Origin of the sequence: Pseudomonas sp. PGPPP1, from assembly GCF_002255865.1 — a bacterium.
GTDB lineage: Bacteria > Pseudomonadota > Gammaproteobacteria > Pseudomonadales > Pseudomonadaceae > Aquipseudomonas > Aquipseudomonas cremoris.
Genome location: NZ_NKIG01000022.1, coordinates 1 through 112,608, shown reverse-complemented (window position 1 = coordinate 112,608; position 112,608 = coordinate 1). Strand labels below are relative to the sequence as shown.

The 112,608-nt window shown below is 60.3% G+C and carries 101 protein-coding genes, 8 tRNA genes and 2 pseudogenes (1 of these 111 only partly in view); 52 read left to right on the top strand and 59 right to left on the bottom strand.

Annotation, left to right across the window (positions count from 1 at the left end; translation table 11 throughout):
- The 3 genes in view from CFE47_RS22320 to CFE47_RS22310 are tightly spaced (at most 1 nt apart) and all read right to left on the bottom strand, a layout consistent with a single transcriptional unit that may run on beyond the window.
- Positions 1 to 319, bottom strand: the beginning of a protein-coding gene (locus CFE47_RS22320; RefSeq protein WP_286840524.1) for an ATP-binding protein. Its footprint begins 1,583 nt before the window's first position; 319 of the gene's 1,902 nt are visible here — the first part of the coding sequence; the start codon lies at positions 317 to 319; its stop codon lies off the left edge, out of view.
- A complete protein-coding gene (locus CFE47_RS22315) occupies positions 316 to 1,245 on the bottom strand; it encodes an ABC transporter substrate-binding protein (RefSeq protein ID WP_286840522.1) in 930 nt (309 codons plus the stop codon). The genes CFE47_RS22320 and CFE47_RS22315 overlap by 4 nt, the downstream gene beginning before the upstream one ends.
- A gap of 1 nt (position 1,246) precedes the next feature.
- On the bottom strand, positions 1,247 to 3,367 hold the full coding sequence (locus CFE47_RS22310) for a TonB-dependent receptor plug domain-containing protein (protein WP_353744902.1): 2,121 nt from the start codon (positions 3,365 to 3,367) through the stop codon (positions 1,247 to 1,249).
- A gap of 195 nt (positions 3,368 to 3,562) precedes the next feature.
- Here CFE47_RS22310 and CFE47_RS22305 point away from each other — a divergent pair, with 195 nt between their 5' ends.
- The 9 genes from CFE47_RS22305 (at position 3,563) to CFE47_RS22265 (ending at position 11,408) form a co-directional block, all read left to right on the top strand.
- Complete coding sequence (locus CFE47_RS22305) at positions 3,563 to 4,588, top strand: NAD(P)H-dependent glycerol-3-phosphate dehydrogenase (protein ID WP_185708890.1); 1,026 nt, start codon at positions 3,563 to 3,565, stop codon at positions 4,586 to 4,588.
- A 10-nt stretch (positions 4,589 to 4,598) separates the two neighbouring features.
- Positions 4,599 to 4,946, top strand: a complete 348-nt coding sequence (locus CFE47_RS22300; RefSeq protein WP_135287909.1) for a DUF4389 domain-containing protein — start codon at positions 4,599 to 4,601, stop codon at positions 4,944 to 4,946.
- A complete protein-coding gene (gene sixA, locus CFE47_RS22295) occupies positions 4,943 to 5,392 on the top strand; it encodes a phosphohistidine phosphatase SixA (RefSeq protein ID WP_286840516.1) in 450 nt (149 codons plus the stop codon). The genes CFE47_RS22300 and sixA overlap by 4 nt, the downstream gene beginning before the upstream one ends.
- An 85-nt stretch (positions 5,393 to 5,477) precedes the next feature.
- Positions 5,478 to 7,127, top strand: a complete 1,650-nt coding sequence (locus CFE47_RS22290) for an AMP-binding protein (protein ID WP_286840514.1) — start codon at positions 5,478 to 5,480, stop codon at positions 7,125 to 7,127.
- Positions 7,128 to 7,157: 30 nt separating this feature from the next.
- On the top strand, positions 7,158 to 7,601 hold the full coding sequence (locus tag CFE47_RS22285) for a hotdog fold thioesterase (RefSeq protein ID WP_286840512.1): 444 nt from the start codon (positions 7,158 to 7,160) through the stop codon (positions 7,599 to 7,601).
- Between the two features lie 97 nt (positions 7,602 to 7,698).
- Entirely contained in the window at positions 7,699 to 8,502 is an 804-nt protein-coding gene (locus CFE47_RS22280) for an alpha/beta fold hydrolase (RefSeq protein ID WP_185708910.1), read from the top strand.
- Positions 8,499 to 9,353: an alpha/beta hydrolase gene (locus tag CFE47_RS22275; RefSeq protein WP_286840510.1), complete on the top strand. Its 855-nt coding sequence runs from the start codon at positions 8,499 to 8,501 to the stop codon at positions 9,351 to 9,353. Before CFE47_RS22280 ends, CFE47_RS22275 begins: the two co-directional genes overlap by 4 nt.
- 102 nt (positions 9,354 to 9,455) lie before the next feature.
- Positions 9,456 to 10,274 (top strand): DUF4892 domain-containing protein, encoded by an 819-nt coding sequence (locus CFE47_RS22270; protein WP_185708896.1) that lies wholly within the window; start codon positions 9,456 to 9,458, stop codon positions 10,272 to 10,274.
- Positions 10,275 to 10,346: 72 nt separating this feature from the next.
- Entirely contained in the window at positions 10,347 to 11,408 is a 1,062-nt protein-coding gene (locus tag CFE47_RS22265; protein ID WP_185708897.1) for an AI-2E family transporter, read from the top strand.
- A gap of 17 nt (positions 11,409 to 11,425) precedes the next feature.
- Here the strand turns inward: CFE47_RS22265 and CFE47_RS22260 are convergent, their stop codons facing one another.
- A complete protein-coding gene (locus CFE47_RS22260) occupies positions 11,426 to 12,463 on the bottom strand; it encodes a sensor histidine kinase (RefSeq protein ID WP_286840507.1) in 1,038 nt (345 codons plus the stop codon).
- The gene (locus CFE47_RS22255) at positions 12,463 to 13,227 is read right to left on the bottom strand and encodes a response regulator (protein ID WP_286840505.1); all 765 of its coding nucleotides are present in this window, start codon (positions 13,225 to 13,227) and stop codon (positions 12,463 to 12,465) included. The genes CFE47_RS22260 and CFE47_RS22255 overlap by 1 nt, the downstream gene beginning before the upstream one ends.
- A gap of 259 nt (positions 13,228 to 13,486) precedes the next feature.
- Here CFE47_RS22255 and pyrF point away from each other — a divergent pair, with 259 nt between their 5' ends.
- Complete coding sequence (gene pyrF, locus CFE47_RS22250; protein ID WP_095015338.1) at positions 13,487 to 14,185, top strand: orotidine-5'-phosphate decarboxylase; 699 nt, start codon at positions 13,487 to 13,489, stop codon at positions 14,183 to 14,185.
- A 58-nt stretch (positions 14,186 to 14,243) separates the two neighbouring features.
- Here the strand turns inward: pyrF and CFE47_RS22245 are convergent, their stop codons facing one another.
- Positions 14,244 to 15,251 (bottom strand): NADP-dependent oxidoreductase, encoded by a 1,008-nt coding sequence (locus tag CFE47_RS22245; protein WP_286840504.1) that lies wholly within the window; start codon positions 15,249 to 15,251, stop codon positions 14,244 to 14,246.
- Positions 15,252 to 15,481: 230 nt separating this feature from the next.
- On the opposite strand from CFE47_RS22245, the gene CFE47_RS22240 reads away from it, so the two are divergent.
- The 4 genes and pseudogenes from CFE47_RS22240 to CFE47_RS31830 all read left to right on the top strand — a co-directional run bounded on the left by CFE47_RS22240 (position 15,482) and on the right by CFE47_RS31830 (position 19,941).
- Positions 15,482 to 16,243, top strand: a complete 762-nt coding sequence (locus CFE47_RS22240) for an SDR family oxidoreductase (RefSeq protein ID WP_185708901.1) — start codon at positions 15,482 to 15,484, stop codon at positions 16,241 to 16,243.
- Positions 16,244 to 16,446: 203 nt separating this feature from the next.
- Positions 16,447 to 17,858 (top strand): annotated as a pseudogene (locus CFE47_RS22235) (aminotransferase-like domain-containing protein).
- Positions 17,859 to 17,973: 115 nt separating this feature from the next.
- Positions 17,974 to 19,080, top strand: a pseudogene (locus CFE47_RS31835) (HAMP domain-containing protein); the annotation flags it as partial.
- A complete protein-coding gene (locus CFE47_RS31830; RefSeq protein WP_502695497.1) occupies positions 19,060 to 19,941 on the top strand; it encodes a methyl-accepting chemotaxis protein in 882 nt (293 codons plus the stop codon). The pseudogene CFE47_RS31835 and the gene CFE47_RS31830, both read left to right, overlap by 21 nt.
- Positions 19,942 to 19,977: 36 nt before the next feature.
- Here the strand turns inward: CFE47_RS31830 and CFE47_RS22225 are convergent, their stop codons facing one another.
- The gene (locus CFE47_RS22225; RefSeq protein ID WP_286840499.1) at positions 19,978 to 20,790 is read right to left on the bottom strand and encodes an alpha/beta fold hydrolase; all 813 of its coding nucleotides are present in this window, start codon (positions 20,788 to 20,790) and stop codon (positions 19,978 to 19,980) included.
- A gap of 116 nt (positions 20,791 to 20,906) precedes the next feature.
- A complete protein-coding gene (locus CFE47_RS22220; RefSeq protein ID WP_185708904.1) occupies positions 20,907 to 21,677 on the bottom strand; it encodes a hypothetical protein in 771 nt (256 codons plus the stop codon).
- Positions 21,678 to 22,047: 370 nt separating this feature from the next.
- Between CFE47_RS22220 and CFE47_RS22215 the strand changes: the two genes are divergently transcribed.
- From CFE47_RS22215 to CFE47_RS22200, 4 genes are all read left to right on the top strand, one after another.
- Positions 22,048 to 22,123, top strand: a tRNA-Glu gene (locus CFE47_RS22215).
- A 3-nt stretch (positions 22,124 to 22,126) separates the two neighbouring features.
- Positions 22,127 to 22,202: transfer RNA gene (locus CFE47_RS22210), tRNA-Gly, on the top strand.
- A 103-nt stretch (positions 22,203 to 22,305) separates the two neighbouring features.
- Positions 22,306 to 22,381: transfer RNA gene (locus CFE47_RS22205), tRNA-Glu, on the top strand.
- 3 nt (positions 22,382 to 22,384) lie between these two features.
- Positions 22,385 to 22,460: transfer RNA gene (locus CFE47_RS22200), tRNA-Gly, on the top strand.
- 75 nt (positions 22,461 to 22,535) lie between these two features.
- Here CFE47_RS22200 and CFE47_RS22195 read toward each other — a convergent pair.
- The 6 genes from CFE47_RS22195 to pdxR form a co-directional block, all read right to left on the bottom strand.
- Positions 22,536 to 24,101: a type VI immunity family protein gene (locus tag CFE47_RS22195; RefSeq protein WP_286840496.1), complete on the bottom strand. Its 1,566-nt coding sequence runs from the start codon at positions 24,099 to 24,101 to the stop codon at positions 22,536 to 22,538.
- A gap of 2 nt (positions 24,102 to 24,103) precedes the next feature.
- Entirely contained in the window at positions 24,104 to 24,982 is an 879-nt protein-coding gene (locus CFE47_RS22190; protein ID WP_286840494.1) for a VRR-NUC domain-containing protein, read from the bottom strand.
- A complete protein-coding gene (locus CFE47_RS22185) occupies positions 24,982 to 27,348 on the bottom strand; it encodes a type VI secretion system Vgr family protein (protein WP_286840492.1) in 2,367 nt (788 codons plus the stop codon). Before CFE47_RS22185 ends, CFE47_RS22190 begins: the two co-directional genes overlap by 1 nt.
- Before the next feature lie 25 nt (positions 27,349 to 27,373).
- The gene (locus CFE47_RS22180; RefSeq protein WP_286840490.1) at positions 27,374 to 27,631 is read right to left on the bottom strand and encodes a PAAR domain-containing protein; all 258 of its coding nucleotides are present in this window, start codon (positions 27,629 to 27,631) and stop codon (positions 27,374 to 27,376) included.
- A gap of 30 nt (positions 27,632 to 27,661) precedes the next feature.
- Positions 27,662 to 28,480 (bottom strand): type IVB secretion system protein IcmH/DotU, encoded by an 819-nt coding sequence (gene icmH, locus CFE47_RS22175; protein WP_286840488.1) that lies wholly within the window; start codon positions 28,478 to 28,480, stop codon positions 27,662 to 27,664.
- Positions 28,481 to 28,615: 135 nt separating this feature from the next.
- Positions 28,616 to 30,127 (bottom strand): MocR-like pyridoxine biosynthesis transcription factor PdxR, encoded by a 1,512-nt coding sequence (gene pdxR / locus CFE47_RS22170; protein ID WP_286840486.1) that lies wholly within the window; start codon positions 30,125 to 30,127, stop codon positions 28,616 to 28,618.
- Between the two features lie 77 nt (positions 30,128 to 30,204).
- On the opposite strand from pdxR, the gene CFE47_RS22165 reads away from it, so the two are divergent.
- Positions 30,205 to 31,866 carry a M24 family metallopeptidase gene (locus tag CFE47_RS22165; RefSeq protein WP_286840484.1) on the top strand — a complete coding sequence of 554 codons (1,662 nt, stop codon included), beginning with the start codon at positions 30,205 to 30,207 and terminating at the stop codon, positions 31,864 to 31,866.
- A gap of 43 nt (positions 31,867 to 31,909) precedes the next feature.
- Here the strand turns inward: CFE47_RS22165 and CFE47_RS22160 are convergent, their stop codons facing one another.
- The 6 genes from CFE47_RS22160 to CFE47_RS22135 all read right to left on the bottom strand — a co-directional run bounded on the left by CFE47_RS22160 (position 31,910) and on the right by CFE47_RS22135 (position 39,122).
- Positions 31,910 to 33,649 (bottom strand): dipeptidase, encoded by a 1,740-nt coding sequence (locus tag CFE47_RS22160; protein ID WP_286840483.1) that lies wholly within the window; start codon positions 33,647 to 33,649, stop codon positions 31,910 to 31,912.
- Positions 33,650 to 33,744: 95 nt separating this feature from the next.
- The gene (locus CFE47_RS22155) at positions 33,745 to 34,962 is read right to left on the bottom strand and encodes a phospholipase D-like domain-containing protein (RefSeq protein ID WP_286840482.1); all 1,218 of its coding nucleotides are present in this window, start codon (positions 34,960 to 34,962) and stop codon (positions 33,745 to 33,747) included.
- Between the two features lie 52 nt (positions 34,963 to 35,014).
- Positions 35,015 to 35,662, bottom strand: a complete 648-nt coding sequence (locus CFE47_RS22150) for a MotA/TolQ/ExbB proton channel family protein (protein ID WP_185710581.1) — start codon at positions 35,660 to 35,662, stop codon at positions 35,015 to 35,017.
- 17 nt (positions 35,663 to 35,679) lie between these two features.
- Positions 35,680 to 37,959, bottom strand: a complete 2,280-nt coding sequence (locus CFE47_RS22145; RefSeq protein WP_286840481.1) for a TonB-dependent receptor — start codon at positions 37,957 to 37,959, stop codon at positions 35,680 to 35,682.
- Between the two features lie 24 nt (positions 37,960 to 37,983).
- Entirely contained in the window at positions 37,984 to 38,712 is a 729-nt protein-coding gene (locus CFE47_RS22140; protein ID WP_286840480.1) for an energy transducer TonB family protein, read from the bottom strand.
- A 2-nt stretch (positions 38,713 to 38,714) separates the two neighbouring features.
- Positions 38,715 to 39,122, bottom strand: coding sequence for an ExbD/TolR family protein (locus CFE47_RS22135; RefSeq protein ID WP_005786670.1), 408 nt, complete (start codon positions 39,120 to 39,122; stop codon positions 38,715 to 38,717).
- 190 nt (positions 39,123 to 39,312) lie between these two features.
- On the opposite strand from CFE47_RS22135, the gene CFE47_RS22130 reads away from it, so the two are divergent.
- Positions 39,313 to 39,867: a GNAT family N-acetyltransferase gene (locus tag CFE47_RS22130; RefSeq protein ID WP_286840479.1), complete on the top strand. Its 555-nt coding sequence runs from the start codon at positions 39,313 to 39,315 to the stop codon at positions 39,865 to 39,867.
- Positions 39,864 to 41,438 (top strand): alkaline phosphatase D family protein, encoded by a 1,575-nt coding sequence (locus CFE47_RS22125; protein WP_286840478.1) that lies wholly within the window; start codon positions 39,864 to 39,866, stop codon positions 41,436 to 41,438. Before CFE47_RS22130 ends, CFE47_RS22125 begins: the two co-directional genes overlap by 4 nt.
- 9 nt (positions 41,439 to 41,447) lie before the next feature.
- On the opposite strand, the gene CFE47_RS22120 is transcribed toward CFE47_RS22125, so the two are convergent.
- Positions 41,448 to 42,074: an alanyl-tRNA editing protein gene (locus CFE47_RS22120; RefSeq protein WP_185710586.1), complete on the bottom strand. Its 627-nt coding sequence runs from the start codon at positions 42,072 to 42,074 to the stop codon at positions 41,448 to 41,450.
- Between the two features lie 89 nt (positions 42,075 to 42,163).
- Between CFE47_RS22120 and CFE47_RS22115 the strand changes: the two genes are divergently transcribed.
- Positions 42,164 to 43,096 (top strand): LysR family transcriptional regulator, encoded by a 933-nt coding sequence (locus tag CFE47_RS22115; protein ID WP_286840476.1) that lies wholly within the window; start codon positions 42,164 to 42,166, stop codon positions 43,094 to 43,096.
- A gap of 123 nt (positions 43,097 to 43,219) precedes the next feature.
- On the opposite strand, the gene CFE47_RS22110 is transcribed toward CFE47_RS22115, so the two are convergent.
- Both CFE47_RS22110 and CFE47_RS22105 read right to left on the bottom strand, forming a co-directional pair.
- Entirely contained in the window at positions 43,220 to 43,627 is a 408-nt protein-coding gene (locus CFE47_RS22110; protein ID WP_010211653.1) for a PA2817 family protein, read from the bottom strand.
- Between the two features lie 75 nt (positions 43,628 to 43,702).
- Positions 43,703 to 46,150, bottom strand: coding sequence for an acyl-CoA dehydrogenase (locus tag CFE47_RS22105; protein WP_286840473.1), 2,448 nt, complete (start codon positions 46,148 to 46,150; stop codon positions 43,703 to 43,705).
- Between the two features lie 157 nt (positions 46,151 to 46,307).
- Here CFE47_RS22105 and CFE47_RS22100 point away from each other — a divergent pair, with 157 nt between their 5' ends.
- The 4 genes from CFE47_RS22100 to CFE47_RS22085 all read left to right on the top strand — a co-directional run bounded on the left by CFE47_RS22100 (position 46,308) and on the right by CFE47_RS22085 (position 49,471).
- On the top strand, positions 46,308 to 46,967 hold the full coding sequence (locus tag CFE47_RS22100; protein ID WP_286840471.1) for a transglutaminase-like domain-containing protein: 660 nt from the start codon (positions 46,308 to 46,310) through the stop codon (positions 46,965 to 46,967).
- Positions 46,968 to 47,010: 43 nt separating this feature from the next.
- Positions 47,011 to 47,628: a glutathione S-transferase family protein gene (locus tag CFE47_RS22095; protein WP_286840470.1), complete on the top strand. Its 618-nt coding sequence runs from the start codon at positions 47,011 to 47,013 to the stop codon at positions 47,626 to 47,628.
- A gap of 134 nt (positions 47,629 to 47,762) precedes the next feature.
- Positions 47,763 to 48,695: an ABC transporter ATP-binding protein gene (locus CFE47_RS22090; protein WP_185710591.1), complete on the top strand. Its 933-nt coding sequence runs from the start codon at positions 47,763 to 47,765 to the stop codon at positions 48,693 to 48,695.
- On the top strand, positions 48,692 to 49,471 hold the full coding sequence (locus CFE47_RS22085) for an ABC transporter permease (protein WP_185710592.1): 780 nt from the start codon (positions 48,692 to 48,694) through the stop codon (positions 49,469 to 49,471). The genes CFE47_RS22090 and CFE47_RS22085 overlap by 4 nt, the downstream gene beginning before the upstream one ends.
- A 112-nt stretch (positions 49,472 to 49,583) precedes the next feature.
- Here CFE47_RS22085 and CFE47_RS22080 read toward each other — a convergent pair whose 3' ends face one another.
- On the bottom strand, positions 49,584 to 50,123 hold the full coding sequence (locus CFE47_RS22080) for a TetR/AcrR family transcriptional regulator (protein ID WP_286840468.1): 540 nt from the start codon (positions 50,121 to 50,123) through the stop codon (positions 49,584 to 49,586).
- Between the two features lie 91 nt (positions 50,124 to 50,214).
- Between CFE47_RS22080 and CFE47_RS22075 the strand changes: the two genes are divergently transcribed.
- The 3 genes from CFE47_RS22075 (at position 50,215) to CFE47_RS22065 (ending at position 54,585) form a co-directional block, all read left to right on the top strand.
- A complete protein-coding gene (locus tag CFE47_RS22075; RefSeq protein WP_286840467.1) occupies positions 50,215 to 51,402 on the top strand; it encodes an MFS transporter in 1,188 nt (395 codons plus the stop codon).
- A 97-nt stretch (positions 51,403 to 51,499) separates the two neighbouring features.
- Positions 51,500 to 52,648, top strand: coding sequence for a TDT family transporter (locus CFE47_RS22070; RefSeq protein WP_286840465.1), 1,149 nt, complete (start codon positions 51,500 to 51,502; stop codon positions 52,646 to 52,648).
- 68 nt (positions 52,649 to 52,716) lie between these two features.
- Positions 52,717 to 54,585 carry an MFS transporter gene (locus CFE47_RS22065; protein WP_286840463.1) on the top strand — a complete coding sequence of 623 codons (1,869 nt, stop codon included), beginning with the start codon at positions 52,717 to 52,719 and terminating at the stop codon, positions 54,583 to 54,585.
- Between the two features lie 119 nt (positions 54,586 to 54,704).
- Here CFE47_RS22065 and sugE read toward each other — a convergent pair whose 3' ends face one another.
- The 3 genes from sugE to rdgC form a co-directional block, all read right to left on the bottom strand.
- The gene (gene sugE / locus CFE47_RS22060) at positions 54,705 to 55,019 is read right to left on the bottom strand and encodes a quaternary ammonium compound efflux SMR transporter SugE (protein ID WP_010166396.1); all 315 of its coding nucleotides are present in this window, start codon (positions 55,017 to 55,019) and stop codon (positions 54,705 to 54,707) included.
- Positions 55,020 to 55,125: 106 nt separating this feature from the next.
- The gene (locus CFE47_RS22055) at positions 55,126 to 56,091 is read right to left on the bottom strand and encodes a bile acid:sodium symporter family protein (RefSeq protein WP_286840459.1); all 966 of its coding nucleotides are present in this window, start codon (positions 56,089 to 56,091) and stop codon (positions 55,126 to 55,128) included.
- A 157-nt stretch (positions 56,092 to 56,248) separates the two neighbouring features.
- Positions 56,249 to 57,169, bottom strand: a complete 921-nt coding sequence (gene rdgC / locus CFE47_RS22050; RefSeq protein ID WP_010211632.1) for a recombination-associated protein RdgC — start codon at positions 57,167 to 57,169, stop codon at positions 56,249 to 56,251.
- A gap of 159 nt (positions 57,170 to 57,328) precedes the next feature.
- Here rdgC and CFE47_RS22045 point away from each other — a divergent pair.
- Both CFE47_RS22045 and CFE47_RS22040 read left to right on the top strand, forming a co-directional pair.
- A tRNA-Val gene (locus CFE47_RS22045) sits at positions 57,329 to 57,404 on the top strand.
- Between the two features lie 19 nt (positions 57,405 to 57,423).
- Positions 57,424 to 57,500: transfer RNA gene (locus CFE47_RS22040), tRNA-Asp, on the top strand.
- 140 nt (positions 57,501 to 57,640) lie between these two features.
- Here CFE47_RS22040 and CFE47_RS22035 read toward each other — a convergent pair.
- The 3 genes from CFE47_RS22035 to CFE47_RS22025 form a co-directional block, all read right to left on the bottom strand.
- Positions 57,641 to 60,073, bottom strand: a complete 2,433-nt coding sequence (locus CFE47_RS22035; RefSeq protein WP_286840456.1) for a TonB-dependent siderophore receptor — start codon at positions 60,071 to 60,073, stop codon at positions 57,641 to 57,643.
- Positions 60,074 to 60,151: 78 nt separating this feature from the next.
- Positions 60,152 to 61,135, bottom strand: coding sequence for a FecR family protein (locus CFE47_RS22030; protein WP_286840454.1), 984 nt, complete (start codon positions 61,133 to 61,135; stop codon positions 60,152 to 60,154).
- Positions 61,136 to 61,141: 6 nt separating this feature from the next.
- Positions 61,142 to 61,660, bottom strand: coding sequence for a sigma-70 family RNA polymerase sigma factor (locus tag CFE47_RS22025; protein WP_185710600.1), 519 nt, complete (start codon positions 61,658 to 61,660; stop codon positions 61,142 to 61,144).
- A 201-nt stretch (positions 61,661 to 61,861) separates the two neighbouring features.
- Between CFE47_RS22025 and CFE47_RS22020 the strand changes: the two genes are divergently transcribed.
- The 6 genes from CFE47_RS22020 to CFE47_RS21995 all read left to right on the top strand — a co-directional run bounded on the left by CFE47_RS22020 (position 61,862) and on the right by CFE47_RS21995 (position 68,339).
- Positions 61,862 to 61,937: transfer RNA gene (locus CFE47_RS22020), tRNA-Val, on the top strand.
- A gap of 19 nt (positions 61,938 to 61,956) precedes the next feature.
- Positions 61,957 to 62,033 (top strand) — tRNA-Asp (locus CFE47_RS22015).
- Between the two features lie 323 nt (positions 62,034 to 62,356).
- On the top strand, positions 62,357 to 63,940 hold the full coding sequence (locus tag CFE47_RS22010) for a BCCT family transporter (RefSeq protein ID WP_286840451.1): 1,584 nt from the start codon (positions 62,357 to 62,359) through the stop codon (positions 63,938 to 63,940).
- Positions 63,941 to 64,024: 84 nt separating this feature from the next.
- Positions 64,025 to 66,034 carry a CocE/NonD family hydrolase gene (locus CFE47_RS22005; RefSeq protein WP_286840449.1) on the top strand — a complete coding sequence of 670 codons (2,010 nt, stop codon included), beginning with the start codon at positions 64,025 to 64,027 and terminating at the stop codon, positions 66,032 to 66,034.
- Positions 66,035 to 66,116: 82 nt separating this feature from the next.
- Complete coding sequence (locus CFE47_RS22000; protein ID WP_286840447.1) at positions 66,117 to 67,052, top strand: LysR substrate-binding domain-containing protein; 936 nt, start codon at positions 66,117 to 66,119, stop codon at positions 67,050 to 67,052.
- 6 nt (positions 67,053 to 67,058) lie between these two features.
- Positions 67,059 to 68,339, top strand: a complete 1,281-nt coding sequence (locus CFE47_RS21995; protein ID WP_286840445.1) for an MFS transporter — start codon at positions 67,059 to 67,061, stop codon at positions 68,337 to 68,339.
- 230 nt (positions 68,340 to 68,569) lie between these two features.
- Here CFE47_RS21995 and CFE47_RS21990 read toward each other — a convergent pair whose 3' ends face one another.
- A complete protein-coding gene (locus CFE47_RS21990) occupies positions 68,570 to 69,736 on the bottom strand; it encodes a catalase family protein (RefSeq protein WP_286840443.1) in 1,167 nt (388 codons plus the stop codon).
- Positions 69,733 to 71,544, bottom strand: a complete 1,812-nt coding sequence (locus tag CFE47_RS21985; protein ID WP_286840441.1) for a di-heme-cytochrome C peroxidase — start codon at positions 71,542 to 71,544, stop codon at positions 69,733 to 69,735. The genes CFE47_RS21990 and CFE47_RS21985 overlap by 4 nt, the downstream gene beginning before the upstream one ends.
- 247 nt (positions 71,545 to 71,791) lie before the next feature.
- On the opposite strand from CFE47_RS21985, the gene bamJ reads away from it, so the two are divergent.
- The 4 genes from bamJ to CFE47_RS21965 all read left to right on the top strand — a co-directional run bounded on the left by bamJ (position 71,792) and on the right by CFE47_RS21965 (position 74,227).
- Complete coding sequence (gene bamJ / locus CFE47_RS21980; protein ID WP_017136377.1) at positions 71,792 to 72,532, top strand: BamJ family beta-barrel-assembly machinery protein; 741 nt, start codon at positions 71,792 to 71,794, stop codon at positions 72,530 to 72,532.
- A gap of 436 nt (positions 72,533 to 72,968) precedes the next feature.
- Positions 72,969 to 73,427 carry a YkvA family protein gene (locus CFE47_RS21975; RefSeq protein WP_286840438.1) on the top strand — a complete coding sequence of 153 codons (459 nt, stop codon included), beginning with the start codon at positions 72,969 to 72,971 and terminating at the stop codon, positions 73,425 to 73,427.
- Between the two features lie 93 nt (positions 73,428 to 73,520).
- Entirely contained in the window at positions 73,521 to 73,859 is a 339-nt protein-coding gene (locus CFE47_RS21970; protein ID WP_286840436.1) for a helix-turn-helix domain-containing protein, read from the top strand.
- On the top strand, positions 73,856 to 74,227 hold the full coding sequence (locus CFE47_RS21965) for a hypothetical protein (protein WP_005786715.1): 372 nt from the start codon (positions 73,856 to 73,858) through the stop codon (positions 74,225 to 74,227). The genes CFE47_RS21970 and CFE47_RS21965 overlap by 4 nt, the downstream gene beginning before the upstream one ends.
- On the opposite strand, the gene CFE47_RS21960 is transcribed toward CFE47_RS21965, so the two are convergent.
- Positions 74,224 to 75,993, bottom strand: a complete 1,770-nt coding sequence (locus CFE47_RS21960; RefSeq protein ID WP_286840434.1) for a bifunctional diguanylate cyclase/phosphodiesterase — start codon at positions 75,991 to 75,993, stop codon at positions 74,224 to 74,226. The two genes, CFE47_RS21965 and CFE47_RS21960, sit on opposite strands and share 4 nt — an antisense overlap.
- 118 nt (positions 75,994 to 76,111) lie before the next feature.
- Positions 76,112 to 78,193 carry a carboxy terminal-processing peptidase gene (locus CFE47_RS21955; protein WP_286840433.1) on the bottom strand — a complete coding sequence of 694 codons (2,082 nt, stop codon included), beginning with the start codon at positions 78,191 to 78,193 and terminating at the stop codon, positions 76,112 to 76,114.
- Positions 78,194 to 78,331: 138 nt separating this feature from the next.
- Between CFE47_RS21955 and CFE47_RS21950 the strand changes: the two genes are divergently transcribed.
- Positions 78,332 to 79,294, top strand: a complete 963-nt coding sequence (locus CFE47_RS21950; RefSeq protein ID WP_286840431.1) for a zinc-binding dehydrogenase — start codon at positions 78,332 to 78,334, stop codon at positions 79,292 to 79,294.
- 145 nt (positions 79,295 to 79,439) lie between these two features.
- Here the strand turns inward: CFE47_RS21950 and CFE47_RS21945 are convergent, their stop codons facing one another.
- From CFE47_RS21945 to CFE47_RS21920, 6 genes are all read right to left on the bottom strand, one after another.
- The gene (locus CFE47_RS21945; protein ID WP_286840430.1) at positions 79,440 to 80,093 is read right to left on the bottom strand and encodes an HAD family hydrolase; all 654 of its coding nucleotides are present in this window, start codon (positions 80,091 to 80,093) and stop codon (positions 79,440 to 79,442) included.
- Between the two features lie 29 nt (positions 80,094 to 80,122).
- A complete protein-coding gene (locus tag CFE47_RS21940; RefSeq protein ID WP_286840428.1) occupies positions 80,123 to 81,112 on the bottom strand; it encodes an ABC transporter ATP-binding protein in 990 nt (329 codons plus the stop codon).
- Positions 81,109 to 81,909 carry an ABC transporter permease gene (locus CFE47_RS21935; protein WP_286840426.1) on the bottom strand — a complete coding sequence of 267 codons (801 nt, stop codon included), beginning with the start codon at positions 81,907 to 81,909 and terminating at the stop codon, positions 81,109 to 81,111. Before CFE47_RS21935 ends, CFE47_RS21940 begins: the two co-directional genes overlap by 4 nt.
- Entirely contained in the window at positions 81,896 to 82,732 is an 837-nt protein-coding gene (locus CFE47_RS21930) for an ABC transporter permease (protein WP_502695496.1), read from the bottom strand. Before CFE47_RS21930 ends, CFE47_RS21935 begins: the two co-directional genes overlap by 14 nt.
- Complete coding sequence (locus tag CFE47_RS21925) at positions 82,729 to 83,535, bottom strand: alkaline phosphatase family protein (protein WP_286840423.1); 807 nt, start codon at positions 83,533 to 83,535, stop codon at positions 82,729 to 82,731. The genes CFE47_RS21930 and CFE47_RS21925 overlap by 4 nt, the downstream gene beginning before the upstream one ends.
- 179 nt (positions 83,536 to 83,714) lie before the next feature.
- Positions 83,715 to 84,791 (bottom strand): ABC transporter substrate-binding protein, encoded by a 1,077-nt coding sequence (locus tag CFE47_RS21920; RefSeq protein WP_185710616.1) that lies wholly within the window; start codon positions 84,789 to 84,791, stop codon positions 83,715 to 83,717.
- A 351-nt stretch (positions 84,792 to 85,142) separates the two neighbouring features.
- Between CFE47_RS21920 and CFE47_RS21915 the strand changes: the two genes are divergently transcribed.
- Entirely contained in the window at positions 85,143 to 85,856 is a 714-nt protein-coding gene (locus CFE47_RS21915; RefSeq protein ID WP_185710617.1) for a UTRA domain-containing protein, read from the top strand.
- A gap of 4 nt (positions 85,857 to 85,860) precedes the next feature.
- On the opposite strand, the gene CFE47_RS21910 is transcribed toward CFE47_RS21915, so the two are convergent.
- The 8 genes from CFE47_RS21910 to CFE47_RS21875 are packed head-to-tail and all read right to left on the bottom strand — an operon-like array spanning position 85,861 to position 92,014.
- Positions 85,861 to 86,814, bottom strand: a complete 954-nt coding sequence (locus CFE47_RS21910) for a metal ABC transporter substrate-binding protein (protein WP_286840420.1) — start codon at positions 86,812 to 86,814, stop codon at positions 85,861 to 85,863.
- The gene (locus CFE47_RS21905; RefSeq protein WP_286840419.1) at positions 86,814 to 87,713 is read right to left on the bottom strand and encodes a metal ABC transporter permease; all 900 of its coding nucleotides are present in this window, start codon (positions 87,711 to 87,713) and stop codon (positions 86,814 to 86,816) included. The genes CFE47_RS21910 and CFE47_RS21905 overlap by 1 nt, the downstream gene beginning before the upstream one ends.
- The gene (locus CFE47_RS21900) at positions 87,710 to 88,456 is read right to left on the bottom strand and encodes a metal ABC transporter ATP-binding protein (RefSeq protein WP_286840417.1); all 747 of its coding nucleotides are present in this window, start codon (positions 88,454 to 88,456) and stop codon (positions 87,710 to 87,712) included. The genes CFE47_RS21905 and CFE47_RS21900 overlap by 4 nt, the downstream gene beginning before the upstream one ends.
- Positions 88,453 to 89,373 (bottom strand): metal ABC transporter substrate-binding protein, encoded by a 921-nt coding sequence (locus tag CFE47_RS21895; RefSeq protein WP_286840415.1) that lies wholly within the window; start codon positions 89,371 to 89,373, stop codon positions 88,453 to 88,455. Before CFE47_RS21895 ends, CFE47_RS21900 begins: the two co-directional genes overlap by 4 nt.
- Positions 89,374 to 89,392: 19 nt before the next feature.
- Complete coding sequence (locus tag CFE47_RS21890; RefSeq protein WP_286840413.1) at positions 89,393 to 89,953, bottom strand: DUF6162 family protein; 561 nt, start codon at positions 89,951 to 89,953, stop codon at positions 89,393 to 89,395.
- The gene (locus CFE47_RS21885) at positions 89,950 to 90,279 is read right to left on the bottom strand and encodes a hypothetical protein (RefSeq protein WP_286840411.1); all 330 of its coding nucleotides are present in this window, start codon (positions 90,277 to 90,279) and stop codon (positions 89,950 to 89,952) included. Before CFE47_RS21885 ends, CFE47_RS21890 begins: the two co-directional genes overlap by 4 nt.
- Positions 90,276 to 90,815 carry a PA2404 family protein gene (locus CFE47_RS21880; protein WP_286840409.1) on the bottom strand — a complete coding sequence of 180 codons (540 nt, stop codon included), beginning with the start codon at positions 90,813 to 90,815 and terminating at the stop codon, positions 90,276 to 90,278. The genes CFE47_RS21885 and CFE47_RS21880 overlap by 4 nt, the downstream gene beginning before the upstream one ends.
- Positions 90,812 to 92,014: a PepSY-associated TM helix domain-containing protein gene (locus CFE47_RS21875; RefSeq protein ID WP_286840408.1), complete on the bottom strand. Its 1,203-nt coding sequence runs from the start codon at positions 92,012 to 92,014 to the stop codon at positions 90,812 to 90,814. Before CFE47_RS21875 ends, CFE47_RS21880 begins: the two co-directional genes overlap by 4 nt.
- 274 nt (positions 92,015 to 92,288) lie before the next feature.
- Here CFE47_RS21875 and leuC point away from each other — a divergent pair, with 274 nt between their 5' ends.
- Both leuC and leuD read left to right on the top strand, forming a co-directional pair.
- Positions 92,289 to 93,722 (top strand): 3-isopropylmalate dehydratase large subunit, encoded by a 1,434-nt coding sequence (gene leuC / locus CFE47_RS21870; protein WP_286840406.1) that lies wholly within the window; start codon positions 92,289 to 92,291, stop codon positions 93,720 to 93,722.
- Positions 93,719 to 94,333 carry a 3-isopropylmalate dehydratase small subunit gene (gene leuD / locus CFE47_RS21865; RefSeq protein WP_286840405.1) on the top strand — a complete coding sequence of 205 codons (615 nt, stop codon included), beginning with the start codon at positions 93,719 to 93,721 and terminating at the stop codon, positions 94,331 to 94,333. The genes leuC and leuD overlap by 4 nt, the downstream gene beginning before the upstream one ends.
- A gap of 137 nt (positions 94,334 to 94,470) precedes the next feature.
- Here the strand turns inward: leuD and CFE47_RS21860 are convergent, their stop codons facing one another.
- The 4 genes from CFE47_RS21860 to CFE47_RS21845 form a co-directional block, all read right to left on the bottom strand.
- Positions 94,471 to 95,385 carry a LysR substrate-binding domain-containing protein gene (locus CFE47_RS21860; RefSeq protein WP_286840404.1) on the bottom strand — a complete coding sequence of 305 codons (915 nt, stop codon included), beginning with the start codon at positions 95,383 to 95,385 and terminating at the stop codon, positions 94,471 to 94,473.
- 78 nt (positions 95,386 to 95,463) lie between these two features.
- Positions 95,464 to 96,768, bottom strand: a complete 1,305-nt coding sequence (gene dctA, locus CFE47_RS21855; RefSeq protein WP_286840403.1) for a C4-dicarboxylate transporter DctA — start codon at positions 96,766 to 96,768, stop codon at positions 95,464 to 95,466.
- 110 nt (positions 96,769 to 96,878) lie between these two features.
- Positions 96,879 to 97,754, bottom strand: a complete 876-nt coding sequence (locus CFE47_RS21850; protein WP_286840402.1) for an alpha/beta fold hydrolase — start codon at positions 97,752 to 97,754, stop codon at positions 96,879 to 96,881.
- Positions 97,755 to 97,928: 174 nt separating this feature from the next.
- Complete coding sequence (locus CFE47_RS21845; protein WP_286840401.1) at positions 97,929 to 98,390, bottom strand: VOC family protein; 462 nt, start codon at positions 98,388 to 98,390, stop codon at positions 97,929 to 97,931.
- Between the two features lie 225 nt (positions 98,391 to 98,615).
- Here CFE47_RS21845 and CFE47_RS21840 point away from each other — a divergent pair, with 225 nt between their 5' ends.
- From CFE47_RS21840 to CFE47_RS21830, 3 genes are read left to right on the top strand one after another with little or no spacing between them, the layout of a single operon-like run.
- Positions 98,616 to 99,839: an SfnB family sulfur acquisition oxidoreductase gene (locus CFE47_RS21840; RefSeq protein WP_286840400.1), complete on the top strand. Its 1,224-nt coding sequence runs from the start codon at positions 98,616 to 98,618 to the stop codon at positions 99,837 to 99,839.
- Positions 99,840 to 99,842: 3 nt separating this feature from the next.
- Positions 99,843 to 100,508, top strand: a complete 666-nt coding sequence (locus tag CFE47_RS21835; RefSeq protein ID WP_065901293.1) for a methionine ABC transporter permease — start codon at positions 99,843 to 99,845, stop codon at positions 100,506 to 100,508.
- Between the two features lie 29 nt (positions 100,509 to 100,537).
- Complete coding sequence (locus CFE47_RS21830) at positions 100,538 to 101,308, top strand: MetQ/NlpA family ABC transporter substrate-binding protein (RefSeq protein ID WP_185710632.1); 771 nt, start codon at positions 100,538 to 100,540, stop codon at positions 101,306 to 101,308.
- Positions 101,309 to 101,454: 146 nt separating this feature from the next.
- Here the strand turns inward: CFE47_RS21830 and soxR are convergent, their stop codons facing one another.
- The gene (soxR, locus tag CFE47_RS21825) at positions 101,455 to 101,898 is read right to left on the bottom strand and encodes a redox-sensitive transcriptional activator SoxR (RefSeq protein WP_185710633.1); all 444 of its coding nucleotides are present in this window, start codon (positions 101,896 to 101,898) and stop codon (positions 101,455 to 101,457) included.
- Positions 101,899 to 101,998: 100 nt separating this feature from the next.
- Between soxR and CFE47_RS21820 the strand changes: the two genes are divergently transcribed.
- A complete protein-coding gene (locus CFE47_RS21820; protein ID WP_286840398.1) occupies positions 101,999 to 102,364 on the top strand; it encodes an antibiotic biosynthesis monooxygenase in 366 nt (121 codons plus the stop codon).
- Here CFE47_RS21820 and CFE47_RS21815 read toward each other — a convergent pair.
- The 4 genes from CFE47_RS21815 to msuE form a co-directional block, all read right to left on the bottom strand.
- Entirely contained in the window at positions 102,353 to 103,456 is a 1,104-nt protein-coding gene (locus CFE47_RS21815; protein ID WP_286840397.1) for a sigma-54 interaction domain-containing protein, read from the bottom strand. The genes CFE47_RS21820 and CFE47_RS21815 overlap by 12 nt on opposite strands.
- Before the next feature lie 12 nt (positions 103,457 to 103,468).
- Positions 103,469 to 104,656: an acyl-CoA dehydrogenase family protein gene (locus CFE47_RS21810; protein ID WP_185710636.1), complete on the bottom strand. Its 1,188-nt coding sequence runs from the start codon at positions 104,654 to 104,656 to the stop codon at positions 103,469 to 103,471.
- A gap of 147 nt (positions 104,657 to 104,803) precedes the next feature.
- Complete coding sequence (ssuD, locus tag CFE47_RS21805) at positions 104,804 to 105,943, bottom strand: FMNH2-dependent alkanesulfonate monooxygenase (protein ID WP_286840396.1); 1,140 nt, start codon at positions 105,941 to 105,943, stop codon at positions 104,804 to 104,806.
- 9 nt (positions 105,944 to 105,952) lie between these two features.
- On the bottom strand, positions 105,953 to 106,516 hold the full coding sequence (gene msuE, locus CFE47_RS21800) for an FMN reductase (protein WP_286840395.1): 564 nt from the start codon (positions 106,514 to 106,516) through the stop codon (positions 105,953 to 105,955).
- A gap of 399 nt (positions 106,517 to 106,915) precedes the next feature.
- Here msuE and CFE47_RS21795 point away from each other — a divergent pair, with 399 nt between their 5' ends.
- The 3 genes from CFE47_RS21795 (at position 106,916) to CFE47_RS21785 (ending at position 110,437) form a co-directional block, all read left to right on the top strand.
- Positions 106,916 to 107,185, top strand: coding sequence for a hypothetical protein (locus CFE47_RS21795; RefSeq protein WP_286840394.1), 270 nt, complete (start codon positions 106,916 to 106,918; stop codon positions 107,183 to 107,185).
- Between the two features lie 233 nt (positions 107,186 to 107,418).
- Positions 107,419 to 108,579 carry a cysteine desulfurase family protein gene (locus tag CFE47_RS21790; RefSeq protein ID WP_286840393.1) on the top strand — a complete coding sequence of 387 codons (1,161 nt, stop codon included), beginning with the start codon at positions 107,419 to 107,421 and terminating at the stop codon, positions 108,577 to 108,579.
- 49 nt (positions 108,580 to 108,628) lie between these two features.
- Entirely contained in the window at positions 108,629 to 110,437 is a 1,809-nt protein-coding gene (locus CFE47_RS21785) for an aminopeptidase P family protein (RefSeq protein WP_286840391.1), read from the top strand.
- 305 nt (positions 110,438 to 110,742) lie between these two features.
- Here the strand turns inward: CFE47_RS21785 and CFE47_RS21775 are convergent, their stop codons facing one another.
- Both CFE47_RS21775 and rhtA read right to left on the bottom strand, forming a co-directional pair.
- Entirely contained in the window at positions 110,743 to 111,024 is a 282-nt protein-coding gene (locus CFE47_RS21775; RefSeq protein WP_185710643.1) for a hypothetical protein, read from the bottom strand.
- A gap of 168 nt (positions 111,025 to 111,192) precedes the next feature.
- The gene (gene rhtA, locus CFE47_RS21770) at positions 111,193 to 112,080 is read right to left on the bottom strand and encodes a threonine/homoserine exporter RhtA (RefSeq protein WP_286840390.1); all 888 of its coding nucleotides are present in this window, start codon (positions 112,078 to 112,080) and stop codon (positions 111,193 to 111,195) included.
- Positions 112,081 to 112,608 lie beyond the last annotated feature (528 nt).

Below are 112,608 nucleotides of genomic sequence, written 5' to 3'. Positions count from 1 at the left end.
GTTTTTCCGACGGCTGCTCGACGTACACCAGGATGTTTTCGCTGCTGTCCTGGATCTCCAGGAAACGCACGTGAGGTGTGGCCAAGGTGGCACGCAGCAGGCTGTCGAGCACATCGTTGTTGCCGGAGATCACCCCGTATTCAGTGGCGGGGGCCAGTTGGTTGGCGATCAGTTGGCCGGTGTGGTCCAGCTCCTGACGCAAATCCTGGATGCGCACGAAGGTGAAGAAGCTGATCAACAGCAACGTCAGCAACAGCGCCGGGCCCAAGGTGATGAGCTGGGTGCGGGTGTTGATATCCCAACGTCGACGCAAGGTCATGGGCGTTTCTCTCCTTCGTCCAATCGGGCGGCGACGCTGGACTCGTCTACCTGTTCGATCCCCAGTGAGCGTGCGACTTGCGGGTTGCCCACGACTTTGAAGTGATCCGGGTACAGCGAGCGTGGCCAAGTTGCTGGTGGGTGGTCCAGCAAACGATTGAGCACGGCCAGCCAGTCGCTCTGGTCGCTGTAGGTGCTGGCCAGGCTACCGGCACGCACAAAGCCCGCATTCGGCCCCACCAGCGGCAGTTGCTGGGCGTAGCTGCTCAATAGCAGGTTCTTTGCGGTCTTCGGGTTGTACAGTTGGGGGTCGTCGAGGCCGAGCAGCACGTCACTGTTCCTGAACAGGGTTTGCAGCGGGCGACTGTCACTGATGTTGTCCCAACGCTGGGGCACGATCTCCAAGGCCATGGGCGTGGCGTACTGGCGCAGTTCGGGCAACAGGAACTCACTCTCGGCCCCGTAAAGCACGCCGATGCGCCGCGCCTGGGGCAGCACGTTGGCGATCAGCCGCAGTTGGCGGTCCAGCGGTGGGTCGCTCCATAGCAAGCTGATGCGCGGGGGCTGTGTGGTGCCCAAGCGTTGGTGGGCTTGTAGCCGGCTGATGCGCAGCACCAGCGTCGGCGGCCCCTGGGTTTCTTGCAAGCGCCAGTCAAGGCCGGGCAGGTCCAGCAGGATCAGCCGCGTGTTGGCCGGTAGCCGACTGGGGGCCGGCAAGTCTTTGAGGGGCTTGAAGGTAACGCGGTCTTCGGGACGTTGCTGGGCAAGGGCTTGTGCAAAGGCTTGCACCCCGTCACCGTCTTCGGCGGCGGTCAGCAGGATCTCGGCGCTCCACGCCGGCGTCGCCAGCAGCAGGCAGGCAAGCAACAGCCCGCGCCGCAACAGCGTGTAGATAAAGAAGAAGGTCATCCGTGACGAGTTGCCCATGTCAGAACTCTAACTCCGCGCTGAAGTAGAGTACGTGGCGGTGGTCATAAACGTTGTCGGCCCAGGTGGTGGGCTGGTTATCGAGGCGTTGTTGCAACATGCCGGCCAGCTCCACGTTGGCGTTGCCCAAGGCAATGCGCTTGGCCACCCGCAGGTCGACCCGTTCGAAGCGATATCTGTTGAGTGCGTCGTCGCCATAGTAGAACAGCGCGCTGGACCAGCCTTGCCCCCATTCACGCAGCCAGCCGGCCGAGCCACTGTTGCGCGCGGTCTGCATTTTGTCCAGCGGATTGCTGGTGGTGGCATCGACGTAAGCATAGGTCAGTCGGAGGCGGTCGGCGTTGCTCAGGCGCCAGTCGAACTGCGACTCGGCCCCGGTAAACCGCGAGCTATTTGCATTGCTGGCGATGTATTGGTTGTTGCGCAAAGGTGAGCTGATCATTTCGGTGATTTCGTCATAGAACAGTTTCACGTCCATGCTCAGCCCAATGTCGGCAAAGAAACCGTTGTAACCCAATTCTCGCGAGCGCATCAGTTCTTTATCGAGGTTGCCAGGGCCCCGCGTCTTTACGAAGTATTGCCCGCTGCTCTGGCCAAAGGCCGGAGAGCTGAGATTGGTGACGCGATAGCTCCAGTTGACGTTGTTCTCGAACATGTCCGGCGAACGGATCGCTTCGGAGTACACCGCACGCAGGCCGTGGCGCGGGTTGATCAAGTAATTGACCGCTACCCGTGGTGTCAGCGAGCTGCCACTCAGGTGCGTGTCTTCAAACATGGCGCCGCCTTGCAGCAGCCAGTGTTCGCTGGCACGCCATTCCAGCTGCCCGAACAGGCGCCAGGTGGTGTCGTCCAGGGTGCCATTGAAATAGGTGTCGGAGTCGGCGCGGTCGTAGCGGTAATTCACACCACTGACCAGCCGCAAGCTGTCGGACAGGCTGAGGGTGTCCTGAACCTCCAGGTCGTAGCGGCTTTCACGGGTGCTTTGGTCGATGTCACCGCAGACGCTCTGGCTGGCGCCATCACGCCATTGATCCAGCACGGTATTGGCCAGCGCTTGCTCAGCCGCGCCGCCGGGTGGTGCGCTGCCTTGGCTGTAGATGTCCATATGCCGGGCCAATCGTTCGGCGTAGTTGGGGTTCAGTTGCCACAATTGGGTCAACTGCGGGCTGAACGAGATCTTGGCGTCGCAGGCTTTCCAGATTTGTCGACGGTCCCACTGTTGGGCGGAACCCTGGATATAGAGGCTGTGATCGGGGTTGAAATCGAAGTTCCAGCGCAGGGAGCCCGCATAGTCCTTGGCAGTGACGTCGGAATTATTACCACCTTCGGTAATCCCGGCGAATACCGGCATGTAGGTATAAGGCCGTTGGTTGGTGCCTTCCTTGGCATCCAGCTGCCAATCGATGCTTTGCTGCGCATTCAGGGTTTGGCTCACTGCCAGGCTGAAGCGGTTGAGGCGGCGGCTGTCACGACGGTCGGCACCGGCGGCGTCGCTGTCGAAGCCATCGTCTTGCTGGCCTGAGAGAGACAAACGCAGATCGCCGGTTTCCCAGCCTACGCCCTGGCTGGCATAGAAGTCGTTGATGCCACGTTCGCCACGCACCACCTTCACCCGCGTACCGTGGCTGTTGGCTGGCGAGCGTGTAAGGATGTTGACCACCGCCATCAAGGCATTCGCGCCGTAGCTAACGGTGTTGGGGCCGCGGAACACCTCGATGCGCTCGATATCTTCCATGGCGACCGGGATGTCGCTCCAGTCCACGGTGGCCAGGCCAGCGCGGTACACCGAGCGGCCGTCGATCAACACCTGCATGCGTCGTGCATCGCTGGCGCTGGTGCCGTGGTAGTTCACCGCCGCCTGGTTGCCGGTGGTGTAGCCGACCATCATGCCGGGCACCAGGCGCAGCAGTTCACTGATGTCTCGCGCGCCGCTGGCCTTGATCAGTTCGCTGTCGATCACGGTCATGCTGCCAGGGACAGCGGCGGCCGATTGCTTGAGGCGCGTGGCGGTCAAAACCTGGGGCAGCGGCTGGTTGTCGAGAAACAGATCGTCGGCCAGCGCGGGTGCGCTGCACATCAACATCAACCACAGGGATGAACGGGGAGGAGGGCCCAAATACACGGCACGGCCTTGATAATTGCGGATAGCCGCCCATGTTAACTGAGGTGGTGTCTTTTGCCAGTCGCAGGACTTGCATTTACATCACACAAATGTGGCATTTTCCGACAAGCGTGTGAATTGACACGGGGGCTGGCCGCAAGCGGGTCGCCCCGTATAATGCCGCCATCGCCACTGGTATGGATTAACGGATTGCATATGACTGAACAGCGCCCTATTGCGGTCCTGGGAGGCGGAAGTTTTGGTACCGCCGTGGCTAACCTGCTGGCCGAAAACGGCCATTCAGTGCGCCAGTGGATGCGTGATCCCGAGCAGGCCGAGGCCATTCGCGTGCACCGCGAGAATCCGCGTTACCTCAAAGGCATCAAGATTCACCCGGCGGTCGAACCCGTGACGGACCTGCTGGCCACCCTGAACGACTGCGACCTGAGTTTTGTCGCGTTGCCCTCCAGTGCCTTGCGCTCGGTGCTGGCACCCCATGCCGACCTTTTGGCCGGCAAGCTGCTGGTCAGCCTGACCAAGGGCATCGAGGCGCAGACCTTCAAGTTGATGAGTGAAATCCTTGAAGAGATCGCTCCACAAGCGCGGATTGGCGTGTTGTCCGGGCCGAACCTGGCGCGGGAAGTCGCCGAGCACGCATTGACCGCCACCGTGGTCGCCAGTGAAGACGAAGCGCTGTGTGAGCGTGTGCAAGCGGTGCTGCATGGCCGCACGTTCCGCGTGTATGCCAGCAACGATCGCTTCGGCGTCGAACTGGGCGGCGCATTGAAAAACGTCTACGCCATCATCGCTGGCATGGCAGTCGCGCTGGGCATGGGCGAAAACACCAAAAGCATGTTGATCACCCGCGCCTTGGCCGAGATGACGCGTTTTGCGGTGAACCAGGGTGCCAACCCGATGACCTTCCTCGGCCTCGCGGGCGTGGGCGATTTGATCGTGACGTGCTCGTCGCCGAAAAGCCGCAATTACCAGGTCGGTTTTGCACTGGGCCAGGGCTTGAGCCTGGAAGACGCCGTCACGCGGCTGGGCGAAGTGGCCGAAGGGGTCAACACCCTAAAGGTGCTGAAAGCCAAGGCCCAAGAGGTCGGTGTGTATATGCCGCTGGTCGCTGGGCTGCACGCGATCCTGTTTGAAGGGCGCACCTTGAACCAGGTCATCGAGTTGTTGATGCGGGCCGAGCCGAAAACCGATGTCGACTTTATTTCCACCAGTGGTTTCAACTGAGGAACGCGCCATGAATGATCCAAAAGCAGCCCCCAAGTACGAATCCATTGTCTTGCGCATCCTCTGGATGCTGGTCTTTGCCCTGGTGTGGCAGGTGGCGCAGTTCCTGCTCGGCGCCTTGGTGATCGTGCAATTGATCTACCGCCTGGTGTACAGCGCGCCGAACCTGGGCCTGATGAACTTTGGCGACAGCCTCAGCCAGTTCCTTGCGCAGATCGGTCGCTTTGGCAGCTTCCACACCGAACAAAAGCCGTGGCCATTCGCTGATTGGCCAACCCCCCGTGCGCCGGAGGGCGAGGCCGCCCACAGCGTGCCGCCAGCGCCGCACCCAGCGCGTGATGAAGAGCCGAAACTGTGAAGCTTTGGATTTTGCGCCACGGTGAGGCCGAAGGGCATGCGCGCACTGATGCCGAGCGCAACCTTACCGAACATGGCCGTGGCGAAGTGTTGCGCAGTGCTGCGCACCTGATCGGCCAGCCCCTCAGTGCAATCATCGCCAGCCCGTATGTGCGTGCGCAGCAAACCGCACACTTGGTGCGCGATGCACTGGGTTTCGAGCCGCAGATTCGCACCGTGCCGTGGCTGACGCCTGAGGGCAACCCGTCGCAGGTGCTTGATAAGCTCGACACGGATGACAATGTGCTGCTGGTCAGCCATCAACCGTTGGTCGGCAGCCTGATCAGCTTTTTGCAACACGGTCACCCGCGTCAGCCGCAGCCGATGCACACCGCCAGCCTGGCGGAACTGGAAGGGGATTTCCCGCTGGCGGGGCTGATGAGCCTGGTCAGTGTGAAGCATCCGTAGGCTTTATCGCTGCTTTGTGTGTGCTATATAGTCAGCCAAGCAAGTGCTTGGTTGGCTATTGTCGGACCACAAAGGAGCGTGTCCCATGCCCGTTGCTTTTCGTTTGCCGTTGCAGGTCTTCTTCGAACGTGAAGCGCGACATCCGCGCCAAACCTTTCTGGTCCAGCCCGTGGGCGATGGCGAGGTGCAAACCCTAACTTGGGGCGAAGTGGGCCATCAGGCCCGATGCGCAGCGCATTGGCTACGCGCCCGGGAGCTGCCCCAGGGTTCGCATATTGCGTTGATTTCAAAGAATTGCGCGCACTGGATCATTGCCGACCTGGCGATCTGGATGGCCGGGCATGTGTCCGTACCGCTGTACCCCAACCTCACCGCCGACTCCGTCGCCCATGTGCTCAGCCATTCCGAGGCTGCGCTGGCGTTTATCGGCAAGCTCGACGACTGGCCCGCCATGGCACCTGGCGTGCCGGTGGGGGTGCCGACCATCAGCCTGCCGCTGTGCCCGCTCGGCGACTTCGACTTCCGCTGGGCCGACCTGCAGGCGTGCTCGCCGATCCAGGACGAACCCACGCCTGCACCGTCGGACCTTGCCACCATTATCTACACCTCCGGTACTACCGGCCTGCCCAAGGGCGTGATGCATAGCTTCGGCGCGCTGGGCTTTGCCGCCACCCGTGGCACCGAGTTGTTTGGGCTGGGGGAGGGGGACCGGCTGCTGTCGTACCTGCCGTTGTGTCATGTGGCGGAGCGGATGTTTGTGGAAATGGCCTCGATCTACACCGGGCAAACGGTGTTTTTCGCGCAAAGCCTCGATACCTTTCTGGCAGACCTGCGTAGGGCGCGTCCCACCGCATTGTTTGGCGTGCCGCGAATCTGGACCAAGTTCCAGATGGGCGTCTACGCCAAGATCCCGGAAAAACGCTTGGACACCCTGTTGCGCCTACCCTTCATCGGCAAGCGTGTGGGCCACAAGGTGCTTGCCGGGCTGGGCCTGGACGCGCTACGTATCGCGTTGTCTGGTGCTGCGCCCGTGCCTGAGGCTTTACTGCGCTGGTATCAACGCCTGGGCCTGGATGTGCTGGAGGTGTATGGCATGACCGAGAGCTGTGGCTACTCCCATGTGTGTCGCCCCGGCCAGCAGACCCTAGGCTGGATAGGCTTGCCATGCCCCGGCGTTGAAGTGCGTATCGACCCCTTGGGCGAGGTGCAGGTACGCAGCGGTGCGACCATGCTCGGCTACTTCAAGGACCCGCAAAAAACCGCCGAAACCATCACCGCCGATGGCTTCCTGCGTACCGGTGACAAGGGCGAACAGGACGCAGACGGTCGCTTGCGCCTGACCGGTCGACTCAAGGAAATCTTCAAGACCAGCAAGGGCAAGTACGTGGCCCCCGCGCCGATTGAAAATCGCCTGGCCGAACATGCGCGCATCGAGCAGGTGTGCGTAGTGGGTGATGGCCTCAGCGCGCCGATCGGTTTGTGTGTGTTGTCGGCGGCAGACGAAGCCCCGCAAGCGCTGCGCGCCAGCCTTGAACGCTGGCTGGAGCAGGTCAACCAAGCGCTGGATAAACATGAGCGCTTGCGCCAACTGGTGGTGGTCAAGGATAGCTGGGCGGTGGAAAACGGTTTCCTGACGCCGACCTTGAAGATCAAGCGCAACGTGATCGAGTCGACTTACGGCGCACACTTTCAAGCCTGGAGTGAACGCTCTGAATCTGTTCTGTGGCAGGATTAATCTCATCATAAAACCAACAAGGACACCTTCATGGGCCTGTGGCGCACGCAACCTAATATCGAACAGCTCAATGCGATCCAGAAAAACACCATCGGTGAGCTGCTGGACATTCGCTTTGAAAGCTTTGACGAAGAGTCCCTGACCGCCAGCATCGTGGTCGACCATCGCACCCATCAACCCTACGGCCTGTTGCACGGCGGCGCGTCGGTGGTGCTGGCCGAGAGTGTGGGCTCGATGGCGGCGTATCTGTGCATCGACCCCAGCAAGTTCTATTGCGTGGGCCTGGAGGTCAACGCCAACCACCTGCGCGGTGTGCGCAGCGGGCGGGTGACAGCGGTGGCGCGGGCGATCCATATCGGCCGCACCACCCAAGTCTGGGATATCCGCCTGACCACGGAAGATGGCAAGGCCAGCTGCGTTTCGCGCCTGACCATGGCCGTGGTGCCGCTGGGCGAGAACCCGCCGGCGCGATAGGCGTGGCGTGAGTGTCATCATTCCTGGCAGTTACAGTCATTGCTGTGCTGCCCAGGCATAGGGACAATCGATGTCTGTTCTTGTAGATAGGTCCGGTATGTCGCAGCACGTGTTTTTCGCCCATGCCAATGGGTTTCCCTCGGCCACCTACGGCAAGCTGTTTGCCGCACTGTCCCCTGAGTACGCGGTGGCGCATTTGCCACAGCACGGTCACGACCCCAGGTTTCCGGTGGACGATAACTGGCAGAACCTGGTGGATGAACTGATCCACCATTTGGAACTGCAACCGGAACCGGTGTGGGGCGTGGGCCATTCCCTGGGCGGGGTGTTGCATCTGCACGCGGCCATGCGCTGCCCGCAGTTGTATCGCGGGGTGGTGATGCTCGACTCGCCGGTGCTGACCCGCGCCGATCGCTGGGTGATCCGTGCAGCCAAGCGTTTTGGTTTTATCGACCGGCTGACACCTGCTGGGCGTACTTTGGGCCGTCGTGAAGAGTTCAGCGACCTGGAAGCAGCGCGCAGCTACTTCGCTGGCAAGACGCTGTTTCGTGGTTTTGACCCCGAATGCTTCGACGCTTACCTGCAACATGGCCTGCTGCAAGTCGGCGACCGCCTGCGCCTGCGCTTCGACCCGGCCACCGAAATCAGCATCTACCGTGGCGTGCCCCACACCAGCCCTGGCCAGGTGCGCCAATTGAAGGTGCCGCTGGCGGTGGTGCGCGGTCGCCAGAGCCGCGTAGTGATGCGTCACCATGCCAGCGGTGTGGACCGCCTGCCCATGGGCGAGATGCTGACCATGCCCGGCGGGCATATGTTTCCGCTTGAACGCCCCCAGGACACCGCGACCTTGATCAAGCACCTGTTCGCCCGCTGGGAAGCCCGCGAGCGCAACTGCGCATGAGCACGCCGGTCGAGGAAGTGCGCCTGAGCCTGCCGCACATTGAGTTGGCAGCTCACTTGTTTGGCCCCGAGGACGGTTTGCCCGTGATCGCCCTGCATGGCTGGCTCGACAACGCCAACAGCTTTGCGCGGCTGGCGCCTAGGCTGGCGGGTTTGCGTATTGTAGCCTTGGACATGGCGGGGCATGGGCATTCGGCGCATCGTCCTACAGGCGCCGGTTATGCCTTGTGGGATTACGTCTATGACGTGTTGCAGGTCGCCGAACAACTGGGCTGGAAACGTTTTGCATTACTTGGCCATTCCCTCGGCGCCATCGTGTCCCTGGTGTTGGCCGGCGCGTTACCGGAGCGAGTCACGCACCTGGGTTTGATCGACGGCGTTATCCCACCGACCGCCAGTGGCGAGAACGCTGCCGAGCGGTTGGGCATGGCGCTGCAGGCGCAATTGAACCTGCAGGACAAGCGCAAACCCGTCTACAGCACCCTGGATCGTGCCGTCGAGGCACGGATGAAAGGCGTGGTGGCGGTCAGTCGTGAAGCTGCCGAACTGCTGGCCCAGCGCGGTTTGATGCCTGTACCGGGCGGTTACACCTGGCGTACCGACAGCCGGCTGACCCTGGCTTCGCCGATGCGTCTGACAGACGAACAGGCCATGGCTTTCGTGCGGCGAGTGGCTTGCCCTACGCAGTTGGTGGTTGCTGCTGACGGCATGTTGGCGAAACATCCCGAATTGCTTTCCCAGCTACCCTTTACCGTGACCACGTTACCTGGCGGCCATCATTTACACCTGAATGACGAGCCCGGTGCGCTCCTTGTTGCAGACTGTTTCAATCGGTTCTTCTCCGTGCCTTGACTTGGGGCGGTCAACTGCCGAGGCTGGGCGGATTGAAAGGGAGTCAACCATGAATAAAGTCAGTACCGCTGCGACCTCCGATGGCCAGGGCGCGTTGATCCGATGAGCGTGCCTAACGGATGTTTCCGTATCCTGGGCTTGAGCCTTCTCAGCCCATTGGTGTTCGCCGCCGACGTGCCGGGCAGCCAGGACCTGCCCACCGTGACCCGCCAGGTCGACGCACAAATTGTCGATTACCGCCCCGCCGAAGAAAAAGAACGCATCTACCCCATGGGCGCGATTCGCAAGATCAGCGGCCAGTTGCGCTACGAAGGTCAAGCCACTGCACGTGGCCAAGCCACGGCGATCACCTATGAACTCCCTCCCGAACACAGCTCCAGCGCAGCCTTCACTGCGACGCGTGAAGCGTTGCAGGCCAAGGGCGCACAATTGCTGTTCTGGTGCCAGGCACGTGACTGCGGGGAAAGCAGCCTGTGGGCCAATGAGGTGTTCGGCAACGCCAAGCTGGTGGGTGCCGATGGCCAGCAGGAATACCTGCTGTTACGCCTGGCCGCTCCGCAGGACAACTCCTTGGTGGCGCTGTACGGCATCACCCGTGGCAACCGTCGCGCCTATTTGCATGTAGAACAACTGGATGCCAGCGCTCCGCTGGGCGATCTGCTGCCCACCTCCGCGACCTTGCTGCGCGAACTGAAAAGCACGGGCGAGCTGGATTTCCCGACGTTAGGCACCGAGCCTGATGCCACCTGGCTGACCCTGATATCACGCGGGCTGAACCTCGACGCCACCTTGCGCGTCAGTTTGACCGGGCCGACCGCCGAAGCGTGGCGCCAGGGCCTGATCGACAGCGGTGTGCGCGCTGCACGGATGGAAACCGGCACAGGTGATGCAAAGGGCCTGCACCTGCATCTGATACGCTAAGCATCACAAGGCGAACGGACCCGCGCCGTTCGCCTAAGCTGTCTTCCTACCGTCTTCTTCTAGAGAAACCCCATGCTCAATAACGATCGCCTGCTGGTGCAAATCCTGCTGCTGGTGCTGTTTGGTGCCAGCTTCTGGGTGATGGCGCCGTTCTGGTCGGCGCTGTTCTGGGGCGCGGTGCTGGCGTTTGCCAGTTGGCCGCTGATGCGCCTGCTCACTCGCTGGCTGGGTGGCCGTGAATCCCTGGCGGCCGGCATCCTCACGTTAGGTTGGATGTTGTTGGTGGCGGTGCCTTTGGTGTGGCTGGGGTTCAACCTGGCGGACCATGTGCGTGACGCCGTCGGCCTGATCAAGGATATCCAGGTTGATGGCTTGCCCGAGGCGCCCACGTGGTTGGGCTCCATTCCATTTGTCGGCGAGCGCCTGGTCGGGATGTGGAACAGCATCGACCAACAGGGCGCGGCCCTGATGGTCACGCTCAAACCCTACCTGGGCCAGGTGGGCAACTGGCTGCTGGCCCGGAGCGCGCAGATCGGCGGCGGCATCCTTGAATTGACCTTGAGCCTGGTGTTCGTGTTCTTTTTCTACCGCGATGGGCCACGCCTGGCGATGTTTGTACACCGATTGCTGGAGCGTCTGATCGGTGAGCGTGCCGGCTATTACATCGAGCTGGTGGCGGGCACCGTGCAACGCGTGGTCAACGGCGTGATCGGTACCGCCGCCGCCCAGGCGCTGTTGGCGTTGATCGGCTTCCTGATCGCCGGCGTGCCGGGCGCGCTGGTGTTGGGCATCGTGACCTTCCTGCTCAGCCTGATTCCCATGGGCCCGCCGCTGGTGTGGATCCCGGCCACGGCCTGGCTGGCGTGGAAGGGCGACTACACCTATGCAGTGTTCCTTGGCATATGGGGCACGTTCATCATCAGTGGCGTGGACAACGTGCTCAAGCCGTACTTGATCAGCCGTGGCGGTAACTTGCCGCTGGTGATTGTGTTGCTCGGGGTGTTTGGTGGGTTGATCGCCTTCGGCTTTATCGGCCTGTTTATCGGCCCGACGTTGTTGGCGGTGGCGTACAGCCTGCTGATGGACTGGAGCGCGACCCAAGCCCAAGGCCGCCGGGAAGATAAATCGATCTAACTGATTGATGGAGACCATTAGGCCCTGGGCAGCCACATCACTGCAGTCAAACCGCCGCCTGGGGTTTCCTCCAGGCTCAGGCGACCGCCAAGGCGCTCCACCGCCTCCTTGGAAATCGTCATGCCCAGCCCCACGCCGCCGGAATTACGGTTGCGTGAGCCTTCCAACCGATAGAACGGCTCGAACACCGCCTCGCGTTTGTCGGCAGCAATGCCTGGCCCGTGGTCGATCACACGAATCACCAGCGCTTCGCGGCTGTCTTCCAATTCCACCTGCGCCGTACCGGCATAGCGCAACGCGTTGTCGATCAGGTTGTTGAGGCACGAACGCAAGGCCATCGGTTGCACCTGCAGCGGTGCGCAGGTGCCGGAAAATTGCACGTCGGAGCCTTGGTCCTGGGCGTTTTCACTCATGGACTCCACCAAGGCCTGCACGTCCAACAAATGCCGGGTTTCGCTGGTGCGCTGTTCATGCAGGTAGCTCAGGGTGGCGTCGAGCATGCCGATCATGTCGTTCAGGTCCTGACGCATCTGCCCCTGCAACTTGGTGTCTTCGATCTGTTCCAGGCGCAGCTTGAGGCGTGACAGCGGGGTGCGCAGGTCGTGGGAGACGGCGCCCAACATGCGCGCACGTTGGCTGACTTGCTCACGGATTCGGCGCTGCATCAGGTTGAAGGTATACGCCGCCTGGCGTGCCTCGCGGGGGCCGGTTTCTTCCAGCGGCGAGCTGTCGAGGTCCAGGCTGAGGCGTTCTGCAGCATCGCTCAGGCGCTGGATCGGCCGGCTCAACAGCTTGGCGCCATACCAGGCAGCGATGATCAGCGAGATGAACTGGAATGTCAGCGGCACCACCGGGCCACCAAACCAGGGCCGATGGTGCTCCTTGTTCAGCGGCTTCATGGTGCCGTCAGGTTGCTCGACAAACGTTTCCTGAGGCGGCGGTGGCGGGGGGCCGTAATGGCGGAACCACGCGATGGCCAGCACATGGGCCAGGATGATCGCCACCAGCAACACACCGAACAGCCGACCGAACAGCGTGTTGAAGGGGGCTCGCATCAACCGATATCTCGGGCGTCGAACAAGTAGCCTTCACCGCGCACGGTCTTGATCAACTGCGGTGCCTTGGGGTCATCCCCCAGTTTTTGCCGCAGGCGCGAGACCAGCAAGTCGATGCTGCGGTCGAACGCTTCGATGGAGCGCCCGCGGGCCGCATCCAGCAGTTGTTCACGGCTCAATACCCGGCGAGGGCGTTCGATAAACACCCACAACAGGCGGAATTCGGCGTTGGACAGCGGCACTACCAGGCCATCATCGGCCACCAGTTGGCGCAGGACGCTGTTCAGACGCCAGTTATCGAAGCGAATATTGGCGCGTTGTTCGGTGCGATCATCACGCACACGACGCAGGATGGTCTGGATCCGCGCGACCAGCTCTCGCGGTTCGAAGGGCTTGGACATGTAGTCGTCGGCACCCAATTCCAGCCCGATGATGCGGTCGGTGGGTTCGCAGCGGGCGGTGAGCATCAGGATCGGGATGTCCGACTCCGCGCGCAGCCAGCGGCACAGTGACAAGCCGTCTTCGCCCGGCAGCATCAGGTCGAGCACCACCACGTCGAAGGTCTCGGCTTGCATGGCCTGGCGCATTGCGGCACCGTCGGTCACGCCGGTGGCGAGAATATTGAACCGTGCCAGGTAGTCGATCAGCAGTTCGCGGATCGGCACATCGTCATCGACGATCAACGCACGGGTATTCCAGCGCTTTTCGTCGGCGATCACTGCGCCTTTTTGCTCTTCGTGTACAGAGACGGTAGGGGTATGCATAGTGCGATCTTCTGCCCTGTTGTTGCGGTCAGCATAGACGGCCAGCCCCATGGCTGGTAGTGCTGGACGGTGGGTCGTGCGAGCGAGGCTAGCCGTGGGGCGTGTTGGGGGCATGTCGTGAATGTATCAGCTTTGAAATAATTGGCTGAAATGCCCGCCCAAAGGCGCTTGGTCAGTATTTACCGATCATCGGATCCCGCAACGGCGCCGCTTGCGCTACAATCCGCGCCGATTTCGACTTGCCTGAGAGCCCATTCCAATGTCCGTCTGCCAGACTCCTATCATCGTCGCCCTGGATTACCCCACTCGTGACGCCGCACTGAAGCTGGCTGACCAGTTGGACCCGAAGCTGTGTCGGGTCAAGGTCGGCAAAGAACTCTTCACCAGTTGCGCTGCAGAAATTGTCGGCACTTTGCGTGACAAAGGTTTCGAAGTGTTCCTCGACCTTAAATTCCACGATATTCCCAACACCACCGCCATGGCGGTGAAGGCCGCCGCCGAAATGGGCGTGTGGATGGTCAACGTGCACTGCTCCGGCGGTCTGCGCATGATGAGCGCCTGCCGCGAAGTGCTGGAACAGCGTAGCGGCCCCAAGCCCCTGTTGATCGGCGTGACCGTGTTGACCAGCATGGAGCGTGAAGACCTGGCCGGTATCGGCCTGGACATCGAGCCACAGGAGCAAGTGCTGCGCCTGGCGGCCCTGGCGCAGAAAGCCGGCCTCGATGGCCTGGTGTGTTCGGCGCTGGAAGCCCAGGCCTTGAAGGCGGCCCACCCGTCGCTGCAACTGGTGACTCCCGGCATTCGCCCTGCTGGCAGCGCCCAGGATGACCAGCGCCGTATCCTGACCCCGCGTCAGGCATTGGATGCGGGCTCGGACTACCTGGTGATTGGCCGTCCGATCAGCCAGGCGGCAGATCCGGCGAAGGCGTTGGCGGCAGTGGTTGCCGAGATAGCCTAACTTTCAGCGGTCTAAAATGTGGGGGCGGGCTTGCTCCCACATTTTTGTCCAAGGTGTGTCAGCTGATTTTCAACACCAACTTCCCAAAGTTCTCCCCGTTGAACAGCTTCATCAACGTCTCCGGGAACGTCTCCAGCCCCTCCACGATATCTTCCTTGCTCTTGAGCTTGCCCTGCGCCATCCAGCCGCCCATCTCCTGCCCGGCAGCGGCGAAGTTGGCGGCGTGATCCATCACCACAAAACCTTCCATGCGCGCGCGGTTGACCAGCAGTGACAAGTAGTTGGCCGGGCCTTTCACCGCTTCCTTGTTGTTGTACTGGCTGATGGCTCCGCAAATCACCACCCGTGCTTTCAGTGCCAGGCGGCTGAGTACGGCGTCGAGAATATCGCCGCCGACGTTATCGAAATACACATCCACCCCTTTAGGGCACTCGCGCTTGAGGGCGGCGGGCACGTCTTCGTTTTTGTAGTCGATGGCCGCGTCAAAGCCCAGTTCATCGACCAGGAACTTGCACTTGTCGGCGCCGCCCGCGATGCCCACCACGCGACAGCCTTTGATCTTGGCGATTTGCCCGGCAATGCTGCCCACCGCACCGGCCGCGCCGGAGATCACCACGGTCTCACCGGCCTTCGGTGCACCGGTGTCCAGCAGGGCAAAGTAGGCCGTCATGCCGGTCATGCCCAGGGCGGACAAATAACGTGGCAGCGGCGCCAGTTTCGGATCGACTTTATAGAAACCTCGCGGCTCGCCAAGGAAGTAATCCTGCACGCCCAGTGCGCCATTCACGTAGTCGCCGACAGCGAATTTCGGGTTGTTCGAGGCAATCACCTGGCCTACACCGAGTGCGCGCATCACTTCGCCGATACCGACCGGGGGAATGTAGGATTTGCCCTCATTCATCCAGCCACGCATGGCGGGGTCGAGGGACAGGTATTCGTTGCGCACCAGCACCTGCCCGTCCTGGGCTGTGCCGACCGGCACTTCCTGGTAGGTGAAGGTTTCCCGCGTGGCCGCGCCGACCGGGCGTTTGGCAAGCAGAAATTGGCGGTTGGTCTGGGCGGTCATGGCAGGGACTCTTCTGGAAATGAACCTAGAGTGATAGACCCTGAACGGCCTGGGAGCAAGGTCTACCGGGGGGCGCGAATGCTCCTCGATAGGTGTTGTTGATAGTCGGTCAGTCAGCTTTATCACTGTGACTCATGCAGTGAAAACCGGCCCTCTGATAGTGCTGACGTGCCAGTGGAGGCGTTGGCTAAACTCGGTACACCGTAACTTTTCCCACAGGATATCCCTCCATGAGCATGACGTTTTCCGGCCAGGTCGCCCTGGTGACTGGCGCCGCCGCCGGTATTGGCCGCGCCACCGCGTTGGCGTTCGCCGCCGAAGGCTTGAAGGTAGTGGTCGCCGACCTGGATGCGGCGGGCGGTGAGGGTACCGTAGCGCTGATCCAGCAGGCCGGAGGTGAAGCCCTGTTTGTACGCTGCAACGTCACCCTGGAAGCGGATGTGCAGCAACTGATGGCGCAGACCCTCAGCGCGTACGGTCGCCTCGATTATGCCTTCAACAACGCCGGGATCGAGATTGAGAAGGGCAAGCTGGCGGACGGCAGCCTCGACGAGTTCGACGCCATCATGGGCGTCAATGTCAAAGGTGTTTGGCTGTGTATGAAGCACCAATTGCCGCTGCTGCTGGCCCAGGGCGGTGGGGCGATCGTCAATACCGCCTCGGTAGCAGGGCTGGGGGCGGCGCCGAAGATGAGCATTTACGCAGCGTCCAAGCATGCGGTGATCGGCTTGACCAAGTCGGCAGCCATCGAGTACGCGAAGAAGAAAATCCGCGTCAACGCTGTGTGCCCGGCAGTGATCGATACCGATATGTTCCGGCGTGCCTATGAAGCCGACCCGCGCAAGGCGGAATTTGCCGCTGCCATGCACCCGGTGGGGCGCATTGGCAAAGTCGAGGAAATCGCCAGCGCGGTGCTGTACCTGTGCAGCGACGGGGCGGCGTTCACCACTGGCCAGGCGTTGGCTGTGGACGGCGGCGCCACGGCTATCTAGGATCTCGCGTCGCCCCCTATTCGAAAAGGATTAGGGGGCTGTGGGGTTTTTCCATGGCTGGCAAAGTGCCTTGTTCGAATGTGTATCATTAGGTAAATAATCTAATAAAATCAATGATTTAATGATTTTTAACGACCGGTAATCCTGGCCTTCTGTGCTTAACTGCTTCGGGTTGAATAACAGACAGTTGAAGTGAGTGGCTCATGGATTTAGGGATCGATCGACAAGCCCTTGTACCGGTGGTGCAGCAAATCGTCAGTGCGGTGGCGGAGTGGATCCGCAAGAGCGGGGTGAGCCCCGGTACGCGACTGCCGTCCATTCGGCAAGTGGCCCTGGATAACCTGCTCAGCCAGTCCAGTGTGATCGAAGCTTTTGAGCGCATGGTCGCCCAAGGCTTGTTGGCTGCCAGGCAAGGCTCCGGGTTTGTGGTGGCTCAGCCCTCAGCCGAACATCAAGGTCATTGGTATGAAGGCGCGGAGCAGCAGTGGGGCGACTTCACCGATAGCCCGCTAGGTGAGTTGAAGCTGGGTTGCGGTTGGTTGCCGGACGCCTGGCGCGAAAGCGATGACATCAGCTATGCGATTCGCGAAGTGACCCGCACCGACACCGCCGGCCTGTTCAACTACAGCACTCCGTTGGGCCTGCCCTCGTTGCGCGAGCAACTGCTCAAACGCTTGAACCGGCTGCATATCGCCTCCAGCATTGACTGTATCCTCACTACGGCAGGTGCCGGCCATGCTCAGGACTTGCTGATACGTACGTTGCTTCGGGCCGGTGATTGTGTAGTGGTGGAAACCCCCGGCTACGGCAACCTCTACCAGCAGTTGGCATTTCAGGGCGTCACGTTGCTGGAAGTGCCACGCACCCGTGGCGGCCCAGACATTCCGAAGCTCGAAGCGCTGTTGCTGCTGCATCGTCCCAAGTGCCTGTTTATCAACAGCCTCTATCACAACCCCACTGGTTCCAGCCTGTGCCGCGCAGTCGCCGAGCGCTTGCTGGAGCTGGCGCGCCGCGAGAACTTCCTGATCATCGAAGAAGACGTGCTCGGCGACCTGCAGCACGCCAGTTGTACACGACTCGCCGCGTTGCCCCACGATGACCGGGTGATCTATATCGCGAGTTTTTCCAAGACCTTGAGCAGTGCGTTGCGCGTGGGGTACCTCAGCGCCAGTACGGCGATCATCGCGCAATTGGCCAGCCTCAAGACCCTGACCGGTTTCGGCACATCACGGTTTGCCGAAGCGGTGGTCGCGACCTTGTTGGCCAATGGCACGTATCGCAAGTGGGTCCAGCGCTTGCGCAAGCGCTTGAACACTGAAATGGCGGCCACCCTGCAGGTCTTGGAAGATGAGGAGTGGGAGGTGTTCACAGTGCCAGCCGGTGGCATGTTCCTGTGGGTGCGTCCGGCAGAGGCTCACCGTTCGCGGTTGCAGGCGTGTGCCCGGCGGCTGGGGGTGTTGTTGTCGCCGGGTGCGTTGTTCAGTCCGACCGGGGAGCACAGTGAATGGATGCGCATCAATGTGGCTTACGCGGGGGATCAAAGGGCGCTCGCGTTGTTTCGTGGCGTGGGCCTGCCAGATCGACCTCGACCATCCTGAAAACGACGAGTATGTAGCTTTTTGCCATTATTCCGGCGCCAGCGTCTTGTGCTCAGTGCCTTGGGGTTGCCAATCTCGCTTCTGGTTAACCGGGCTTGATGGCTTCTGCCATTGCAAGAGGATGCAAGTGCAATGATTTCGGCCGTGCAACGACGTTTCGCCAACCTGGGTATGGCAAAAAAACTGGGCTTGGGTTTTACCTTGGTGCTGCTGCTGACTGCCCTCGTGGCGGCTATCGGCGTGTGGTCCCTGCAAACCGTTGGCCAGCGTTTCGAAGGCCTCAAGGCCATGTCGTCGCTCAACAGCGGTTTGCTCAAGGTGCGCCTGATCGAGCAGGACTATGCGCTGCATGCCGACCCCAAGGCCGTCGACGCCTTGCATGAAAGCGTCGATGCCCTGGCGGCCCTGGCGGCGAGTCTCAAATCCCAGTCGGCGGCCAACGTGCCCGTGATGACCGATGTCGAGCAAGCCTTGGCTGCCTATCGCAAGGCGTTCGATGAGTTTGTCGAGCTGACCCAGACCAAGGACCTGGCACTGGAAATGGCCAGTTGGTCAGTGTCCAGCGTGGCCAATAACCTTGACGTGTTGCAGGCCGGGCTGGCGGATGACGGCGCCTATGGTCTCAAGGAAAGCCAAGGCAAGGAGGGCGCCGAGTTTATCGAGCAGGCGGGCCAGGTCAGCCAGGTTTCGCGCTTGATGCTGCAAGCAATGAACGAAGCGCGGGTGCGCCTGGACCAGAGCCGCAAGGTGAGTGAAGACGACACCGAGCAAGGCAAGATCGAGCAGGCCGACCAGGCGCTGGCCCAGGTCGAGCAGTTGAAAACGTCGGTCAAGGACTCCGGCTATCAGACGGTGCTCAATGAAGTCTCCGGCCATATCGCGGCATTCAGCGAAAAACTCGGCGAATACACCGGGCTGTTGGCCCAGGAAAAGGTGGTCTACAAACAACTGAATGATCGGGCGGCCCAAGTGGTCAGCCGGGTCAACCAGGCCTACGAGGCCGAAGACCAGTCGATGCAGGCGCAGTTGAAGAAAAGCGCGGTCCTCATCATCGGCTCGTCGGCCCTGGCCTTATTGGTGGGCTTGATTGCAGCGTGGGTGATTACTCGGTTGATCGTCGCACCGCTGCGCAGTGTGATTGCGGTGGCACAGCAGATTGCAGCGGGTGATTTGAGCGGGCGCATGGAGGTCAGCCGCCGCGATGAAATCGGCCAGTTGATGCAAGCGATGCAGCAGATGGGCAATGGCCTGAGCCATATGGTCAGTGGCCTGCAAGCCGGTATCGAGCAACTGGCCAATTCGGCGCATTCACTGTCCAGTGTCACCGAGCAGACCAATGTCGAGGTCAGCAGTCAGAAGGAAGAAACCGAACAGGTGGCCACGGCGATGAACCAGATGACCGCCACCGTTCATGACGTGGCGCGCAATGCCGAAGAGGCCGCCCAAGCCGCGCAGACCGCTGACGATAAGGTCGACAGCGGCCAGCAGGTCGTGCGTCAGAGTTTGCAGCGCATTGAGTTGCTGGCCACGTCCAGCACCCGTGCCAGCGCCAGCATCGAAAGCCTGAGTGCAGAAATCCAGAACATCGGCACGGTGTTGAGTGTAATCAAGAGCGTCGCCGAGCAGACCAACTTGCTGGCCCTTAACGCTGCCATCGAAGCCGCTCGTGCCGGTGAGCAAGGTCGCGGCTTTGCCGTGGTGGCCGATGAGGTGCGGGCACTGGCCAAGCGCACTCAGCAGTCCACCGAGGAGATCGAGCGTCTGGTCAGCACCTTGCGCGGCGCCGCGCAGTCTTCTGTGCAGCAGATTCAACAGAGTGGCGAGTTGGTCAAGCTGGCGGTCAGTGATGCCCTGGAAACTGAAAGCGCCCTGGGCAGCATCGCGGTGGCTGTGTCGTTGATCCAGCAGATGAACCAGCAGATTGCCGCAGCGGCTGAGCAGCAAAGTTCGGTGGCCGAAGAAATCAACCGCAGCGTCACCAGCATCCGTGCCAGCGCCGATCAGTCGGCGTTGAGCATGCAAGGCAATGCCGCATCGAGCATCCAACTGGCGCAGTTGGGCGCGGAACTGAAAGGCATGGTGGGCCATTTCCGCCTTTGATCGCCGCCAGCACGCGACGATCAAAGGGCAGGGCGGTCAGGCGTTATTGGCCAGGAAGGTCAGCAGCGCTTCGTTGACGTATTCCGGGTTTTCCCGGGCGCTGATATGGCCTGCTTCCGGGATCAGGATCAGGCTGCAGCCGATCAGCTCTGCCATTTCCTCGGCTTCGGTGGGTGGCCGGGGCTTGTCATGCTCGCCGCACATCACTTGAGTGGTGTCGGCATCCAGGTGCGAAAGCTGTTCCAGCACATCCTCACGGCTGAAAATCAGCCGGCCCAATGGCACGATGCTGTCCAGCAGGCGCTCGCGGGAGTGCGCCTGCAACGACGCGCGAAAGTCTTGATACAACGCAGATTCACGGTCGATACCTGGGCGGAAAAAGATCGGTGCGATCACATCCAAAAGCGGTTCGGGGATGGCGCCTGCGTCCTCGATCATCTTGAACAGCGAGAAGTAGTACTGACGCGTGGCCTCGGGTTCGGCCCCGAGGTAGGTGTCCATCAGTACCAGGCTGTTTACCCGCTTTGGAGCAAGCAGCGCGAGGCGTGCGCCCCACATGCCGCCGACCGAAAGGCCCACCAGGTTGATCTGCGCGATATCCAGCTGGTCCAGCAGGGCCAAGGCCTGGCGTGCCAAATCGTCTAGGGAACGGGTGTGTGCTGGCAAGGGGCCGGATTCGCCATGGCCCCATAGTTCGGGGACGATCACGCGGTACTGTTGCGAGAGGGCTTCGATCTGCGGCGTCCACATGTCATGGCCCCACAGGTAGCTTGAACCCAGCAGGACGACAGGGCCGGTGCCCTGGTCGATGTAGTGCAGCGGTTGTCCATCAATGACGGCGACAGGCATAGCGAGCCTCTGACTTCACGGAGTGAGGGGCATTTTTTACGCTAGAAGGAGGCGGGGGGATAGATGCAAAGTGATGGCCTATGGCGAACAATGTTCGCCATAGGCGACACGGACGATCAATCGTAGATGACTTTCTTTTTCCACTCGGCGTCGGTTTCGACCACTTTCATGCCTTCGGTCAATTCGTTGACCTCGTCTTCGGCAGGCTTGCTGTTGGTCAGCACGGTGGAGTTGGCGCGCGCCAGTTGTGCCTCCAACTGTTGCAGTTGTGCGCTGTAGATCACCGGCTCCGGTTGTTTGCGCAGGTACTGCACGCCACGTTCGAAGGCCAGTCGGGCCTGGCCCGGTTGGCCTTGCTGCAAGGCATGCTGGCCGAGATTGTTGAAGAACTCGATGTGCAACAGCACGAGGATATGGCGAATTTCCTTGATCCAGTGCTTGGCCTCGTTGGTCGGCAGGAAGCCGTCCTGGGCGGCGCGGGTCACTTGGCCGTGCAGGGCTTCGAGCAGGAAGCGTACGTCCTTGGCCTTGGCTTCGGTCTGGATTGGGGCGGGCGGGTTGTTGACCGGGATCGACTCACCCTGGGCGACCAGTGCATTCAACTCGGTGATGCGCGCCTTGACCGGTGCACTGCTCTTGTTGAGGTGGAGCAGGCGTTGGTTGACGTTGAGCTCCAGGCGGGTCAGCAACAATTTGAGCGACGGGGTCATCAACTGGCCAGGGAAGGTCTCGGTGATTTCACCGCAACGGCGCAGGCGATCGTTGAGCTCGATCTCGGTGCGCTTCTTCTCCAGCTTGTTGTTTTCCACCACATGGTTCATGTAGCCAATGGCGATCAGTATTACGATCCCGGCTATTACCAGCAGGGTGATCATGAGTGGTGTCACCGGTGTGACCTCTTTATAGGGTTTGCTGTGGAGTGTAGTGATTGGGCCATCCGGCGGATAGGACTGATCGACCAGTTGCCCAGGTAGATTCTTCTATATAGGTAAGCTTTTAACGCGGGGCTCCCTGCGTAGATGCACATTGCCATCATTTGCTAAGGCGAACTATAGCGCCTTGTCGCGCGTCAGAATATAGGCGTCAAGGTCCAGACGGGTACAATCCCTGTAGAGGCTCGGAAAGCAGGTCGAAGTCATTGATTTTAATAAATTTATCCTTGGGGGTTGACGACCTTTCAATCCATCCATAGAATGCGCGCCACTTAAAGCGTAAAGCACACAGCGAAACGCGGCGAGTAGTGAATGTTGTACGTGTGTCCCCTTCGTCTAGTGGCCTAGGACACCGCCCTTTCACGGCGGTAACAGGGGTTCGAGTCCCCTAGGGGACGCCATATGCGGGAATAGCTCAGTTGGTAGAGCACGACCTTGCCAAGGTCGGGGTCGCGAGTTCGAGTCTCGTTTCCCGCTCCAATTTAAGCAGTGTGGCTCTCGGGCGGCACTGAGTGAAACCAGGGCATAATCTTCGGATTTAACCTCTGGGCACTGGAATACACACCATGTGTTTCAGTAGCGTGTCCCCTTCGTCTAGTGGCCTAGGACACCGCCCTTTCACGGCGGTAACAGGGGTTCGAGTCCCCTAGGGGACGCCATTTGCGGGAATAGCTCAGTTGGTAGAGCACGACCTTGCCAAGGTCGGGGTCGCGAGTTCGAGTCTCGTTTCCCGCTCCATATTCAACAAAAACGCCGATCAGAGATGATCGGCGTTTTTGTTTGTGCGCGAAAATCCATGCTTATCCGTCGCTATCACGATGGCTGCAGTCCCATCCAAAGCCAGACGACGCTCTCGCCATCCACAGTCGGCATCAAAACGCCGTGCTCAATGACTTGCTTACTCTCCAACTTATATTCACACACCCAGGTACCCGGATACGGGCAGGGTTGACCGCTGTTCGCGCGCATGCCGCTGACCGTCCAGTGCCAGCGCACAACCCGGCCTTCATGGGCGGGGAGCCGTTCGTTCAACTGAACATCGCGTGCGACGAATCGGTTGTTTTCAACTTCCCAGCGTCCCGCGCGAGGCGCCGGTTCATGGGTATTGGCATAGCGGGCCGGCGCTGGTGCTGTTTGATCAAGATCACGCTGCCATGTCACCAGATCGTCTGTGGACGCCGCATCGAGGCCTGGCATGATCTCGCCGTGTTTGAAGGCTCGCCGGGTTTGCGCCTGCCCTGGAACCAGCCACCATCCGGCTTGAATGCAAGCGGTTCCCGCCGCCATGCGTATAGGCATCGGTGTAGAGGCTTTTGCAGAAGGCATGGGCAATGGAGCGATGAAGCGCGTTGCTGGCGTAGGCCAATCGCTGTCAGTGTCAAAGCGGGCCATCCAGCGCCGACTGTCAGCATCGGTAAAACGCTCGTTGGGGTCGCCATCCCATTGGCCGAAGCCCAGCAATCCCAAGTCGTCATTGCGGATCGGCTTGAGCAGTTTGTTCAAGAGCATGGGCAGTTCGGGCACGCCTTGTTCGACCGGATACAACTCTGGCTGATCGCCCAGTTCGATCCATTGGCCGCTCTGTAATTCGGTGATGCTGATGCGTGGGTGAGACAGCGCCGTACGTATTTGCTCGCGGGTCAGGTCAAGTTTTTCGCGCCAGTGGTCGGCGAGCAGGAAGGCCCAGGTGGGGGGGCGGATGCCGTGGACCAGTTCACTATTCATACAGAAGGTGTAGTCGATATCCAGGCCGTAGAAACTCGGGGTGAGTGCCCGCTCCCAAGTGGTGATGGCTGATCGCGTACCAAATTCAAGCGGGTTGGCCATGGCGAAGCCGCTGTAGACCTGATGCGCCTTGAGCAGGTCAATGGTCTTAAGCACAAAGCGGCGCCATGCTTCGCGGTTGCCCAGCCACCATTGCCAGCGGTAATAGAACGTGATTGAGGAATAAGGGTTATAACTACCTTCGTATTCTAAAAATGATGTTCGCCAGAAGTAACCTGCCGTTGTGGGGGACGTGGCATGGTTTTTTTCATCAGTGAAGTTAAAGACAAAAGTTTTATAGCGAGAAATTTTCCTGGCCTGTTCACGAAGATCTGGCAGGCGTGTGGAGCCATATGGGTGTGGACGCTCCGACATTGGATGGGTGCCAACGGTGTAAGGCTTGCCAAGAAGTTGTTCGAAGGCTTCATGGATATCCACCATCATCAGCGCTGCTTCTTGGTGGTTGTCTGGGCCAGGGGGGAAGTAGAAGCTGATGAAAGGGCTGACGCTGTGTCGAGCATCGTCAGTACCCCAATCAGTGTTTGGCCACTCCTTGAGCTCTGCAATAAATTCATCACGCTCATCTTCATCAAACAAATTATGGGTAGTACTCACGTTCACCTCCTGTTTTTGGCGCCCTTGGATGTAGGGGGCTGTCTGTTATCCGTTTCAGAGCCAGTGCAATCTTCCGGAACACGTAGCAAGGCCACTTTCTCCCGCCCAATCTTTTCTCGGTTGGCGCCTGTTTTGGGTCTCATCAGTCGTGCGTAATCGTTTATTTGTGTTTGCTTTACCCAATCCCCCGGAAATTTGATCTCGACCGCCGCAAATACGTTTTCGATCTCAAAGGGCTCCTGACGGTATTCCACTACCACCAAATCCGGTGCCAGAGAGCTCGGGCGAGGCCAGAATGGCTGTATCGCGCTGCCAAACCGTTTGGGGCGAGTTGTTGGATCGCCAAGCAACGCTTTTTGGCTGCTGCGGTTGTAGTTCGGCTCGGCCTTGAGTGGGCTTCTCCATTCCAGCGCCTCGTCCACGGACTCAAAGAACAACGAGGCCGTGAACTGCTTGAGTGCAACCTCAATCGTGGTTTCCACTCTGTCGCCCGCGATCTTCTTGCGAATGCGGCGTGGCACCTTGATCGGCACCTGCAGGGCGACTGTGCAGACTTGGCTGATAGCTGGGCGAAAAGGTACTTTACGTTCGATGTATTCCTTGAAATTCACGTTCTCCTTGCCTCTTCGAGAAACCGTGCTGTTGCCACCCCGGTCTACTGCGGCAAACGTGGAACTTTTGCGGTCGATTTCACGCGTCATTGCTTCGATGGTGTCTTGAAGAACTTTTTTAATCTGCTTTCTTCGCTCGTTAATCTCTACGGCAAGCTGGGCCAGTTCGGCGGCAGTTTTGGCGTTTTCATAAGCCTGGTTTGCTCGGTAGGCCCGATAGGCTTTGTCGATAACGTGAGCGAGAGTTCGGGCAATGGGGATTACTGGCATCAGTCGAGGCCTTCGCTGTAATGGGCAAGAAAGTCATCAGGAAAAATGACCTTGGTCTCTACAGGTGGGGTCTCATCATCGAAAGCCATCAGATAGGGCTGCCAGGTTTCGGTGATTCGCTGATCGTCGCGCATGATTGCCTTGTGGGCCTGCACGGGTCTGGATGCCTCGGTAACAGTCCAGTCAGTTGCCCCTTGGGGGCAGGTGAGGCCTTCGCTGAGTAGGGTGGCGCCATCAGTGATGCGATATCGATAGCCCGCGAAAGCACGTTGATCGTTCTTCAGCAACGTGTAACGTCCCAGGAATGCTCCAAGTGGTGCGGCGGGGGATGGTGGGCTGCCGAGCGGGTTGCCCATACCGATTGCATCTGTGGTGACGGGGCCTTTGATCTTGATGGTCAGCCCATCAAGGGTAATGCCATCGCTATCAATCGTGATGCTGCCACCGGGGGCCCTCAGGACAATGCGTTCGCCCGATGAAACATCGAACACTGTCGTTTTTTGCTCAATGCGTTGCCCTGCGCACAGGGAGTAGCGGTTTTGGACTGATTGCTCGGCACTGCCTCCAATCTGGATATTATGGTCAGCGGCAATTTTATCATGCCGGTTGTTGGCAATTTCCTCGACGCGGTCCCCGCCGATGCTGGTGCGATGATTACGTCCCAGCGTCTCAATTCGGTCACGGCCCAGTTGCAGATGCTGATCCTGCACAATAGCAATGTGCTCATCGTTACCTACTCGCTTGCTGCGGTTGCGGCCGATTTCTACCTGCTCGTCGTGTTCGACCTTCTCGCTTCGGTCGTTACCCACGTAGTGAGTGTTGTTGTTCTTGATATGAACGTTCTTGTCTTTCTCGGCATGGATAAACACCTCCTGGTGGCCCAACTCATCCTCAAAACGCAGTTCATTGAAGCCATCACCCTTATGAGTGCGGCTTTTGATGGTCATCCGTGTCTTGTGCTTGGGCAGCTCATACGGCGGCAGATTGGTCTGGCGGTAGGTGCGGCCCGTGGCGATAGGCTGGTCAGGGTCGCCATCCAAAAAGCTGATGATCAGTTCCTGATTCACGCGCGGCACGGCCATGGCCCCCCACGTCGCGCCTGCCCAGCCTTGAGCGACACGGATCCAGCACGAACTCTGGTCGTTGTTTTTGTCCGAACGGTCCCACGGAAACTGCACCTTGACCCGGCCCCATTCATCGCAATAAATCTCCTCGCCGGGAGGCCCGACCACCGTGGCCATTTGCGGGCCGTCGATGCACGGTTTGTCACGCAGTGGCGCTTTCCAATCCGAGGTCCAGCGGATGGCGCTGGCTTTCAACGAGTAAGACGTACCAAGGCCACTGCCGAACGACTCTTCCTGCAAGCTGGTGTGCTGCTTGCCTTCGTGTCTGATGGCGATGGTTCGCCAGCGGTCATTGAAGTCTTCACGCGGATGCTCGTTGAGGTCGAACGCCAACCCGGGTTGCAGGCGCTCATCGTCGCCTTCCAGGTGCGCCAACTTGGCGTCGTTGCGCAGCGCGGCCAGGCGGGTTTTGGTGAAGGGCTTGCCGGCGATATCGCGCTTGTAACGGCCTGGGTAGTCGTAGCGTTCGTAGTCTTTGTGCTGGTTGTTCAGGTCCTGATCGCCAGTGGCAGTGTGCTGCTGGCTATAGCGCGGATGGGTGAAGGTGTAGTCGCGCTGCACCTGCACGGCGGTGCGCACTTGTTCGGTGTAGTGGAAGCGGTTCAGCGCCGGTTCCTTGGAGTCGCCGCCACCCATGGGCTGGTAGATCACCGGGCAATCGGTGTGGGTGCCGATGGTGCCGAGGCCGCCGACGCGGTCGGTGAGGATGAGGGTGTGGCCGTCGACGCGGTGTTCGAAGGTGTAGAGCAGGCCTTCCTCGGCGGCGAGGCGGGCGATGAAGTCGAGGTCGGTTTCGCCGGCCTGTACGCAGTATTCGCGAGGCTGATGCTCGAAGCAGATCTCGCTGCGGATGTCAGTCAGCTTTTGCTCGGCCAGCATGCTGGTGATGATGTCGGGCACGGTCTGGCCCTGGAAGATGCGCCAGTTGGAGCGCAGGTCGAAACGTTTCAGAGTCGGTTCAACTATGGCGGTGTAGCGAGTGCGGCGAAAGCCGGTGTCACCTTGCTGGAACAGGCTGACCAAACCGTGGACGTAGCGTACCGGGGTGTCGTCGCGCCAGATGGTGAACACTGCCGACAGGTCGAGCATGCGGTAGAAGTCGATCGCCGGGTGATGGCTGACGAGTTCGAGTTCCAGTTTGAACGGTTGGGATAGGCCTTCCTGAAGGGTAAATGAGACCACTTCGAAGGGATCGCCCCGTAGCGGTTCGAAGGTGTAACGCAGGTCGCTTTGACGGGGCATGAAACCTCCTTGTGGTGAGTCTGGATCAGTTGATCAGCCAGCTGGCGTCGCCGTTTTCCAGGACGCCGCCGTGATCGGTGGTGTCCCCGATCCTTGCTACAGGTTGGCCTTCGATAATCATCAACGCTGAACCGCTGGAAATTACGGCTCCGCAACCGAGCGTGTCGCCAACACGGGCGACGGCTCGTCCGTTGACAGTGAAACTTCCTGATCCACTGGTGACAGTGACCGGTCCACACGATGGACAAGCATGGTCGTGACCGACCAATACGACGGCAGGCATATGGCCTCCTGATAGTTTTTTACGTAGGGGTCAGAGCTTTAGAATTTTGTCCAGCGAGGCAAGCACCTCTTGGGTGATAGCGTTCAGGCGCAGGGTGTAGATCGTGTAAGCCGTGGCCAGTACGACGGCGGCCAGGGCCCACGGCGTCCACAGCGGCCACGTGCGTTTGATGCGGTAATTGCGCGGGGCGACGTTGGCCAGTGGGTTGGTCAGGCGCTTGGGTGTTTCGCCGCGCAGGGGACGCAGCAGGCCGTGCAGTTGGGTGATGATTTTTTGTACTTCGTCGTCGCCGTTGGTATGGGCGCCATATTTGCCCTTGAGACCGGAGACCAGGCACTGGTACATGAACTCCAGTACATGCTGGTACCGGGCCGCTTCGGGGATCATGTTGTTCATGACGGTAAAGAATTTTTCGCCACCCCACGTCTCTGCATGAAACTGACTGAGCAGTGAGCGTGCACTCCACGTGGAGGACTTGCCCCAGGCGGTGTTCATGACAACTTCATCCAATAACAGGCACAGGCTGTAGGAATAGGCCTTGAGCATGCCGTCGTCGTAGTCGAGTAGGCTGACTTCTTCCATGATTGTGGTGATCTGGTTGCTGACGCTGCGGTACAACGCAGGCACGTCCGCATGCTGGTCCAGGCGCCGTATTCGGATCACCAGGCCGATCAAGGGCGTGGCGGCATCGCACAGCGGGTTCCACGCCACACCGCGCATGACGAACTCGGGATCTGCGAGCAGCAGTTCAGGCTTGGTGTCAGTAGATGTCGGTTCAGGGGTGTTGTCGGGTAAAGCGGCAGGTGTTGGTTGTGTGTGGGTGGTTCCGTTCGATAGGGCGTCACTCATCGCGTGCACTCATCTGTTTATGCCTGTCCTGCAGGGAAATTCGCTGCTGGCGTCACTCTAGGCAAACAAGATTTGGCACTTCAATAGAGGGTGGGTGATCAAGAGTCGTCCTACAATTGCTGGTGCAATAGGCTGTCAGTTTTGACTGTCTTCGGCGGGCGTTTCGTTTTCCTCCCCACATGCTCGGGCCAGACGCAACGTCGCCTCGCGGATTTCATCCTGGTTGAGTGAGGCGAATCCCAGGCGCAGCGCATTTTCCGGCTGATCCATCGGTGAGAATTGCCGACCGCTGCGCACGACCAACCCGTGCCCAACGGCCGCGCTCACCATTGAATCAACATTGATTTCGTCGTCGAAGCGTACCCACAGCGCCAGGCCGCCTTCCGGTTCCCGCACCTTGATCCGATCGCCAAATGCCTCATGCAAGCAACCCTGCAAGGTTTCGCGACGGGCGCGGTATTCCTTCGAGACTCGGCGCAGATGTTTCTTGAGTTCGCCGTCGTTGATCAGGTCGGCGAGCATCTTCTGCGCCACTGCATCGGCATCGCCCAGCATCAGCGCGGCGTTGCTGTGCAGGGCCTCAACCACCTGCGCGGGGGCAACCACATAACTGCAGCGAAACGTTGAGCCGAGCGCCTTGGATAATGAACCCACATAGATCACATGGCGCTGCGCGCGGTCGCTGGCCAGGGGCAGGTAGGGCCGCCCGTTGAAGTGATATTCGTGGTCGTAATCTTCTTCGATGATGCAGAAGTCATGCAGCGCCGCCAATGCCAACAGTTGTTGCCGTCGCGCCGCGTGCAGGCTCACGGTGGTGGGGAACTGGTGGTGTGGCGTGAGATAGATCATGCGCACTTTATGCGTGCGGCACAGGCGATCGATCTGGTCGGTGCGACAGCCTTCTTCGTCTACGTCCACCGTGACCAGTTGCGCGCCCAGCTTTCGGAAAATCTCCCAGGCCGGCGGGTAACTCAGGCGCTCCACCAGCACCACGTCGCCGGGTTTCAGCAAGAGGCTGGCGGTCAGGTACAGCGACATTTGGGTGCCTTGGGTCAGGCAGATGTTCTCGGCGCCTACCGTCAGCCCGCGGTTATTGCGCAACATTTCGGCCAGTGCGCAGCGTAGATGGTAACCAGTGCCCTCGCTGCCGTAGCGCACGGTGTTGGATGTAAAGCTGTTGCGCAGGGCATTGCGGTAATAGCGATGCAGCACGGCTTGGGGCAGCAAGCGGTGGTCGCTGGTGCCGTTATCGAAAAACAGTGCGTTTTGCTGGTGTTGCAGCGCCGTCACCTGGGCGTTCTGGGTGAAATACGGCACGACCGGCTGGGCCAGGATAGGCGGTGCAAAGGACTGCTGCACGCGACTCGGCAGGTGCTTGGGCGCCAGTTGCGCATTGACGAAGGTCCCGCGTCGCGGCTCGCTGACCAGCCAACCCTTGGTCATGGCCTCTTCGTAGGCCAGGATCACGGTCTTGCGGTTGACGTCGAGTAATTGCGCCATTTCCCGCGTGCCCGGCAACAACGTACCGGGCGGCAATCGCCCCTCGACGATGGCGGTCACGAGGCCTTCGGCAATCGTGCGATAGGACGCTTGGCCGGCACGTTCGTCCAGCTTGAGCAGCGGCCGCCATTTTCGCATCTGGACCATCTGAAGTATCCAAAACTGGAGGTTTTAATGGGCCTAGTCTAGCGCAACAATCAGGCCTCACTCACCCCGAGGTTGTTATGAATACACGTCATGTCATCGAACTGTCCCCCTCGGGGAAGACCTTTGAAACCGGTGACGAGTTGTTGCTCGACGCGATGCTCGCCAATGGCCTGTCCGTGCCGTTCTCGTGCCGACGCGGCGCGTGCGGGTCATGCAAGGTGCTGGTGGCGCAAGGCGAGTACCGGGCCAAGCACCTGGCGCCGGACGCTCCCGCGCCATGCTATCCGCTCGCGGCCAATGAAATGCTGCTGTGCCAGAGCCACGCGTGCGGCGACATGCGCCTGGAAATTCCCGGTTGGTGCCTGGACACGCCGGTATTGATGGTTGAGGCGCAGGTCGTGAGCAAACGCGCATTGAGCCCCGACATCGTTGAGTTGGTCGTGATGCCGGACAGACCGTTGGCGGTGCGAGCGGGGCAGTACCTCAAGTTCCGCCTGGTCGACGGCGATTCGCGGTGTTTCTCGATCGCCAACCTCCCGGGCGAGGACGATGGGCGCCTCGTTTTCCAGATTCGCCAAGTGAGCGGCGGGCTTTTTTCCGAGGTCATCCTGGGCGACCTTGATGCCGGCGATCTGTTGCAGTTGGAAGGGCCTTTTGGTGCCTGTACCTGGCAGGACAATGACGATGCACCTGTGGTCCTGTTCGCCACGGGCACCGGTTACGCGGGTATCAAACCGATTCTTCTGACCGCGTTGGCGCGTGATGTCGACGTGACGTTGTACTGGGGTGGCACGCAGCCGACAGATTTTTACGACGGCGTGTTCCTGGATAGAGCCGTCATCGACCATCCGCGTTTTCACTGGCACCCGGTGCTGGCTTCGCAGGGGCGGGTGCAGGAGGTTGCGCTGAGCCATGGGCATCCCTGGGAAACGGCCCACGTGTACGCGTGCGGAAATAGTTCGATGATCAGTCAGGTGCGTACTCACTGCCTTGACGCGGGTTTGCCCAGCCACCGGTTTGTCGCGGAAGCCTTTGTGCCCAGCGGCCAGTCGAGTGCTGGCAACGCGCCAATGTCACTGCATCCGATTTGGGAAAAGGTCGGCCCGCGCTACTCTCTTGACGGCATGCTGGCGGCGCGCGCGCAGTCCATTCGCGCCCTGGCGGCAATCGCCAGTCAATTGAGGGTTGGCATGACGACCGGCGAGGCCCTCGATATGGCCGCTGAACAGTTGCAGTCCATGGGCGCGTCCCACACCTGGCACCCGACCTATATCCGCTTTGGCGACGACACCATCCGCCCATCCCGCGAAGGGATTGACCGCCAGCGCAGGCTGCGCGCCAGCGATATCGTCGTGGTTGACCTGGGGCCGGTGTGGGACGGCTACGAGGGCGACTACGGCGATACCTTTGTGTTCGGTGACTCGCCGCTGCACCTGGCGTGCAAAACCGCGCTTCACGAAGTGTTCGACGAGACCCGCGAAGCCTGGTTGCGTGGCCTGACCGGCCGCGAACTCTATGACTATGCCGATCAAAGCGCCGTGTCAAAAGGCTGGAGGCTGGCGCGCAACCTTGCGGGCCATCGCCTTGCGGATTTCCCTCACGCGTTGTTCGAAAACAAAGAGCTGGCGGACCTGGAAATTCCCCCGAGTGAAATGGCCTGGGTCCTGGAGATCCAGCTGTGCCATCCCACGGAACCTGTCGGTGGATTTTTTGAGGATATGTTGATGCTGCACGCCTGAAGAGCCCGCCATTGCGGCGGGCTCCTTTACATCACGGCGTGGATCAGAGCTTTGGCAACTGCCCCACACGGCCCATCATTTCAGTGACGATCTGCAAGTCCAGCAGGAACTGGTCCACCGTCTTGAACTCATTGTCGGTGTGCCCGGTATATTTTACTTCCGGGCGCGCCAGGCCGAACTGCACGCCATTGGGCAGTTCATGCACTGAGGTTGCGCCGGCTGAAGTACCGAACTTATGTTCCATGCCCAGGTTTTCACTGGCCACTGCCAACAGCGCCTTCACCCATTCGCCTTCCGGGTTGCGGTACATCGGTTCTGCGACCGAGTATGTGAAGTCCACCTTGACCTTGGATTTCTTGTCCCAGGCGCTCAGTTTTTCGGCAATCTCGGCTTTGAGTTTTTCCGGGGACTTGCCCTTCGGCACCCGCAGGTTCACGGCCAGCTTGAAGGCCTTGTCATCCAGCCCGACAAACGTCAGCGACGTGGTCAGCGGCCCCATGAACGCATCGGAGAAGCCCACGCCCAATTTGCCGCCCAGGTAATCCAGGCCCCAGTTGTCGGAGGCGTAACGTGCCGCATCGGTGATGTGGTTGTGCTTGAGGGCGATCTTGCCATCAACGCTGTGGATCAACTCCAGCATGCGCGAGACCGGGTTCACCCCGGACTCCGGTTCGGAGGAGTGCGCCGACACCCCGGTCACCGTCAGCTTGACCTCTTTGCCGACCACCTTGGCGGCCACTTCGAAATCAGCGCCGTTCGCCTTGACGTACTCCGCGCCGGCTTTTTGCAGGCTGGCGGCCAATTCTGCAGGCTTGTCGCTCACGAACGTCGCCACCGACGCCGACGGAATCTGGTTGGTCGCCATGCCGCCGGTCATCGAAATGATTTCTGCGCCTTTGCCTTCACCTTTGCGGCGCGGGAAGGTGGCCATGACGGTGCCGTAGCCTTTTTCGGCAATCACCACCGGGTAGCCGCCATCCAGCGCCAGGTTGTACTGCGGCGTCGGGTTGTGTTCGAAGTAGTAAGGGATCGCGTCGCCGGAGGTTTCCTCGGTGGTGTCCACCAGCAACTTGAACGTGCGCGCCAGCGGTAACTTCTCTTCCTTGATGACCTTCATGGCATACATCGCCACGACGATGCCGTTCTTGTCATCCTCAGTGCCACGGCCGTACATGCGGTCGCCAATCAGCGTGACCTTGAACGGGTCGAGTTTGGTGCCATCCTTCAGCACCCAGTTTTCCGGTGTCACCGGCACAACGTCGGCGTGGGCGTGGATGCCGACGACTTCATCGCCGTTGCCTTCCAGGGAGATTTCGTACACGCGGTTATCGATATTGCGGAAGTTCAGGTTGAAGGCTTTGGCCAGGTCCTGGATCTTGCCGGCGATCTTGAGGAATTCCGGGTTCTTGTACTGGGGCAGGCCGTCGACGTTGAACGTCGGGATTTCCACCAGCTCACGCAGGGTTTCGGTGGCGGCCTTGCCGTACTTGACCCGCGTGTAAATGCCCAGCAGTCGATTGATTTCGTTTTGCTGGTCGGCGCTCAAGGTTTTGTTGTCGAGAAAGGCGCTGATCGCCGGGCCCACGTCGCTTGTTTTGCCCAGGTCGCCCTTGGCCAGGGTGCCTAGGAAACCACGGAAATCCGTGACAGAAGTTTCGTTGAAACTCTTGAGAATCGCCGCACTTTGATCTGGGGTGATAGTGGCGAAGGCGGGCGTGGTGACAGCCGAAAGGCCGACGGCGAACAGGGTGGCCGCAGCCAATTGCTTGAGTGGAAAGTGCATTGCTAGAGGCATTCCTTTGCAGGTAGTGAGTAAGAAGTTTCTGACCGAAACGTCAGAAACATTTCCACACACTACCATTACTCAGGTGCAAAGCGTCAAGGCTGTCCGGGGTGAGGTGCGGGGTATTCATCTATGGCATTCAAGGCTTTGGCGTAGGGCCCATCCCACAGTTGCTCGTGCAATTCCCCCACACGTTTGGCCATCGGTTCGTTGTGCATCACCACCTCAAGGTTGCGTGAGTTATCCAGGTAACCGCCCAGCCAGTTGCTGGTGCCGATCCACGCCACTTGCCCATCAACTTCCATCGTCTTGCTGTGGATCACCCGCGCGTACGGGATAAACCCTTGCTTGGCTTCGGGCAGCGTGACGATTTTGACCTGCACGTTGGGCAGTACGGCCAAGCTCTTGAGGTAGGGCAGTTCGAGTTTGTCAGTGTTCCAGTTGGACACCATCAGCTTGATCGACACGCCACGCGCTGCGGCTGCGCGCACGGCATTATCGATCACCGCGTAGTACGGACGCGTTCGGTCTGGCCCGTAGGACAGCGGTGCATAGTCCAGCAATTGCACGCGCACTTCCTTTTTCGCCTCGCCGAGAAGGCGTGGCAGTTCCAGCTGTGAATCACCGACGCCCGGCGGGTTGTAGCGTTGCGGGCTGGCGACCAGGTAATTGCCGGTGCGTGGCGGTTCCGTGCCAGCGACGGGCAGCGGCACGGGTTTGTTCTCGGCAAGGGCGGCCTGGGCTTGCCAGTCTTGATTGAAGATGGCCTGCACCTGGCCAACCACGGTTGGGTCGCTGATGCGCAGCCCGGTTTCGTGGATGTGTTCCAGCGAACGCCAATCAAAATTCTGGCTGCCGACAAACGCCTGCTTGCCGTCGACCACCATGTATTTGGCATGGATGATCCCACCGCTCAGTTGCCCATAGGCGAGCACACGGAAGGTGAGGTTGGGGATCGCACGCAAGCGTTCCAGGGTGGACGCTTCCGACAGCTTGATGCCTTTTTCTTCGAGCAAAAAGCGAATCTTCACACCGCGTTTACCGGCGGCTTCAAGGTGCTCAATCACGGTGTCCATCACCGAGCCGGGGTGATCGGCCGCGTAGAACTGGCCGATATCAATACTGCTTTTGGCCGCGTCAAACAGTTCGATCCACACCGGGCCTGGCTGGCGTAGATCGGAGGTACCCAGGGCGGTGTCGACCGGCACGGTGTGTACCAGTTCAAACCCCGCAATTGAAAAGTCCGCCTGGGCAAGCGGACTGAGGAGCAAGCCGGCGAGGCCTGCGATACGCAACTTCAAGGAGATGGGCATAGGGATCTCTTTGTAGAAAAAAGGCGGGCGCATTGCGCGCCCGCCTGAACGATTACGCGGTGCGGCTGTGCAGCGGTGTCGGTACCAGGTGTGGCACTTCGCTTTGTACGCGGGCGCCGGTGGCAGCGCGGATCAGCAGGATCTTCAACTGATCGTTGATGCGCTCCAGGCTGTCCTGGAAGAAGTTGTGGAACACCACGCAGAACAGCGCGATGGCGATCCCCAGGCCGGTTGCGAACAAGGCCGTACCGATACCACCGGAAATCTGGCCTGGGTCGGACACACCGGCCGAGGCCAGCGCCTTGAAGGTGTCGATGATGCCGAGGATGGTCCCCAGCAAGCCCAGCAATGGCGCTGCAGTGGTGATGGTTTCGATGATCCACAGGCTGCGGGCCAGTGGGGCACGGGTGGTCAGGTACTGGGTTTCGATCACGTCATCCAGGTCCTTGCGCGAACCGTGGGTGGCTTTCTGTGCCAATACCGGCAGCACCATGCTCAACGGCAGGCTGTCGCGACGGGTCAGGCTTTCTGGCAGGTCACGCTCGCTGTGCACATTGGCGCCCAGCACTTCGGTCAGGGCGCGCGCTTGGCGGCGCACATAGGCGAAGAAGATCCCACGTTCGATGGTGATAAAGATGGCGATGGCCATCGCGGCGTACATCACATAGAAGGTGATGTCGTGGAGCACATTCATGTCCATGTTCACTTACCTCGCAGTTAGAAATTGGCTTCCAGGGAAACCGTCACGGTGCGTTCCAGGCCAACGATGTACGCCGGGTCGCCGTCGCGGAAACCGCTGTAGGTGGCCGAGTTGGTCTTGGTGGTGTACACGCCATCCAGGTACTTCTTGTCGAACAGGTTGTCGACGTTCAGGCGCAGGGTCGCGTCTTTCACGACTTTCTTGTCCACCGGCAGGTAGATACCGGCGCCGGCGTTGAAGACGGTGCGCCCGGAGATCGCTTCGTCGTTGGTCAGGTCGCCGTAGAGCTTGCTGGTGTACTTGCCGCCGAAGGTGCCGTAGAAGCGCCCGTCGTCATACCCGATGTTGGCCGCCAGCATGTTTTTCGGCACGTTGGCGAACTGCTTGCCACTGGTCGGCAACAGGATCGCTTTTCCTGCGTTGTAGACGGTCAGGTCGTCTTGCTGCTCGGCCTTGGTGTAGGTGTAGGAGGTGTAGTAGTTGAAGTGATTGGGCAGCAGGCCGCTCCACTCCAGTTCCAGACCGCTGTTGTTGACGGAGCCGGCGTTGATGTCGGCGAAGTCGCCGTTGATATCCTTTGACGAGACCTGGCGATCCTTGAACTGCATGTAGAACAAGGTTGCGGCGACGGTCATGTCGTCACCGGTGAAGCGCCAGCCCAACTCGTGGTTCCAGCTGGTTTCGGGCTTGGAGTTGATCGAGTCCAGGCCCTTGTCGTACAGCACGTAGTTCTGCGGGATACGCATGTTGCGCGACAGGCTGTAGAACAACTGGTCACGCTCATCCAGTTGGTACTTGAGGCCGACGTTGGGCAGCAGCTTGTTGTAGGTCTGGTTACGTTTTTCGGCTTGCTCGGTGAGGCTGCCGTGGTTGGTGCCGTCACGCTCGACGTTCATGTAGGCGAGGCCCGCCACCAGGGTCCAGTCCGGGTTGATGTACCAAGTGTCCTGGGCCCAGACTTTTTGCGCCGGGGTCACGGTGAAGCGGTCGCGACCTTGTACGGTGTTGCCGTTGGCGTCGACCACGGCGTTGCCATCCGGCCAGGTGTCGCTAGGCTTGCCGCTGTTCTTGAGCGCAATGAACGGTTGGGTCTGGCTTTGGCGTGCGCGCTCATACCAGTAGCCGAATTGCAGGCTGTGTTCGTCCAGGTCCCAGTTCAGCTTGGTGGTGATACCTGGGCGCCAGGTCTGGGTGCGGGAAGGGCGGTAGTACACGCCGGTCGTGGAAGAACCGTCGGCGTTGTACTGCGCGGCGGTCGGCAGGTTGCTCAGGTCGAATACACCGCCCGCGTTCGAGCCGCGGTTGAGTGCGTAGCTGGAGGAGCCCACGCCGCTGCCGTTGCCCCAGTAGTAATACGGGATGACCGAGAGGGCCAGGTTATCGGCCAGCTTGAACTGGGTGTTGAGTACGCCGGTAAAGGTCTGGAACGGGTTCTGCGCCAGGGCGTAGTAGCTGTTGACCTTGCCGTTGCTGCCCACGGTCGGGGTGGCCGGGTAGGGGTCGTACTTGCGGCCATTCTGCTGGTACTGGGCCTTGGTCAGTTGGCTGTAACTGTTGTTGTCCTGCTCGTGGTACTTGAGGATCAGGTTGGCAGTGTTGCCGTTGCCGGCATCGAAGAAGCTGTTCCACTCCACCTTGTCTGCACGCACGGCACCCGAGCCGCGCCACATGTCACCTTCGGTATGGGACACCGACAGCCAGTTGCTCAGGCCGTTGACTTCACCGGTGTTCAGGCGCGCAAAGGTCTTGCGGGTAGCGTTGCTGCCCATCACTTGTTTGACGAACGCACCGGTTTCCTTGGTCGGGCGAATGGTCACGATACCGATGTTGCCGCCGCTGGAACCGATGTGCGGGCCGTCGGCTTCGGATGAGCCCTGGGTGACGAAGATCTGGTCGATGTTTTCCGGGTCGCCCAGCAGGTTTGAATACAACGCGTAGTTGCCGGAGTCGTTGATCGGCATACCGTCTACCGACATGCCCACTTGGTCGGAGTTGAGGCCGCGCATGGTGAAACGGAAGCCCGACAGACCGGTGTTGTCTTCGCTGGAGATGTTCAGGCCCGGGGTGTACTTGAGCTTGTCGATCGCGTTACCGGTGGCGGTTTGTTTATCCAGCGCTTCCTTGGTCACGGTGGAGCGGCTCTTGATGCTTTCTTCTTGCACCATGTAGCCGCCACCTGCCGTGGCCTTGCCCTGAACCCCAATCGTGCCGACGTCGCTGTCGCTGGTGTCTGCCATGACCATTCCATGGCCCATGCTTGCGGCAACGAGTGCCAGATGAATCCGTGTGAACCTCATCACTGTCGTCCTGGTGTCGGGTGCTTATTGCACGCTGTAGTTGAAGGTGGCGGTGAAGCGCTGCTCATTGCGCCCCCCGAAGGCTTGCTCGGGGAACGGCTTGACTTGCTTGATACGACGCAAGCTGTTGGTGGCTGCCCGGTTGAGCAACATGCTTGACGCCTGGGTTTGTAAGCCGGAGTCCAGAACGCGACCCTGGCGGTCTACCAGTAACCAGACCACGACCTCGCCGCTTGGGCGTTCGAGGGAGGCTTGGCGTCCGGTGGGGTATTGCTTGTAGGTGTCCAACTCGTTGCGCAAACCCTTGAGGTAACCGCCTTCCAGCGCCTGGCCGTCGACCTTTGGCGGCGCGGGCGGTGCAGGTGTCGGGGCGGTCTGGGCCACGGCGGCAGGTGCCGGTTTGGCAGCCACAGGTGGCGGTGTCGGCGTCGGTGTCGGCTTGGCCACCACCGGCTTGGGCACAGGTTTTGGCTTGGGCTCGGGTTTGGGTTTTGGCAGTGGCTTGGGCGGCGGCGGAGGCGGGGCTGGCTCGGCCTCTTCATCCTCGATCACCGGCGGTGGCGGCTCTTGTTCAACCACCGGCTCCGGGATCACTTCCGGCTCGGGTTCGACCAACGCCAACTCGACCGCCGACTCGTCATACACCGGCTCGACTTTGAGGGTTTGGGAATGGATACCCAGTGCAATCAGCACCAGGGCGATCAGGGCCGGGACACTGCCCAGCAGCCGACGCGCACGAAACAGGACGTACATGATCAGGACTTACGCGTGGCAATGGACACGGAGGTGAAGCCACCCAGGCGCAGGGTGTCCATCACTTCCACCAGGCGCGAAACTTCTACGCCCTTGTCGCTGTTGACGATGATCGTCGACTTGGTATCGGGCTTCTCTGCTGCCTTCAGCGCCGGTACCAGGGCGTCGACCGTAAGGTCTTTGCCATCCAGTTGCAGTTGGCCTTCCAGGCCCAGGGTCAGGATGAATTTGTTCTGCGGCTTGAGTTGTTGTGAGCTGCTGGCGCTAGGCAATTGGGTCTTCATGCCGAGCGCGGGAATCACGTTCAGGCTCACGAGTACGAAAAACACCAGGAGGAACATCATCACGTCGATCATTGGGATCAGTTCGATGTGTGCCTTGCGTTTCTTGGGTTCATCCCAGGTTCTCATTCCGCTACCCCGTCGTTGAATTAGGGGCGACACGCTAACAACCAAAAATGACCGATTGGTTAACAATAATTGACGTTTTTAGGGCTCTAGGACGCGTCTTTCAGGAGATTTACCTTGCAGTTTTATGACGTAATGAAATTGAAACACCCACGGTACATTCTCGAAAACTTTACATCGAGGGCCCCTGGGAATGAGTCATTCACTGCCGCATTTATCGACTGCGCGACTACTATTGCGCGCGCTGGAAATGGGCCAGGCCGAGGCACTTTCCGGCCTCGCCAACGGGCCAAAAATCGCCGACAACACGGCGAATATTCCATCGCCCTACACGCTGGAAACCGCACAGGTTTTTATTGATGCGATGGAGGCGAAATATCGTGCGGGTGAATTGCTCAGCCTGGGCATGCATGAGCATGCGAGTGGCGAGTTGGTCGGCATCGTCAGCCTGCGGCTCAACCCTCGGCATCGCTATGGCCACTTGGGTGGCTGGGTGGCAGCGCACTGCCGTAACCAGGGCTACGCTGCCGAGGCGGCCAGTGCCGTGACGGACTTCGGCTTCACCGAGTTGGGCCTGCAACGCATCGGCAGCCAATGCTTCGGGCGTAACAAGGAGTCGGCGCGGGTGATGGAGAAAATCGGCCTGCGCTTTGAGGGCTGCATGCGCGAAGCGTTTCTCAAGAACGGGGTATTCGAAGACCTGTTGGGGTTCGCCGTGGTGCGTAAAGACTGGGAACGCCGCGTATGAGCGGCGCGGTGGACCATGACCGCCGACGGATCCTCACGGGGCTGGCGGTGGCTGGCGCGTTCTCGATCCTCAGCCCGTTTGCGCGCAGTGCCGGGGTGGATTATCCGTTCACGCTCGGCGTGGCTTCCGGAGATCCACTGCCCGATGGTTTTGTGATCTGGACCCGACTGGCGCCGTTGTTCAATGACGCCGATGGCCGTGGCGGCTTGCGTCGCGCGGTGCCGGTACGTTGGCGAGTGGCCAGCGATGCAGCGATGACGCGCATCGTCAGGCAGGGCGAGGTGATGGCGACGGAGCGCTTTGCGCATTCCGTGCATGTCGAAGTGGCGGGGCTGGATGCCGGTCGGCCGTACTGGTACCAGTTCGACGGCCTCGGCGCGCAAAGCCCTGTGGGCCAGGCACGCACGACGCCGCCGGTGCAGGCCATGGCGTCGGCGCGGGTGGGGTTTGTGTCGTGCTCGCACTGGGAGCGCGGTTACTTCAGTGCCTATCGCCACCTGGCGGCCGAGCAGCCCGACCTGGTGTTTTTCCTCGGTGACTATATCTACGACAGCTCCTTTGCGCCGGAGTCTGGCAAGGTGTTTCGTTCCCATGGCAGTGGTAATGCGGTGAGCCTGAGGGACTACCGCAACCGCTACGCGCTGTACAAAACCGATCCGGATTTGCAGGCGTTGCACGCGGCTGCGCCCAGTGTGGCCACCTGGGACGATCACGAGGTGCAAAACGACTATGCCAACCAGTGGTCCCAGGATCCGAAGATTCCGGTGGCACAGTTTCTCCAGCAGCGGGCGGCGGCCTACCAGGCGTTTTACGAACACATGCCACTGCGAGCCAGCAGCGTGCCCAAGGGGCCGGACATGCGTATTTATCGGCGTTTGGACTACGGCCGACTCGCACGTTTTCATGTGCTCGACGGTCGGCAATATCGCTCCGAACAACCGTGCATCCTGGCCAATGGTAGCCACCAGGGGTATATCGCCGACAACACCTGCAGCGACTTGCGCGACCCTCGCCGCACCATGCTCGGTTGGGAGCAGGAGGCCTGGCTGGATCGCGGGTTTGCCGAGTCAAAGGCGCAATGGAACGTGATTGCCCAGGACTTGTTGGTGGCGCCGCTGAACCAGCGTGACCTGACCAATCACAAGCCCGGGCGCTGGACCGATGGTTGGGATGGCTACATGGCCAACCGTGAACGGATGCTGGCGTCCATTCAGCGCCGGCAGCTGAAGAATCCGGTGTTCTGGGGCGGCGATATCCATTCGTTCTGGACCACGGACTTGCACGCTGACGCCAATGACCTGGACTCGCCGATTGTCGCTACCGAGTTTGTAGGGTCGTCTGTCACGTCCGATGGTCCACCCTTCGAGGCATTCAAGGCGCTGCTGCCGCTCAACCCCCATGTGCAGTTTTTCGACAGCCGTAAGCGTGGGTACGTGTCGGTGGAGATCGCAGAGCAGAAGATGCTGACGCACTTTCGGGTGATCACCGATCCGCGTGATCCTACCGCCACGGTGTCGACCCTCAAGTCATTTGCCGTAGAGCCCGGAAGGCCCGGAGCAATTGCCATGTAGTGAGCGGGCTCAAGTGATTTCGTAGCGCACCGACAGTGCGCCTTTTTTCTCCGACAGGGCCAGGATCGTCACCTGGCCCAATTCGCTCAGCGCCTGCACATGCGTACCGCCACACGCATACGCGGGCAACTCGCCGAAACCTACCTCGCGGGTGCCGTCTTCCAAGGTCATGTGGCGAGGGTGATCGGCAGCGATCCACTGGTTGATTTGCTGCTGGATCGCCTCGGCATCGATCGCTTGCGCCGCTTCACCGCGAATAAACGTGATCTTGCCCTCACCCGGCCAGTGGTGCGCCTTGATCGGCATCCACCCCAGGGTTTCGCCGGCGTTGCCAATCAAGTGCCCAGCCGAATGCAGCCGTGTGTGCAGGGTGCGGCGCGGCTCATCGACCCGCGCCGTGATCGGGCCTGGTGCCACCGGTTGGTCGACGTAGTGCACCACGCGGTCGGCTTCCTGGGTGACCCGCACGACCTGGCTGTCGCCCAGCCAGCCGGTGTCGAAGGGCTGCCCGCCACCTTGGGGATGGAAGATCGTCGATTGCAAGACGACTGCAAAAAGACCCTCGTGGGCTGTGCAACTGAGCACTTCCAACTCGGCCGTCAGGTGGTCATGGGTGAAAAACAGGCGCTCGGTCATCATTTACATCCGCATCAGGGTTCTGTGGGCAGTATAAATAGTGCTCGGATAGGTGATAATCCGCTCAATTATCAATGGACCTGTGCGTCATGAGCATCAATCTCCCTTTGCCGCTGCTGGCTGAAATGGCGATTTTCGTCAAAGTCGTGGAAACCGGCAGTTTCTCCGAAGCCGCCCGGCAGATGGGCGCTTCGCCTTCATCGGTGAGCCGCAGTATTTCGCGCCTGGAAAAGGCCTTGGCGACGCGGTTATTGCAACGTACCACGCGCAAGCTGCGCCTGAGTGAGGGCGGTGAAGAGGTGTTCAAGCGCTGCCAGGAGATGGTCAACGCGGCGCGTTCGGTGATGGAGATCAGTGGCCAATACACCCATGAAGCCGAAGGTTTGGTGCGCGTCAGCGTGCCCAAGGCGGTGGGACGGTTTGTGATTCACCCGCATATGCCGGCGTTTCTGCAGCGCTATCCCAAGGTGGACGTGCAGTTGATTCTTGAAGACCGGCCGGTGGATTTGATCGATGACAACCTGGATCTGATCCTGCGCATTTCCGAAAGTCCACCACCGGGTTTGGTGGGGCGGCCATTGTTCCCCATCGAGCACTTGCTGTGTGCCACGCCTCAGTACTTGGCCGAGCACGGCACGCCGCAGCACCCGCATGATTTGCAGGAACACAGCTGCATTTATTTGGGGGAAACACCAGCGGATGCCCGTTGGAGATTTCGCCAGGCCGGCAAGACGGTGACGGTGGGGGTACGCGGGCGTTATGCGGCGAACCACACCGGCGTGCGCCTGGATGCGGTGTTACAGCATGTGGGGATAGGCAGCTTGCCGTACTTTACGGCGCGGCATGCGCTGGAGGCGGGGACGGTGGTGCAGGTGTTGGCGCAGTGGGATTTTATTGCGTCGTACCACGGCGAAGTGTGGTTGTTGCATTCGCCGACGCGGTATCTGCCACCCAAGTTGCGGGTGTTTATAGATTATCTGGTGGAGTCCATGGCCAAGGAGCCGACCCTTCGCCACCGGTAGAAACACGCTCTAAATGTGGGAGCTGGCTTGCCTGCGATAGCGGCCTGCCAGTCGCTAATGTGCAAGCTGACCCACCGCCATCGCAGGCAAGCCAGCTCCCACAGAAAAGCAATTTGCGCTGGATCAGTGCTTGCTTTGGTCGTCTGGCATGGCCAGCAGCTGCTTTTCCTGGTTCCAGTCGAACGGTTCGTCGTTCTGTTCGGCTTCGAAGCGACGCTCTTCCAGGGCCTGGTACAGGTCCAGTTCTTCATCGGGCATGAAGTGCAGGCAGTCACCGCCAAAGAACCACAGCAGGTCGCGCGGTACCAGGTGGGCAATTTGTGGGTAGCGCAGGATGACCTGGCTCATCAGGTCCTGGCCCAGATACTGGCTTTCGATCGGGTCGATCGGCAGCAGGGCGCGCAATTCGTCGAAACGCTCCAGGAACAGCGAGTGGCTTTCCTCGGGAACCTGTTCGGCTTCGCCGACGGCTACCAGGATGCTGCGCAGGTGGTCGAGCAAGACGAGATGATCGGCAACGACGTTGGACACGAGATAAGTCCTCTAAAGCAAAAACGGGCGCGAGAGTATATAGCTCACGCGCCCGTTTTTATATGACCGCTCGACTCAGCGGATTTTACCCTCGGTGTGGGTCAGCTCTTCCTTGCTGAAATCATCCACGTCGATCACCTTGCGTCGCGCCGCTTCGGCGTCACGCAGGGTTTGTGCTTCGCCCGGTTGCAGCACGCCGGCTTCCAGTGCCGCGTCGATGGCGTGCTCGCCGGCCCTCGGTTTGACCTGGCCGTTTTTAAGCGCCGTGTGCAGTTTTTTCTGCAACGGATGGCTGGCGCCGAGCAGGTCGTAGGCGTGTTGCAGGGCGCCCACTGGATCTTCCGCCGATTGCGGGCGGTAGCAGCCTGCCAGCAATTCTTCCAGGGTCGGGTCGCCTTTGGCACGGCCAATCACTGCCGCGACTTCGGCATCCAGTGCGTCGGACGGGCCGGTATGGCGGCGTCCGAACGGGAACACGATCACCCGCAGCAGGCAGCCCAGCACTTTGTTCGGGAAGTTGCTCAGCAGCTCATCCAGCGCCTGCTCCGATTTGCCGAGGCTTTCTTCCATGGCCCAGGCGAACAGCGGCTCCAGATGGTCTGGCGAATCCAGGTCGTGATAGCGCTTGAGCGCCGCCGAGGCCAGGTACATGTGGCTCAGCACATCGCCTAGGCGGGCGGACAGGCGTTCGCGGCGCTTCAATTCGCCACCCAGCAACATCATGCTCAAGTCGGCAAGCAGGGCGAACGCTGCGGCTTGGCGGTTGAGTGCGCGGAAGTAGCCTTGGCTCAAACGGTTGCCCGGTGCTTTTTCGAAGTGGCCGATCCCGAGGTTCAGCACCAGGGTGCTGGCGGCGTTGCTCACGGCAAAACCGATGTGTTGCATCAGCAGGCCATCGAACTCCTTCAACGCCTGGTCATGGTCTTCACGACCGGCCAGTGCCATTTCCTTGAGTACGAACGGGTGGCAACGGATGGCGCCCTGGCCAAAGATCATCAGGTTGCGCGACAGGATATTTGCGCCTTCCACGGTGATGAAGATCGGCGCACCCTGCCAACTGCGGCCAAGGTAGTTGTTCGGGCCCATGATGATGCCCTTGCCGCCGTGCACATCCATAGCGTGGCTGATGCATTCACGGCCGCGCTCGGTGAGGTGGTACTTGAGGATCGCCGACAGCACCGAGGGTTTTTCCCCCAGGTCGACTGCGTTGGCGGTGAGCATGCGCGCACTGTCCATCAGCCAGGCGTTGCCGCCGATACGTGCCAAGGCTTCCTGAATACCTTCGAAGGCCGACAGCGGCACGTTGAATTGCTCTCGCACCTGTGCGTACTGGCCGGTTACCAGGCTGGTGAACTTGGCCGCGCCGGTGCCCACAGCGGGCAGGGAGATCGAACGGCCTACCGACAGGCAGTTCATCAACATCATCCAACCCTTGCCGAGCATTTCCTGGCCGCCGATGAGAAATTCCAGCGGGATGAAAACGTCCTTGCCGGAATTGGGGCCGTTCATAAAGGCGGCGCCGAGGGGTAAGTGGCGACGGCCGATTTCCACGCCGGGGGTGTCGGTAGGGATCAATGCCAGGCTGATGCCTAGGTCTTCCACGTCGCCCAGCAGGTGGTCCGGGTCATGAGCCTTGAAGGCCAGGCCCAGCAAGGTCGCGACCGGGCCGAGGGTGATGTAGCGTTTTTCCCAGTTCAGGCGCAGGCCGAGGGTTTCCTTGCCTTCCCATTCACCCTTGCAGATCACCCCAGTGTCCGGCATGGCGCCGGCATCGGAGCCGGCCAGTGGGCCGGTGAGGGCAAAGCAGGGGATGTCATCGCCACGGGCCAGGCGTGGCAGGTAATGGTTGCGTTGTTCGTCTGTGCCGTAGTGCAGCAGCAGTTCGGCGGGGCCGAGGGAGTTGGGCACCATGACGGTAGACGCCAGGTCGCCGCTGCGGGTAGCGAGCTTCATCGCCACCTGGGAGTGGGCGTAGGCCGAGAAACCCTTGCCACCGTATTCCTTGGGAATGATAAGGGCGAAGAACCCGTGGGTCTTGATGTGTTCCCAGGCGGCGGGCGGCAGGTCCATGGCCTGGCCGATTTCCCAATCACTGACCATGGCGCAGAGTTCTTCGGTGGGGCCGTCGATAAACGCCTGTTCTTCTTCGGTCAGTTGGGCCTTGGGGTAGGCCAGCAACTTGTCCCAGTCAGGGCGGCCGCTAAACAGCTCGCCATCCCACCACACCGTGCCAGCATCGATGGCATCGCGCTCGGTTTCGGACATCGGCGGCAGGACTTTCTGGAACCAGCTAAATAGCGGTTTGGTGAAGTATTGGCGGCGCAGGTCAGGCAGCAGCAAAGGCGCGGCGACAGCAGCGATCAGCACCCAGAAGATCAGCAGCAGCCAACCTGGCGCATGACTCCACGCGCCCATCGCCAAGAGGTAGACGGCGACCACGCCCAGGGCGGGCAGGGGCGCAGTACGGCGGTGTGCCAGGTAGGCAATGCCGACCACCAGAACCAGTATCCACAACAACAGCATATTCAATCCTCCGTGAAACCAGGGGCGAAACCACCAAGGAGCTTAGTCGGCATCCGAGCAAGCGGGTGATCAGGGTGTAACGAGAATTGGCCGAATCGTCGTTATCTCCCCGGCAGGCCTGTGGTTAGACTCCAGGCTTCCTTCGGAGATAACGCGCATGGATACGTACTTGAGTCCCAGCCGCTTCATCGATAGTGACCACCCTGCGGTGGTGGAGTTCGCCGAAAAACACCGCGGGCCCAGCGCAGATTTATGTGACCAGGCAGTCAGTCTTTATTACGCGGTGCGTGAGGCGATTCGCTATAACCCTTACACCTTTAGCCGCGACCCAGAGACCTTGAGCGCCAGCTACGCCCTGAGCGTTCGCGAAAGCTACTGCGTGCCCAAGGCCACGCTGCTCGCCGCTTGTGCACGCCATTGCGGCATCCCTGCGCGCATCGGCCTGGCAGATGTGCGTAACCATTTGTCGACGCCGCGCTTGATCGCGTTGCTCAAAAGCGATGTGTTCGCCATGCATGGTTACACCGAGCTGTATCTGCACGGGCGTTGGGTCAAGGCCACGCCGGCGTTCAACCAGCAACTGTGCGACCTGTTTGATGTTCCGCCGTTGGAATTTGATGGGATCAACGACAGCGTCTTCCACGCCTTCAACCGCCAGGGCCAGCGCTCGATGGAGTACGTGGTGGACCACGGTCAGTTCCATGACGTGCCCGAGGCGTTTTTCTTCGCGCATATTCGCCAGTGTTACCCGCATTTGTTTGGCGAGGACATGCCCGAGTTGCTGGGGGACATGCAGACCGATTTAAGCCGCGCGTGATCCGGCGTATGCTGCTGCGCTCACCAAACGATAAGGCACGGTCATGCTGAAAATCTGGGGTCGTAAAAATTCATCAAACGTCAGGAAAGCACTGTGGTGCGCCGAGGAACTCGGCCTGGACTATGAAGCAATTGATGCGGGCGGGGCGTTTGGCGTGGTGGACACGCCGCAGTACCGAGCGTTGAACCCCAACGGTCGGGTGCCGATGATCGAGGACGGCGACTTCGTGCTGTGGGAGTCCAACACCATCGTGCGTTATCTGTGCGCCAAGCAGGGCTCCACGTGGTACCCGACAGACCTGAAAGCCCGGGCCAGTGCGGAGAAGTGGATGGATTGGACCACCTCGACCCTGGCCGAACCGTTCAAGATCGTGTTCTGGGGCATCTTGCGCACCCCGGCGGAAAAGCAGAACTGGGACAACATCCATGCCGGGCGCAAAGCCTGCATCGAAGCACTGAGTACGGTGGAAAAAGCCCTCGCCGAACAGCCGTATCTGTCGGGCAACGAGATCGGCATGGGCGATATCCCCCTGGGCTGTTTTGCCTACGCTTGGTTTGAAATGCCGATAGAACGGCCTGCGATGCCCCATCTAGAAGCCTGGTACGCACGCCTGCAACAGCGTCCGGCCTACCGCAAAGCGGTCATGACTGCGTTGACTTAATACTGACTATTAATACAGGTGACTGTACTTGTGCGGCGCGGGCAAGCACCATGCTTGTCATGCGCCGCCGTTGAACTACGTGGGCTGCGCCCTCATCTATTCTTTCTATTCCCTTCTTTGGTGCGTAATCCGATATGAGTTCCGCTCTGTCCATCCGGCAGCTAACCAAAACCTACGGCAACGGTTTCCAGGCCCTGAGTGGTATCGATCTGGACGTTGCCGAAGGTGACTTCTTCGCCTTGCTTGGCCCTAACGGCGCCGGCAAATCCACCACCATCGGTATCCTCTCGACCCTGGTCAACAAAACCAGCGGCACGGTGAATATCTTCGGCCATGACCTGGACAAATCCCCGGCGGCGCTCAAGCGCTCCATTGGCGTGGTGCCCCAGGAATTCAACTTCAACCAGTTTGAAAAGACCTTCGACATCGTCGTGACCCAGGCCGGTTACTACGGCATCCCGGCGAAAATCGCCAAGGAACGCGCCGAGCAGTACCTGACCCAGTTGGGCCTGTGGGACAAGCGCGACGTGCCTTCGCGTTCGCTGTCCGGCGGGATGAAGCGGCGCCTGATGATTGCCCGCGCACTGGTGCACGAACCGCGCCTGCTGATCCTCGATGAGCCCACCGCTGGCGTGGACATCGAGCTGCGTCGTTCGATGTGGACCTTCCTCACCGAGCTGAACGAGAAGGGCATCACCATCATCCTCACCACCCACTACCTGGAAGAGGCTGAGCAGCTGTGCCGCAACATCGGCATCATCGACCACGGCACCATCGTCGAGAACACCAGCATGCGTAACCTGCTGGGCCAGTTGCATGTGGAAACCTTCGTGCTCGACCTGAAAAACAACCTGTCGGTAGCGCCGCAGCTGCTCGGCTACCCGAGCCGCCTGGTCGACAGCCACACGCTGGAAGTGCAGGTGGACAAGGCCATGGGTATTACCGCGCTGTTCACGCAGTTGGCGACCCAGAACATCGAAGTGTTGAGCCTGCGTAACAAAACCAATCGCCTCGAGGAGTTGTTCGTGTCCCTGGTGGAGAAAAATCTGGCGAAGGTGGCGGTATGAGTTCCGAACTGCAACCCAACCTCGTCGCGCTGCAAACCATTGTCTATCGCGAAGTGAAGCGCTTTACCCGGATCTGGCCGCAGACATTGCTGCCGCCGGCGATCACCATGGTCTTGTACTTCGTGATCTTCGGTAACCTGATCGGTCGCCAGATCGGCGACATGGGTGGCTTCACCTACATGGAGTACATCGTGCCGGGGCTGATCATGATGTCGGTGATCACCAACTCCTACGGCAACGTGGTGTCGAGTTTCTTCGGCAGCAAGTTCCAGCGTTCCATCGAAGAACTGATGGTGTCGCCGGTGTCGCCGCACACCATCCTGATCGGCTACACCCTGGGCGGCGTGCTGCGCGGGTTGATGGTGGGCGTGATCGTGACGTTGCTGTCGCTGTTCTTCACCCACCTGCAGGTGCATCACCTGGGGGTCACCTTGTTGGTGGTGGTACTGACGGCGACGATCTTCTCGCTGCTGGGGTTTATCAACGCCGTGTTTGCGCGCAACTTCGATGATATTTCGATCATCCCAACGTTCGTGCTGACGCCGCTGACCTACCTGGGCGGTGTGTTCTATTCCATCACCCTGTTGCCGCCGTTCTGGCAGACCGTGTCGCTGGCCAACCCGGTGTTGCACATGGTCAACGCCTTCCGCTACGGCATTCTGGGGGTGTCGGATATCAAGATCAGCGTTGCAATCACGTTCATGCTGGTGGCGACGGTGGTGCTGTATGTGGGCTGCGCAAAGCTGCTGGTGAGTGGGCGCGGGATGCGTACGTAAGCGACAGTTCACAATAAAAAACGGCCTCAATTGAGGCCGTTTTTTTGGAGTGTATTCAGGACAATGTGGGAGCAGGCAAGCCAGCTCCCACATTAGGTTTTGTGTTCGGGCTTTAGCCTTTCAGCGCCAATTCGATCAGTTCGTGCAGTTCTTCAACCTGCAGTGGCGCACTCCCAAACAAAATCCTGAACACTGTCGGCGCTGCTAGCAGATTGATCAAACGGTCCACGTGGGGTGCTGTGCTATCGGGATAGCGGTCGACAATCGTCTGCAATTGCCCGCCAATCAGGGTTACGCAATATCCCGGTGTCTGGCTGCTTTGCACGTCGCGCATCATGTTGCGCCCCGGCTCCGAACTCATCTCGTCCAGGTACTGCTCGGCCCAGGCTTGCAGGTCGCCGCGCAGGCTGCCGGTGTTGGCCGGCTCGCTGTCGGGGCGCATGCGCTCCAGCGCCACGTCGGCGAGCAGGGCAGAGAGGTCGCCCCAGCGCCGATAGATGGTGGAGGGCGTGACACCCGCGCGCGCAGCAATCATCGGCACGGTAACGCTGGAACGCTCATGGGCTTCCAGCAATTCGCGCGTGGCGTTGTGCACTGATTCTTGGACCCGGGCACTGCGGCCCCCCGGGCGAAGGCCTTCTTTAATTGCCATGCGTAAAACCTTAACACAAAGAATTTGCTTTAAGCGCACGCTGGTAGCACACTCCACAAAAGCAAAATATTAGCTTTAGCGGAGCGTGCCCATGTCCCTACCTTCTTCCAACCGTTCGAGCCTGACGTTCCTGGTCGTCACGGTGTTGACCTTTCTCGCCGCCTCCAGCGCGCCGACGCCGCTGTATCAGGTGTATCAGGACAACCTGCACTTTTCCGCAGCCATGCTCACAGTCATCTTCGGCGTATACGCCGTCAGCCTGCTGGCGGCGTTGCTGACCGTGGGGTCGCTGTCGGATTACTTGGGGCGCAAGCCGGTCATTTTTGTGGCCCTGCTACTGAATATCGTGGCGATGCTGCTGTTTATCAACGCCGACAGCACCGCTTACCTGATTGCCGCCCGTGCGCTACAAGGTTTTGCCACCGGCATGGCGACGGCGGTATTGAGTGCGACGTTACTGGACACCGACCGTGTACGCGGCCCGATTCTCAATAGCTTGGCGCCGCTGCTGGGCATGGCCAGCGGTGGCCTGGGCAGTGGCCTGCTGGTGGAGTTTGCGCCTCGGCCGACCCAACTGATTTATGTGGTGATGCTCGGTTTGATGGTGCTGCAAGCCCTGTACGTATGGCGCCTGCCGGAAACCGTCAGCCGCATACCGGGTGCCTTGAAGTCGCTGGCGCCGACCCTGCATGTGCCGGAACAAGCACGCCGGGCATTATGGCTGGCCATGCCATTGAATGTGGCGGTGTGGGCGTTGGGCGGGTTCTTTTCTTCGCTGGCGCCGTCGCTGGTGCGGGCTGCGACCGGCTCCACCTCCCATCTGATCGGCGGGGGATTAGTGGCGGTCGTAACCTTGAGCGGTGCGGTGATGATCTACAGCCTGCGGGAGCGCCCGGCGGATAAGGTCATGCGCCTGTCGGCGGTGTTGCTGGCGGTGGGTGTGGCCTTGCTGCTGGTGGCGGTTCAAACCGCCAGCTTAGGGCTGTTTTTTATCGCCAGTGTAATCGCCGGCTTCGGCTTTGGCGGCGGTTTTATGGGCAGCGTGCGCAGTATTGTCGGGCTGGCATTGCCCCATGAGCGGGCCGGCTTGATGTCGGCGTTCTATGTGCTGAGCTACCTGGCGTTTTGCCTACCGGCGTTGCTGGCGGGAAATCTGAGTCGTGTGTATGGCTTGATCGCAACCACCGACGGTTATGGCGCCGTGCTGATCGTACTGGCGCTGGGTGCCTTGGCGGGGCTGTTGACAAGGGATTCGTCCAGTCGCAACGTTCGCATATAGGTAAAATAGATAACAGTTAGAGAAATTACCCGTTATATAGATATTCGATAAGGTTCTACCATGATCTCAACCTCATGCGAGGAGGAGGAATTTCCACATGACCTGTTCGAATACCATCAGCTACAAGCCATTCAGTCACCTGACCCGTCCACGGGAAGTGATTCGCCAGTTCACTCCCAACTGGTTCGCTGCGACCATGGGCACAGGCGTGCTCGCGCTGGCCCTGGCGCAACTGCCGATCAATCTGCCCGGCGTGCATGCCATTGCCGAAGGGCTGTGGTTGTTTACCATCGGCCTGTTTATGTTGTTCAGCATCCTGTATGCCGCCCGTTGGGTGATGTTTTTCCACGAGGCGCGACGGATCTTCGGGCACTCCACGGTCTCGATGTTCTTCGGCACCATTCCCATGGGGCTCGCGACCATTCTCAACGGCTTGCTGCTGTTTGGCCTGCCGCGCTGGGGCAGTGACGTCATACCGCTGGCCGAAGCTTTGTGGTGGCTGGACGTGGCCATGGCCTTGGCGTGCGGCGTGCTGATCCCGTTCATGATGTTTACGCGCCAGGAACACAGCATCGACCAGATGACCGCCGTATGGCTGCTGCCGGTGGTTGCCGCCGAAGTCGCGGCCGCCAGTGGTGGCCTGTTGGCGCCACACTTGGCCGACGCCCATTCGCAACTGGTGATGCTGGTGACCAGCTACGTGCTGTGGGCGTTTTCCCTGCCAGTGGCATTTAGCATCCTCACCATCTTGATGCTGCGCATGGCCCTGCATAAATTGCCCCACGCCAATATGGCCGCGTCGAGCTGGCTGGCCCTGGGCCCCATCGGCACCGGTGCGTTGGGCATGTTGTTGCTCGGCGGTGATGCGCCGGCGATCTTCGCCGCCAACGGCTTGCCTGGCGTCGGCGAAATGGCCAACGGCCTGGGCCTGGTGGCGGGCATTACGCTGTGGGGCTTTGGCCTGTGGTGGATGTTGATCGCTGTGCTGATCACTCTGCGGTACCTGCGTTCCGGTATCCCGTTCAACCTCGGCTGGTGGGGCTTCACCTTCCCACTGGGGGTGTACGCCCTGGCCACATTGAAGCTGGCGAGCCTGTTACACCTGGGGTTCTTCAGTGTATTTGGCAGCGTACTGGTAGTGGCGCTAGCGTTGATGTGGCTGATTGTTGCCAAGCGCACCGTGCAGGGTGCCTATAAAGGTGAGCTTTTTGTTTCACCCTGTATTGCGGGACTAGGGAATAAGTAAGCGGGATTAGGTAAAGTCGTGGCCTGTTTTTCAATAAAAGCCTAACAGGCCACGCAGGTACACGGACGATGAGCCACCCCTCGCAATTCACCTTGCTGCGCACGCGGCGCTTCCTGCCGTTTTTCATCACCCAGTTACTGGGCGCTTTCAACGACAACATCTTCAAGCAATCGCTGATCCTCGCCATTCTCTACAAGCTGACCATCGACGGTGACCGTTCGATCTGGGTCAACCTGTGCGCGCTGCTGTTTATCCTGCCGTTCTTCCTGTTCTCGGCGCTGGCCGGGCAGTTTGGCGAGAAATTCAACAAGGACGCATTGATCCGCGCGATCAAGATCGGCGAGATTGTGATCATGGCGGTGGGCGCCACCGGGTTCCTGTTCAACCACTTGGAACTGATGCTGCTGGCGCTGTTTGCCATGGGCACACACTCGGCGTTGTTCGGTCCGGTGAAGTACTCGATCATGCCCCAGGCCCTGCACGAAGATGAGTTGGTGGGCGGCAACGGCCTGGTGGAAATGGGCACGTTCCTGGCGATCCTGGCCGGCACCATTGGCGCCGGGATCATGATGTCGTCCACCCATTACGCACCGGTGGTGGCGGTGGCGATTGTCGGCGTGGCAGTGCTCGGCTACCTGGCCAGCCGCAGTATTCCGCGGGCGGCAGCGTCGACCCCCGGGTTGCGTTTGAACTGGAACATTTTCAGCGAATCCTGGGCCACCTTGCGCCTGGGCCTGGGGCAGACGCCTGCGGTGTCGCGCTCCATCGTCGGCAACTCGTGGTTCTGGTTTGTCGGCGCGATCTACCTGACGCAAATCCCCGCCTACGCTAAGGAATGGTTGTATGGCGACGAAACCGTGGTGACGCTGATTCTCACGGTGTTCTCGGTGGGTATCGCACTGGGTTCGATGCTCTGCGAAAAACTCTCGGGGCGTAAGGTGGAAATCGGCCTGGTGCCGTTCGGCTCCTTTGGCCTGACGGTGTTCGGTCTGTTGCTGTGGTGGCACTCCGGCGGCTTCCCGCAGAACGTGCAGCCTAACGACTGGCTGGCGGTGCTCAGCTACGGTCAAGCCTGGTGGGTGCTATTCGATATCCTCGGGTTGGGCGTGTTTGGCGGTTTTTACATCGTGCCGTTGTATGCGCTGATCCAGTCGCGCACTGCCGAGAACGAGCGGGCGCGGGTCATCGCCGCCAACAACATCCTCAATGCGCTGTTCATGGTGGTGTCGGCCATCGTGTCGATCCTGCTGCTCAGCGTGGCCAAGCTGTCGATTCCCGAGCTGTTCCTGGTGGTGTCGCTGCTTAACATCGCAGTGAACACCTACATCTTCAGGATCGTTCCCGAGTTCACCATGCGTTTCATGATCTGGCTGTTGAGCCATTCCATGTACCGCGTGGAGCATCGCAACCTTGAAGTGATCCCGGACGAGGGCGCGGCGTTGCTGGTGTGCAACCACGTTTCGTTTGTCGATGCGCTGCTGATTGGCGGCGCAGTGCGTCGGCCGATTCGCTTTGTCATGTACTACAAGATCTATCGCTTGCCGGTGCTGAATTTTATCTTCCGTACCGCCGGGGCGATTCCGATTGCCGGGCGCCATGAGGATATTCAGATTTACGAAAAGGCCTTCACGCGCATCGCCCAGTATCTGAAGGAAGGGGAGTTGGTGTGCATCTTCCCCGAAGGCAAATTGACCGCCGATGGTGAAATGAATGAGTTTCGCGGTGGGGTGACGCGGATCCTGGAGGAGACGCCGGTGCCGGTGATTCCGCTGGCGTTGCAGGGGCTGTGGGGAAGTTTTTTCAGTCGCGATCCGAACAAGGGGTTCTTTCACCGGATCTGGTCGCGGGTGGTGTTGGTGGCGGGGGAGCCGGTTGAAGGCCCGACGCCTGCCAGGTTGCAAGAGGTGGTGGGTGAGTTGCGGGGAAGTGTCAGGTAGTTTTTGTGTTGGATGTACCGGCCTCTTCGCGAGCAAGCCCGCTCCCACATTCGCCCGCATTCCAAAGGTGGAATTAGGTCGAATGTGGGAGCGGGCTTGCTCGCGAAGGCGGTAGTGGCTTAAGCGCTGATCTTGAGGCCGATGAGCCCGCAAATAATCAGCGCCACACTGGCCAGCCGAAACAACGCCATGGACTCCCCAAACAGGATAATCCCGGCAATCACCGTGCCCACGGCGCCGACTCCGGTCCAGATGGCATAGGCGGTGCCCAGCGGCAGTTCCTTCATGGCCAGTCCCAACAGGCCAAGGCTGATGGCCATGGCGGCAATCGTCAGGGCGGTGGGCAGTGGCTTGCTGAAACCGTCGGTGTACTTCAGGCCGACGGCCCAGCCGACTTCAAACAAACCCGCAAAGAACAGAATGATCCAGGACATGATGACCCTCTCTATAGACGTGGGGTCGTCCCCGGATTAGGCGCTTGAGAGCGTCGCGAGGTCGTCCCCGCGAAGCTCGGTAGAGTGCCGAATATTGATCGGGCGATCAAGTTTGCGGGGTGTTTTCCAGTGCGCGGCGGTCTTCCTTTTCGCTCATGCGGCGGAAGTAAGTCGACAGCAGCGCCCCGGAAATATTGTGCCAGACGCTGAACAGCGCACTCGGCACCGCCGCCAATGGCGAGAAGTGCGCGCTGGCCAAGGCGGCACCCAACCCGGAGTTCTGCATGCCCACTTCCAGTGCCAGCGACTTGCGTTGCGCCAACGGCAACTTGAACACGCGGCCGGTGAAGTAGCCCAGCAAGTAGCCGAAGCTGTTGTGCAGCATCACCACGGCCATGATCAACAGGCCCGACTCGGCGATCTTCGCCTGGCTGGCGGCAACCACCGCCGCAACGATGATCACGATGCTCACCACCGACACCAGTGGCAATACGTCTACCGCATGGCGCACTCGTTCACCGAGCACGCGTTGCGCAACAACGCCCAGGATGATCGGCAACAGCACCACTTGCAGGATCGACCAGAACAACTCCATGAACGACACCGGCAACCAGGCGGAGGCCAGCAGCCAGATCAACGCCGGAGTGAGCAGCGGGGCGAGGAGGGTGGTGACGGCGGCGATGGCCACCGACAACGCCAGGTCGCCACGGGCCAGCCAGGTCATGACATTGGACGAAGTACCGCTTGGGCAGCAACCGACCAGGATCACGCCGACGGCAATTTCCGGCGGCAGGTGGAACGCCTGGCACAGCAACCACGCCACGCCCGGCATGATCACGAAGTGTGCGACCACGCCCAAGGCCACGCGCCACGGATGGCGGGCAACTTCGGCGAAGTCATCAATCTTGAGGGTCAGCCCCATGCCGAACATCACCAGGCCCAATAGCGGCACGATGGCGGTTTTCAGGCCGATGAACCAACCCGGTTCAAGGAACGCGAGCACCGCAAAAATCAGCACCCAGTAGGCGAAGGTATTTCCGACGAAGCGGCTGAGTGCGGCGAGTGCGCGCATGGTAAATGGCCTTTGTTGTTAGATTTTTTGAATTGTAAATGCGATCAAATGTGGGAGCGGGCTTGCTCGCGAAAGCGGTTTATTAGTCGAAAAATTAGGTGACTGATCCACTGCATTCGCGAGCAAGCCCGCTCCCACATTTTGATTTTCACAAGGCTTAGATGCCCTGCGGGGTCTCTTCACCACCGAGGGCTTCAACCAGCGCCGGGATAAAGTCGCCAAACGTCAGCATCATCAGGGTAAAGCTCGCATCCAGTTGGCCTAGGGCTTCGTCGCCGCCGTCCTGTTCTGCCTGGTCTTGCAACAGGTCTTCGAACTTCAGGCGCTTGACGGTCATCTTGTCGTCGAGCATGAAGGACAACTTGTCCTGCCAGGCCAGGGACAGTTGAGTCACGACTTTACCGGTGGTCAGGTGCAGTTGGATCTCTTCGCCGGTCAGGTCCTGGCGCTTGCAACGCACGATGCCGCCGTCTTCGTGGGTGTCGCGCAGTTCGCATTCGTCGAGGACGAAGAAGTCATCGGCCGGCTTCTGGGTGGTGACCCAGTCGGTCATGATTGCAGTCGGAGCTGTTTTTACTGTGAGCGGGCGAACCGGCAGGGTGCCGATCACTTCACGCAGCGTGGACAGCAGGTCTTCGGCGCGTTTCGGGCTGGCCGAGTTCACCAGGATCAGGCCCTGTTTCGGCGCGATGGCAGCGAAGGTCGACGAGCGACGAATAAAGGCGCGCGGCAGGAAGGCCTGGATGATTTCATCCTTGATCTGGTCGCGTTCCTTCTTATAGACCTTGCGCATCTGCTCGGCCTCGATCTCTTCGACTTTCTCTTTAAGGGCATCGCGCACCACGCTACCTGGCAGGATGCGTTCTTCCTTGCGCGCGGCGATCAGCAGGAAGTCACCGCTGACGTGAACCAGGGGAGCGTCTTCACCTTTACCAAAAGGTGCGACGAAACCGTAAGTGGTCAACTCCTGGCTAGCACAAGGGCGCGCCAGTTTGGTGGCCATGGCCGCTTCCAACGCCTCGGCATCAACAGGCAGATCTTGGGTCAGGCGATAGATAAGCAGGTTCTTGAACCACATGGGGTGAGTCTCTCCTTTATACAAAGGGGGGCATTATTGTCTTGATAACGCCTGAGGCCAACCCTGCCTAAGCCATTGGAAGGCCTCAAAAAAAAGATTTAAGAAAGTGCTTGCCAGACCTTGAGTCGCTCCGTAGAATGCGCGCCACACCGAGACGAAGGGTGATTAGCTCAGCTGGGAGAGCATCTGCCTTACAAGCAGAGGGTCGGCGGTTCGATCCCGTCATCACCCACCATTCGCTTCAAGTGTTACGCGCAGCGGTAGTTCAGTCGGTTAGAATACCGGCCTGTCACGCCGGGGGTCGCGGGTTCGAGTCCCGTCCGCTGCGCCATATTCGGTAACCTGGAACACTGAACGCCAGGTCACCACAGGAAGCCCGCTCATTGAGCGGGCTTTTTGCTGTCTGGGCTTTATAAAGGTCCAAAAAAGCCGCCGATCATTTCCTATGATCGGCGGCTTTTTAATGGGCGATCAGAAATCCCAGCGCGTGGTCACCATGAAGTTGCGTGGCTCGCCGTAGGCTGCCGAGTTATAGAAGCCGATGTTGGTGTAGTAGGACTTGTCGAAGAGGTTGTTGACGTTCAACGTTGCCGACAGGTTTTTGCTGATCTGATATTTGCTCATCAGGTCCACCAGCCAGTAGGCATCCTGGGAAAACTCTTCATAGCCACCGCGCGGAGAGTTATAGATGTCCTGCCAGCCCACGCTCTGCCAGCGTACGCCGCCGCCGACGGTCAACTTGTCCAGGTCGCCCTTGAGTTTATAAGTGGTGTACAGCTTGACCTGGTCTTCGGGCTCAAACGTGGAGATCTTCACGCCCTGGTCGTCGCGCACAATCTTGTGGGTGTAGCCGGCCTGCAGTTGCCAGCCCGGGGCGATCTCACCGGACATCTCCACTTCATAACCCTTGGTCACCGCCTTGCTGCTTTTATAAGCGTAATTGTTCGGTGTGGGCTTGAGGTTGTTGTACTCGTCATCGGACAGTGCGCGGTTGGACTCATGGATCTCAAAGTACGCCGCGCTGGCGTTTACCCGGCCGTCGAGGAAGTCAGCCTTGAGGCCCACTTCCCAGTTCTGGCCTTCGTCCGGTTCAAGCAGTTTGTTGTCGCGGTCGCGGTTGTAGTTTTCCTGGGGCATGAAGATGTCGGTGTAGCTGGCGTAGACCGAGTAGGTGTCGTTCAGGTCATACACCGCACCGACGTACGGTACAAAGCGCCCGGACTCTCGATAATTGGGGTTGTAGCCGGTGACCTGGTAGTTGACCACGCGTCCGCCCAGTAACACTTTCAGGTCATCGGCCAGATTCAGGCGAGTGGTCACATAGGCGCCGGTCTGGCGTACGGTGTCGTCAATCAGCGATTGCGCCTTGCCCCAATCCGGCATCGCGCCGTGGCCGTGCCAATTATTGAAGTCGACCAGGTTGGGTTCCAGGTTCCAATAGCCTTTGCCTTTCCATTCCGACGCGCTGATCGAGCCGCCCAGCACCAACTCATGTTCACGCCCGCCAAGGGTGTAGGGGCCGCTCACATACAGGTCGGCAGAGTCGCTGACGGTTTCCCCGGTGTACTTGCCCGAGGTCAGTTGCGCGGTGCCATCCGGCTGCGGTTGGTCGCCTTGGATCGAGCCCATCAAGGCGTGGTAGCCGTTGATCTTGTGGTCCAATTGCAACTTGCTTACCCAGCCATTGCCCATGTCATGTTCGAGCATGGCGAAGACGGTGCGGGTGTATTGCTCCCAACTGCTCCATTCGGCAGCGTCGTTGAACGAGCGCTTCACGCTGTTGCGATTGCCCTGAGAGTTGATCAGCGGGAAGCTGCCCGACCAGGACGAGCCTTTTGGCAGGGTGTCCTGGTAGTCGCCGCCGACGGTCAACAACGTATCGGGCGACAGGTCGAACTCCATGATGCCGTAGTACACCGGGCTCTTGCGCGAATAGTGGTCCATGAACGAATGCTTGTCCTGGTACGCCGCGACCGCCCGGCCGCGCACGTTGCCGCTGTCGGTCATTGGCCCGCTGACGTCCAGTTCGCTGCGGTAGTTATCCCAGGAGCCCGCGCCAAGCGTGGCATGCCCCTGGAAATCCGCCGTGGGTTTCTTGCGCACCAGGTTGATGGTCGCGCCGAGGGAGCCTGCCCCCGTGAGCAGGCCGGTCGCGCCCTTGAGCACTTCGACGCGGTCGTAGATCGCCATGTCGCTCAGGGTGTTGCCGGCTGAATAGGCAACGTTGCGCGCCGTGGACGGGATGCCGTCGTACTGGAAGTTATTGATCGAGAAGCCGCGCGCGTAATAGTTGCTGCGCTCGGTGTCGAAGGCCGAAACGGTGATGCCCGGCGTATGACGCATCACGTCGTCGACGTTGTTCAGGCCGAAGTCGTCCATGTGCTGGCGAGTCACGACCGACACGGATTGCGGTGTCTCTTTGGGTGTCAGCACCAGGCGTGTCGACGTTGCGATGGTGCCGGGCGTGTAGGAACCGGTGCCTTCGGTGACGTTGCCCAATTGATTGGCGCTGACTTGGGTCGGGCTCAGTTCCAGGGTGTCACCGCTGGCGACGGGAACAGGTTGCAACGCGTACACCTGGTCGCCCTTGACCGCGCGATAGCCGCTGCCTTGCAGCAATCTGTCGAATCCGTCCTGGATGGCGTAATTGCCTTTCAGGCCTGGGCCTTTGAGACCTTCCAGCTCGCGGGATTCAAACACGATTGCCACGCCTGCTTGCTGGGCAAACCGATTGAGCGAACTGCCCAGCGGCCCGGCGGGAATGTCGTAGGTGTGGGCGGCAACACTGGCGGTATCTGCCTGCGCGAGTTGGGCAGGCAGCGAGGTGGCGGTCAGGATGGCCAGGGACAGCGGCGCGCTTTTCAGCAGTCGAAAGCGCCCGCGTGGCAAGGAAGGGGAGTGCATGGTGAAGGCGGTCCTTTATGTGTCGAATTACCTTCCTTGACGGGCAGCTCCGAAAAAACCGGAAGCAAATGCGAATAATTATTCATTGGGTGCCGAGGCGGGGTCTACAACGATCAGCCAAGGCGTGAACGTGCGCACGTTGATAGGCAGTGTTCGCGCCAGTAATTGCAGGGCATGATCGCTGTCATCCAGCGGGATTACGGCCGATACCCGAAGGTTTTGCAGCGCGGCGCGGTCGAAATGCAGCATGCCGGAGCGGTGCCGCGAGATTTCATCCAGCACCTCGGACAGCGGCCGGTTTTCTACCACCAGCTGATGGCGGCGCCAGGCTTCGTTGATGCTGGCCGGGTCGACGCGGCCAGCCAGGCGCACATCCTGGTCGCGGAGCAGGGCTTGGGAGCCGGCATCGACTTCCAGCACTTGCCCGGAGTTCGCGCTTTGCGCTGCCACCCGCGACTGGAGCATGGTCAGTACGGTGGTCTCACCCTCGCGCTTGACCACAAATCGTGTGCCCAATGCCCGCAAAGTGCCTTGCGGTGTCTGCACGATAAACGGCCGCGTGCTGTCATGGGCGACTTCCACCAGGATCTCCCCTTGCAGCAGTGTGATGCGCCGCTGTTGCCCATCGAACTGCAGGTTGGCCGCACTGATGCCATTCAAGGTCAGCGTCGATCCGTCGGCCAGGCGTAGGGTTTGCCACTGGCCAGGACCGTTGCGTACATCGGCCATCCATTGCTGCGGATAGGGGCTGACCAATAGCGCCGTTGCCGGAATCGCCAGGCTGCACGCCAGCAGTAGCGCGCGTATCGCGTTCTTGTGGCGATGGGATTTCTGATGGGCAAACGCTGCATTCAGTGCGGCCCGCGCCGGCGACTTTTTACCGCGCAGGGCCTGCATCCGTGCAATCACTTCTTCCATGCGGGCAGCAGCAGCGGCGTAGTGGGGGCCCTGTTGCTTCCAGCATTCGAACGCCAGGCGCTGGGCTTCGCTCAGTTCACCTTCGTGCAGGCGCAGCATCCATTCGGCGGCTTGTTCTTCGATATGTTGGCGGGCGTCGGACATGGGTAATCACGTATCCACACTGTGGCCGCAATGCATAAGTGCCTGGATCAGATACTTGCGCACGGTGCGCTCCGACAGCTTGAGCTGTCGAGCGATTTGCTGCTGCGTCATGTCTTCGAGGTAATACAGCACGAACGCCTGGCGCGAATACGCGTGCATGCCCTCCAGGATAAAGGCGATCTGCTCCAGCGCTTCCAGGGTGGTGTGGATCTGTTCCGGGGATTGGAACCCTTCAAGTGCATCGACCGTCAGCGCCAACTCGTGCAGGTAAGCCTGTTCGATCTGCTTGCGCCGAGCCTGGTCGATAAGCAAGCGCCGGGCGGTGGTGCTCAGGTACGCCCGGGGCTCACGAATGGTGGCCACCGACTCACGTGCATTGAGGATGCGCGCGAACGTGTCCTGCGCCAGATCGGCTGCGTTTTGTCGGCAGCCCAGTTTGCGCCGCAGCCAAGTGAGCAGCCAGCCGTGATGCTCGCTGTAGAGCAGGGCTATTTCCCGTTGGAATGGAGGTTCACCCACTGACATAGGCGTGGCTCAGGCGTTATTGAGAATGGTTTTTAATTGTGAGGCCAAGTGTCAGGTAAACGCAATAGACTCGCGTTTGCGGGGGTAGAAGCCCGTGTTTACGGGGTTTGCGCGGCTTAAGAGAAATTATTTTAAATAAATTGCATTTAAATCAAGACATTGCAGATTTTTGGTGTATGATGCCGCCCACACCGAAACGAAGGGTGATTAGCTCAGCTGGGAGAGCATCTGCCTTACAAGCAGAGGGTCGGCGGTTCGATCCCGTCATCACCCACCATTCGCTTCAAGTGTTACGCGCAGCGGTAGTTCAGTCGGTTAGAATACCGGCCTGTCACGCCGGGGGTCGCGGGTTCGAGTCCCGTCCGCTGCGCCATATTCGGTAACCTGGAACACTGAACGCCAGGTCACCACAAGAAGCCCGCTCATTGAGCGGGCTTTTTTTCGTCTGCGATTTATCCTCTTTACGCGTTGCCGTCGTGCACTGCATGTTCGCCCTGAACTGTGCTGGTGCGTCATGACGTGGCGGAATACCCCCATGCTCATTGGTCGATTGCGCCCCTTGCCGCTTAAACGGTTATCTATAGCCACGCGAAGACTTCCAGGCGAGCGACCGGCAGCAGGACGCTGCGGTGCCCGCTTTCTAACAATGGCCTTTAGGGCCGATAAAAAAATAGTCTGCAAGGGGAACGGCTCTACATGAAATATCCATTGCGTCCGTTGGTGTTCTGGCCAACTTTCCTGATTCTGCTGGCAGCGGTGATCGCCAGCTACGTCGACCTGAATGCATTCCTGACGGTCAGCAAACAGCTCAACAGCGTGATCCTCAAAAATTTCTCGTGGCTGTTCAGCGCCGGCTCGTTTGCCATGGTGGTGCTGACCGCGATCGTCTATTTCTCCGCGCTGGGCAAGGTGCGTATTGGCGGCGAAGACGCCCAGCCGTTACTGAGCAAATGGCGCTGGTTCATGGTGGCGCTGTGCACCACGCTGGCCGTCGGTGTGTTGTTCTGGACCACCGCCGAACCGCTCTATCACCTGTATGGCCCACCCTCCAGCCTGCCCATCGAAGCGGGCAGCTCGGCCGCTAAAAGTTTTGCGATGTCGACCATGTTCCTGCACTGGACCATCACCCCCTACGCGATCTACCTGGTCCCGTCCCTGGTCTTTGCGCTGGTGTTCTATAACCGTCGCAGCAACTTCTCGATTGGTGCCATGCTGGAGCCGCTGCTCGGCGAAGCACGGGTCAAGCGTTATGCCGGGCTGATCGACACACTGGCGATGTTCGCCCTGGTGGCCGGCATGGCCTCGTCCCTGGGCACTGGCGCGCTGACCCTTTCCGGTGGTCTTAGCCAATACATCGGCGGCGAGACCACACCGTTCCGATTGGCGATCATCATCGCGATCATCGTCATTACCTTTGTTGCCTCGGCTGCCAGCGGCTTACAGCGCGGCATTGTGATGCTGTCGTCGTTCAACACCTGGATCATGCTGGCCCTGGGATTGTTCGTGCTGTTGTGTGGGCCGACGCTGTACATGTTCAGCCTTGGCGTTGAATCCCTCGGGGTTTATCTCGACACCTTCTTCAGTCGCAGCCTGTCTACTGGCGCTGCCAGTGGCGATACCTGGCCCCATAGCTGGACGGTGTTCTACTGGTCGGTGTGGTTTGCCTGGGCACCGGTCAGTGCGCTGTTTCTCGGCAAGATTGGCCGTGGCTACACCGTGCGCGAATTCATTCACATCAACATGCTCTACCCAGCGCTGTTCACGGCGGTGTGGATCTGCATTTTCTCCGGCACCAGCCTGTACTTCGATGCGCTGGGCGATGGCAGCCTCAACCGCGTGTTGAATGAGCAGGGCGTGGAGCACGTGCTGTACCAGATGTTCCAGCAGCTGCCGGCCACTGGCCTGATGATCGCGTTCCTGTTGTTCGTGGCTTTCATCTCGTTTGTCACGGCGGCGGACTCCAGCACGGACGTGATCGCCAACCTGTGCAGCAAAGGCGTGACCGCCGATTCCGACCTGGACGGCAACCCGGCGCTGAAGATTGTCTGGGGCGTGATCATTGGCACGGTGTCATGGGTGATGGTCTCGTTCATCGGTATCGACGGGGTGAAGATGCTTTCCAATCTCGGCGGCTTGCCGGGGATGATCCTGGTATTGCTGGCCAGCACCTCGCTGATTTTCTGGCTGAAAAATCCGACGCTGCTGGATGTGAAAAGCCTACAGCCAGCGACTGAACCCGACCTGCGTGGCGCCATCCCGGTCGCGGAACTCGCCCGCTAGAACCTGAAACCTGTGTGTCTTCTCACGCGCTCCCCACCGGGCGCGGGGGAGTCGTTTGTTCGCAATAAATGTTTGGAGCTACCGATGGAAGTCGTTACCGAGTTTGCCTATAAGGTCCGAGAAATCGAGCACTGCCTGATTCCCCTCAAGGACGGTACCCAACTGGCCGCGCGCATCTGGCTGCCGGAAGCCGCAGGTTTGCAAATGTTTCCGGCAATCCTGGAATACCTGCCTTACCGTAAGCGCGACGGCACTGCCGTACGCGATGCATTGACCCACCCGTGGATGGCGGGGCAGGGCTATGTGTGTGTGCGTGTGGACATGCGCGGTAATGGCGAATCCCAAGGGCTGATGGCCGACGAATACCTGTTGCAGGAACAGGAAGACGCGCTCGAAGTGATCGACTGGTTGTGCCAACAGCCTTGGTGCGACGGCAATGTCGGCATGATGGGCATCTCTTGGGGCGGCTTCAACGGCCTGCAGGTTGCGGCCCGCCAGCCGGAGGCACTCAAGGCGATTATTACGCTGTGTTCCACCGACGACCGCTTCGCCGACGACATCCATTACAAGGGCGGCAACTTGCTGATGGAAAACTTCGGTTGGGCCGCGACCATGCTCAATTTCAGCGCCGCCGTGCCCGACCCGCTATTGGTCGGCGAAGGCTGGAAAGACCTGTGGCACCAACGCCTGGACGCCATGCCGCTACTCGCCGAAACCTGGCTGCAGCACCAGACCCGCGATGACTACTGGCGCCATGGCTCGGTGTGCGAGGACTATTCCAAGATCAAGGCCGCTGTCTACGCCGTGGGTGGTTGGGGTGACGCCTACCGCAACACAGTTTCACGGCTGATGGAAAACTTGCCGGGGCCGAAGAAAGCGATGATCGGCCCATGGATTCATAAATACCCGCATTTCGCCGTGCCCAATCCTGCCATCGGCTTCCTGCAAGAAGCCAAGCGCTGGTGGGATCACTGGCTTAAAGGCATCGATAACGGGGTGATGGATGACGCGGCCTGTACTTTTTACCTACAGGATATTCTGCCGCCGAAAGGTAGCTACGCAGAGCGTCCGGGGATTTGGGTACAGACGGCCGGTTGGCCTGATCCTCAGGTGCAATGGACTGACTTCAGTCTCGATGAGAGCGGCCTCAATCCGGGCGCAGAATCCTTGGCCACGCCGCGAAGTATCTGTTCGCCACTGACCACCGGCCTGCATCAGGGCGAATACTGTGCAATCTGGTTTGGCCCCGATGGGCCGACGGATCAACGCCGCGACGACGCCAATTCGCTGTGCTTCGACTCGCAACCGCTGACCGAACCTCTCGCGTTGCTGGGCGACGCTCGTCTCACGCTACGCTTGGCCAGCGATACCACGTGCGGGCAATTGGTCGCTCGGTTGAATGCGATCGCACCGGATGGTCACGTTACGCAGATCAGCTATGGCGTGCTGAATCTCACGCTGCGTGAAGACTTTTCCCAGGTAACTCCTGTAGTCCCGGGGGCGCCGATGGACGTGAATTTAAACCTGGACCACATCGGCATGCGCCTGCCTGCGGGCTACCGTTTACGCCTGGCGTTGAGCACTGCGAGTTTCCCGTTGCTGTGGCCGAGCCGCGAGCTGACCACCCTGACCTTGCTGCCCGCGCTGCAACGCTTGCAACTGCCGGTGTTCATCGGCGAAGCGGTGGACTGTCCGTTCGAAGCTCCGCAATCGGCGACGCCGGCGAACCTGGAAGTGCTGCGCGCCGCTGCGCCGAAACGCACGCTGATCGAAGATGTGGGCAGTGGCGAAGTCTGCGTGAAAATCGAAGACGACTTGGGTGCGGTGCGTTTTGCCGACCACGGCCTGTCGGTGGACCAGTGTTGTACCGAGCAATACCGCACGTTGCCTTGGGACCCGTTGTCGACCCAAGCGGATATCCAGTGGCATTACCGTGTAGGCCGCGGTGAGTGGATGGTCGAGGTGGAAAGTCGCTTGAGCGTGCAAGCCGACGCCGAGTGGTTCTACGTCGAAGCCGAGCAGACGGCCTGGGAAAACGGCCAGCTGGAACACCGCCGCCAGTGGAGCAAGCGCGTGGCCAGGGTCGCGCTGTGAGTGAGCAACTGGCAGGATGCCTGCCATCGTGATCTTTGCGGGCCCGGGGAACCCAGGCCCGCTTTTGCCATTGGAACTGCTCATGTCGCGCCGAAACGTCGATCTTCCCCCGCTTAATTGCCTGCAAACGTTTGAAGCAGCGGCCCGCCATTTGAGTTTTACCCAGGCCGCCCATGAACTGAATCTGACCCAGAGCGCGGTCAGTCGCCAGGTCAAGCGCCTGGAAGAAGACCTGGCCCGCCCGTTGTTTTACCGGTTGGCCCAGGGGCTGAGCCTCACGCCTGCGGGCGTGCGTTACTTCCGCACCATCCAGCGCCTGCTGCGTGAACTCGGCCGCGAGTCCGCCGAATTGCGGCGTCGCGGTGCCGACCGTCAATTGACCCTGGCCAGTACGCCGACCATCAGCTCGATCTGGCTCGCCGGCCTGTTGCCGGAGTTCCAGCGTGAGCACCCGGACCTGGATATACGCATCCTGTGCAGCGAAAGCCCCAACCATCTGGATGTGAGCGAATATGACTTGGGCCTGTTCTATCACCTCGACGAATTGCCAGCGCCCCATGGCCTGGAATTGTCTCCGGTGTTCGACAGCGAGCAGGTGATCACCGTATGTAGCCCAGGCTATATAGAACGCCACGGCCCGATTCACGATGTGCACCACCTGCTGCACGCCCACACTCTGCTGATTGTGGAGGACCATTACCACGACTGGCTGACCTGGACCGACTGGTTCGCCGACGCCGACGCTCACTACTACACACCGCGCCATGCGTTGCGCACCAACAGCTACCAACTGCTGCTGCAGTCGGCGGTCATGGGCCATGGCGTTGCCCTCGGCTGGAAAAGCCTACTGGAAGGTGAGTTGACTTCCGGCCGTCTGCAGATGGCGTTACCTCACACCATGCACAGCCGTGGCCGCCTGCACCTGATGCAACCTCACCATCGCAATCCGCCGTCGGCGGCGCGCAGTTTTCGTCAATGGCTGCTGGCCAATGCCGGCAGCATGAACAACCCCCTCTGAGCCACCATGAACCTGACTTTCCTGACCTTCCCCGCGCTCTACAGCGCGACCATTCTGATGCTCACCGGCAACGGGCTGTTCTTTAGCTTTATTGGCCTGCGCCTGAGCAGCCAGGGCATCAACGAGCTGTGGATCGGCGCGCTGACAGCCGCGTATTACGGGGGCATGGTGTGCGGCGCCAAATTCGGCCACCGCATGATCGCCGGGGTGGGGCATGTGCGCTCGTATGTGGCCTGCGCGGGTGTGGCCACCATCATCGTGTTGCTGCATCTGCTGTTCGAGCAGTTGGAGTTCTGGCTGGTTCTGCGCTTTGTGATGGGGCTGGTGATGATGAACCAGTACATGGTCATTGAAAGCTGGCTCAACGAGCAGGCGGAAAACAACCAGCGCGGCGCCGTGTTCGCCGGCTATATGGTGGCGGTGTCCCTGGGCCTGATGCTGGGGCAGGGCGTGTTGATCTGGCGCCCGGAGCTGGATTTCAAACCGTTGATCATTGTCGCGATCTGCTTCGCCGCCTGCCTGTTGCCGGTGACCATGACCAAGCGTTTGCACCCGGCAAAATTGGTGGCGGCGCCACTGGAAGTCGGATTCTTCTGGCGACGAGTGCCCCAGGCGTTGACCACGGTGTTTGTCACCGGCCTGATGATCGGTGCGTTTTACGCCCTGGCTCCGGTGTTCGCCACGCGCAACGGTTTGAGTACCGCCCAGGCCAGTACCTTTGTTGCGGTGTCGATCTTTGCCGGGCTGTGTGGCCAGTGGCCGATTGGCTGGTTGTCCGACCGCATTGACCGTTCCCGGCTGATTCGCTTTTGTGCGCTCGCATTAGGCCTGCTGGTGATTCCGTTGTGGGGGCTGGTGCAACTGCCATACGCGCTGTTGCTGGTGTTTGGTTTTCTCAGCGGTTTGCTGCTGTTCACCCTGTACCCGTTGGCGGTAGCGCTGGCCAATGACAATGTTGAACAACCGCGCCGCGTGCCCTTGAGCGCGATGATGCTCGCCACCCACGGCATCGGTGCCAGCCTGGGTCCGATGCTCAGTGGCGCGTTGATGAACAGTTACGGCCACGGCGCGTTCTACATGCTGTTTTCGGCCTGCGCGCTGCTGTTGATCTGGCGCGTGCAACCCAAGCACGTCACCGGTGAATACCTGGTCGAAGGTGCGCCACTGCATCACGTCGCCATGCCGGAACATCCGATGGGTGCCATGGCGGCGGTGCTCGATCCACGGGTCGATGAGATCCCTGAGGACCTGGTGATCAGCGACCCGACGCCCGACAGCAAGGCGTGACGGCTACTTGGTTTTTTTCTTGCGTGTCTGGCGCGTTGCCAAGTGCTCGAAGCAAAAAGACGCAGTGCCGAATACGGCGATGATGGTCAGTACGAGCATGCCGAGGGTTGAGCTTTCCACGGTGATTTCCTACGGGTTGTGGGGTAGGAATTCACGGTAGAGGCAGTATGAAAACGGCTCAATAGACCCGACGCAAACCTTACGGCGCCGGGCCCATTGTTACGCACTCTTTACGGCGCGTTGCGGCTGTGGCGGTAATCGCTGACCGCTTCGTATACCGCCTTGCGCAAGCGGTTGATACCGCCGATGGGGCGGTGTTCCGCGACGCCGAACCACGGGTTGAACGACTGGTTATCGCACGCCAGGTTTTGTTCTGGAGTATCGAAGTCCTGGGCCGGGATTTTTATCTTGGCCACCGTTTCATACGGCGCATCGCTTTCCTTCCATTCAATGCTGGTGTCCTCGATCGGCATGAACTTCTGCGGTTTTTGCCGTTGGATCTGCAACACGAAACACGCAGCTACGCGGTCGGTGGACAGCTGTTGATTCAAGGCGCTGCGCAGGAAATTCGGCAGGTCTTGGTTCTGTTTGGGCAGCGCGTATTCCGGACAGCTTTGTGGGTCTGGGGCGACACGGAATTTGGCGTTGGCCGCACCGAACTTGTAGGGCGATACCGAGAAGTACGTGGTCTGTGTCGGACTGGCCGGGGCGGGTGCCAAGGTTGCCAGGGCGATAAACAAGTGACGCACTTGCCAACTGCGCGGGTCGACCTTGGGGAAGAACGCCAGCACTTTTTTGCCATCTGCCTGAGCGCCGATGTTCTGCGCATATTCGGCCACATCGCTGACGAAGAAGTTCGGATGACTGAACATCACGAAGTCCTGTTCTGTACGCGTTTGCTGATCGGCCAGCAACTGCTTGCCCGGTACGTCCAGTAGCTTGATCGCCATGCCTCGGGCATCGCGGATGCTGTCGAACTGTGGGTAGGCGTTGCCGTTGGACAGCCGCATCATTGCCTGCCAGGTCTTGCCCGGTTCGGCGAATACGCCCTGGCGCAATGCAGGGTCGAGACCGGTGAGCACGCTGACTTCAGCCTTCACACAACCATGAGCCTTGGCGTGAGCATCGCGCAGGTAGCGCGTGCCTTCGCGATGCTGATCAACGATGCGCACCGCCGTCTGGATGATGCCCTGGGTCATCGCCGCTTCACCGGGCGGAACCTGTTCATTGGGCGACACCGGGCCGCTGTGCTGCCAGGCGTACCAGGCAGTGGCGCCTAGCCAGCCGAGCAGGCCGAGGCCCAGCAGCCACAGCAGGGTCTTGCCGAGAAATGCACCGATGCGCAGCCACAGGCGGGCGAGCAGGGAAGGTCTGTCGTAGGGGGATCGAATCATCATGGCAGTTGTTGCTCCAGCGGGCCGCCCAGCACTTTGAGGTATTCCAGTAGCGCCCAGCGCTCCTGCGGCAGCAAGCCACGGCCGATCACGCCGTTGCCCTGCTTGCCAGCACGGAATTCGTGACCGCTGTTGTGGTTGCCGGTGATCTTGGTATCGAACAGGAAGGCATTCTTGAACGCGCCGGTTTCAAACCCCAAATGGCGCGGGTCGTAGGCGAAGGTGCCTTTATAGAAGGTGGTGCTGCGCTCGTCCTGGGGCGAGAGCAACTGGTAGATCGTCGGCACCGAACCGTTATGCAGGAACGGCGGGGTAGCCCACACGCCGGCCAATGGACGGGCCTTGTAGGCGCGCAGTTCGCGCACGCCGATGGGCAGGCCGAAGCCGTCCAGGCTTGGGCGTTCGCTCGGCGTTACACCCGCGGCGCGGTAGGCGTGCTCTTCGACAAAGGCGGTGACGTAGGCGAGGCCCTTGGCCACCGACATTTTCTTCAGGTCCAGAGGCTCGGTCGGTGTCGGGTGGAGGTCGACATTGAGCTTGGCCAATTCCGCCGGGTCCCATTGCAGGGCGCTGAGGTCGTAGCGTTGGTCGGCGATGTTGCTGGCGGTGCCGGGGTCGGTGCCAATGTAGTCCACTGGCAGCATTTTCAGCTGTTGTACCGGACGGCCGTTTTCCTGCGTGACGCTGGGCACATGGCAGCCCGCGCAGTTCTCAGTAAACAGCGCACGGCCTTGGGCGGCGAGGGGCTTGTCGATGGCACCGAACAGGTCCTCTGGCCACGTCGGCGGCTTGAGGCGTTGCAGGGTTTCTTCGATCAGGTTGAGGTCGCGCACTCGCACGCTGGAAGGGTAGCGCGCGTCGCCCTGCAGCGGCTGGCCGGCGTTGTCGAAGAAGGTCAGGGTTGCGCCGACGCCGAGGGCTTCGCCGATGTTGCGGGCCATGGGCTGCTGGGCCGAGCCGTTCCATTGCACCCAGTCGAAGGTCCAGATGTCCCACAGGTGTGGGTAGTCCACTGGGGCATTGGCGACGCGATAGTTGTCCGGCGAAATCGCATCGCCAAAGCTGGCGTTGGCGATGCGGCCGAACGCGTCGGTGCGGCCGGGGCCTTCTTCGGTGGGGTAGAGGCCACGGTGGGTGTCGTTCCAGGCGACTTTGAGGAACTGGTTGAGCGACCGCTTGAAGTCCTCGCGCAGTTGCTGCTTGTTGTGATCGTCGTAGTCGTGCCCAAGCACCGCGTGGGCGAAGCGGTCGAACTTCCACGGGTTGTAATAAGTCGCTGCAAGGCTAGCAACCAAAGCCTGGCCGAAACTTCCGCCGCGCAAGGTAGGAACGCTGGATGGCAGCACATGCTGGGCCGAACCGCCGTCGACACGCAGGGCTTGGCCTTTGAAATGCAACTCGCCGGTGTGGCAGGCGGCGCAGGTGATGTCCAGGTACTCGGCATTGCTGCCGGCATTCTTATGCCGGGCGAAACCCACAGGCAGGTTGCCGGGGTTTTGAGTCGTGGGGACTTGCTTGGGGTCCACCAGGAAACCGAAGCGCGCCAGGTATTGCGGAGTGGCAAAACGTTGCTCGGAAAACGGCAGTTCCAGGGCGGTGAACCAGTTGTAGTGCAGGCCTTTTACCTGAGTGCCCTGGGGCGTGAAGTAGTAGGTCTGGCGGTCTGCGGCACTCCATTGGTCCTGGTAGTGCACCTGCTCCACGGGCACGTAGTCCGGCAGCTTGGGGTTGAGGGTGTAATAGATCACCACGGCCAGGGCGATGCCCAGCAGCGTGAATATCAGGAATAAAACACGGGAAAAAATGCGCAAGATAACTATCCTTGTCGAGTTGTAGCGCTGTTATGCCACCACGCCACAGGTGCGGCAAGTGGCCATGAGCGCTGTCAGGGGCTGTCCCGCGATCCGTCGCGGGCCCTCATCATGAATGAAAATGCTTTTAAACACGTGAACTTATCGGAAAACTCCTGCTCAGATGCCGGTAGCCATTGGTCGTGGCCGCCTGATAAGCTCGCGACTTTATTCGATTGCCCTTTTGGCGCATGAACAAGGAAATAGCATGAAACAGCATCGGTTGGCGGCGGCGGTGGCCCTGGTTAGCCTGGTACTTGCGGGTTGTGATTCGCAGACCAGCGTAGAGCTGAAAACCCCGGCGCAGAAGGCTTCCTACGGCATCGGCCTGAACATGGGCAAGAGCCTTGCCCAAGAAGGCATGGATGACCTGGATTCCAAAGCAGTAGCCCAAGGCATCGAAGATGCCGTCGGCAAAAAAGAGCAGAAGCTCAAAGACGACGAATTGGTTGAAGCGTTTGCAGCACTGCAGAAACGTGCTGAAGAACGCATGACCAAAATGAGCGAAGAGTCGGCAGCCGCCGGCAAGAAATTCCTCGAAGACAACGCCAAGAAAGACGGCGTCGTCACCACCGCTTCCGGCCTGCAGTACAAGATCGTCAAGAAAGCCGACGGCGCACAGCCTAAGCCGACTGATGTCGTGACTGTTCACTACACCGGCAAGCTCACCAACGGCACTACCTTTGACAGCTCCGTGGATCGCGGTAGCCCGATTGACCTGCCGGTCAGCGGTGTGATCCCAGGTTGGGTCGAAGGCCTGCAACTGATGCACGTCGGCGAGAAGGTCGAGTTGTACATTCCTTCCGACCTGGCCTACGGCGCTCAGAGCCCGAGCCCGGCGATTCCAGCCAACTCCGTGCTGGTATTCGACCTGGAACTGCTGGCCATCAAGGACCCAGCCAAGGCTGAAGCCCCTGACGCACCTGCAGCACCAGCCGCCAAGAAGTAATCGGCGCCTGAACACACAACGCCCCGTCTCGACGGGGCGTTGTTGTTTCTGCAGTGACGGGTCTTGTAGTGAGCGGGCTTGCCCCGCGCTGGGTGGCGAAGCCGCCCCAATAAGACCGCCTCAGTGTCTTAGAACGACCGAGGTGCCTGGATTTAGGGCGGCTTCGCCCCCCAGCGCGGGGCAAGCCCGCTCACTACATGAATCCAACCGAACGTCCGTGGCGGGTAACAGTCTGATATAACACTCGAGTACGGGTAGCCGCACATCAACGCCAAGTCAATGAAATCTTGGGTTTTTTTTATGTGCGCAAAAAACGCCCGATCTAACTGCAGGCCTTGTAAACCGTGGCTTTCAGCCTGCAAAAGGGGCTCTGTTCACAAGGTTATCCACAATTTGTGTGGATAACATTTTCGACCGCCTGGAACTGGAGTGACGAATGAAACCACCCTTCAATTTCACCCGTTTCCTGCCCATGGCCGCACGCTTGCTTGGCCGTGGCCGTTTGCCAACCCTGCTGTTTGCCGTCGCCGCCAAGAGCTCTAACCAGGGCAGCCGGCTGGGCAAGCTCAAGGACGATCTCAAACTGTTGCAGGCCCTGTGCCTGGCCTACTGGCGCGGTGAGTACCGGGCTATCAGCCCCATGGCGCTGATCTCGGTAGTGGCGGGGTTGATGTATTTCCTCAGCCCGATTGACGCGATCCCGGATTTTATCCCGGTGTTCGGCATGCTCGATGACATTGCTGTACTGGCGTGGGTCATGAAGACCCTGGACGGTGAGTTGAGCGCCTTTCGTGCGTGGCGTGACGCGCAGCGCCCGGAAAAGCTCGCAGTGGTGGAACGTTTGCCTGCGACACCGGCCTTACTGGCCAAGGAAAACCCGCAAAAAAATGGATGACGCGGATATCCCCCTGCGACCTTTGTGGCTGTTAGGATTACACTCCTAAGGAAAGAGCTTACTTAGTAAGTGTTGTTATCCTACGGGGCAGTCATGGATATTCAGATAATTTCACGGAACGGCGAGCCCGAATACGCGGTGTTGCCATGGGATCAGTACCAGGCGCTGCTAAAAGCTGCCGGTCAGCAACCACCGACTCAAGCACCTTCTTCTACCGCCCAAGCCGCACCGCCACAGGACCTGCGCCCGCTGGCGGACCTGCGTGGTTTGCGCGAAGCCAAAGGCCTGGCCATTGAAGCCCTGGCCCGCACGGTGGGCATCAGCCCTTCGTACCTCGCATTGATCGAAAGTGGTGAACGCCAGCCGGATGCCGCGATCCGCCGCAGCTTGGCCTGGGAATTGGGCGTTGCAGGTTGGAGGGATGAATCTTGAGCCTACGTATTAGCCGTCAACACTGGGACGGGTTACTCAACGAACTGGACCAGGCGCGCCGCCAGCGCCATCTGCTGACCTACCGCGCGCTGCTGGAGCGCCTGCAGTTCCCCACGCCCGCCATGCAAACCCTGGCTGCCGCCCTGGAACACCTGGCAGCGCTGGACGCCAAGGCCGAGCAGCCGCTGCGCAGCTCCTTGGTGATCAGCCAAGGCGCCAGCCGCTTGCCGCGTACCGGTTTCTTTGAGTGTGTGGAGCGCCTTGGGCGTTTCAGCGGACCGTCCGATGGCGTGGCCGCCGCGTCCTGGCACGCCTCCGAGGTGGTGCGGGTGTTTGAATACGAGTACCCGGAGTCTGCCGAGGCCTAAAGTGCCTGGGGCAGCGCGTCCATGCTGTCGATCACATGGATGCTGTAGCCGGCCATGTCCTTGGCATGATGCTTGGCCTGCGACGCCAATTCTGCCAATTGGCTGGCATCGAGTTGTCCACAGGCCTGTGGATATAAATGCACCACGCCGATAGACAGTGACAGCAGCGCGAATTCCTGGCGCACGCCCTGGCGGTTCAATGCCACGAAGCATCCGGCCTCGAGGTGTTCGGCGCGGTAGAAGCGCCTGCATTGGGTATGGAAGTCATCCAGCAACTGGTTGAGTCGCTTGCGCCAATCCTGCGGGCCCAGCACCAGTAAGAAATCATCTCCGCCGATATGCCCGACAAAGTCGCGGCTGGGGTCTACCCGGTCGTTCAGGCACTGTGCCAGGCACAGCAACACCTCATCCCCGCGCCCATAACCGTAGATATCGTTGAATGGCTTGAAGCTGTCGATATCCACGTAGCAAATCACCGACTCGCGTTGCTGTTGCAGCAATCGCGTGAGGCATTGCTGGATCGGCACGTTGCCTGGCAGCAGGGTCAGTGGGTTGGCGTAGCGCGCCTGCTGGATCTTCAGTTCGGTGATCAGCTTGAGCACATCGATCACCCGGCCGAGGCCCAAGTAATCACCGTTTAGCGTGATGATGAAATCTTCTTCGATGCGTTGCCGCGCACGGCTGGTGAGCAGCCGGCTGACCTGTTGCAGCGATTGGCTCAGTTCCACCGCCAGGAAGTCGGTGCTCATCAAGCGGCTGATGGGTTTTCGCGCAAACAGGTCGGTGGCGAACGGTTTGAGCAGCGCGTCCGACAGCGAATGCCGGTGCACGATGCCGACCGGTTGGCCACGGCCATCCAGCACCGCCAAGGAGTTGAGGTTGGCCTGGCGGCGGAACGCCTCGAGCACCTGGGCGGTGGCGGTGTCTTGGTCCATCGCCGGTTGCTCGTTGAGCAGGGCGCTCAGGTCGCTGCCTTCATCACTCAGGGCTACGTTGGCGCTGTCGGGCTTGGGCAGCATCTGGCGCACTTCCTGCGGCGGATGTTCTTGTGGACGACAGAGCAAATAGCCCTGGACCAGGTCCACCCCCATTTCGGTAAGCACCGCCAACTCTTCGGGCAGTTCGATGCCTTCGGCGATCACCTGCGCGCGTGACGCCTTGGCGATTTGCAGGATCGAGCCGACAAACTCGCGCTTGAGTGCGTCCTGATGGATGCCGTCGATAAAGTGCCGGTCGATCTTCACGTAGTCCGGCCGCAGTTCTGACCACAAGCGTAGGCTGGAATAGCCGGCGCCCAAGTCGTCCAGGGCGATTGAGAAGCCCATGTTGCGGTAGTGGTGCAGTGCGGTTTGCAGCAGGTCGAAATCGTCGGTGGGGGTTTGTTCAGTGAGTTCGATCACTACCTGGCTTGGAGGAATGCCGTAGTCATGCAGCAATTGCAGGGTGCGTCCCGGTTGATGGGCGGTTTCCATCAGGGATTCCGGCGAGACGTTCAGGAACAGTTTGCCCGGCAGCTTTTGCTCGCTGAAACGTCGGCAGGCGCTTTCGCGACAGGCCATTTCCAGTTCACTGAGGCGTCCCGCCTGGCCGGCCACCGAGAACAAGGCGACGGGGGAGTGCAACGGGCTGTTGGACGGACCACGGCTTAGGGCTTCATAGCCGAGAATGCGCCGTTCGGACAGGCAGATGATCGGTTGGAACAAGCTGTGCAAACTGCCTTGAGCCAGGATAGAGCCCAATGCATTCAGCTGTTCGGTCATGGTCATGGCGATCTCGATCGAAAAAAAAGGACCGCAGGCGGTGAGCCTGCGGTCCTTCATTTCACGACAGAATGATGTCTATATGATGACACTCCAAGGAGCGATCACATTAATTCGCCATCATTTACTGCTTGGCCACCTGTTTGCTGATCTTCAGGTAGTCCAGCAGAATCCGGCCCGTCTCCGCCAGGTAGGCGTCGTCTTCCGGCTTGGTTTTGTCTGCTTCGGTCGGCAGCGCATCTTCATCTTCTTTCTTCAGCTCTTTGAGCGGGTCTTCACCCTTGGCCTTGCGGCGGGTGTTCTCCAGCACCAGCTGCTGATTCTCGATGTCGGCGTGCTGCTTGCGGCGGTCCACTTCATTGAGGCTCACGGATTTTTCTTCCATCAGCTTCTTGGCCAGGGCCAGCTTGTCGCGGATGAACACGAACTCGGCATCCTTGGCGGAGCGAGTGTCATGGTCAGCTTTCAACTGCGCCAGGAACGGCTTGAACGGGTCCGACGCCGGCTTGATCGCAGGGCGGATGGTGTCCCACGGCATGGCTTCCGGCAGGGCGCTTTCGCCGATTTCCTTGGTGTCGATGATCGACGGGAAATCGATATCCGGCAGTACGCCCTGGTGCTGGGTGCTCTGCCCGGAAACCCGGTAGAACTTGGCCAGCGTCAGTTTCAGCTCGCCATGGTTCAGCGGCTGAATGGTCTGCACGGTGCCTTTGCCGAAGGTCTGGCCTCCTATGATCAGCGCACGGTGATAGTCCTGCATCGCGCCGGCGAAAATCTCCGAAGCGGACGCCGAGAGGCGGTTGACCAGCAACGCCATCGGGCCTTTGTAGAAGGCGCCTGGGTTCTCGTCTTCCAGCACGTCGACACGGCCGTCAGCGTTGCGTACCAACACGGTCGGGCCCTTGTCGATAAACAGGCTGGTCAGCTCGGTGGCTTCCTGCAGGGAACCGCCGCCGTTGTTGCGCAGGTCAATGACCACGCCGTCGACTTTTTCCTTCTGCAGCTCTGTCAGGATCTTCTTGACGTCACGGGTAGTGGACTTGTAGTCCGGGTCGCCAGCGCGGAACGCCTTGAAGTCCAGGTAGAAGGCCGGGATCTCAATGACGCCCAGCTTGTAGTCCTTGCCATCCTGCTTGAGGTTGAGGACTTTCTTCTGCACGGCCTGGTCTTCGAGCTTCACTGCTTCACGGGTGATGGACACGATCTTGCTGGTCTGGTCGTTAGGCGCATTGGTGTGCGGAATCACTTCCAGGCGCACCACGCTGCCTTTCGGCCCACGGATCAGCTTGACCACTTCGTCCAGGCGCCAGCCGACCACATCGACCATCTCTTTGTCGGCCTGGGCTACACCGATGATCTTGTCAGCCGGAGCGACTTGCTTGGTCTTGTCTGCCGGGCCTGCTGGTACCAGGCGCACGATCTTGACCTGGTCGTTGTCGCTTTGCAGGACCGCACCGATGCCTTCCAGCGACAGGCTCATGTTGATGTCGAAGTTTTCCGCGTTATCTGGCGACAGATAATTGGTGTGCGGGTCGTAGGACATCGCGAAAGTATTGATGTAGGCCTGGAAGATATCTTCGGCACGGGTCTGGTCCAAGCGCGCCAACTGATTCTTGTAGCGCTTGGTCAGCAGTTCCTGAATGGCCTTGGGCTCTTTGCCGGCGATCTTCAAGCGCAGCACTTCGTCCTTGACGCGTTTGCGCCACAGGTCGTCGAGCGCGGCGGTGCTGGTCAGCCAAGGCGCGTCCTTGCGGTCCACCAGAAGGGTTTCCTTCTCGGTGAAGTCGAACTTGTCGACGCCCTTGTTCAGCTCAGCCAACGCGAAGTCCAGACGCGCTTTGACGCGGTCCAGGTAACGCTTGTAGATGGTGAAGCCGGGCTGCAGGTCGCCGCTCTTGAGGAAGTCGTCGAACTGAGTCTTCCACTTGTCGAACTCAGCGATATCGCTGGCCAGGAAGTAGCTGCGCGATGGGTCCAGCAGCTTGAGGTAGCTGTCGTAGATGATCACCGAGCGCGCGTCGTCCAGCGGCGGCTTGCTGTAGTGATGGCGCTTGAGCAACTCGACGACGTTAAGGCTGGCAATCACCTCATCGCGATCCGGCTGAAGGTTGTCCCAGCTGTTGGCTGCGAACGTATTGGTCGACATCGACGCGAAGCCGAGACCAATGAAAAAAGCGAGGGCGGTGCTGGGGAACAAATGCTTCATGCTGATTCGACGCGGGGGCAATTGATAACGCATATTAGGCCGTCTTTGAGGGAGCCGGTTCCATATGGTCCGGTCGCATAATGCAAAAAACCCGGCGATACAGCTACGGGCTCAGTCCAGACTCACTATGGAGGCACTGTGAAAGCATTGCAAGGCGTTGAAGGTCATGTGGAGTGGTTGGATGAAGCAAGTCCTACATGCGATGTAGGCCAAGTTCGTATTCGTGTGGCGGCGGCGGGCCTCAATCGGGCCGATTTATTGCAGCGAGCGGGCCTTTATCCGCCGCCACCGGGCGCCAGCCATGTGCTGGGCCTGGAGTGTTCCGGGGTGATCAGCGAGGTCGGGCCAGGCTCATCGTGGCAAGTGGGCGACCGTGTTTGCGCGCTGCTGGCCGGCGGCGGTATGGCCGAAGAAGTGGTGGTGGATGCGCGCCATGTGCTGCCGGTACCCGAAGGCTTGTCGCTGATCGAAGCGGCGGCGCTGCCTGAGGTGTACAGCACGGCGTGGCTGAATCTGTTCCAGTTGGCGGGCCTCAAACCCGGTGAGAAAGTGTTGCTGCATGCCGGCGCCAGTGGCGTGGGTTCGGCCGCAATCCAGCTGTGCAAGGCGTTTGGCAGCCCCTGCTGGGTCAGCGTGGGCTCGGCGGAGCGCCTGGCGTACTGCGAAGACTTGGGCGCCCAGGGCGGCGTGGTACGTACCGACGGCATCGAGGCACTGCGGGACTTTGGGCCGTTCGATGTGATTCTCGACCCGGTGGGCGGTGACTATGCGGCCCTGGACCTCAAACTGCTGGCCCTGGATGGTCGTTGGGTGTTGATTGGCTTGATGGGAGGGCGTGAAGCCAAGCTGGACCTGGCTCAAGTGCTCGGCAAGCGTGTGCAGCTGCTGGGCTCGACCCTGCGCAGTCGCAGTGATCAGTTCAAGGCCGACCTGTTCAGCGATCTGAGCCAGCACGTATGGCCGTTGTTTGTTGAGGGGCGGCTGAGCCCGCAATTGGCCAAGACCTTTGCGATCAAGGATGCCGAGGCGGCGTTTGCCGAGCTGGCGACCAATCAAATTTCCGGGAAGCTTGTTTTGGTGATCGACGAAAGCCTGACCTGATTTCAGCTTGAAATACGATCTAACTGTGGGAGCTGGCTTGCCTGCGATAGCGGTGTATCAGTGAAGAATTCTTCATCTGACACACCGCTATCGCAGGCAAGCCAGCTCCCACAGTTGATTGGGTTTTCAGGTCAGTAGTGTGCAATCAGGCCCACTGGTGAATCGGCCATCCCGCCTGTTCGGCATGCGCCCGCAGCACTGGGTCCGGGTTTACCACCTGCGGGAATTCCACCTTGCTCAGCAACGGCAGATCATTACGCGAATCCGAATAGAAGTACGCCCCCTCCAACGTCTCGCCTTCCTGCTCCAACCACTCCAGCAGGCGCGTGATCTTGCCTTCGCGGTAGGTCAGTACGCCGACGGTACGCCCGCTGTACACGCCATGGCTGACTTCCAGCTCGATCCCCAACACTTCATCAATACCGATGCGTGCCGCAATCGGCTTGACCAAATGCGTGCCGGACGCCGAGATCACCAGGATCCGGTCGCCATTGGCCCGGTGACGCGCGATGGTCTTGGTGGCGTCGCTGTAGATCAACGGCTCGATCACATCCTCGACCCACGGCTCCACCAGGTGTTCGATTTCCGCCGGTGTACGGCCAATCATCGGTTCCAGGCTGAAGTCCATGAAGTCTTCCATCTTCAGTTGGCCCTGGCTGTAGGCGTGCATCAGTTCATGGTTCTTGCGCATGAACGACTCAGCGTCGACCCAGCCCAGGCGGCCCATCTGCTCGCTCCACAAGGTGGCGCAGTCGCCGTGGATCAGGGTGTCGTCCAAATCAAAAATTACCAATGCCATCGGTCATGCTCTCTCAATAAAACGTTGCATCAGGCTACTTCACACAGGGCGCTTGGGTCGATGGAAAGTGCCAGGCGTTGCCCCTCCGGGTACAGATCGTCGGCCGAGCGGTTGAGCACGTCCACCACCAACTCCACGCCGCGCGCTTCGATGCGGTAGCGAATCACGTTGCCCAGCAAGCTGTGGCTGCGCACCAGGGCGTCCAGTTCACCGTGGCGGCTCAACTCAATGGCTTCTGGGCGAATGGCGATGCGGCTGCTGATCGGGCGTTGCAGCAGTTGAGTGGCCTTGTCGGCGTCCAGCAGGTTGTAGTTGCCGATAAAACCGGCGGCAAACACGTCCACCGGCGCGGTGTAGAGGGTCTCGGCGTCGCCGCTCTGCACGATCTTGCCCTGGTTCATCAGGAAGATGCGGTCGGACATGGTCAGGGCTTCTTCCTGGTCATGGGTCACGAAGATCGTGGTCAGCCCCAGTTCGCGCTGGATCTGGCGGATCTGTTCGCGCAGGTGTTTGCGAATCCGCGCATCCAGCGCCGACAACGGTTCATCCAGCAACAGCAGGCGTGGGCGGGTGACCAGGGAGCGGGCGAGGGCTACGCGCTGGCATTGGCCGCCGGACATCTGGTGCGGGTAACGGCTGGCCAGGTCCTTGAGTTCCACCAGTTGCAGCACTTCCTGCACACGCTTGTGGCTGTCGTCGCCGTTGACCTTCTGCATGCGCAGGCCGAACGCGACGTTCTGTTCCACGGTCATGTTGGGGAACAGGGCGTAGCTCTGGAACACCATACCGATGTTACGTTTCTGCGGGCTCAGTGGGACGATGTCTTGGCCATCCAGCAGAATTTTCCCACTGTCCACCGAGGTGAGCCCGGCGATACAGCGCAGCAAGGTCGACTTGCCGCAGCCGGAGGGGCCGAGCAGGGTGACGAACTCGCCTTTGGCGATCTCGCAGTTGATATCGCTGAACACCGGGGTGCCGGCGTAGCCTTTTTGCAGGTGTTGGACGCTGACGAAGCTCATTGGCTTTTGTCCTTGTTCAAGATATTGGCGGCCCAGGTCAGCACCAGCACAAATAAGAAGTAGGAAATCACGACGGCACTGGTGAAGTGGCCACTGCTGTTACGCATGTTGTTGAGGTACACCTGCAGGGTTTCGTAGCGGGTGCCCACGAGGATATTGGCAAAGACGAATTCACCGAACAGGAACGAGAACGACAGCAGCAGCGCAACCATCAGGCCTTTGCGCAGGTTTGGCAGCACCACCAGGATCGCCGCCTGCCAGGTGCTGGCGCCGAGCAGTTGGGAGGCGTCCATCAGGTCGCGCAGGTTGATGGCTTGCAGGTTGTTGGTGATCGCCCGGTACATGAACGGCAGCGCCACGGTGAAGTAGCAACCGATCAGAATCCACGGCGTGCCCACCATCGCCATCGGCCCGGAGCCGTAGAGCTGCAGCAGGCCTACCGAAGACACCACCGGCGGCACCGCAAAGGGCAGCAGGATCAGGATGTTCATCAGCGCATCGAGCTTGGGGAAGTGGTAATGCACCACGAACAACAGCGGCAAGATCAGCACCACCGACAGGATCAACGCGCCCACACACACCAGCAACGACTGCCCGAAGGCCATCAAGAAGCGCGGGTCGCTCCACAACTGCACGTACCACTTCACGGTAAAACCTGCGGGCAGGATGGTCGCCGACCAACTGCTGGCAATCGAGTAGACAAAGGTGCCCACCAAAGGCAGTACCAGGATCGCAAACAACACCCACACCACTACCCGATGGTAGAGCGAGGCCGGGCCGGCTTCAGCGCGAGACATGGTAGCTCCTCTTGAGCAGCAGTTGATGGACCACAGTGACCACCGTCATCAGTGCCACCAGCACCACGGCCAGGGCGCTGGCCATGTTCGGGTCGAGTGACACATCGCCGGAGACCAGGCCCGCGATGCGGATCGGCAGCACGTTGAAGTTGCCGGTAGTCAGTGCATACACCGTGGCGTAGGCGCCCAATGCGTTGGCCAGCAGGATCACGAAGGTACCCAGCAGCGCTGGCGTGAGCACCGGCAAGCCGATATGCCGCCAGAACTGCCAGCCGTTGGCGCCGAGCAAGGCGGCCGACTCGCGCCAGTCCTCGCGCAGCGCGTCAAAGGCGGGGTAGAGCAGCAGCACGCCGAGGGGAATCTGGAAATAGGTATAGAGGATGATCAGCCCGGTTTTGGAGTACAGGTTGAAGTCCTGGATGACCCCCGCCTGCTTGAGCATCAGGGTGATGCTGCCGTTGAATCCCAGCAGGATGATGAACGCGAACGCCAGGGGCACGCCGGAAAAGTTGCTGGTCATGTTGGCAAACGCGGTGACGAAATTGCGCAGTCGCGAATCCACCCTGCGCAGGGAGTAGCTGCCCAGCGTGGCGATGATGATGCCGAAGACGCTGGAGTAGAAGCTGATCTCCAGGCTGAACTGGATGGCTTGCAGGTAGAACTTCGAGCTGAAGATACGCGTGAAGTTTTCCAGGCCCCAGCCGGCTTCTTCGGTTTGCAGGCTGTTGATCAGCACCCACACCAGCGGGGCAATTTCGAACACGATAAAGAACAACGCAAACGGCACCAGACACAGCAGCGCCAGCCATCTACCACGGGTCATTTCAACAGCTCCCGGCATACAGGTTTGTCGTGGGGCACGCCCAGCAGTTCACAGACGGTGCCGCACAGCTCGGTCTGTTTGGGGGTGGCCTTGGCATCCAGGCTGAAGGCATCGCCCAGGACGAACAGCGGGACTTCGCGCTCTTCCGGTAGCAGCCCGTTGTGGGAGCGGTCGTTATTCATGCCGTGATCGGCGGTCACCAGCACCTGGTAGCCCGCGTCGAGCCAGCCTTGCAGGTAGTCGGCCAGGATGATGTCGGCCGAGCGTGCACTGTTGCGGTACTGCGGGGTGTCGAGGCCGTGCTTGTGGCCGGCGTCGTCGATGTTCATCGGGTGCACCACCAAAAAGTTCGGCGCGTGTTTGAGGCGCAGGCTTTCGGCGTCGGCGAACAGGTGGGAATCGGGGTAGTGGTCATTCCAGTAGAAATGCCCGTGCTGGATCGCCAGCGTCTTGTCGTCGGTATGACGATCGCGCGCGGCGAGAAAGGGCGTGCGGTTATACAACTCGCTCACCCAGTGGTAAGCCGCCGCCGCTGTGGTAAGGCCTGCGTCGGTGGCGTAATGGAAAATGCTGCGCTGGTTGGACAGGCGCGAGACATGGTTGTGCACGATGCCGCTCTGGATCGGCGGTACGCCGGTCAGGATGCATTCATACAGCGGACGGGACAGGGCGGGCAGTTCACATTCCAGTTTGTAGAGGGCTGCGCGTCCTGCGCCGACATAGGCCTGCAAGTGCCCCATGGCGTGTCGGGCAACCTCGAAGTTCAGGCCGTCGAGCACGACAAGGATGACATTGTGCTTCATGGGGGCTGGAGCTCCGCAACAGGTGGTTTGACTCAATTTCTCTGGCGCAACGGGATCAACATGTGGGAGCTGGCTTGCCTGCGATAGCGGTGTATCAGTCGACATAAATGCTCAATGCCAGACCGCTATCGCAGGCAAGCCAGCTCCCACACTGACTGCATTTCAGGCTATTGGCCCGCTTACTTCATCTCTACGATGACCTGCTCGTTCCACAACTGCGGCAGCTTCTTGGAAGTCGCTTCCCAGGCGTCGGCATCCTTGATCGGCTGCGGGTTGGCCTTGGTGTACTGCTCGCCCGGGATCAGGTTCTTGGCGATATCGGCCGGCAGTTTCAGGTCGGTTTCAGCGCGGATTGGACGCGCATTACCCTTGGCCAGGTTGAGTTGGCCGGCATCGCTGAAGATGTATTCGCGGGTCAGCTTGGCGGCGTTCGGGTGCTTGGCGTATTTGTTGATGATGGTGGTGTAGCCGGATTTCACCGAGCCATCCGATGGGATCAGCACCACGTAGTCATCCGGGTTGGCCATCTTGGCTTTGTAGCTCAAGCCGTTGAAGTCCCAGACCACGCCCACTTCGACTTCGCCTTTTTCCATGGTGGCGATGGTCGGGTTGGACAGCGACAGACGGCCTTGCTGGGCGATCTTGGTGAAGAACTGCAGGCCCGGGGCGATGTTTTTCTCGTCGCCCTTGTTGGCGATGGCTGCGGCCAGTACACCGTTGGCTGCCTGGGCTGCGGTGCTTACGTCACCGATGGAGACTTTGTATTTGCCCTTTTGCAGGTCAGCCCAGCTGGTGGGCACGTCGGAGCCGTGCAGCAGCTTCTTGTTGACGATAAACGCGATAGTGCCGGTGTAGGCCAATGCCCAGTGACCGTCCTTGTCTTTTGCCCAATCCGGCACCTGGGCCCAGGTGGACGGTTTGTAAGGCTGGGTCACTTCCTGCTTCACCGCAATCGGACCGAATGCCGCGCCGACGTCGCCGATATCGGCGCTGGCGTTGTCTTTTTCGGCTTTGAACTTGGCGATTTCCTGGGCCGAGCTCATGTCGGTGTCAATGTGCTTGAGGCCATAGGTCTTGGCCAGGTCTTCCCAGGTGCCTTTCCAGTTGGCCCAGTCATCGGGCATGCCGACGCTGTTCACAGCGCCTTCTGCCTTTGCGGCAGCTTCCAGGGTTTTTAGATCGGTATCAGCGGCCATGGCGGCGGTGCACATGGCAATGGTCGAGCCTAACAGTGATGCCAGGAAAAGCTGTTTCATCCGAAGCTCCTTTGGGCGTTATCAACGCTGCGTTTTTATGAACGATTGCGGTGGTGTTGGTCTAGGTCAGCAATACCTGAGCCAATCTAGGCTCGATGGATGACAGTTTCATGTCGATGTCGTTTTTAAATCGCGGATGTCGCACATCGCAGAGTGAGCGTAGACCATGCTCAAGTGCCCGTAATGGTTGGACTTGGCCGATGTATTGCAGGGTGTGCTAGCAGCGGGCGACATGGACTGTCATCTGTCGGTCATCTGCAATGCCTAGGCTGGCAAGCAGCAGTAGTAGCCCGTTTACGGAGCGGTTTATGCACCTGAACAGTGCTGGTCTAGTCCAGATAGGTAACATTGATGCGTGATGAGGCAATCAAGGCGGTGACATCCATTGGCTTGGCGCTGCAAGAGCAGATCGACCACGGCCTGTTGCCGCCTGCAAGCAAACTGCCCGCCGAGCGCAAGCTCAGCGAGTTGTTTGGTACCACTCGAATTACCGTGCGGGAAGCCTTGTTACAACTGGAAGCCCAAGGGCAGATTTACCGGGAAGAACGCCGTGGCTGGTTTGTCTCGCCGCCACGGCTGGCTTACAACTTGATGCAGCGCAGCCACTTTCACGCGATGGTCAGTGACCAGGGGCGAGTGCCGTCCACCGAAGTGATCTCGGCGCGGCTGCAACCAGCGTCGGCGGCGGTGTGTGCGTGGTTGCAACTGCCGGCATTGTCCAGCGTGATCCAGATCTGCCGGGGCCGGCGCATTGATGGGCGCTTGGTGTTGTATGTAGAGCACTACCTGAACCCGCAGTACTTTCCGGGGATTCTGGACTGCGACCTGAACCAGTCGATGACCGAGCTGTACGCCCGCAAGTACGACTTGCACTACGGGCGTGTGCGCTTTGAGATTGTGCCGACATCATTGCCGGTAGAGGCCGCCGCCGCGTTGCGCGTGTCGTCGGGCAGCCCGGGCTTGCGCATTGCCCGGGTCAACTATGACCAGCATCAACGCTTGATCGACTGCGACCTGGAATTCTGGCGGCATGATGCGATCCACGTGGGTGTGGACGTGGTGTGATGTATCACGGGGTGAGCGTCTTGATCACCTGATCCACATTGGTTTCCAGCTCGGCTACCGGGTCCGCGCTGTCGACGTTCAGCACCAGCAACTGCGAACCGCCTGCGGTTACCGCCGCTTTCACGGCTTCGCTCGGCTGGCGGTGATGCAGCACTACGGCCACATCGTTGTCCTTCAACTGCGCGCTGAGTTTTTGCAAATCCTCAGCCGTCCAATCAGCATCGGGCCGTGCATCGGTGCCGACCACTTCCAGGTTCAAGCTGCTGACCAGGTAGGCGAAGTGATCGCTCAGGCTGACCACCGTGAGGTTATCCGCTTTGGCCAGCCGCGCCTCGCTGTCGGCGGTGAGCTTGAGCAGGCGCTGTTTGAGCGCGGCGAGGTTGGCGTCGATCTTCGGCTTGGCGCTGGGTGCCAGGCGGCTCAGGTCGGCGGCCAGCACATCGGCCATGCGCCCCAGGTTGTTGCTTGATTGCCACGGTTGGCTGTTCAAACCATCGGTGACGCCTGGTTGCACGGCGATGCCCGGCAACCCCCCGTCCACCGGGCGTGCCGCGTCAACTTCGACGATGCGGATGTTGCTGCGTCGCGCCACCGGGTACAGCGGGTCATCCGCCCACAGCGAGCGCAGGCCGATGGCGGCATCGGCCTCCACGGCCAGCTTGCTGAGGGCTGGTGCGCCACGGCCAGTGAAGTACGACACCTGCCGCGAGCCGGGCAGATTCGCCGGTGCCGCGCGTTCAAGTTGTACATCGCTGCCTTTGAGCAGCACTTCGGCCAGGCCATACGTGATCGGCAGCGAGGCCAGCACTTTCACCGGTTTTTTGGTTTTGGTCAGGGCGGCATGGCCAAGGCCTTGGTTGACTTTGAAGTCCTTGGGCTCGAAGCCATCCACAGCCAGCGCCGAGGTGCTGATCAAACAAGCGATGGCCAAGGCCAGTGGGCGAAAGACAGGGCGCATTATCCAAGATTCCCTTTGAGGCTGGGCACGATGCCGCGCGCAATGGCGGCGAGGGCGAAGGCGATACCGGCCATCAGGATGATCGCGGCACCGGATGGGATAGGCAGGTCGAAGATGATAGGCAGCAGGATCCCGCACAAGGTGCTGACGGTGGCAATCGCCACCGACACCCAGAAAAACCCTTTGAGCGACTGGCTCAACAGGCGTGCCGCCGCCGCTGGGATCACCAGCAATGCGCCCACCAGGATCGCGCCGATCACCTTGACCGCTGCGACGGTGATCAGCGTCACCAGGATCACGAACAGGTAATCCAGGGTCTTCACCGCCACACCGCGCACCGCCGCCAACTGCGGGTTGAAGCTGGCGAGCATGATGCGGTTGTACAGCGGCAAGGCCAGGGCCATGACCAGCGTGCCGACAATCGCCAGCACCAGCAGGTCATTGCCGTTGACCGTCAGCACCGAACCGAACAACACGTTTTCCAGGATATGCACGTTGATCTTGCCCGCCAGGATCAGCAGCAGGCTCGCCCCCAGTGCCAGGGACACCGAGAGGAACACACCGATCAAGGTATCCGGCGCCAGTCCCGTGCGGTTGCGCAAGTAATTGAGTAGGATGCCGAACAGCAGGCAGTAGCCGAACAGCGCGCCGTACGGCCCGGTGTAGGGTTCGCCCAGCAGAATGCCCACGGCCACACCGGTCAGTGCGGCATGGCCGACCGCTTCGGAGAAAAACGCAAAGCGCTTGACCACCACCAACGTGCCCAGGCCGCCCAGCACCGGGCCGATCAGCAGGCCGGCGAGCAGGGCGTTGACCACAAAGCCATAGGCCAGCGCTTCCGGCAGATAACCGGAAGAGGCCCAGCCCTGGACCATCAAGCGAAAAGCTTCATAACTCATTGCGCCGCGCTCCGAGGGTGGGTGGAGAACAGGGTCAGCAGGCGGTCCGGGGTCAGCGCCTCCTTTGGCGTGGCGTCGAACAGCACGCGGCGGTTGAGGCCGGTGACACGGTCGGCCAGGCGGCCCACGGCTTCCAGGTCGTGTTCGATCCACAGCACGGTAATTCCCGCCAGGCGCCAGTCATTGAGCAGGCGTTCGAACACCTGGATGCCGGCTTCGTCGAGGGCCGACATCGGTTCATCCAAGACCAGCAGTTGCGGTGCCGGGATCAGGCCCTGGGCCAGCAGCACGCGCTGGCGTTCACCACCCGACAGCGCGCCCATGCGCCGCTTGCGTTTGTCCTGCATGCCAACCCGCTCAAGCGCGTCACCAATGGCACCGGCGTAATGTTTGGACAAACCGAGAAACGCCGGGCGCCGCTGGCACATCGCAGCCATGAAATCATCCACGGTCATTGGCAAGCCCCGGTCAAACTCCAAGGCCTGGGGCACATAGCCGATGATGCCTACGCTGCTCGGCCATTGCAGGCGCAGTTGCCCCTGGTGCGGTGTTTGTCCCAGCAGGGTCTTGATCAGCGAACTTTTGCCGCCGCCGTTGGGGCCGACCAACGCATGGATGCTGCCCGGCTCAACCTGGAAACTCACAGCCTCAAGGATCGCTGTGCGGCCCAGGGTCAGGGACACTTTGTCGAACTCGATCGTCGGGCCAATGCTGGCCACTTTCAGTTGTTCTGCAGCCGTCATGCCCCCGACTCCTGAATCGCCCGGACCACGGTGTTGAGGTTGCCGGTCATTTCCACTTCGTACTTCTCAGGGCTGTATTCGCCGTAGGAAATATGCGACAGCGGGTACAACTTGACCCCGGATTCTCGCTGGATGGTCTCGACGTAGGTGGACGGGAAATCCATCTCCGAGAAGATCACCTTCACATCCAGGGCGCGCAGTTCGTCGATGGTCTTTTTCAACTGGCTCGGGCTGGGCTCGATACCGTGGGCCGGTTCGACCACGGCCGTGACTTCCAGGCCGAATTCGCGCAGCAGGTAGTCGTAGGCCGCGTGCACGGTGGCCACGCGCAGGTCCGGGTTAGGTGCGCTGGTCAGCTTGGCCAGGGCGTCGGCGCGCATCTGGCGCAGGCGCTTGCCGTAGGCGCGAGCGTTCTGGGTGTAAGTCTTGGCATTGTCCGGGTCGAGCTTGCCCAGTTCGCGGGCGATGTTGTTGACCTGGGCAATCGACGCGCTGATCGACAGGAAGGTGTGCGGGTTGACCACCTTGCCCGCACCGCGCGCAGCGTTACCGGTGGCGGCCAGCAGTGGCACATTTTCGTTGGCTTCGATCACCGGAATATCCGGGCGCTCGCTGGTGGCGATCATGCGGTCGGCAAAGTCATCATGGCCGACGCCGTTGAGTACGATCACGTCCAGGCCGCCGATGCGCTTGATGTCATCGGCGCGCGGCTCGTAGGCGTGGGGGTTGAAACCGGCGGGAATCAGCGGCACGACGTCGGCTTTGTCACCGACGATATTCGTCACGTAGCTGTAGTAAGGGTGCAGGGTGATGCCGATACGCAGGCGTTTGGCTGCCTCGGCATGTGCAAAGGGGCTGAGCATCAGGCTGAACAGGCCAACCACTAACAGGCGCGACAGGGGCGATGAAATAGACATGGGCAATCGGTCTTCTCGTTCAGTGACGGTGCTGGCGGGTCACGCCGGCATCGAATTGCGTGACCACCTGTTGCCAGCCGGCTGCGATGAGCGCCTGGTCGGAGAGGTCGGAAGGGGCGGCCAGGTTGGCGCTGCGGTTGAGCCAAATATCGGGTTCGGCGCCGTGCACCCGCATCAGCAGCGAACCGCTGGTGCTGGGGGCCTGGCTCAAACCCAGATAGGCCGAAGGTTCCAGGGTCTGCCAGCGGTGATTGCCACGGCTCACCGAGCTGGCGTCCTGGGCGAACGGCGCAAAGCCTTCTTCGGCCAGTTGCTCGGGGGTTGGCAGAGTGCTGTGTTCCTGTTGCAACAACTGGATCTCATCGAGGGTCACCCGCAGGTCAGCGTAGATACCTTGCTCGGCGGCGCTGAGGTCGCGGCGGGCGTCCAACTGATGGCTGGGCACGGCGACGACCTCCTGGGTCTCACCGTGCAGCGCAATTACCGAGCCTGCCACCGCGAGGATGATCAGGCACAGCAGCAGGACGTAGAGGGTTTCGTGACCGGCACCTGCGGGGCGTACAACCTGTGTGGTACTCATTGCGGCTGGATGTCCGCTTGGTCGATTTCCACCACGTGGCCGGGGCCCGCATCGAACAGCACGTAGAACTCGGCGGCGGGCTTCTTGAAGGTCAGGGTCGAGTCCTGGCCAAGCTTGCCGGGCACCAGGATGGTTTCGTCGTAGCCGATCACGTCCAGGGTCACGCCGGGAGCGCCGCTGCCGTCGGAAAAACCGCCGGTGCACTGGATTTGCTCGCCGGCGATTTCCTTGCATTCGCACATCGGGTTGTGGGCCAGGGCGACGGTGCTGAAACCGGCATACATCAACAGGGCGCCGCAGGCGCGAGTCAGGCGCATCAAAGTCATGGTTTAACTCCTTGCTTGTTCAGCCAGGCAATAGTGGCAGGCGAGGCCTGGCTCAGCGGGATGGAACCCTGGTGCATGGTGCCGTCCCAGCCTTCCATGGTGACCCACAGTTCGGCGTCGGCAGGCGTGCGCTCCGGCACCGGCAGGGCAGCCCCCATGCGGTAAGGCGTGCCGAAGAAGATCACCCCGGCGGCCCGCAGGCTGCGGGGTTTGCCGATACGCAGGTAAGTGGCCTTGACCTGATCGGCGCAGGTGTCGCACAGGGCGGCGTTGAAGAATTTCATCGGGCCGGCCGGGTCGGGGGTTGGGCCTTCATTGCGAAACTCGGCGAGGGTCAGGCTCCAAGGGCCGACCTGCACTTGGCCGGCCACCCGTTCACCGATGCCGGTATCGCCGCGAAACAGTGCAGCATCGGCAAAGTACTTGGGCATGAACCCCAGCGGTATCAGCAACAGCAGGATATTGATGTGAAACCGCCATTTGAGCCAAAAGGCCCGCAGTGGCGTAGGCGGTGCAGCAGCGGCGACCTTGCTCATCGGGTGCCCTCCGTGGTTTCAGCCTGCAAGGCAGGGGTGGGGGCGGGTTCGCGGGGTGCCTTGTTGCTGCGTTTGAGCGCATTGAGGCTGGCCAGGGCGGTGCGTTTGGTCCAGATCAGCAGCCCACTCAATACCATCATGCTCAGGATCAGGCCGAAGAACGCCCAGATCAGTTTGATCCAGATGCCACCGAAGTCGCCGGTGTGCAGCGGACGCATGGACTCAGTGACGAACTCCAGGGCGGTGCGATCGGAGAGCATGTGCGAGACCGCGATTTCGCCGTCATACGGGTTGAGCTGCGCCGTTTGGAACATCAGCGGGTACCAGCCCCGGCCGCCAATCTGCAGGTGGCTGTAGGCATTGAGGGGCAGGGTCACGAAACTGGCCTCGAGCCCGGGAATGCGTTGGGTGGCAATTTCAATTGCCTCATCCAGACCGATCATCGGTGCCGGTACGCCAGGCGCCGACAGGGGGACTTTTTCCCGGGCAACCACCGGCACGACGGGCTCGCTGGAAATCGAAATCTGGTTATCCCCCAGGATCGCCTGGATCAGGAACCAAGTGCCGGTGATGGAGATCACGGCGATAAACCAGATCGACCAGATACCGCTCAGGCGGTGGAAGTCGCCCCAGAAAATCCGCGCGCCATGGCGAATGCGCAGGGTTGGCTTGAGAAAACCCTTCCAGAAACGCTTGTACACCACCAACCCGGTAACCAGCGAGGCCAGCATCGGCAGGCCCAACAGCGACACCAGGTACCAGCCCCAGCTGTAGCCATTGGTGAATGGCACTAGCCACCAGCCATGGAGGGCGCGGGTGAATTGCTGGAAGTCGAACGAGGGGCTGATGCCCTGGATGGCGCCAGTGTAAGGGCTGACATAGGCCGCCACTGCGCGCCCATCCGGGTAGGTGAGGCGTACGGTCAACGCGAAATGCGATTCGTCGGGCCGACTGATTGACCGCACGATCACTTTGGGGTCTTCGCGCTTGATGGCGTCGATCACCTGTTCAAAGCTCAGCGGTTCGGCATCCTCCGAGGGCTTGCTGGCCCGGATATCCGGGTTGGCCAGCCAGACGATTTCCTGGCTGACCACCGCCAGCGTGCCGGTGAAACAGACGATCAGTACAAAGAACCAGACGGGCAATGCCAGCCAGCTATGTACGAGAAACCAGAGTTTTGAGCGTGACTTCTTCGACATGTGAATGCGGGTCTTGATCGGAGGGGGGCAATGGAGGCCCGGAAAAGGCCGGTCGTAGCTTTTGCTGACGCGACGGGCTGTATCTAAGTTAAGACGGATGAGAATCGCAAAACCCTAACGCGGAGATGAAAGCAAATGTTTCAGGTTCACAGTTCCGCGATTTGGAAGCCCTGATCGAACACGAAACATGTTCCAAGCCATCACCCAAGCGCCATTGATGGCAGGGGACGTCTGCGTAGGATGGGGGCATACCGTTGAGTGAGCGCCTACAACAATGAACCCGCAGAAAATCCCCGCCAGAACCCTCTACGACAAGCACATCGATTCCCACACGGTGTGCACTCTGGATGACCAGGGGCATGTGCTTCTTTATATAGACCGCCAGGTGATCAACGAATACACCAGCCCGCAGGCGTTCAGTGGCTTGCGCGAGGCCGGCCGTGGCGTATGGCGCCCAGGCACGGCACTGGCGGTGGTTGATCATGTGAACCCCACCACCCCCAAGCGCATCGCTGCAATGCCCGACGCAGGCGGGGCGCGACAGGTGTCGTACCTGGCGGAGAACTGCCGGGACTTCGGCATCGAACTGCTGGATATCCTCGACAAGCGCCAAGGCATCGAACACGTGATTGCCCCGGAGCAGGGTTTTATCCTGCCGGGCATGGTGATCGCCGCCGGTGACAGCCACACCACCACCTACGGCGCTTTGGGCGCATTTGGGTTTGGCATCGGCACGTCGGAAATCGAACACCTGCTGGCTTCTCAGACCCTTGTGTATAGGCGCCTGAAAACCATGCGCGTGACGGTGCACGGTGTGTTGGCCCCAGGCCTCACGTCCAAGGACGTGATTATGGCGCTGATCGGCAAGATCGGCGCCTCGGGTGCCACCGGTTATGCCATCGAGTTTTGCGGTGCCACCATCGATGCGCTCAGCGTCGAGGCGCGCATGACCATCTGCAACATGGCGGTGGAGGCCGGTGCACGCGGCGCGTTCATGGCGCCGGATGACAAGGTCTTCGCCTACCTCAAAGGCAAACCCCGTGCACCCAAGGGCGAGTTGTGGGAGCAGGCGTTGCTGGGCTGGCGCCACTTGCATTCGGATGCCGGTGCGGTGTTCGACCAGGAAGTGCAGCTCGACGCGACGACCCTTGAACCTATGGTCACCTGGGGCACCAGCCCCGACCAGGCCGCCCCCATCGGCGCCCGCGTGCCCGACCCGCAAGACATCAGCGACCTGATCCTGCGCCAGGACATGCGCCGCGCCCTTACCTATATGGGCCTGGAAGCCGGCATGCCGCTGAGCGACATCGTCATCAGCCATGCGTTTATCGGCTCCTGCACCAACGCGCGCATCGAAGACTTGCGCGACGCGGCCAGCGTGGTGCGTGGCAAACACGTCGCCGAGCACGTGCGGGCGATGATCGTGCCGGGCTCCACCGAAGTCCGTGACCAGGCTGAGGCCGAAGGGCTGGCGGCGATCTTTATCGACGCAGGGTTTGAATGGCGCCAGTCGGGCTGCTCGATGTGCCTGGCGATGAACGACGACGTGCTGGCCCCCGGCGACCGCTGTGCCTCCAGCACCAACCGCAACTTCGAAGGCCGCCAGGGCGCAGGGGCACGCACCCACCTGATGAGCCCGGCCATGGTTGCCGCCGCCGCCATCACCGGCCGCCTGACTGACATCCGCCTTTTTGGAGAGCGCCCATGAGCCTGCAACCCTTCACCCTGGTCACCGGCAAAGCCGCACCGATGCTGGCAGCGAATATCGACACCGACGTGATCATGCCCAAGCAGTTTCTCAAGGGCATCGACCGCAACGGCCTGGACCGCGGGTTGTTCTTCGACCTGCGCTTTTTGCCCAACGGTGAACCCAACCCTGAATTCGTGCTGAACCAACCGGCGTGGCAGGGCGCTAGCTTTATGGTGGTGGGGTCGAACTTTGGTTGTGGCTCCAGTCGCGAGCATGCGGTGTGGGGCCTGAAACAGATGGGTATTCGCGCGCTGATCGGCAGCAGCTTTGCCGGGATTTTCTATGACAATTGCCAGCGCAATGGCGTGTTGTTGATTACGTTGGAAGAGGCGGTGTTGCAGAAACTGGGGCAGACCGTGGGCCAGCCGGAGCAGGCGCAGATCAGTGTGGACTTGCAAGCGCAGGAGATTGGTTTGGCGAATGGCGAGGTGATCCCTTTCCAGATCGACACCCTGCGCAAGACTGCGCTATTGCTGGGACTGGATGCGATTGGCAGCACGTTGCAGCGCAGTGAGCAGATCAAGGCGTTCGAGCGTCAGCACCTGCAAGCCAACCCCTGGCTCAGCTGACACTCCTCGGTTCAAAATGTGGGAGCTGGCTTGCCTGCGATAGCGGTGGGTAAGCTCCCTCAACCGTCACTGATATACCGCTATCGCAGGCAAGCCAGCTCCCACAGGGGATTGGATTCTCAAGTCTGGAGCGGAGGCTAGATCGACAGCCCCTTGAAATGCTCCTGCAAAAACTCCACACACGCCCGCAGCTTCCCGGAATACGCCAACCGTGTCGGGTACACCGCCCACACGTTGGCGCTCTGGGTGTAGTCGTGCAGTACCTGAACCAGCTTGCCTTGCTCCAGCAGTGGTTTCACATCCCACATCGAACGTAGTAACACGCCGCGCCCATCCAATGCCCACTGCAATACGATCTCGCCGTTGTTGGACGACAACGGTCCGCGTACCCGCACGCTTTCCTGAATGCCTTCGCGCTCCAGGTTCCAGATGCCAAACGCGTTGTCACGTTCCTTGATTACCAGGCAGTCGTGTTGCTCCAGGTCGCTCAGGTGTTGCGGCGCGCCCCGGCGCTGCAGATACGTGGGCGCGGCACACAACACTCGGCGGTTGCTCACCAACTGTCGACCGATGTGTTGGCCGGGGATGTCATCGCCCACACGGATCTCCAGGTCGAACCCTTCGCTGACGATATCCACCACGCGGTCGAACAGATCCAGGCGGATTTCCAGGTCCGGGTATTGTTCTGCCAGTAGCGACACGGCAGGCGCCACATGGTTGCGCCCGAAGCCGAAGCTGCTGCACAGGTGCAAGTGGCCGCGCGGGCTGTCGTGGGCATCGGTGAGCTCATCGGACAGTTGCTGGAAGTCTTCGAGGATGCGCACGGCCCAGCGCTGCACCCGTTCACCGTCTTCGGTGAGGGCGATGCGCCGGCTGGTGCGGTGCAGCAGGCGGGTGGCCAGGGTGGTTTCGAGGATCTGGATGCGCTTGCTGACATACGCTGGCGACAATCCCAGCTCATCGGCGGCCGCCGCGAAGCCGGCCTTGCGGATCACGGTCAAGAACACCCGCAGGTCTTCGGGTAGGGGCACGGTATCTTTCTTATGAGTCATCAGAAGCAGGGCTGGCGGTATGAACCGCCAGAATAGCACCGGATAGGCGCACCTTCCGGCGCGTCGGGTCTAAAGCGTTTATTCGGCTGCGACCTTCGCGGCCTGGGCGGCGCGTGCATGGCGGCCGCGCTTGAGGGCGATCGGTGCCATTTTTTCGCGGTCCAGTTCACCTTCCCAGGCGGCCACCACCAGCGCGGCTACGGCATTGCCGATGATGTTGGTCAACGAACGGCATTCAGCCATGAAGCGGTCCACACCCAGGATCAACACCATCGCCGCCACCGGCACCGTCGGCACCACTGCCAGGCTCGCGGCCAGCGCCACAAAGCCCGCACCGACCACCGCACCGGCACCTTTGGATGTCAGCATCGCCACCGCCAACAAGGTCAATTGCTGCTCCAGCGGCAGGTGGATATTGGTGGCCTGGGCCAGGAACAGCACCGCCAGGGTCATGTAGATGTTGGTGCCATCCAGGTTGAAGGTGTAGCCGGTCGGTACGACGATGCCCACTACACCTTTGGACGCGCCCAGGCTTTCCAGTTTCTGGATCAGTTGTGGCAGCGCCGATTCCGACGAACTGGTACCCAGCACGATCAGCAGCTCCGACTTGATATAGCCCATCAACTTGAAAATGCTGAAACCGGCATAGCGCGCGATGCTGCCCAGTACGACGGCCACAAAGAAAAATGCGGTGATGTAGAACGTGCCCACCAGTTTCAACAGCGGCAGCAACGAACCCACGCCGTACTTGCCGATGGTGAAGGCGATGGCCCCAAAGGCACCAATCGGCGCAACGCGGCTGATGATGCCGACGATACGGAAAAACACTTCGCTGGCCTGGTTGATCACCGCGACCAAGGGCCGACCCTTTTCCCCCACCATCACCAGACCCACGCCAAACAGCACGGATACAAACAGCACCGGCAGGATTTCACCCTTGGAGAATGCATCGAAAAACGTCGCGGGGATCACATGCAGCAGAAACCCAATGACGCCTTCGCCATGCTCGGCCTGGCCGACAAAACCTGCGATGGCCGAACTGTCGAGGGTTTTCACATCGATATTAAAGCCCACGCCCGGCTGCAACAGGTGAGCGGCGAGAAGGCCGATCAGCAGGGCGAGGGTGGAGACGATCTCGAAGTACAGCAGCGCCTTGCCGCCCACCCGGCCCACCTGCTTCACGTCGTGCATGCTGGTGATGCCAGACACCACCGTGCAGAAGATGATCGGGCCGATGATCATCTTGATCAGCTTGATAAACCCGTCGCCCAAAGGCTTGAGGTCGACGCCGATCTGTGGCCATTGATGGCCGATCAACACGCCCAGGGCGATAGCGATCAGCACTTGCACATACAGGGTTCCCAGCAGCTTTCTGATTGTCATTGTTATTATCTCGGTATGTTTCTGGGGGCAAAGCGAACCCGTCGCAGGCCATTGGCAGCCTGCGAGGCGGGTGTTTCAGGTCGTGGTGTTATTAAGTGTTGAGAGTGGGCTCAGCGCAGGAAGGCCAGCACTTCACCCAGCAATAACTCGGGGGCCTCTTCGGCGATGTAATGGCCAGCCGGCAGGGCCTTGCCGCGTACGTCGGTGGCGACTTTCTGCCATTCCTTGAGCGGTTCGAAACAGCGGCCGACAGTCCCTTCGGCGCCCCACATCACCAGCAGCGGCAAGTTCAAGTGGTGGTTGGCGTCGATGTCCGCCTGGTCGTGTTCCAGGTCGATGCCGGCGGCGGCGCGGTAGTCTTCGCAGATGCCCGTGGCGGCGCCTGGCAGTTTCAGGCAGCGCAGGTATTCGGCAAATGCCTCGTCGGTGAATGGCTTGAGCCCGGCGCTGCGGCTACCCATGACGCTGCGCAGGTACAACTCGGGGTTGCTTTCGATCAGAGCCTCCGGCAGCGGCGCCGGACGGATCAGGAAGAACCAGTGCCAGTACGCCCGGGCGAAGGCCTCATCGGTTTGCGCGTACATCGACAGGGTCGGGGCGATATCCAGCAGCACCATGCGTTGCACGGCGGTCGGGTGGTCCAGGGCCAGGCGGTGGGCCACGCGGGCGCCGCGGTCGTGGGCCAGCACCGAGAAGGTGTCGAAGCCCAACGCGTTCATCAGCTCGACGCCGTCTCGCGCCATTTCCCGCTTCGAGTAGTGAGTGTGATGGTCATTGGCCGGCGGCTTGCTGCTGTCGCCGTAGCCGCGCAGGTCGGCGGCGACCACGGTGAAGTGTTCGGCCAGCTGTTCGGCGATCTTGTGCCAGATCACGTGGGTTTGCGGGTGCCCGTGCAGCAACAGCAGGCCGGGGCCCGTGCCGCCTTTGCGATAGCTGATGCTGACGCCGTTGACGTGGCGCTGGTCTTTCTGGAAACCGGCGAACATGGAGTGGCTCCTTGTAATGAGTGCCTGCATCGTGGAATCACACGGCATTCGGGGCAAGGGGGAAAGCGTGGAGGGGGTGTTCATGAAGTGTGTAGCAGGGTGTTCAGGCTCGACAAATATCCAGTGTGGGAGCAGGCCAGCTCCCACAGTTTTAGATGTGTAGGCAGCTGGATCTCAGCCCTGCTTGAACATCTCCTCGGCACGCTGGCGGATCTGCGCCTCAGTCAGATCCTCCTTGTGGGTTGCCAGGAACCACACATGCCCGAACGGATCCTCCAGCGTACCCGAGCGGTCTCCGTAGAACTGGTCCTTGGGTTCGGAGATTGGCGTGCCACCGGCGGCGATGGCTTGTTTGTACTGCGCATCGACATCGTTGACGTAAAGGTGGATGCCCACGCTGGTGTGGCCATCGCGCGGGCTGCCGAACGGGCTTTCAGCGCAAGGCGAGCCGAGCATGATCGGCGAGTCACCGATGCGCAGTTCGGCGTGGCCGACCTTGCCGTCGGGCATGTCCAGGCGCATGACCTCGGTGGCATTGAAGGCTTGCTTGTAGAACTCGATGGCTTCGGCGGCTTTATCGACGCCCAGGTACGGCGTGATGCTGTGGAAACCCTCTGGAACAGGCTTGACGCTCATATCGTTCTCCTTGGGTGGTGGTGTGGAGGTACGGCCCTTTAACTATAGGCCACGTACCGCGCGGCCTGCGGGCAGCCGACAAGGTGTTCGCCAGGCAACAGTGAACGGGCAGTTTGCTGCGCCATAAGCGGCCTTTTTCGTGGTTTTTGCGCTCAACCCCACGGTTTCAGCGCTCGGCACAGAAGCTGCAATGCACAAGGCAAACCATTCGCCCGAGAGCGTTGTATGTCTGTATTGCCTGTATCTGCCGATTACCCGATCCACACGCCCCACGCCGACCTGATCCGTGATGAAGCCGAGGCGATTGCCGTGGCGCATCGTGTTGCCGCCGTATTGCTGGAGCAGGACGCCGAACGTGACCGCACCCGTCAGGTGCCCGCCGAGGTGGTAGACCTGTATTCCAACAGCGGCCTGTGGGGCATCAGCGTGCCGCGCGAGTTTGGGGGGGCGCAGGTGTCCTACGCGGTGCTCGCCCAGGTGATTGCGATTATTTCCGCCGCCGACCCATCCCTGGGGCAGATCCCGCAAAACCACTATTGCCTGCTGGAAGACATTCGCCTGCAAGGCACGCCCGAGCAGCAGGCGCATTTCTTTGGCTTGGCATTGCAGGGGCATCGTTTTGCCAATGCGCTGTCGGAAACCGGCGGCAAGAACGTGCAGGACATTCAAGCCACGATTCGCCGCGAAGGCGACGGTTACGTGATCAACGGGCGCAAGGGCTATTGCACCGGTTCGTTGTACGCTCACTGGCTGGCGGTACTGGCTCTGGACGAACAGCAAAATGCGCAGTTGGCGTTCGTAAAGCGCGGTACTGACGGACTCGTAGTGGTCGACGATTGGGACAGCATGGGCCAGCGCACCACGTCCAGTGGGACGGTGCTGGCGCAAGACCTGCGCGTGCCGGCGTTCAACCTTTTTCCTACTCATAAATCCTACGATTCGCCGACCTTGGCCGGCCCTTTCGCTCAGCTGACCACCGCGGCCATCGACGCCGGCATCGCCCGCGCGGCACTGCGTGACACGGTGCAGTTCGTGCAGCAATTCGCCCGGCCGTGGATCGACGCCGGTGTGGAAAAGGCCAGTGAGGACCCGCTGACCATCATCCAGGTTGGCGCCCTGGACATTCGCCTGGAAGCCGCCGAAGCCCTGTTGGAACGTGCAGGTTTTGCCCTCGATGCTGCACGCCCGGCGCCGAATGAAGACAACGTCGCCCATGCCTCCCTGGCGGTCGCCCGTGCCAAGGTGCTCACCACCGAAATTGCCATCGACGCCAGCAACAAATTGTTTGAGTTGGGCGGCACACGCTCCACCTTGAAGAAGCACAACTTCGACCGCCACTGGCGCAACGCACGGGTGCATACCCTGCACGACCCGGTGCGCTGGAAGTACCACGTCGTGGGCAACTGGCTGCTCAATGGCGCCAAGCCACCGCGCCACGACTGGTCGTGATCCATGGCCGAACTGTTCAAGAACATTTACTGGGCCGACATCGGCCAAGCCTGCCTGGAAACCCTGAGCATGCTCACAGCGGCCCTGGGTTTTACCGTGCTGTTGGGGTTGCCGCTGGGGGTGCTGCTATTCCTCACCGGCAAGCGCCAATTGCACGAAGCGTTGGTGGTGTATCGGCTGTTGTCGGTAGTGGTCAACGTGCTGCGTTCGCTGCCGTTCATCATTTTGCTGATTGTGCTGATCCCGCTGACCACCTTGCTGGTGGGCACCTCCCTTGGCGTACCGGGCACGATTCCGCCGCTGGTGGTGGGGTGCACGCCGTTTTTTGCGCGGCTGGTGGAAACCGCGCTGCGTGAGGTGGATCGCGGTGTTGTCGAGGCCACCCAATCCATGGGCGCCAGCACTTGGCAGGTGATCCGCCACACGCTGCTGCCGGAGGCCCGGGGTGGGCTGCTGGCAGCGGTGACCGTGACCGCGATTGTGCTGGTGGACTACACCGCCATGGCCGGGGTGATTGGTGGCGGTGGCCTGGGTGACCTGGCGATTCGTTATGGCTACCAGCGGTTCCAGACCGACGTGATGGTGGTCACCGTGGTGCTGTTGTTGGTGCTGGTGCAGGCCCTGCAGATGACCGGTGATCGTTTGGTGGCGCGTTACAGCCGCCGTTAATTCTTATAGCAACTGCCTTCGGAGCACGTATGAAAAAGTCCCTGGCCATCTTGGCCGCTGTCCTGTCGTTCAATGCCTTTGCCAACGAAACGTTGGTGGTGGGCGCTACACCCGTGCCGCACGCGGAGATCCTGGAATTCGTCAAACCGGTACTGGCCAAGGAAGGCGTGGACCTGCAGATCAAAGTCTTCACCGACTTTATCCAGCCCAACCAGCAACTGGCGTTGAAGAACATCGACGCCAACTACTACCAGTACCGCCCGTTCTTAGATGATTACAACAAGACCCGCCACACCGACCTGGTGCCGGTAGTGGGCGTGCATATCGAACCGTTTGGTGCGTACTCGACGCGCATCAAGAACATCTCGGAGTTGAAAGACGGCGCCACCGTGTCGATCCCCAACGACCCGGTCAACACTGGTCGTGCCTTGGTGCTGTTGGACGAGGCGGGCCTGATCAAACTCAAGGACCCGAGCAACACCCTGAGCACTCCGCGGGATATCGCGGAAAACCCCAAGCACCTGAAAATCCGTGAGCTGGAAGGTGCATTGCTGGCGCGTTCGGTGAGTCAGGTGGATTTGGCGTTCGTGTTTGCCAACTACGCGCTGGAAGCGGGGATCGATACCAACAGTGCGTTGATCGTGGAAAAGGGCAAGTCGCTGTACGTCGAGTACCTGGTAGCGCGGCCGGACAACATCAACGATCCGCGCATTCAGAAGCTGGCCAAGGCGCTGAATTCCGATGAAGTGCGCCAGTTCATCCTGACCCGCTACAAGGGCCAGATTGCTCCGGGGTTCTAAAATCCACACAGGTTTAATGTGGAACTGGGCTTGTGTGGGAGCGGGCTTGCTCGCGAATACGGTGGATCAGTCGAAATATCGGTGACTGACACACCGTATTCGCGAGCAAGCCCGCTCCCACATTGAGTGCGGTTTACACATCCAAATTATGGCGTTGGCTCCAATAGCTGAGCCCCCGGCCCGCGCTCCCCCAACTGATCATCCTGATTACGCAACGGGCACGCTTCCAACGACAAACACCCGCAGCCAATACAGCCATTGAGCTTGTCGCGCAGCAGCAACAACTTGTTGATGCGCTCATCCAGATCTTCCCGCCACAACGCCGACAGGCGCTCCCAGTCCTTGGCCGTGGGCGTACGCCCATCCGGCAGCGTCTGCAACGCCTCACCAATGGTCGCCAACGGAATACCCAACCGCTGGGCAATCTTGATCACCACCACCCGCCGCAACACATCACGTGGATAACGCCGTTGGTTCCCCGCATTGCGATTGCTCTTGATCAGCCCCTTGGTCTCGTAGAAATGTAGGGCCGTGACCGCCACGCCGCTGCGGGCCGCCAGTTGGCCGACGGTAAGTTCTTTGTTCAGCATGAAAAGCTCCGAAACAACGCTTGACCTTGACTTAACTAGAGGTTTTACCCTGCGTGGCATCGAATCGCAAGATTCTGCCTACAGAAAAAGGGGAGTGTTCATGCAGGTATCAGAGAAGAATCGCAGTTTCGCTCAACTGATCGAATTCCAGATCGAACCCCGGCAACAATCTGCCCTGGTGGCTGCGCTGTCGATGCAGAGCGAGCGCCTGGCGGAGGGCCATGGCGGTTTTATCCATGCGAGCGTGCAGGTCAGCGATGACGGTCGGCGCGTGCTCAACTACCTGCAATGGCGCTCCCGCGAGGACGGGGAAGCCGCCTTTAAATGCTTCGAGCACGGTGAGGAGGATTTCTGGACGTTGATTCGCGCGCACCAGGCCACAGCAGTGACCTTTGGGTCCTTCCAGGTGCTGCGCAGTTTCGAGCGCAGCCATGATGACGCATTGCATTGCCGTCTAAATGGATAGGTGCAACATGCGCTCGCCTTGCACATTTTCGCCGGGGCGACGTTTGTTTACGGCCAGCTCGCCGATCTTGATCAAGCGGGTGCGGGTCACGTTGCGGCTCAGGCCCAAAAGGTTGGCGGTGTGCACCTGGTTGTAATGGCTGAAACGGTAGGCGGCACGTAGCAGGGCGTCTTCGACTTTTTCATGCAGGGCGCCCGCCTGTTCTTCGAAGAGTTTTTGAAACGCACGCGCCAGCAACGCTTCGGCGCTGTTATCGGTGCCGTGCTGGTTGTCGTCCTGACGCTCGATGCGCATGTTCGACAGGCGCAGGTCATCGCGTTCGATCACACCGTTACGGCAGATCAGCAGGGTGTGGTGAATCACGTTTTCCAGCTCGCGGATATTGCCCGGCCAGCTGTAGCTTTTAAGCTTGTGTTCGGCCTCGCGGCTGATGGTGATCTCGCCGTAGCCCAAGCGTTGGCTGTACGCCTCGATAAAGTGCCGGGTCAGCGGCAAGATATCGCCGGGCCGATCACGCAGCGGGCTGAGTTCCAGGCTGACCACATCCAGACGGTAGTAAAGGTCTTCGCGGAAATGCCCAGCGTTGATGGCCTTTTCCAGTTGCACGTTGGTTGCGGCCAATACGCGCACATCAATCGGAATGCTCTTACGCGAACCTAGGCGTACGACTTCGCGCTCTTGTAGGACACGCAACAGCTTGACCTGGATCGCCATCGGCAAGTCGCCGATCTCATCGAGGAACAAGGTGCCGCCGTCGGCCTCTTCGAACCAACCGGCCTTGGCGCTGAGGGCACCGGTGAAGGCGCCTTTTTCGTGGCCGAACAACTCGGCTTCCACCAGGGACTCGGAGAACGCGCCGCAGTTCACCGCTACGAAGGGCCGGTTGCGCCGGGCACTGAGGTTGTGGATATGCCGCGCCACCAGCTCTTTACCGGTACCGGTTTCGCCGATGATCAACACGCTGGCTTCGCTGGGCGCCACTTGCTGGATATGGTCGAGCAACGCCTGGGATTTAGGGTCTTCAAAGACTTGGGCCGTGGCGCGGATCGAGGTCGCGAGTGCGGGCGAGGGCGGTAGGGTTAAAAGCTGCATGGGCACCTCTTCTCAGGAATAGAACGTCGGGATCGGCAGGGATTGGTTCAATGCCCAGTCCCCCAGTTCGTGGAGTTTGTAGTCCACCGGGTCGTGCAGGGTTTGTGTGCGCAGGTTGCGCCAGTGGCGGTCCAGGCGTAGTGACGCATGGGTGGAGCGCGCGCCGGTGACTTCGAACAGACGGCTGCACAGCGCCAGACCCTCGCGGGTGGCGGCGACTTTCGCGGTGGCGATGGCGATGGCCAGTTGGCCGCGTTCGTTTTCGCTGAGGTTGGGGCCTTTGGCCCAGGCGTGGTCGAGCAGTTCGGCGGCGCGTTCCACCAGCAGGCGCACACCTTCCAGTGCCACCCAGAATTCGCCGTAGTGATGCAGCACATAAGGGTCTTGGCGGACGTCTTCGGCCGAGGATTTATGCCAGGAGCGGGTTTCGGTCAGGGTGTAGGTGCGCGCCTCCTCAAAGGCGCCTTCGGCAATGCCGAGGAACATATGCGTGAACGTCAGTTGGGCGATCAAGGGGCGCAGGCAGGCGAACGGCGTGCTCAGCGGGCCTGGGTCGAGCAGCAATTCCGATTCCTCGACGCGCACCCGTTCGAAGCTGGCGCTGCCGCTGTCGGTCTGGCGCTGGCCGATATTGTTCCAGTCGTTGTGCAGGGTGATGCCGCTGCGGCCGCTGGGGATTGCGGCGATCAACAGTTTGCCGCCGGCCGTTTCATCCACTGCCGAGGCAATCAGCATTTCCGAGTCGCTGGCGCCGGAGCAGAAGCTCTTCTTGCCAGAGAACTCGCGCCAGCCGCCAAAGTCCTTGACCACGGTGCGGGTGTCCAGCGGGTTGAGGGCGTTGCCCCAGAACCAGTTTTTGCGTGCGGTCTGTTCGAACCAGGGTTGCCATTGGTCCGGGCGCGAAAACAGGCGCACGGTGGCGAGCATCAGGTGGTGGAAGCCGAAGACATGGGCGATGGAGCTGTCGACCTTGGCGAATTCACGCACGATGCCCAGGGTGTCGCTCCAGCGTGCGCCGAGGCCGCCGTATTGGGTGGGAATGCTCAGTGCCAGCAGGCCACTTTGGCGCAGGGCATCACGTTCGGCTTTGGGGGTGCCACCGCGCTCGTCACGCTCGACAGCGGTGAGGGCGAATTCGGCGGCCAGCAATTTGGCGGTCTGCAACGGTGATGGCAGGACGCTATGGGGTTTGGCTGTCACGCGGTGTTCCTCTATATCGATTTGGCAATCAAGGCCAAATGTGGGAGCTGGCTTGCCTGCGATAGCATCACCGCGGTATCACTGAAACACCGAGTCGCCTGCATCGCGGGCAAGCCCGGCTCCCACACAAAGCTGTTATCAGCGCGTTCAGGGTTTGTTCGGCAACACATCGTTGGCAATCATTTCGCCAAACGGCCCAGTGAGGTTGGTGATGCCACGCCCGGCAAGGCTGGCATAGGGTTCTGGCAGCAACGGGAACACCAACTCGGCAAAGCGATACGCCTCTTCCAAGTGGGGGTAACCGGAGAAGATGAAGCTCTCTATCCCCAGGTCGGCGTATTCCTTGATGCGCTCGGCCACTTGTTGTGGGTTACCCACCAGCGCCGTACCGGCACCGCCGCGCACCAGGCCAACGCCGGCCCACAGGTTGGGGGCGATTTCCAGGTTGTCGCGGCGACCATCATGCAGGGCCGCCATGCGGCGCTGGCCTTCGGAGTCGAAGCGCGAGAAGGATTTTTGCGCCGCTGCGATGGTTTCGTCGCTGATGTGCTCGATCAGTTTGTCGGCGGCTTTCCAGGCGTCTTCTTCGGTTTCGCGCACGATCACGTGCAGGCGAATACCAAACTTCACGGTGCGCCCGTGGCGAGCCGCACGTTCCCGTACATCCGCGAGTTTTTCCGCGACGGCGGCGGGTGGTTCGCCCCAGGTCAGGTACACGTCCACCTGCTCGGCGGCAAGGTCGTGGGCGGCATCCGAAGAACCGCCGAAGTACAGCGGCGGATAAGGCTTCTGCACCGGTGGGTAAAGCGCCTTGGCGTTCTGTACGCGCAGGTGTTTTCCTTCGAAATCTACCGATTCGCCCTGCAACACGCGGCGCCAGATCTTGAGGAATTCGTCGGAGACTTCGTAGCGTTCACTGTGGTCGAGGAAACTGCCGTCGCCACGGTTTTCGTCGGGGTCGCCGCCGGTCACCACGTTGATCAGCAAGCGGCCGTTGGACAGCCGATCAAGGGTCGCCGCCATCCGTGCGGATACCGTCGGCGAGATGATGCCCGGACGTATCGCCACCAGGTAACGCAGGCGTTCGGTCAGCGGCACCAGCGCCGAGGCGATGACCCAGGAGTCTTCGCACGAGCGCCCGGTAGGAATCAACACACCGTGGTAACCCAGGCTGTCAGCCGCCTGCGCGACTTGCTTCAGGTAATTGAGAGTGACCGGCCGTGCACCTTGGGTGGTGCCCAGGTAATGACCGTCGCCATGCGTTGGCAGAAACCAGAAAACATCCATGACAAATCCTTAAGCGATTTTCAGCAGAGAAGGGGAGTGCGCTGCAAACAAAGGTGCTGCGCGTTCTGCCGCTAGTTGAATCCGGGCTTTTAATAATTCGCTGGTTATTTGGTAGTCGGTGAAGTCGGCCTCGGTGGCGTACACGCCGATCGGCAAAGTCAGTGCCTGGAAGAAACTGAACAGCGGACGCAGTTGGTGATCGAGCACCAGCGCGTGGCGGTCGCTGCCGCCTGTGGCCGCCAGCAGCACCGGGGTGTTGATCAGCGCATTGAGGCCAATCAAGTCGAATAGATGTTTGAGCAGGCCCGGGTAGGAGCCGCGATAGACCGGCGCGGCGACGATCAACAGGTCGGCTTGTTCGATGGCCAACAGTTGGGATTCGACGTCGGCGGGCAGTTCATCACGTGACAGCGCACCGCCCAATGGGCGAGCGATGTCGCCCAACTCGATCACAGTGCTTTGGATCGGCAGCAAAGTGGCCAGTTCGGCCAGCACGGCCTGGGTCAGCACCAGGGTGCGGGACGGGCGCCAGGTTCCGCCGGAGAGGGCAACGACATTCAGGGGACGGGTCATGAACAGTTCCTTTTTCAACAGTGGTTCGTAGCAGGAGTAGTGCAACCTGTTGAGCAAGAGCTGTACCAACGGATGCAAGCCTTGATTGGCGTGGGCTGCGCGCTCACTGCTGAAAAAGCTGATGTTGTCAGCCTGCTGATTTGTTGAATGGCTGTTGCCTGGGCAACAGTTGCGTAGCGAACAGTACGTGTTGGGTGTTTGGCCATTTATAGAGGGTTACGGTTATTCCGTAAATGATCGTGTTTCTATACTGATAGATCATAAATGAATATGTGAAGACGCCTATCGAGGGTACATCGACGGTTGATAGCGACTATCGAGGGAGGTGATTTTTAACTGCTAAGGGGCGGGAGTAGCCTGTGTTCATTGACTTAAAGCCCACTTCGCAGAGCCGCCGCCATGAACCGATTCCTTGCTGTTGCCTTATTGTTTGTCACCGCCGTCCTTGCCGGGTGCGCCACCCATCCTTCGCCTGAATTGCGCCCGTACACGGGGCAAGAGTCCAAGCAGTTGGCACTGGAAGCACTGGGGCGTCGTGGGTTGTCGTTTGATGAATATCAACAGCAGCGCGCCGCGTTGATGGGTCAACCACAGAAGTCCTACGGCTTTGATCGCCAGGGTGAAATGAACGCCGAACGCAGTGTGACCCTGCATGGTCGTCCCAGTTGAGCTGGCGTGAAACGGCAAAAAGCCCGAGGCTTTCCCTAAGGAACCTCGGGCTTTTTGTTTTCCATGGCGCGACTTCAGCCTGTTAAGCTCAATTCCAGGAGCGTTCCTACGCACATTTACATTACGTGACCCTTTTTTAATGGCATTCGATCGGTTAAACCTGACGACCTCTGTCCCGGTCGATGCCCCTGAGACGCTGCTCTCGGGACCCTGCTCTGCGAGTCTTTAACGTCATGAATAAACGTCCGCTGTATTTCGACTACGCCGCCACCACCCCGGTGGATGAGCGAGTTATCCAGGTGATGGTCGAGTGCCTGGGCTTCAACGCCAATTTCGGTAACCCTGCGTCCAGTTCCCATGCTTTTGGCCAAGCGGCCCGGCAAACGGTTGAGCAGGCGCGTCGCCAGGTGGCCGATCTGGTCGGTGCCCAGGCTGAGCAAATCGTCTGGACCTCCGGCGCCACCGAGTCCAACAACCTTGCGATCAAGGGCGTCGCCCAGGCGCGTGGTGTGGCCGGTGGGCATATCATTACCAGCCAGATCGAACACAAGGCAACGCTGGACACCGCGCGGCAATTGCAGGAAGCCGGCGTGGCCGTGACCTACCTGGTGCCGGACGCCGACGGCTTGATCACTGCTGAGGCCGTCAGTGAAGCGCTGCGCGAAGACACTTTCCTGGTGTCGTTGATGCTGGTGAATAACGAACTGGGTACCCTCAATGACATCCCGGCCATTGGCGCGCGGGTTCGTGAACACGGCGCGCTGCTGCACGTGGACGCCGCGCAAGGTGCGGGCAAGGTGGCTATCGACCTGGCCGAGTGGCCGGTGGATTTGATGTCGTTTTCTGCCCACAAGTTGTATGGCCCCAAAGGAATCGGTGCGCTGTACGTCGGGCCTCGGGCGCAGCAGAAGGTGTTGGCGCAGATTCACGGTGGCGGCCACGAAGGCGGCTTGCGTTCCGGTACCCTGGCGACCCACCAGATTGCCGGCATGGGCACTGCGTTCGCGTTGGCGGCGGCGTCTTTCAATGAAGAGAAGGCAGTGATCGTAGCCTTGCGCCAGCGCCTGCTGGATCAATTGGCATCGGTTGCCGGCCTGCGCCTTAATGGCAGCGCTACGCAGCGTATTCCTCACACACTGAGCCTCACGTTTGGTGAAGGCGAGTTCAACTCCGCCGCATTGAGCGCCGGTATCGCGTTTTCCGCTACGTCTGCCTGCAATTCGGCGAGTAATGCGCCGTCCCACGTTCTTTTGGCGCTGGGCCATGATGCGCGTAGCGCTGGCCGAACCATTCGCTTGAGCCTGGGCCGGTTTACCACCGAGCAGGATATCGACCAAGCCGTGCAATTGATCAAGGCGGCACTCGCCAGTGCGCCGGCGTTTTGGGCGGTCTGATTTAACTTTCGCAACACATAATAATTATTCGTGGTTAGCAGGAGACACAATGAGTACGCAGCCCTTGACCCATGGAACGGTTCCCCAGCGCCTGGCGCATACCCGTGAACTGATGAGCCGCGAGGGCATCCATGCCCTGCTGGTGCCGTCGGCCGACCCGCACTTGTCCGAATACTTGCCGGGTTACTGGCAGGGGCGGCAATGGTTGTCAGGGTTTCATGGTTCGGTGGGGACGTTGATTGTCACTGCGGATTTCGCCGGGGTTTGGGCTGACAGCCGTTACTGGGAGCAAGCGACCAAGGAACTCAAGGGCAGCGGCATCGAATTGGTGAAACTGCAGCCGGGGCAACCTGGGCCTTTGGAATGGCTGGCAGAACAGACGCCCGAGGGCGGAGTCGTGGCGGTAGATGGCGCCGTGATGGCTGTGGCTTCGGCGCGCACGCTGGGCGCCAAGCTGGCTGAGCGAGGCGCGCGTTTGCGTACCGATATCGACCTGCTGGATGAAGTATGGCAAGACCGTCCTACCCTGCCGAACCAGCCGATCTACCAACACTTGCCACCGCAGGCGACTGTCAGCCGGGGCGAGAAACTCAGTGCACTGCGTGCAAGCCTGAAAGAGAAGGGCGCTGATTGGCACTTCATCGCGACCCTGGACGACATCGCCTGGTTGTTCAACCTGCGTGGCGGGGACGTCTCGTTCAACCCGGTGTTTGTGTCCTTTGCGTTGATCAATCAGCAGCACACCACTTTGTTTGTCGCGCTGAGTAAGATCGATGCCGAGTTGCGGGCTGTGCTGGAACAGGATGGCGTCACCCTGCGCGACTACAGCGAAGTGGCTGATGCGCTGCGCGCAGTACCGTCGGGTGCCAGCTTGCAGGTTGACCCGGCGCGCGTCACCGCGGGTTTGCTGGAAAACCTCGATCCAGGCGTCAAGCTGGTAGAGGGGTTAAACCCCACTACGTTGGCCAAGTCCCGCAAGAGCTTGGCTGACGCAGAACATATCCGCCAAGCCATGGAGCAGGACGGGGCGGCACTGTGCGAATTCTTCGCGTGGCTGGACAGTGCGTTGGGTCGTGAGCGCATCACTGAACTGACCATCGATGAGCACTTGACTGCTGCGCGTACTCGTCGCCCGGGCTACGTGTCGCTGAGTTTCAACACCATCGCCGCCTACAACGCCAACGGCGCGATGCCGCACTACCATGCTACTGAAGAAGAGCATGCGCTGATCGAGGGTGATGGCTTGTTGCTGATCGACTCGGGCGGCCAATACCTGGGCGGTACGACGGATATCACGCGGATGGTGCCTATCGGTAATCCGAGTGAAGAGCAGAAACGTGATTGCACCCGCGTGCTCAAAGGTGTGATTGCCTTGTCCCGTGCGCACTTTCCCAAGGGGATCTTGTCGCCGCTCTTGGACGCTATCGCCCGTGCTCCGATCTGGGCTGAGGGGGTGGACTACGGCCACGGTACAGGTCACGGCGTAGGCTATTTCCTGAATGTGCATGAAGGTCCGCAAGTGATCGCCTATCAGGCCGCCACTGCGCCGCAAACGGCGATGCAGCCTGGGATGATTACCTCTATCGAGCCGGGGACTTACCGTCCGGGACGTTGGGGGGTGCGCATCGAAAACCTGGTCTTGAATCGGGAAGTGGGCAAGACCGAATTTGGTGAGTTTCTCAAGTTCGAAACCCTGACCTTGTGCCCGATCGACGCCCGTTGTCTGGAGCCGTCACTGCTGACGAGCGACGAGCGCGAGTGGTTCAACGCCTATCACGCTGAGGTACGTGAGCGCTTGAGCCCTTTGCTCAGTGGTGCGGGGCTTGAGTGGTTGCAGGTGCGTACGGCGGCTATTTGATCGATTGCAGTTCGGGCGCCTGAGCATGTCGCGGTGATTGACGGGGAGGGGGCTCGAACATCCTGGTCAGATACTCGCGCAGGCAAGCTCAAGCCAATCATGGATGAGCGTCGATTCGGCCTGCAAACGGTAAGCGCGGCTTACGATTTACTCGCAAATGGCGCTCACGGACGTTCGGCGATCGAGATTTGAGCCTAGGCTTCATGCACGACGGTCAGGCGAGCCTGATCGACTGCCTGTAGGGCAAATGATGGGTTGGTGTCGGAAGTTGAATACGAGCAGTCGGAGGATGACTGCTCGGTCGACTATTTGCAGATGACGATCATGCTACGGCTCGTATAGCCGGCAGGGTTGAGTCCGAAGGGGTAGTCCCCTGGCTCTTCGGAGTTGTCGCCCGACTTGGCGATAACCCGGTAGCCCTTGGCTCCGCAGGAGTTGGTTGCGCTTGTGTAGCATTGGTCCCAGGAAGATGACAGGCCGGAACAGTTGATGTGCAGCCCTTTTTTGCCCCGTTTTACTTCTGTCTTGGTGGTCGCGGCGCAGCCAGCAACGGCAACGACCATTAACAGTATCAAAATTCGTTTCATTCCTATCCTTAATAGCCGCTTCGCAACAATGCTTTGAAGCAGGCTCTACTCGCTCTCGAGTGTAGCGTTCACGCTGTCCTTGTCGAAATTCTCCATGAATGACATTCGTTTACGGCCTAAACATGGCCTAAATGAGCGGCAAATACCAGAGCTACATTCAAAGATCGGTCAATCCGCCGGAACCAGCGGTTTTGACTCGTTATGCATGGTCAGTGTTGCACCAGCGGACGCCAGGATAATGCAGGTGATGGCCAGCCATTGCGCCAGGGACAGGTGTTCTTGCAGGAAGAGCAGCCCGGATAGTGCACCGAATGCCGGTTCGACGCTCATGAGGGTGCTGAAGGTGCGGGCGGGCAGCCGTGTCAGTGCGACCATCTCCAGGGTATAGGGCAGGGCAGTGGACAGGATAGCCACGCCAAGGGCGACCGGGATCAATGCAGGTGTCAGCAGTGCAGCGCCGGCATGGATGATGCCGAACGGCGCGACAAACAGTGCTGCGATCATCACACCAAGGGCAGCGGTTTGGACGCCGTTGTCGTTGCCGGCCTTTTGGCCAAACAGGATATACAGCGCCCAACAGACGCCTGCTCCCAGTGCGTAGGCCACGCCGAGCAGGTCGATGCTGTTGCTGGTTTCTCCCATTGGGATCAACAACAACAGGCCGACGATCGCGAGCGCGATCCACAGGAAGTCGACCGCCCGACGTGACGCATAGATTGCTACCGCAAGCGGTCCAGTGAATTCGAGGGCGACCGCAATCCCCAAGGGGACACTGCGCAATGACATATAGAAGAGAAAGTTCATCCCCCCCAATGCCATCCCGTAGACGATGACGGTGCGCAGGGACTTTGCTGTCAGCTTGGCACGCCATGGCCGTAATAGAAGCAGCATGATTACGCTGGCGAAAATCAGGCGCAGAGCGGTAGTACCTTGCGCGCCAACGATAGGGAACATGCTCTTTGCCAGCGAAGCGCCAGACTGGACGGAAGCCATGGCGATCAACAGCAGGCCGATAGGGAACAGTGCCGTGGCCAGGCTGCGAGGGGAGGTGGTCATTGGGGGGGTTTGTCCGAGGTCGTATTGGAAAATGAATCTGGCGCTATGATGCTTAACTGTTTTGAAATGAGCAATATATTGCTCATGCCAGGACGTTTATCGTTCTATATAGAGAGGGTTGAGTGATTTTTGGCTCTTTGATAGAAAATTCGAATTAAGGGCTTGACGGCAGATTCTGGAGGCCTATAATTCGCCCCACTTCCGGCGCAGTCGAAACGGAAAACTCCTTGGTAAACAATGAGTTATGTAGGTTTCGGCGGTCAGTTGCTTCAGTCCATCGAAGCCCGCAGGAAGTTGAAAAAGAGGTGTTGACAGCAGCGTGTAACGCTGTAGAATTCGCCTCCCGCTAACGAGTGATCGGAAGCGCAAGTGGTTGAAGTTGTTGAAGAAATCTTCGAAAACTTCTGAAAATAATCACTTGACAGCAAATGAGGCTGCTGTAGAATGCGCGCCTCGGTTGAGACGAAAGATCTTAACCAACCGTTCTTTAACAACTGAATCAAGCAATTCGTGTGGGTGCTTGTGGAG

Bases quoted from the DNA above. Each gene is read 5' to 3' on its own strand.
- CFE47_RS22145 (WP_286840481.1), bottom strand. From the start codon at position 37,959: ATGAGGTTCACACGGATTCATCTGGCACTCGTTGCCGCAAGCATGGGC.
- leuC (WP_286840406.1), top strand. From the start codon at position 92,289: ATGAACCCGCAGAAAATCCCCGCCAGAACCCTCTACGACAAGCACATC.
- CFE47_RS22080 (WP_286840468.1), bottom strand. From the start codon at position 50,123: ATGGCAATTAAAGAAGGCCTTCGCCCGGGGGGCCGCAGTGCCCGGGTC.
- CFE47_RS21935 (WP_286840426.1), bottom strand. From the start codon at position 81,909: ATGTCTCGCGCTGAAGCCGGCCCGGCCTCGCTCTACCATCGGGTAGTG.
- pdxR (WP_286840486.1), bottom strand. From the start codon at position 30,127: ATGGTCCAGATGCGAAAATGGCGGCCGCTGCTCAAGCTGGACGAACGT.
- CFE47_RS22245 (WP_286840504.1), bottom strand. From the start codon at position 15,251: ATGACCGCCCAGACCAACCGCCAATTTCTGCTTGCCAAACGCCCGGTC.
- CFE47_RS21970 (WP_286840436.1), top strand. From the start codon at position 73,521: ATGGATATTCAGATAATTTCACGGAACGGCGAGCCCGAATACGCGGTG.
- CFE47_RS21875 (WP_286840408.1), bottom strand. From the start codon at position 92,014: ATGTCGAAGAAGTCACGCTCAAAACTCTGGTTTCTCGTACATAGCTGG.
- CFE47_RS21840 (WP_286840400.1), top strand. From the start codon at position 98,616: ATGTCTGTATTGCCTGTATCTGCCGATTACCCGATCCACACGCCCCAC.
- bamJ (WP_017136377.1), top strand. From the start codon at position 71,792: ATGAAACAGCATCGGTTGGCGGCGGCGGTGGCCCTGGTTAGCCTGGTA.
- CFE47_RS21895 (WP_286840415.1), bottom strand. From the start codon at position 89,373: ATGTCTATTTCATCGCCCCTGTCGCGCCTGTTAGTGGTTGGCCTGTTC.
- CFE47_RS22150 (WP_185710581.1), bottom strand. From the start codon at position 35,662: ATGGACATGAATGTGCTCCACGACATCACCTTCTATGTGATGTACGCC.
- rhtA (WP_286840390.1), bottom strand. From the start codon at position 112,080: ATGACCACCTCCCCTCGCAGCCTGGCCACGGCACTGTTCCCTATCGGC.
- CFE47_RS22125 (WP_286840478.1), top strand. From the start codon at position 39,864: ATGAGCGGCGCGGTGGACCATGACCGCCGACGGATCCTCACGGGGCTG.
- CFE47_RS21920 (WP_185710616.1), bottom strand. From the start codon at position 84,791: ATGAAACAGCTTTTCCTGGCATCACTGTTAGGCTCGACCATTGCCATG.
- CFE47_RS21995 (WP_286840445.1), top strand. From the start codon at position 67,059: ATGAACCTGACTTTCCTGACCTTCCCCGCGCTCTACAGCGCGACCATT.
- CFE47_RS22105 (WP_286840473.1), bottom strand. From the start codon at position 46,150: ATGCTGTTGTTGTGGATACTGGTTCTGGTGGTCGGCATTGCCTACCTG.
- CFE47_RS22085 (WP_185710592.1), top strand. From the start codon at position 48,692: ATGAGTTCCGAACTGCAACCCAACCTCGTCGCGCTGCAAACCATTGTC.
- CFE47_RS21960 (WP_286840434.1), bottom strand. From the start codon at position 75,993: ATGACCATGACCGAACAGCTGAATGCATTGGGCTCTATCCTGGCTCAA.
- CFE47_RS21885 (WP_286840411.1), bottom strand. From the start codon at position 90,279: ATGACTTTGATGCGCCTGACTCGCGCCTGCGGCGCCCTGTTGATGTAT.
- rdgC (WP_010211632.1), bottom strand. From the start codon at position 57,169: ATGTGGTTCAAGAACCTGCTTATCTATCGCCTGACCCAAGATCTGCCT.
- CFE47_RS21930 (WP_502695496.1), bottom strand. From the start codon at position 82,732: ATGACCCGTGGTAGATGGCTGGCGCTGCTGTGTCTGGTGCCGTTTGCG.
- CFE47_RS22120 (WP_185710586.1), bottom strand. From the start codon at position 42,074: ATGACCGAGCGCCTGTTTTTCACCCATGACCACCTGACGGCCGAGTTG.
- pyrF (WP_095015338.1), top strand. From the start codon at position 13,487: ATGTCCGTCTGCCAGACTCCTATCATCGTCGCCCTGGATTACCCCACT.
- soxR (WP_185710633.1), bottom strand. From the start codon at position 101,898: ATGCTGAACAAAGAACTTACCGTCGGCCAACTGGCGGCCCGCAGCGGC.
- CFE47_RS22280 (WP_185708910.1), top strand. From the start codon at position 7,699: ATGTCGCAGCACGTGTTTTTCGCCCATGCCAATGGGTTTCCCTCGGCC.
- icmH (WP_286840488.1), bottom strand. From the start codon at position 28,480: ATGAGTGACGCCCTATCGAACGGAACCACCCACACACAACCAACACCT.
- CFE47_RS22300 (WP_135287909.1), top strand. From the start codon at position 4,599: ATGAATGATCCAAAAGCAGCCCCCAAGTACGAATCCATTGTCTTGCGC.
- CFE47_RS21850 (WP_286840402.1), bottom strand. From the start codon at position 97,754: ATGTTCGCCGGTTTCCAGAAAGACCAGCGCCACGTCAACGGCGTCAGC.
- CFE47_RS22030 (WP_286840454.1), bottom strand. From the start codon at position 61,135: ATGTCCGACGCCCGCCAACATATCGAAGAACAAGCCGCCGAATGGATG.
- CFE47_RS21830 (WP_185710632.1), top strand. From the start codon at position 100,538: ATGAAAAAGTCCCTGGCCATCTTGGCCGCTGTCCTGTCGTTCAATGCC.
- ssuD (WP_286840396.1), bottom strand. From the start codon at position 105,943: ATGGATGTTTTCTGGTTTCTGCCAACGCATGGCGACGGTCATTACCTG.
- CFE47_RS21775 (WP_185710643.1), bottom strand. From the start codon at position 111,024: ATGAAACGAATTTTGATACTGTTAATGGTCGTTGCCGTTGCTGGCTGC.
- CFE47_RS22065 (WP_286840463.1), top strand. From the start codon at position 52,717: ATGAGCCACCCCTCGCAATTCACCTTGCTGCGCACGCGGCGCTTCCTG.
- CFE47_RS31830 (WP_502695497.1), top strand. From the start codon at position 19,060: ATGCAAGCGATGCAGCAGATGGGCAATGGCCTGAGCCATATGGTCAGT.
- CFE47_RS22140 (WP_286840480.1), bottom strand. From the start codon at position 38,712: ATGTACGTCCTGTTTCGTGCGCGTCGGCTGCTGGGCAGTGTCCCGGCC.
- CFE47_RS21975 (WP_286840438.1), top strand. From the start codon at position 72,969: ATGAAACCACCCTTCAATTTCACCCGTTTCCTGCCCATGGCCGCACGC.
- CFE47_RS22190 (WP_286840494.1), bottom strand. From the start codon at position 24,982: ATGCCAGTAATCCCCATTGCCCGAACTCTCGCTCACGTTATCGACAAA.
- CFE47_RS22180 (WP_286840490.1), bottom strand. From the start codon at position 27,631: ATGCCTGCCGTCGTATTGGTCGGTCACGACCATGCTTGTCCATCGTGT.
- CFE47_RS22130 (WP_286840479.1), top strand. From the start codon at position 39,313: ATGAGTCATTCACTGCCGCATTTATCGACTGCGCGACTACTATTGCGC.
- CFE47_RS21890 (WP_286840413.1), bottom strand. From the start codon at position 89,953: ATGAGTACCACACAGGTTGTACGCCCCGCAGGTGCCGGTCACGAAACC.
- CFE47_RS22010 (WP_286840451.1), top strand. From the start codon at position 62,357: ATGAAATATCCATTGCGTCCGTTGGTGTTCTGGCCAACTTTCCTGATT.
- CFE47_RS21900 (WP_286840417.1), bottom strand. From the start codon at position 88,456: ATGACGGCTGCAGAACAACTGAAAGTGGCCAGCATTGGCCCGACGATC.
- CFE47_RS21880 (WP_286840409.1), bottom strand. From the start codon at position 90,815: ATGAGCAAGGTCGCCGCTGCTGCACCGCCTACGCCACTGCGGGCCTTT.
- CFE47_RS22100 (WP_286840471.1), top strand. From the start codon at position 46,308: ATGGATACGTACTTGAGTCCCAGCCGCTTCATCGATAGTGACCACCCT.
- CFE47_RS22260 (WP_286840507.1), bottom strand. From the start codon at position 12,463: ATGCGAGCCCCCTTCAACACGCTGTTCGGTCGGCTGTTCGGTGTGTTG.
- CFE47_RS21785 (WP_286840391.1), top strand. From the start codon at position 108,629: ATGAGTACGCAGCCCTTGACCCATGGAACGGTTCCCCAGCGCCTGGCG.
- CFE47_RS21955 (WP_286840433.1), bottom strand. From the start codon at position 78,193: ATGAAGCATTTGTTCCCCAGCACCGCCCTCGCTTTTTTCATTGGTCTC.
- CFE47_RS21905 (WP_286840419.1), bottom strand. From the start codon at position 87,713: ATGAGTTATGAAGCTTTTCGCTTGATGGTCCAGGGCTGGGCCTCTTCC.
- CFE47_RS21795 (WP_286840394.1), top strand. From the start codon at position 106,916: ATGAACCGATTCCTTGCTGTTGCCTTATTGTTTGTCACCGCCGTCCTT.
- CFE47_RS21835 (WP_065901293.1), top strand. From the start codon at position 99,843: ATGGCCGAACTGTTCAAGAACATTTACTGGGCCGACATCGGCCAAGCC.
- CFE47_RS22225 (WP_286840499.1), bottom strand. From the start codon at position 20,790: ATGCCTGTCGCCGTCATTGATGGACAACCGCTGCACTACATCGACCAG.
- CFE47_RS22115 (WP_286840476.1), top strand. From the start codon at position 42,164: ATGAGCATCAATCTCCCTTTGCCGCTGCTGGCTGAAATGGCGATTTTC.
- CFE47_RS22275 (WP_286840510.1), top strand. From the start codon at position 8,499: ATGAGCACGCCGGTCGAGGAAGTGCGCCTGAGCCTGCCGCACATTGAG.
- CFE47_RS22315 (WP_286840522.1), bottom strand. From the start codon at position 1,245: ATGGGCAACTCGTCACGGATGACCTTCTTCTTTATCTACACGCTGTTG.
- CFE47_RS21910 (WP_286840420.1), bottom strand. From the start codon at position 86,814: ATGCGCCCTGTCTTTCGCCCACTGGCCTTGGCCATCGCTTGTTTGATC.
- CFE47_RS22155 (WP_286840482.1), bottom strand. From the start codon at position 34,962: ATGCCCATCTCCTTGAAGTTGCGTATCGCAGGCCTCGCCGGCTTGCTC.
- CFE47_RS22285 (WP_286840512.1), top strand. From the start codon at position 7,158: ATGGGCCTGTGGCGCACGCAACCTAATATCGAACAGCTCAATGCGATC.
- CFE47_RS22255 (WP_286840505.1), bottom strand. From the start codon at position 13,227: ATGCATACCCCTACCGTCTCTGTACACGAAGAGCAAAAAGGCGCAGTG.
- CFE47_RS21820 (WP_286840398.1), top strand. From the start codon at position 101,999: ATGCAGGTATCAGAGAAGAATCGCAGTTTCGCTCAACTGATCGAATTC.
- CFE47_RS22095 (WP_286840470.1), top strand. From the start codon at position 47,011: ATGCTGAAAATCTGGGGTCGTAAAAATTCATCAAACGTCAGGAAAGCA.
- CFE47_RS22055 (WP_286840459.1), bottom strand. From the start codon at position 56,091: ATGCGCGCACTCGCCGCACTCAGCCGCTTCGTCGGAAATACCTTCGCC.
- CFE47_RS22270 (WP_185708896.1), top strand. From the start codon at position 9,456: ATGAGCGTGCCTAACGGATGTTTCCGTATCCTGGGCTTGAGCCTTCTC.
- CFE47_RS21860 (WP_286840404.1), bottom strand. From the start codon at position 95,385: ATGACTCATAAGAAAGATACCGTGCCCCTACCCGAAGACCTGCGGGTG.
- CFE47_RS22000 (WP_286840447.1), top strand. From the start codon at position 66,117: ATGTCGCGCCGAAACGTCGATCTTCCCCCGCTTAATTGCCTGCAAACG.
- CFE47_RS21945 (WP_286840430.1), bottom strand. From the start codon at position 80,093: ATGGCATTGGTAATTTTTGATTTGGACGACACCCTGATCCACGGCGAC.
- CFE47_RS22070 (WP_286840465.1), top strand. From the start codon at position 51,500: ATGACCTGTTCGAATACCATCAGCTACAAGCCATTCAGTCACCTGACC.
- CFE47_RS22185 (WP_286840492.1), bottom strand. From the start codon at position 27,348: ATGCCCCGTCAAAGCGACCTGCGTTACACCTTCGAACCGCTACGGGGC.
- CFE47_RS22135 (WP_005786670.1), bottom strand. From the start codon at position 39,122: ATGAGAACCTGGGATGAACCCAAGAAACGCAAGGCACACATCGAACTG.
- CFE47_RS22160 (WP_286840483.1), bottom strand. From the start codon at position 33,649: ATGCACTTTCCACTCAAGCAATTGGCTGCGGCCACCCTGTTCGCCGTC.
- CFE47_RS21990 (WP_286840443.1), bottom strand. From the start codon at position 69,736: ATGATGATTCGATCCCCCTACGACAGACCTTCCCTGCTCGCCCGCCTG.
- CFE47_RS22025 (WP_185710600.1), bottom strand. From the start codon at position 61,660: ATGTCAGTGGGTGAACCTCCATTCCAACGGGAAATAGCCCTGCTCTAC.
- CFE47_RS22090 (WP_185710591.1), top strand. From the start codon at position 47,763: ATGAGTTCCGCTCTGTCCATCCGGCAGCTAACCAAAACCTACGGCAAC.
- CFE47_RS22290 (WP_286840514.1), top strand. From the start codon at position 5,478: ATGCCCGTTGCTTTTCGTTTGCCGTTGCAGGTCTTCTTCGAACGTGAA.
- CFE47_RS22265 (WP_185708897.1), top strand. From the start codon at position 10,347: ATGCTCAATAACGATCGCCTGCTGGTGCAAATCCTGCTGCTGGTGCTG.
- CFE47_RS22240 (WP_185708901.1), top strand. From the start codon at position 15,482: ATGAGCATGACGTTTTCCGGCCAGGTCGCCCTGGTGACTGGCGCCGCC.
- CFE47_RS22075 (WP_286840467.1), top strand. From the start codon at position 50,215: ATGTCCCTACCTTCTTCCAACCGTTCGAGCCTGACGTTCCTGGTCGTC.
- msuE (WP_286840395.1), bottom strand. From the start codon at position 106,516: ATGACCCGTCCCCTGAATGTCGTTGCCCTCTCCGGCGGAACCTGGCGC.
- dctA (WP_286840403.1), bottom strand. From the start codon at position 96,768: ATGACAATCAGAAAGCTGCTGGGAACCCTGTATGTGCAAGTGCTGATC.
- CFE47_RS21925 (WP_286840423.1), bottom strand. From the start codon at position 83,535: ATGAAGCACAATGTCATCCTTGTCGTGCTCGACGGCCTGAACTTCGAG.
- CFE47_RS21915 (WP_185710617.1), top strand. From the start codon at position 85,143: ATGCGTGATGAGGCAATCAAGGCGGTGACATCCATTGGCTTGGCGCTG.
- CFE47_RS22165 (WP_286840484.1), top strand. From the start codon at position 30,205: ATGAATACACGTCATGTCATCGAACTGTCCCCCTCGGGGAAGACCTTT.
- CFE47_RS22305 (WP_185708890.1), top strand. From the start codon at position 3,563: ATGACTGAACAGCGCCCTATTGCGGTCCTGGGAGGCGGAAGTTTTGGT.
- CFE47_RS22035 (WP_286840456.1), bottom strand. From the start codon at position 60,073: ATGCACTCCCCTTCCTTGCCACGCGGGCGCTTTCGACTGCTGAAAAGC.
- CFE47_RS21790 (WP_286840393.1), top strand. From the start codon at position 107,419: ATGAATAAACGTCCGCTGTATTTCGACTACGCCGCCACCACCCCGGTG.
- CFE47_RS21940 (WP_286840428.1), bottom strand. From the start codon at position 81,112: ATGAGCTTCGTCAGCGTCCAACACCTGCAAAAAGGCTACGCCGGCACC.
- sugE (WP_010166396.1), bottom strand. From the start codon at position 55,019: ATGTCCTGGATCATTCTGTTCTTTGCGGGTTTGTTTGAAGTCGGCTGG.
- CFE47_RS21845 (WP_286840401.1), bottom strand. From the start codon at position 98,390: ATGAGCGTCAAGCCTGTTCCAGAGGGTTTCCACAGCATCACGCCGTAC.
- leuD (WP_286840405.1), top strand. From the start codon at position 93,719: ATGAGCCTGCAACCCTTCACCCTGGTCACCGGCAAAGCCGCACCGATG.
- CFE47_RS22005 (WP_286840449.1), top strand. From the start codon at position 64,025: ATGGAAGTCGTTACCGAGTTTGCCTATAAGGTCCGAGAAATCGAGCAC.
- CFE47_RS21815 (WP_286840397.1), bottom strand. From the start codon at position 103,456: ATGCAGCTTTTAACCCTACCGCCCTCGCCCGCACTCGCGACCTCGATC.